Here is a 115,343-nt window from a genome sequence, read left to right as displayed (position 1 = left end):
TGGCCCGCCCCGACGACCTCGGGGTCGTCGGTGTCGCACACGTCCCGGATGAGGCGGGCGTAGCGCTCCCGGTGGAGTTCCGGCAGGTCCAGGGGGCGGGTGCGCAGCACGGCCCAGCGCGGCTCGCGCCGCCCGCGGGCGGCGGCCGACAGCAGCTCCCAGGCGGACTCGTGGCCGAGCAGCCCGGTCGCGAAGGCCACACAGGCCGCCCGCACGTCGTGGTGCTGTCCCGGCGCGTGGTACGCGTCGGCGAGCAGCGCGGCGGCGTCGGGGGCCGGAAGCCGGGTGGCGGCCAGCCGCGCGGCCTCCTTGCGGCTGGTGACCTTCGCGGGCACGGCCGCCCCGCCCTCCCCGGCGGCGCCCGTCCCCTCGCCCGGTGCGAGCACCCCGCGCAGCAGCCCCTCCAGCCGCGAGGGCGCCATGAAGAGGGTCGCTCTCGTCGCCGCGTAGACCGCCACCCGGGCCCGGTCGCCGCCCGCGTGGGCGAGCAACAGGGGCAGGTGCTCCGCCGGGCGGTCGGTCCAGGCCAGGGCGGCGAGGGCGGCCTCGGCCAGGACCACGTCGTCGGAGCCGGTCCAGGCCAGGGCGGCCTCGGCGCCGTGGTCCGGGATGCGCGCGGCGGCGGCGATCGCCCCCACGCGCTGGTCGGTGCGCAGCGAGCCGTCGGCGGCGGCGCGGGCGAGGATCCGGGCGGCGGCGGCGCGCTGCCGGGGCAGCCAGCGGCCGATGCCGTGGTCGACCGGGGGCGTCCAGTGACTGCCGGGCGTCAGAAAGCGGCCGTAGGGAGGGGTGTCGTCCAGCACGACATCGAGCAGATCCGTGCGGCGGTGCGTCAGCACGTCGAGGACGGACGGCAGCACGGCCGTCGAGGGCTCGAGCGCCAGCAGCTCGGCGACCCGCTCGTCGCGCCGGGCGGGGTCCTCCAGCCACAGCCCCACGGCCGTGCGGACGGTGTCGTTGCTGCCGAACTGGATGGCCTGCCGCAGCAGTTCCTGGAGCTCGGGCATGGCGTGCGCGCGGCGCCCGAGCGAGCGGGCGAGGGCGAAGGTCAGCTCGTGGTCGACCCGGTCCGCGCCCGCCTCCAGCCACGGCCGCAGCGCCTCGAAGACCGCCTGCTCCTGGCCGCGCCGCAGCGTTGCCTCGAGCCGCCCCAGATCGCCGCGGCCGACGTTCCCGGCGAGCCGGGTGACGGTGCGCAGCGCCCAGCCGATCAGCTCGCGCCGGCCGGTGACCGCGTGTTCCCGCAGGAGGGCGACGGCCAGCCGGTGCAGGGCCTGCCGGGTCGCGGGCGAGGAGTCGCGGGCCTGGATGGCGTCGGTGGCGACCCGGTCGAGGTGTTCGGCGGCCGCGTCGAGGAAGAGGGAGGGTTGGGTGCCGGACAGCGCGCGCAGCGCGGCCGACCGCACCGGGTCCTGCTCGTTGCGCAGCCGCTCCAGCAGGGCCAGCAGGGAGGTGACCGCCTCCGGGTCGCCGGAGCGGGCGGCGTTGCGGATGAGGAGGGGGTAGGCCAGCGCCCGGTCGTCGGCCGAGGAGCGGCGGGTGGCCCGCAGCAGTTCCTCGCGCGCCTCACCGACCGGCAGATACGAGACCGCCTCCAGCACCGTGATCCAGGGCGCGCCGCGCTCGCGCGCCCGCTCGGCCATCCGGCGCGCCTCCGCCTCGCGGCGCGGCCGGGGCAGCACCTCGAGCAGGACGGGCTCCAGTTCGGCGTGGGTCAGGTCGCGTTCGGCGACGGCCGCGTCGAAGAAGGCGGGGCGGCGGGAGGGCGGGAGGGCGGCCAGCAGCCGGGACAGGGCCTGGGCGTCGTGGCCCAGCGCCCGTGCCAGGTGGGCCAGTTCGGGCGGGTCCGCGCGGACCAGGCGGCGCAGCACGGCCCGGTCCAGGCCCCGGCCGCGCAGGACACCGGCGCGTTCGGGCGTCAGCAGGAGCCGTATCGTGCGGCCGGGTTCGGCGGCGGCCAGCGCGCCCAGCCGGTGCCACACCGGGAGCGGCAGCAGGCCGTGGCACAGCCGCTCCAGCAGCCCGAGGGCCCGCTGCGGCTCGGCGCGCGCCGCGAGGGCGACACAGGAGGCGTGGCGGAGCCACCAGTCGCCGCGCAGCGCCTCGGGGAGCGCGGCCAGCTGCCGCTCGGCCTCGTCGAGGACCGCCGCGGGGTGGCGGGAGGCCAGCGCGCGCCAGCTGCCGACGGCGTGGAAGAGGCCGGGGAGCAGCCGGGCGACGGTCTCGGGTCCGCAGGCGGGCAGCACCCGCGCCGCCTCTACGTCGCCCCACCGCTCCCGCAGCGGGTCGACGAGGCGGTCGGCGAGCGCGGTGCGCCGCCGGGCGACGACCGTACGGGCGAGCCGGCCCCGTATGGCGGCGGGGGCGTCCTCGAAGGCCGCCTCCAGCGCGGCGTCCGTGAGCTGTCCGCGGCGCGCGGCCTTGAGGGCGTGGCCGCGCACCACGGGGTCGGGGTCGGTCAGCCGCCCCTCCAGATAGGCGGTGCGGCCGCCGACCGCCGCGGCCATGGCGGCCAGCCCCCGCTCGTATCCGCCGCGCTCCGACAGCGCCTCGAGCAGCCCGGCGAGCTGTCCGTGCGCGCTCGCCGCTCTCGCCCGCAGGGCCAACTCCCGCATGCGGCGCCGGTAGGGCAGCGGATCGAGGGCGGCGAGCAGCTCGTCGGCCAGGGCGTGCGAGGCTTGCGGATCACGGACCATGGCAGGGATTGTGCACGCCGCGCGGCCGGCCGGGGACCGCGCCCCCGGCCGCGGCTCCCCGACGGGGACGGGCACGGCACCGCCCGGCCCGGCCGCGGCACGCCGTGCGAGGGCGGGGGACGCCGCTTAGGCTCGGAATGTACGGGTCTGCGCGCCGCTACGGTCCGCGCACCGTCCCTCCGAGCCCGGAGGCACCCCATGCCGGAGCTGTTCATCGGTGGCCAGTGGACCGCCGCTCTCGACGGACAGGTGAGGGAGATCCGCTGCCCCGCGGACGGCATGCCGGTCGGCACGGTCGACGAATCCGGGCCGAAGGACGCCTCCGCCGCGGTGGCGGCCGCCCGGGACGCGTTCGACCGCGGCCCCTGGCCCCGGGTCCCCGCCCCGGACCGGGGCAGACTGCTGCTGCGCGTCGCCGACCTGCTGCGGCGCGACAAGGCCGAGCTGGCCCGCGCCGAGTCGCTGGACACCGGAAAGCGGCTGGCCGAGAGCGAGTGCGACCTGGACGACGTCTCCGCCTGCTTCCGCTGGTTCGGCGATCTGGCCGCGGCCGACGGAGCGGACCGGGTCATCGAGGCGGGCCGCCCCGAGATCGACAGCAGGGTGGTGCACGAGCCGGTCGGCGTCTGTTCGCTGATCACCCCCTGGAACTACCCGCTGCTCCAGGCCGGCTGGAAGGTGGCCCCCGCGCTCGCGGCCGGTGACACCTTCGTCCTCAAGCCCAGCGAGCTGACCCCGCACACCGCGATCGGCCTGATGCGGCTGCTCACGGAAGCCGGGCTGCCGTCGGGCACCGCGAATCTCGTCCTGGGCGCCGGGTCGACGGCGGGCGCGCCCCTGGCCACGGACGAGCGGGTCGACATGGTGTCGTTCACCGGCGGCGTGCTCACCGGGCGGTGGATCATGGCCGCCGCCGCGCCCACGGTCAAGAGGGTCGCGCTGGAGCTGGGCGGCAAGAACCCCAATGTGGTGTTCGCCGACGCCGAGTTGGACACCGCCGTCGACCACGCCCTGACCGCCGTGCTCCTGAACGCCGGACAGGTCCGCTCGGCCGGCGCCCGCCTCCTCGTCCAGCAGAAGCTGCACGACGCCTTTGTCGACGAGTTCGTCCACCGCGCCCGCAAGATCCGGCTCGGCGGCCCGTTCGACGAGAACGCCCGCGCCGGCCCGCTGATCTCCGCCGCGCACCGCGAGAAGGTGGCCATGTATGTGGCGGCCGGGCTGGACGAGGGCGCGGTGCTGCGCTGCGGCGGGACGCCCCCGGCCGACCCGATGCTCGAGGACGGCTACTACTACCTGCCGACCGTGCTGGACGACTGCACCCCGGACATGTCCGTGGTCCAGGAGGAGTCGTTCGGCCCGGTGCTGACGGTGGAGCGGTTCCGTGACGAGGACGAGGCGCTCGCGCTGGCCAATGACACCGTCTACGGCCTGGCCGCGGCGGTGTGGACACAGGACGCGGCCAGGGCGCACCGGATGGCCTCGCGGCTGCGCGCGGGGACGGTGTGGATCAACGACTTCCACCCGTATGTGCCGCAGGCCGAGTGGGGCGGGATGAAACAGTCCGGCATCGGGAGGGAGTTGGGCCGCGCGGGGCTGGCGGAGTACCAGGAGACCAAGCACATCTGGCGCAACACGGCGCCCCGGCCCCGGCGCTGGTTCGAGTAGCGCGATCAGCCGTCGCCGGCGCAACCTACCACCACCGCCCACCTCCCGACTCCCCGCGCGACCCGCCGTACCCGCCGTACCCGCCCCGACCCGGCCCCACCGGCGTCACTCCGTGACCGATAGAGGCGTTGGCACAGCCTGGCCACGGGATTCCCTTGAGCCCGTCCACTCCCGCCCACCACCCTGATCGCACCTTCCGACAAGGAGAGTCGGATGCGATGAGGGAGGAAGCCAGCCGATGCGAAGATTGCGTCGCTTCTTGGCTGTCACCGGCGCGGCCGGACTGCTCAGCGGCCTGGCCATGCCGGTGGCGAGCGGGCAGCCGTCCGAGGCTGCCCCAAAGGCCCCACCGGTCCGTACGGAACGCACGGTCACCCTGATCACCGGCGATACGGTCACCGTCACCACCGGCGACGACGGCCGGTACGCCGTCGATGTGAAGCGAGGCGCGGGCCGCGAATCGGTCGACTTCGTGGCGAACCAGAACGGCAAGGAGATCAGCGTCGTCCCCGACGACGCGCTCAGGCTGCTGTCCGCGGGCCGGCTCGACGCGAACCTGTTCAACATCACGCGCCTCGTCAGGGACGGCTACGACGACACGAAGACCGGCTCGTTACCGGTCATCGCCACCTATCGCGGCAAGGGCGCCCATCCGACACCCGACGGCGCACGGAAGACGCTGACCCTGTCCAGCGTCGGCGGCGCCGCGTTCAGCGCACGCAAGGCCGACGCAGCCGCCTTCTGGGCCGACATCAGGCAGGACAAGGGCCTGAAGAAGCTCTGGCTCGACCAGAAGGTCAAGGCCGCCCTCGATGTCAGCGTCCCGCAGATCGGCGCCCCGGAGATGTGGAAGGCCGGGTACGACGGCAAGGGCGTCAAGGTCGCCGTGCTGGACACGGGCGTGGACACGGCGCACCCGGACGTCAAGGACTCGGTCGCCGACTCCAAGAGCTTCGTCCCGGACGAGACGGTCCAGGACGGCTTCGGGCACGGCACCCACGTGGCCGCCACGGTCGCGGGCAGCGGCGCCGCCTCCGACGGCCGGCGCAAAGGCGTGGCACCGGGCGCGAAACTGCTGGTCGGGAAGGTGCTGAACAACGCGGGCGAGGGCTACTCCTCGTGGATCATCGAGGGCATGGAGTGGGCCGCGACCTCCGGCGCCAAGGTGATCTCCATGTCGCTCGGCGGCACGGCGAGCGGCCCCTCGGACCCGCTGAGCGAGGCGGTGGACCAGCTGTCGGCGTCGTCCGGAGCGCTGTTCGTGATCGCCGCGGGCAACACCGGCCCGTTCGAGCAGACCGTCGGCACGCCCGGCATCGCGGACTCGGCCCTGACCGTCGGCGCCGTCGACAAGCAGGACAAGCTGGCGTCGTTCTCCAGCCGCGGCCCGCGCATCGGGGACTACGGGGTCAAGCCGGAGATCACCGCGCCGGGTGTCGCCATCACGGCGGCCCGCGCGGCCGGCACGAGCATGGGCACTCCGGTCGACGACCTGTACACCACGGCCAACGGCACCTCGATGGCCACGCCGCACGTCGCGGGCGCGGCGGCGATCGTCGCCCAGGCGCACCCCGACTGGACCGGCCAGCAGATCAAGGCGTCCCTCGCCAGCACCGCGAAGACCAACACCGCCAATGGCCCCTTCCAACAGGGCGACGGCCGGGTCGACGTGCCCCGCGCCGTCACCCAGAACGTCTTCGCGACCCCGGCGCTCAGCTACGGCCTGTACGGGTACAGCGACGACGCGCCCGACACCAAGACGATCGCGTACACCAACGCCACCGAGAAGCCGGTGACCTTGAGGCTGGCGTCCTCGGTGGACGGCGGGTCGCTCTCGCTGGGCTCCGACAGCGTGACGGTGCCGGCGAACGGCGCCGCGAAGGTCCCGGTGACCGTCGACCCGGCGAAGGCCGACGTCGGCCGCCACACCGGGTACATCACGGCGACCAGTGAGGACGGCACGGTCAAGGCCACCACGGCCGTCGGCTACGAGCGGGAGGCGGATCTGTACGACCTGAAGGTCGAACTGCTGGACCGCGAGGGCAAGCCGGCGCGGTCGGCCCTCTTCACCTTCCAGAACCTCGCCGACTACACGTACAACCAGTTCGGCGCCATGGGAGGCTCCGAGACCTTCCGGGTGGAGAAGGGCACCTACTCCCTCGCCACCTGGATCCCCATCCTCGACAGCGGGCGGCACGAGGTCGGGACGAGCATTGTCGGCGACCCGCAGATCGAGGTCACCGGCGACACCTCGCTCACTCTCGACGCGCGCAAGGCCGTCGAGATCAAGCCACAGACCAAGGAGAAGGACGCCGAGCTCCAGGGCGTGACGACCTCCTGGCACCGGGAGCGCGAGGGAGGCAGCTCCTTCGGGCTCACCTACGTCATGGGCAAGTGGAAGAAGCACATCTACGCCGCCCCGACCAAGCAGGTCACCGACGGCTCCTTCGAGTTCTACAGCAGATGGCGGCTGGAGAAGCGGAAGCTGACGGCGAGCGTCACCAGCCCGGAGCGGGTGACGCTGAACCCACAGTACGTGGACACGTACACCGGCTGGCCCGTCAAGATCACCGGTAACCGCAAGGTGCGGCTGGTGGACGCCAAGGGCGGCACGGCCGAGGACTTCGAGGGCCTGGACGTGAAGGGCAAGGCCGTGCTGGTGGGCCTGGCACCGGACGGCTGGCCCGACGAAGCCGTCAGCAACGCCACCAAGGCGGGCGCCGCCTACGTCCTCGTGTACCGCAGGACCACGGCCGGCCTGTGGCTCACCGCGGTCGACAGCGCCACGATCCCGGCCATCTCCATACCCGGCGAGGAGGGCGACAAGCTGCTGTCCCTGCTCACCGCGCAGGGTCGGAGCGCGGTGACGCTCGACCTCGGCGGCACGGCGGTCAGCCCGTACGTGTACGACGTGCTGCTGCCCGAGCCCGGCGCCATCGGCAAGGACCTGACCTACCGCCTCGACAGCCGCAACACCACCAAGGTCACCGCCCGCTACCGCGGCTCGGCCAAGGGGCAGATCGGCGCCGAGGCCACGCACACCTTCCGCCCGTACCAGCTCTTCTCGGTGGAGTCGAAGTACGACGTGCCGCTGGGCACCGGGCGCACCGAGTACTACAGCGCCGACCCCGACACCCGCGTCTGGCGCACCGCCATGCAGGACTACGACGGCGCCGGCCGGCAGTGGGCGCCCCTGGCCACGTACCGGCCCGGGACGCAGCAGACGGTGGACTGGCTGTCGCCCGTGTTCCGCCCGACGACCGCCGCCGAGTTCGGCGTCTCACAGCGCGAGGGCGATGAACTCACCCTCGCCATCCCCGAGTACGCCGACTCCGGCAGCGGTCACTACGGCTCGGCGGGCGCGGCCAAGGACAACGTGGACAAGGTCAAGACGAGCCTGTACGCGGACGGAAAGCTGGTCGGCGAGGCCCCGTACGGCTCCGGCACCTTCCAGGTGCCCGCCGACAAGGCCGCGTACAAGCTGACGATCGACGCCGAGCGCACGGCGGCCTGGGCGGCGTACTCGACGAAGACCAGCACCGAATGGGACTTCACCTCCGCCCGGACGGCCGAGGCGAAGGCCCTCCCCCTCCTGTCCGTGGACTACGACCTGGCCCTCGACCTGTTCGGCCGCACCAGGGCCGGGCGTCAGTTCAGCTTCCAGCTGGCACCCCGCCACCAGGAGAGCGCGGAGGAATCGAAGGTCAAGACGGTCAAGGCGTGGGTGTCCTACGACGACGGCAAGACCTGGAAGGAGGCCAGGCTGACCGGCTCCCGCGCGGGCTACAAGGCCACCGTGAAACACCCCGCTCTCGGCGCTTCCAACGGCTTCGTCGCCCTGCGCGTCCAGGCCACCGATGCCGACGGCAATCGAATCGATCAAACGGTCACCCGCGCATATGGCCTGAAGTAGGCCGAGATCCGCCCCTCGGCGGTAACAAACTCCGTCTAGCGTGCCGTTGAATCGTTGCATCGACACGCCGGAGCCGCCGCAAGTGGACCACAGAGCAGCCGAGGAGACCCCCGCCACGAGCCCGAGCCCCTGGGCCGCGGCAGGGGTCTCCGACTTCGACGAGACGGTGTACCACGCGATCCTCCATCAGCCGGACGCCGACGTCACCACCTGGTCGGAGCTGGTCCGGGCCTCCCCGGCCCGCGTCCGCCGCGCCTGCGCCCGGCTGCTCCGCCTCGGCCTGCTCCAGGCCCCCGACTCCACCGGCGGCCTGCGGCCGGTGGACCCCCGCATCGCCATCCGGGCCCTCATCCGTAAGCGCGAAACCGAGTCCGAGCTGCTCGCCGCCACCGCCGACGACATGGCCAAGATCTACGCGGCGGGGCTGCTGCGCTCCGAACCGGCCGGCCTCGTCGAGGTGGTGCGCGGGGAGAGCGCCAACGCCGCCCGGCTGGAGGAGCTGTACGCCCAGGCCGAACACGAGGTCTGCCTCATCGACTCCCCGCCCTACCTCGCCCCGCTCACCCCCCAGTTGGACCTCCAGAGCGAAGTGCTGCGCCGCGGTGTCGCGTACCGCGCGCTCTACTCTGTGGTATCCCTGGAGTCCCCGGATCTGCTGGCCTACGCCGAGGGCATGGTCGCGCTCGGCGAACAGGCGCGGGTGCTGCCCACCGTCCCCATGAAGCTGATGGTGATCGACGGCCGGACCGCGATGCTGCCGCTCACCAGCGTCGACGCCGGGCCGGTCTACAGCTCGGTGATCGTACGACACTCCGGGCTCACCGACGCGCTGCGGACGCTCTTCGAGACGCTGTGGCAACACGCCACACCGCTGGACGGCCCGCCGGCCGAGGAGGACGAGGAGCTCGGCGACGCCGACCGCACGCTGGTCGGCCTGCTGGCCGTCGGCATGAAGGACGAGGCGATCGCCCGCCACCTGGGCATCAGCCTGCGAACCCTGCGCCGCCGGATCAGCGACCTCCAACAGCGCTTGGGCGCGGGCGGCCGCTTCCAAGCCGGCGTCCGCGCCGCCCACCGGGGCTGGGCGTAGCCACGGACCGCCGCTCGGGGAGGAACGCGGCGAACACGAAGCGGCCAGGACGCTGGAGTCGGCGGGCTCTGCTCAACGGGAGCAGTGATCACGGGCGCCCGGGTGGAACCGGTGGAAGTGGTGGCCGGCCCGCCTCAGCGCCACTGAGGGACCGGCGCCGTGGCCCCGGGCGCCGCGGCTTCGATGCGGCCGCGGATCTCGCGCATGACGGTGAGGATCCGCCGCTCGTGCTCCTCGGTCAGCCGGGCCGTCGGCACCGAGCAGCTGATCGCGTCGATGGCGGGCGAGTCGTACCGCAGGGCGAACCCGAAACCCGCGATGCCCACCACGCCCTCCTCCCGGTCGATCGCGTAGCCCCGCTCCCGCACCCGCGCCAGGTCCGCGGTGAGCGACGCGCGGTCGGGGTGGGTGTGGGGCGTCAGCCGCTCCCAGGGGCCGTCGGGGAGCGGCAGCTCGCGGTCGTCCCGCTCGGCGAGGAGGGCCTTGCCGAGCGCCCCGGCGTAGGCGGGGAGCCTGCGGCCGACGCGGCTGAAGGAGCGCAGATACTCGTGCGACTCGCGGGTGGCGAGGTACACGACGTCGCCGCCGTCGAGCCGGGCGAAGTGGATGGTCTCGCCGAGCGCGTCGGACGCCTCGTCGAGGTAGGGCCGGGCGCCGCGGACGCGCGGGTCGCTGTCGAGGTAGTTGGTGCCGGTGAGCAGGGCGCGGATGCCGATGCCGTAGAGCGAGCCGGTGGCGTCGGTGCGCACCCAGCCGCGGTCGATCAGGGTCTGGAGAAGCGCGTACATGCTGCTGCGCGGCACCCCGAGCTCGTCGGCGAGCTCGCGCAGCCGGGCCGGGCGGTCACCGCGCGCGGCGAGCAGTTCCAGCAGCTCGACGGTGCGGGCCGCGGACTTCACTTCGCGTACGCCCCCGGTATCGGCCATGGGTCGAATCGTAGACGGATCGTGCACGGCGCACCGCGGCGGCCGCCTGTCCCGGGTCCGGTCAGCGGCGGCGGCCGGAACGGGCGGCGGCGGACGGCTCGCGCGCCGAAAACGGTCGAAGCCTGACGGCGGATTGTCGCTTATCGCATTACGGCTGCGCCCACCGCGATGAGGCGGGACACTCTCAGTTCGAAGAACGGGACCGTACCGAGTCACGGGACCAGCGGAGGATGTTTCATGCACTCACCGCAGGACGCGAGCGAGGCGGTCGGCCTGATGTGGGACCTGGTCACCGCCCTGGAGAACGGGGAGCGGGACTATGTGGACTGCGGGGCCGAGCTCGTCCAGCTCGCCTTTGTGCAACAGCCGTACATGATGCGGGAGGCACTGGCCGAGTTCGAACGCCAGGTGGCACTCGACCCGGCCCCGGCAGGGGCCGTGCCGGAGATCGTCGAGACCGTCCGGGATGTCATCGGGAGCCCGGACGAAACTTATTGACGGGCTTTCGGCGCGAACTTTCGATGGGAATTTTCGAACCTGACCGCCTCTCTTGACGTTGAACCGATTCAACGCTTCCATCGTGGGCGCGCCCGCGATGGGAGCGCTCCCGAGGAGGTTCCCGGGCCGGTACCCGCACCCGCCCACAGAGAGGACGGCCCATGTCGCCGACCGCACCCCCCACCAGGAGCACCAGAGCCCCTGGCCGCGCGGCCGCCCGCACGGCACGCGCGATGCTTCTGCTTGTCATGACCACATCCTTACTCGTCTGGGGGCTGAGCCTGGGCGGCTCCCGCGCGCACGCCGCCGCCACCGCCACGGCCACCAGCGCCACCGCCACGGCCACCAGCGCCACCGCCCTGGGCAACGGCTCGGTGACCGACTCGAACATCTCCTACGTCGGCCGCTGGGACGTGAGCTCGGGCACCGCGGCCGTGCCCAACTGGACGGGCGGCTACCTCCAGACGGCCTTCACCGGAACGACCGTGAAGGTCAAGGCCCGCGACGCGGTGAACTTCTACGCCAGCGTCGACGGCGGCGCCGACGTCTTCTACGCGGGCGTCCGGGGCACCGTCAGCCTCACCCCGCAGCCCCTCCCCCAGGGCAACCACACCCTCCGGATCTCCTACCGCTCGGGCGACACCGTCTTCCAGGGCCTCGTGCTGGACTCGGGCGCGGGCACGACAACCCCGCAAGTTCCTTCGAAACTGATCGAGTTCGTCGGGGACTCGATCACCGCCGGCGCCCTGACCGACCGGCTCGCGCTCGACTCGTACGGCTGGAAGACCGGCGAGCAGCTGGGCATGCGGCACACCCAGATCGCCCGCTCGGGCTACTGCCTGGTGGGCAAGGACGGCTGCACGGGCCTGGCCACCCAGTTCTTCAAGATCGGCTCCACTGGCGATCAGAACTGGGACTTCTCCCGCTACCAGGCGAGCGCGGTCGTCATCAACCTGGGCACCAATGACATCGGACATGGCGTCACGGGCGCCGAGTTCCAGACCGCGTACACCAACCTCCTCCGCGATATCCGCGCCAAGTACCCGAACGCGGCCCTCTTCGCGCTCCAGACCCTCAAGAAGCGCTATGTGACCGAGACCAAGGCCGCCGTCAGCGCCCGCACCGGCGCCGGGGACGCCAGGGTCTACTACGTCGACACCACGGGCTGGCTCACCGACGGCACCGACTACGAGGACGGCAACGGGCACCCCAACGAGTCCGGCCACACCAAGTTCGCGAACCGTCTCGCCCCGGTGATCTCCGCGAAGCTCGCAGCCGCCAGTCCGGGCGCCGCGACCGAGACAGGCAGGGCCACCAAGGCTGCGGCCGCCGCCCCCGGCGACCCGGGCGACCCCAACATCAAGTTCTACGGCCGCTGGGACACCAGGAGCTCCGCCACCGCCTACACCCCCTACTGGGCGGGCGCGTACTTCCGCACCGGCTTCACCGGGCGCACCGTCAAGCTCAAGCAGCGCAACGCGATCGACTTGTGGGCCAGCATCGACGGCGGCCCCGCGACGTTCTTCGACGAGGCCAAGGGCACGGTGAACCTCACCCCGACCCCGCTGTCCGCCGGAAACCACACCCTTCAGGTCAACTACCAGGTGGTCGCGGGCTCCTACCACGGTGACGCGGTCTTCCAGGGGCTGACCCTGGACAGCGGGGCCACCACCTTCACCCCGTCCACCCCGAAGAAACTGATCGAATTCGTCGGCGACTCGATCACCGTCGGCACCACCACCTCCCAGAACGCCCGTACCGCGTACGGCTGGCTGATCGGCGAGCGCCTCGGCGCCGACCACACCCAGATCGCCCAGGGCGGCGCCGCCCTCGTGGACACGGCGGACGACCGGATGAGCCTGGAGCAGCAGTTCACCAAGTTGAACCCGAACGCCGCCACGCCCGACTGGGACTTCTCCCGCTACCAGGCGAACGCGGTGGTCATCAACCTCGGCACCAACGACGTGGGCCGCGGGGTGACGTCCGCGCAGTTCCAGGCGGCGTACTCCAGCCTGCTGCGCAAGGTCCGCGCCGCCTATCCGAACGCCTGGATCTTCGCCCTGGAGACCTTCCGCGGCCGCTTCGTCCCGGAGACCCAGGCGGCCGTCACCGCGGCCGTGACCGGCGGCGACGCCAAGGTCTCCTTCGTGGACACGACCGGCTGGCTCGCCTCCGACGAGCTCTCCGACTCCGTCCACCCCAACGACAAGGGCCACCGCACCATCACCGACCGCCTGGCGCCGATCATCTCCGCCAAGCTCGGCTAGCGCGGCGCACACCGCACGACGCCGCACCACACCGCACCACACCCGTCGAGGGCCCCCGGTCGTCCGGCCGGGGGCCCTCGTGCGCGATATCCCCGGGCCCGGCGGACCGCAAATCGGCGCGCCGGGACCTCCACTTATTCGGCTCGTTCCCGTCGCATTGACCCGGGCCCCCGGGGGCCCACCCGCGCGAAATGGCACCGCATTTCCGCAGGGTAATGGCTTACTCAAGAAGCGATCAAGAGAAAATGATCTAGAATTCCGGCCATCGGCGAGTTGACCGGAACAACTCCTTGACCTGCCATGAAGCTGGGAAAGAAACTCAAGAAGCACTCATGCATCAGGAGCCGCAAGCGACGTGCTGGGCCCTGCGATACAGATTTCGCGGGTGTGCGACGGGGGAAGTGTTGAAGAAAGTGTGCGCATAGCAGCCACGTAATCCGCGCGCACTCTTCACTTCCTCTCCTCATCTCTTGATGCACTCAGAGAATGGAGGGGGAATGCCGACGCACGCGGGCTATCCCGGCGTATACATCGAAGAGCTTGCCAGCAGCGTCCGCACCATCGCCTCGGTCACCACCTCGGTGACCGCGTTCGTGGGCCACACCCGCCGGGGTCCGTTGAACACGCCGGTGCGGATCACCAGCTTCGCCGACTTCGAGCGCCGCTTCGGCGGGCTCACCTCGCAGAGCGCGGTCGGCTACGCCGTGCACCAGTTCTTCGGCAACGGCGGCACGGTCGCGGTCATCGTGCGCGTGGCCAAGGCCGGCACCGGCAAGGCCGCCTGCGTCACGCTCGAGTCCACCGAGGGGCACAGCGAGTGCCCGGTGCTCGAGGTGCACGCCAAGGAGCCCGGCCTGTGGGGCTCGGGCCTGCGGCTGGCCGTCGACCATGACACCCCCTGCCCGGACGAGACCTTCAACCTCCAGGTTCTCGACGCGCGCGGCACCGCCCGCGAGTCCTTCACCGGACTGTCCATGGACCCCGGCCACGGCCGCTACGCCGAGACCGCGATCAACTCGTCGTCCGCGCTGATCCGGGTCAAGGTCGTGGGCGAGGGCCGGCCGGACCCCTCCGGCACCGTCTCCAAGCCGTTCTCCCATGAGCTCCCCGACCTGAACGTCGAGCTGACGGTCAAGATCGGCGAGGTCGAGCGCGCGTTCACGCTCTACGACCCCGACTGCGACGGCGAGGCGCCGTGCAACGTCACCGAGCTCGCCCTGCTCCTGGAGCGCAAGCTGCGCGCGCTGCCGGACGCCCCGGGCAAGCACGCCTTCGCGGGCGCCGAGGTCACCGCCTTCGGCCGCCGCCTCCAGGTCGTCGCCGGGTCCATCGACCCCGACGACGTGGTGCGCTTCCTCGGCGAGTGCGCCAACGACCTGGGCCTCGAAGCCTCCGTCAACCCGCCCGTCTTCCCGCTGACCGGCGGCGAGGACGGCGACCCGCCCGGCCCCCGGGACATCATCGGCAGCGAGGCGGGCAAGACCGGCCTCCAGGCGCTGCGCGACGTGGACGACGTCAACCTGCTGTCGCTGCCGGAGCTCGCCTCGTACGAGTCCACCGACGACATGGTCACCGTCCTGTCCGCGGCCGAGCGGCTGTGCCGGGAGCGGCGGATCTTCCTGCTCGTCGACTCGCCCTCGGCCTGGGGCAGCGTGGACGCCGCGCGCGCCGGGATCGGCGCCTTCGAGGCCGTCCGCGGCAACCACTCGGGCCTGTACTTCCCGCATCTCCAGCTCACCGACCCGCTCACCGGCCGGCTGCGCTCCTTCCCGCCGTCCGGCGCGCTCGCCGGCGTCATCGCCCGTACGGACAGCGAGCGCGGCGTGTGGAAGGCGCCGGCCGGGACCGAGGCGCGGCTGGCCGGGGTGCACTCGCTGACCGTCAAGCTGACCGACCGCGAGAACGGGCTGCTCAACCCGCTTGGCATCAACTGCCTGCGCACCTTCCCCGTGGTGGGCCCGGTGGTGTGGGGCGCGCGCACGCTGGAGGGCGCGGACGCGCTCGACAGCGAGTGGAAATACGTGCCGGTGCGGCGGCTGGCGCTGTATGTCGAGGAAAGTCTGCGCCGCGGGTTGCAGTGGGTGGTGTTCGAGCCCAACACCGAGCAGCTGTGGCAGCAGATCCGGCTGAACGCGTCCGCGTATCTGCACACGCTCTTCGAGAAGGGCGCGTTCAAGGGCGGCACGCCGCGCCAGGCGTACTTCGTCAAGTGCGACAAGGACACGACGACCGAGGACGACATCGCGAACGGCATCGTCAATGTCGTGGTCGGTATAGCTCCGGTCAAGCCAGCGGAGTTCGTGATCGTCAAGATCCAGCAGATGGCCGGACAGTTCGAGATTTAGGAATGTGATGGCTGAGTTTCAGGTCAACGCCCATCGCTTCGACCCGTACAAGAACTTCAAGTTCCTGGTCCTGTGGGACGGTCGTACGGTCGCGGGCATCAGCAAGATCAGTCCGCTCAAGCGCACCACCGAAGTCGTGAAGCACCGCCACGGCGGCGATCCGAGTTCGCCCCGGAAGTCCCCGGGCCGCTCCGAGTTCGAGGGCATCACCCTGGAGCGCGGCGTCACCCACGACCCCGAGTTCGACCGCTGGGCCAACAAGGTCTGGCAGATCGGCGCGGGGCTCGGCTCGGAGGTCTCACTGGCCGACTTCCGCAAGGACATCGTCATACAGGTCCTCAACGAGGCGGGCCAGGTCGCCGTCTCGCACAAGCTCTACCGGACCTGGCCGAGCGAGTACCAGGTGCTGGGCGAGCTGGACGCCAACGCCAACGCGGTCGCGATCCAGAGCCTCAAGCTGGAGTGCGAGGGCTGGGAGCGGGACTACGAGGTGCCGGAGCCGCAAGAGCCCTCGTTCACCCATCCGGCGTAGGCGACGGAGGCGACGGAGGCGCGTAACGGAACAGGACGGCCTGACGGATGGCGAACACGGGGCCCGCGGAGCTGCTGGCCACCTGGGAGGCGGGGCTGGCGCACCAAGGCCCCGGCCGCGCCCTGCTGCTGCACCGGGCGGCCCGTCCGGAGGCCGGCACCGACGAACTGCTGTCGATGCCGGTCGGCGAGCGGGAGGCGGACCTGTACGCCCTGCGCCGCGCGCTCTTCGGCGCGCGGATGCAGGTGCGGGTCGAGTGCGGCGCGTGCGGCGAGGACATGGAGTTCGAGCTGGACGCAGGCGACTTGGGGGCGCGGCCACGGCGGGGCGACGGCCCGCTGCGGGTCGAGGAGGGCGAATGGACGGTCGAGTTCCGGCTGCCCACCGTCGCCGACATCGAGGCGGTCACGGCGGGCTCGGGTCCGGCGGGTCTCGACGCGGCGGCCTCCAGCGCGGAGGCGGGTGACGCGGGTGACGACTCGCCCGCCGCGCTCGCCCGCCGGCTGCTCCTCGCCCGCTGCACCGTCTCGGCCACCCGCGCGGGCCGCCCCGTCCCCGCCGGCCAACTGCGCGGCCTGCGGCTCCCCGAGGCCGTGCAGCGGCGGCTCGCCGAGGCCGCCGAGCAGGCCGACCCCGCCGCCGAGGTGACCTTGAAGATCGCCTGTCCGGAGTGCGGCGAGGCCACCTCGGCCGAACTGGACATCGCCTCCTACCTGTGGACCGAACTGGACTCCTGGGCGCGGGACCTGCTGCTCGACGTCCATCTGCTCGCCACCGCCTACGGCTGGAGCGAGCCGGAGATCCTGGCGCTCAGCCCGCTGCGGCGCCGTTACTACCTGGAGCTGTGCGCAGATGTCTGACTACTTCGACCGGCTGCTCGCGCGGCACTCCCCCGCGCCGCGGACGGGTGCCGACGGCCGCACGGCGCACGTACGGCCGCGGCTGCCCGGCCCGTACGAGCGGATCGAGAGCCTGCGGGCCGAGCCACCTGCCCTCGACGAGCCCGCGCCCCTGTTCGCCGCCCCGACCCAACCGGCGCCGTGGCACGGCGAGTCGGTGCGGTACGAGCGCGAGGTGGAGACCGTACGGGACACCGTCGTACGCGCCGAGGCCGCGCCCCGCACCGAGCCGGCCCCGGCCACCGCCGTCCGACCCGCGGCGCCGCTGCTGCGCCCCGCCGCCCAGGTCACCCCCGGGCCCCGGCCGGACGCCCTCGACACCCCGCGCCCCGGGCGGCGGGACACGACGCCCGGCGAGCCCGGCCCGGCGCGGCGGACCACGGCGCCCGCGCCCGCGTCGCCGGAGGCGATCCTCGCTCCGGCGGCCGCCGCCGCGCCGCCGAGCCTCCGGGCCGGCGACGCCGCGCTCGGCCGTGAGGCGGCCCGCGCCCCGGTGACCCGGCGCCGGTCCAAGCCCGCCGAGCGCGTCGTACACGTACAGATCGGGCGGCTCGAGGTGAGCGCGGCCGGAACGGCGGCCTCCGGCGGCGGCCGACCGCCCGGCGCCCGCCCCGAGCACGCGGGACGGCGCGCCCCCGCGCTGAGCCTCCAGGACTACCTGACGCGCGGCGAGACGAGGAGCTGAGGCCATGAGCAACGCACTTGCCTTCGCCACGGTCACCCAGGCCCTGGCCATCCTCATCGCGAACAACCTGCGGCCCGAGATCGACATGGCGGTCTCGGTCGAGACCCGCAAGCCCCCGGCCGAGCCGCCCACCGAGCCGACCATCAACGTGTTCCTGTATCAGGTCACCCCGAACGCGTCCATGCGCCACAACGACCTGCCCACGCGCGCCTCGGACGGCACGCTCCTCAAGCGCCCGGCCGCGGCGATGGACCTCAACTTCCTGATCAGCGCGTACGGGGACGAGACGGAGCTGGTCGGGCAGCGCCTGATCGGGTGCGTGGTGCGCACACTGCACGAGATCCCCGTCCTGCCGAAGGACGTGATCGAGGAGGCCGCCGAGCGGCCGTATCTGGCGGGCAGCGACCTCGCGGAGTCACTACAGAAGGTGCGGTTCACGCCCATCCAGATGGACGTCGACGAAACCTCGAAGCTCTGGGGCATGCTCTACCAGACGCCGTACACCCTCTCGGTCTGCTACCAGGGGTCGCTGGTCCTGGTGGAGGGCGTGGAGCGGCCGGTCCCGGCCAAGCCGGTGGAGCGGTACACGGTACGGGCGGCGCCCTTCGGCGCCCCGGGCGCGCCGGAGCCGCCGCGGCTGCCGGGCTCTGACGGAACCGCGGAAGCCACGGAAGCCACGGATGTGACGTCGCCGGAGGCGGTCGAGCCTGCCCAGGACGCTCCGAGGCCCGCGAAGAAACGCGCCGCGTCCAAGTCGGCGGCGAGGAAGCCCACGAAGACGGCGGCGAAAGCGGCCGACAAGACCGCCGAGCCAACCGCCGAGAAGGCCATACCCACCGGCCCCACAGCCTCCCCCACTCGCACCCGCAAGGCACCGGGCACCAGGGGTACGCCCAAGGGCCAGGAGAGCTGAGGCGCGGTGCGGAAGACGGGGGCGGGTGAACGCATGAGCACCCACGAGGGAAGCGGACCGGCCACGGCGGACGGGACGGCGCTGGCCGCCGCCATCCAGGCGGTCCTGGCCCGCGTCGACGCCCACGCCCGCCGCGCCCGCGCGAAGGCCGGGACAGACGCCGAACCGCCCGAAGCCGAAAGACCAACCGCGGACGGCGCACGAGCCGGGGACACCACACCGGCCCCCGCGCCCCGCGGCGAGCTGCCCGTCACACCACCCCCCACCCGCGACCCCGGCACCCTCGACGCCCTCGTCACCTGCTTCGGGCTCAGCGACTTCGAGCGCGAGGTCGTCCTGCTGACCGCCGCCGCCGAGCTGGACCCGACCACCGCCGCCCGCTGCGCGGCCGCCAGCGGCGACCCGGCCCGTACGTACCCCACCTTCTCGCTCGCGCTCGCCGCGCTCGCCGAGCCGCACTGGAGCGCGCTCACCCCCGTGGCCCCGCTGCGCCGCTGGCGGCTCGTCGAGCTGGAGGACGAGACCCGGCTGACCACCACCCGGCTGCGCCTCGACGAGCGGATCCTGCACTTCCTGGCCGGCTCGCCGTACCTGGACGCCCGCCTGCACGGCCTGCTGCGCCGCGCCCCCGTCCCGCAGGCACTCCCCGCCTCGTACGACCTGGCGGCGAGCCGGGTGGCGGCGGGCTGGACCGAGTCCCGTCCGGAGGCCCCGCTGCGGGTCGAGCTCGTCGGCGGCGACGTGCCGTCCCGTACGGACATCGCGGCCGCCGCCGCCCGCCGCTCCGGGCTCGGCCTGTACGCCATGGCCGCGGAGGATCTGCCCACCGACCCGGCCGAGCGCGACCGTCTCGCCCGCCTGTGGCAGCGCGAGGCGATCCTGCTGCCGGCGGCCCTGCTCCTTGAGGTCGGCGAGCTGGACCGCGAACAGGCGGCGGCCGCCGACGCGTTCATCGCGGGCGCCGCCGTACCCCTCGTGGTGTCCAGCCCGGACCCGCGCCACACCGACCGGCCGCGCGGCGAGCGGGTCACCGTGCCCCGGCTCGACGACGAGGAGCAACTCGGCCTGTGGTCCGACGCCTTCGCCGACGTCCCCGAGGTCGAGGAGGCCCACCTCCGCTCCCTGGTGGCGCAGTTCCAGCTGCCGCCGCACGTCATACGCTCCGCCGCCGCCACCGTACGCCGCGACTTCCCCGACGAGGACGAGCTGGACGCCACCGAGCTGGCCTGGCGGGCCGGGCTCACCGAGGCGCGGATCGGCCTCGACGAGCTGGGGCGCCGCATCGAGCCGGAGGCGGGCTGGGACGACCTGGTGCTGGCCGAGCGGCAGCGCCGCATCCTGCGCGAGATCGTCGCGCACGTACGCCGGCGGGGCACCGTGTACCAGGAGTGGGGCTTCGCCGGGACGCTGCGCCGGGGTCTGGGCGTCACCGCCCTCTTCGCGGGCGGCTCCGGCACGGGCAAGACGCTGGCCGCCGAGGTGATGGCCAAGGAACTGGGCCTCGATCTCTTCATCATCGATCTCTCGCAGGTGGTCAGCAAATACATCGGAGAGACCGAGAAGAACCTGCGCAAGGTCTTCGACGCCGCAGAACGCGGCGGCGCGCTGCTGCTCTTCGACGAGGCGGACGCGTTGTTCGGCAAGCGCAGCGAGGTGAAGGACAGCCACGACCGGTACGCCAACCTGGAGGTCAGCTATCTGCTGATGCGGATGGAGGCCTACCGGGGCCTGGCCGTCCTCACCACCAACATGAAGAAGGCCCTCGACCCGGCCTTCATGCGCCGCATCCGCTTCGTCGTCGACTTCCCCTTCCCCGGCGAGAGCGAACGCGCCGAGATCTGGCGCAAGGTGCTCCCGGCCCAGGCCCCGATGAAGGACATCGACGCCGAGCGGCTGGCCCAGCTGACCGTGTCGGGCGGCTCGATCCGCAACATCGCCCTGTCCGGCGCCTTCCTCGCGGCCGAGGAGGGCGACCGGCTCCAGATGCGCCACATGCTGGCGGCGGCGCGCACCGAATACCTGAAGCTGGAACGCTCGCTCACGCCCTCGGAGGTCCACGGATGGGTCTGAACGAGGGGTACGGGCAGCAGCCGCAAACCGTGCGCGTGGAGATCGGCGAGCTGGCGCTGTCCGGCTTCGACGCGCGGGTCGACCCGGACCGGGTCTCCGCGGCGTTCCAGGCCGAGCTGTCCCGGCTCGTACGGGAGCGCGGCGTACCGCTGGCGACGGACGGCGAACACCGCGCTCTGGACGTCCTGTCGGACCTTCCCCCGCTGCCCGCCACCACCTCCCCCACCCGCCTGGGCGAGGCGCTGGCCCGCGCCGTGCACGCGGGCCTGTCCGGAAGGGGGCGAGAGCGGCCATGAGCACCTCCCAGGCCTCGGCCCAGGACGACCGCTCGGCCCAGTCCGCGAAGCGCCGCAAGCGCAAGGAGCGCACGGCCAACTCCCGTACGCCCGAGCCCAAGGACATCGTCAGCGGCGCAGGCCAGCCACTGGACCCGAGCGTCCGACGGGAGCTGGAGGAACAGCTCGGCCACGACTTCAGCCGCGTCCGCCTGCACACCGACCGCGACGCGGGGCAGCTGACGGAGCTGCTGGGCGCGGACGCGGTGGCGGTCGGCCAGGACATCTTCTTCCGCGAGAACACCTTCCGGCCCGGTACGGCGGAGGGACAGCGCCTCCTCGCCCACGAGCTCCTGCACACCGTCCAGAACCCCCACGGCCTCGGCGCGCTGCGCGCGGGCCGCGACGTGGGCGCGGTGTCCGTGCGGCAGGACGCGATCGAACGCGAGGCGGAGGGGAACGCGGCCGCTCCGGACCGGGCCGCCCAGGTCGAGGAGGGCCGGGCCACGCCGGGCTGGCTGCGGTACACCACCGTGGACGCCGACCGGCACCGGACGGAACAGATCGACCCGGCGACCCTCGTGGACCGGCTGGCCAACTCGGTCGTGCGCTCGCTGCGCGGCGACCCGGAGGACCGCTCGAAGCGCACCCGTATGCAACTGGCCCGGCTGTCGGACGAGTTGCAGGACGCCGTCCTCGACCGCCTTGAGACCAGGCTGCTCAGCTCCGAGCAGGAGCGGGTGCTCGACCTGGTGGACGAGATCGAGGCCGACGGGGATCCGGAGCGGGAGTCGCTGGACGCCCCGGTCGTCGAACCGGATCCGGTCGAGGAGCTGCTGTTCGAGCGCGATACGGAGCGGCGGACGGCGGAGGAGGAACGCGAGGAGGAGCGGCGGCCCACTCCGGCACCGGGCCCGGAGACGGACCAGCCTGCCGAGGAGGGCGCCCCCGGCAGCACGCCGCGGAACGGCGGTGCCGCGGAGAAGGAGGGTCGCGGCGGAAGCCAGGAGCGGAAGCCGGGCGCGGGCGCGGGGCGCGAGGGCGGAAGCTCCGCGTCCGGCGAGCCATCCGGCGGCCAGGCCCCAGCCGCACGGGCCGCGGCACCCCAGTCCCAGCAACAGTCGGCCTCGTCCTCGTCCTCCGGCGGGAAGTCCGGGGGCGGGCAACAGGGCGGCGGCGAGAAGAAGTCCGAGGGCGGCGAGAAGGGCAAGGAAGGGCAGGATCAGCAGGGCGTCCCGACCCCGAGCAAGGAGGAGTCGGCGGCCAAGAACCGTCCAGGCGCGGTCGATTCGCTCGTGGCGGGCCAGCAGCTGAAGCAGGAGGACAAGCGCGGGGCCGAGAGGCCTACGGGTTCGCCGACGACGTCTGGCGAGGACACTCAGCAGCCCGGCCCGTTCTCCACGCTCGACGGCAAGCGCAATCAGGACGTCGAAGGCCCGGAGGAGAAGGCCGACGAGGACCCGTTCGCCTCCGGCAGCGAGTCGGAGGTGGATGTCGGGGGCGGGGAGCAGAGCGCCTGGGACGTCAAGCTCCAGCCGGAGGACTTCCTGCCGGCCCAGGACCTCGATGTGTCCGGCGTACCGACCGCGGACCGGCTGGACCCGTCCTCGTCCGCAACCCCGCCGGTCCCGTCCTTCCCCGCTCCCCCGGTGACCAAGGCCGACAAGGTGCAGGCCGAGCGGGACGCGGAGGACGCCGAGGACGAGGCGGCGGAGGCAGAGCCCGAGGAGGACGGCACCGAAGCCGTTGCCGACACGGAGCCGGCGGCCGAGGAGGACGAGGACGGTCCTGGGGGCGGGACGCTCGGCGGCCTCGCCCTGGAGCAGGCTGCCGAAACACGGCCGGGAGCGGGCGCGGCATCGCGGGATCCGAAGAGCGGCGCCGATCCGAAGGCCGGGCCCGTCGACGCCCAGGTGACGGTGCAGCAGTCGGCGGGGAAGTCCGAGGGGGGCGGCGAGGCCAAGGAACAGGCCGCGAAGGAGGAGAAGGGCACCCCCGCGGCGGGCGACAAGTCCGGCGGCGCGCCGGAGAAGGCGTCCCAGCAAGCGGCGGGCGGTCAGGCGGCGGCCCAGGAGCCCGCGGCCAAGGAGGAGCAGAAGAAGACGGACGCGGCTCCGGCGGGCAAGAGCGAGCCGACGGCCGACGCACAATCCCCTTCACCCGCACGGGACACCCAGGTCTCCGGCGGGTCCAACGCGGATACGCCGGGTGGGGCGAGCAGCGGGGCACAGAGCGAGCAGAGTCCCCCTGCGGAGCGTACGGAAGCCCCGGCCGAGGCTCCGGCAGCGGCTCCGGCGGCGAAGTCGGCACCGTCCGCCCCGGAACCCAAGCAGGCCGCCGAGCCCGAAACCCCCGCCCCGGCAGCGGCCACGAAGGGCACGAAGCCCAAGTCGGCTCCCGCCGCCAAGGCACCGGGCGGTGGCGGCGGAGGGGGTGGAGGAAGTGGGGGCGGCGGTGGCAAGGCCTCCGCCCCGGCGAAGGGCAAGAAGAAGAACGCAGGCCCGGCCCCGAACCTCTCCCAGGTGTCCCCGGAAGCCGGTCTGTCCACCGCCTCCAAGCTCAAGCCCCACGCGGCGCTTGAGGCCATGAGCGGCGTGGGCGGCTCAGTGGACCGGACCGTCGGCGACGAACACAAGGCGCTCGCCGCCGCGCCGCCCTCGATGCAGCGCCCGGCGGGCGCTCCGCAGACCCTCCAGGGCAAGCCCAAGGCCGACGCGCCGGCCCAGTACTCGCAGGATCCGGCCCAGAAGTCCGAGGCCCCCGAGCAGGAAGAGGCCGAGGTCACGGGCGCCAAGGAGCCCGAGGGCCAGATCGAGGCGGAGAAGGCCGAGGAGCCGGGCGGCTGGGACACCTTCAAGATGGCCCTGGGCTTCGGCATCGGCAAGGTCCTGAGCTGGGTCGGCTTCAAGGTGGACGCGCAGGAACTGGCGGCCAAGTTCGCCGGGCTGCCGACCAAGGACGAAGCACTCAAGCAGGCCCAGGCGGGCAACGCGCCGGGCGTACAGATGCAGGGCGCCGCCGACCAGACGGCCGGCGAGCAGGGCTCCGCCGTCGACACCAAGGGCCAGGAGACCGTCAACACGGGCCGCGACGACGCCGCCCGCCCCATGGGCGAGGACCAGGTCTACCCCGACGCTCCCAAGGAGGAGATGGCGGCCAAGGTCCCCGGCCGGCAGGGCGGCGGAGGCGGCGGGCCCGGGGGCGGCGCGTCGACGGGAGCCGTACCGCCCGAGGCCGCCTCGGAGGTGGCGGAGCACGAGCGCGGGCCGCAGTTCCAGGCCGCGTTCTCGGACGGCCGGAAGAGCATGTCCGAGGGGCGGCAGGCCAAGGACCGCGACTTCCGGGGCGGTCAGCAGAAGCACAAGCAGCAGGTCGACGCCGAGATCGACACCAACACGAAGAGCCAGGCGAGCGAGCGCGAGAAGGCGATGACGGAGGTCACCGCCAAGCGTGAGGACTGGCGCTCGGAGCAGGACAAGGAGCTCCAGTCCCTCGGCGACAAGAAGACCGAGCGGCACGAAAAGATCCGCAACGACGTCAAGGACAAGGAAGAGCAGACCGACAAGGACGTCGGCAAGGAGAAGGACGACAGCGACAAAAAGATCCAGGACAAGAGCGACCAGGCCGAACGGGATGCCGAGAAGAAACGCGACGCCAGCGTCAACGACTCGGGCAACTGGGTCAGCAAGGCCTTCAACTGGATCAAAGACAAGGTCATCGAGATCAAGAACGCGATCGTCCGCGTCATCAGGGAGGCGCGCGACGCGGTCGTCAACTTCATCAAGAACTTCAAGGAGACGGTCGAGCGCTGGATCAACGATGCTCGCAAGGCCATCGTCGATGCGATCAAGAACTTCATCAACGACCTGATCGAGTTCGCCAAGGCGATGGTGCGGGCCATCGTCGATCTGGCCAAGCGCATCCGGAACTTCATCACGGGGCTGATCAACGCCGCGATCGCCCTCGTCAACAAGCTCGCCAACATGCTCAAGCAGATCATCACCGATCTGCTGAACGCCCTCGGCAAGCTGCTGAGCAGCATCCTCGACATCCTCAAGAAGGCCCTTCAGGCCGCGGTCGACGCAGTCGTCAGCGCGGTCAAGGCGGTTCTGGACTTCGCCTCCCAGCTGCTGAACGCGCTCGGCGCGTGGATGCTCATCGCCGTCGACTTCCTCATGGACCCGGGCGGCTGGCTGAGCGGCGCGAAGAACTCGGCGGTGGACGGCGCGAAGAACCACCTCTTCCGCGAGGTCTCCTCGGCCGTCAAGCAGTGGTTCCAGGAGAAGATCCAGGAGATCATCGGCGTCCCCAAGGCGATCCTGGACAAGCTGATCAACGGCGGCTACAGCCTCGACCAGATCGTCAAGGAGGCGTGGGCCGCCGTCGTTCCCCAACTCCCCTTGATCATCGGCGAGCTGGTCATCACGAAGGTTGTCGCCAAGCTGATCCCGGGTGCGGGGTGGGCGATGGCGGTCATCGACGCCATCCGCACGGCCTGGGGTGCGCTGAGCGCGATCCTGCGGGCGCTGGGGATGGTTCTGGACTGGCTGAAGGCCGTCCGCATGGGCGGGGCGGGGGTGCTCTTCGCGAAGGCGGTCGCGGCGGGTGTGGTCGCGCTGCTGGAGACCTTGTACCAGTGGCTGCTGAGCGGCATCGGCAAGTACGTGTCGAAGGTGGGCAAGCGGCTCAAGGGGGTCGCGGCGAGGCTCGGCAAGGGCAAGGGCGACAAGGGCGGGGCCAGCGGCAAGGGAGCGGGCGCGGAGGGCTCGGACCAGCGGGGCGACAAGCCCGGCGGCCAGAAGACGCAGCAGCCGGACCCGAACAAACACAACACCCCCGCGCCCGCCCGCCCGACGACCACCACCACGACCAAACCAAGGCCCGCCACAAAACCGGACCCCGCGAAGCCCGCGGCGCAGCCATCAGGCAAGCCGACGAAGGCCGACGCCAAGACCCCGGCCCCCACGACCAAGGACAAGAACGGCAAGCCCAAGCCCACCGAAGACCGCCCGAACACCCGCCCAACCCCGGCCGCGAAGCCCAAGCCAAATCCGGAGCCTCCCGCGAGGCCCAAGTCCGAGCCGGAGCCGAAGCCCAAGCCGAAGGAGGACACCACCCCGGGCAACAAGCCCAAGGACGACCGGGGCGACACCCGGGGCAAACCGCAGGAAGACGGCAAGGACCCGAACAAGCCCAAGACGGACGGCAAGGATACGCCGGATAAGCCGAAGCCGAACAAGGAGCCGGACGACAAGAAGCCGAAGCCAGACAAGGACACACCAGACAAACCCAAGCCCCGCCCCGACAAGGACGGACCGGACCGGACCAAGTCCAGGCCGAATAAGAAGAGCCCACACAAGCCCAAGCCCCGTCCCGAAAAGAGTGGCCCGGGAAGGCCCAAGTCCAAACCAGAAAAGGATGGGCGGAAGAAGGAAGAGAAGCAGTCCAAGGACGAGCGGCTGGGCGACGCTGTCAAGCGCATCCGCCGCATCCTGAGGAAGCGCCTTAAGCCCGGAATACCGCAGACGGCTCATCTGCAACTACTCGGCGCCCTTCGCCAGTACTACCGACTCACGAGCCTGTTCAAGGAAGGAAGTCCCAAGTTCAACATCAGGGCGACCCTTAACCCCGAAGAGGACGTGCTCAACGGGTTCTCGGAGGAAATGAATGATTACCTGAACCAACACAGCCTGCCGGACCCTGAAATCATTCCTCAGCCGCGGATGGGCCGACGCCCTGGCCAGGAAACCGAGGCAACATTTGTGAACGCAAAATGGGCCGACAGGAACGGGCAGGCACCCAGCGGGCAGTACACCGAGGGCTGGACATACGTGGACGACCATGGCCTCAACAGCCCTGGAAAGCCTCAGTGGGACCGAATGCACCTCATCCCCAGGCAGCTTGGCGGGCCCGCCAAGACATCGAACTTTGTGCCAGCACTCAACTCGATCAATGGCCCCTTCTACGATAGCTTCGAGAAGTTTGCAGCCATGACATTCGGGTCAATAAACAAAAACCCGGAGAATGTGGGCTGGTATAAGGTCGAGTTGACGCGCTGGGAAGGAGGTTCCCCGTATAAATATCCGGGGCGGATGATCGACCCGGAAAAATACGCTGCGGGAGACTATCCGCCCGGATTCCCCAAGACATTCACGGCATCATGGGGACTCTACAGCAGGAAGCCGGAAGCAAATGGAAGAAGCCGTTTGGACTGGGATAAGTTCGACCCGATCACCAGCGCCACTCTACCCATTCCCGCACCACCCATACCCGGCAGCAGGCCGGCTCCAGTCAACATAAACACCGCGAGCAAGCAGGAACTCAATACGGCCCTGCGAGAGACACCCAACTTTATAACAGCCGTCCAGGAAGTGAGGGACGCGGAATACGCCAAGGGACTCCCGAACCGCTCACAACCCTTTATCGACATTGCAGATATGCGCAATAAACTAGATACATGGAAATCATCCAAGGGCATGCCCCTATACACGCTCGACGAGGCGATGAAACGGGTCGAAGAGCGCCACAGGGCAGGACACTTTACATTCTCGTAGAACGGCAAGGAGCGGAGGAGATCAATGTCGTCGCTTACACGGAACGAGCAGTTACATCTGGACTCTATTAAAGAGATCGAAATGTGCCCTCTTTTGGAATATCAATGCAGCGGCACAGACCTGGAAAGGCCACTCTCCAGCATCCTTCCGGAAGAATACGATGAATCATGGGAGGGGGTGCGTTTCAGCGAAAACATGCTTGGCTGTTATCTTCGGTTCTATGAGCTCGGCACCGCATGGAGAACTGTCAAGGATCTACCGGATGCCAGGGGCGAGTTCAACCTCATCAATTTTCACGACGCCCTCCAGGTCAGCGATCCCGGGACAGGAAGAGGGAAAACAGACTTTCATCGTGAATTCTTGTCGCAGCTATGCCCAATCGATCGAACACCCAAATCGGGTGCAGGAATTCAGACCTACATTCGCATGCAGGCGGACGTCGAGGAACTTGAACTCTGGTACAGCGACATCGCAGACATCGAGCAGCCACCCCATCCGCCAGGGTTCATTAAGCTTGAAATCGGCTACTGCGAATATCTCGAAACGCTGCTCCTTACCAAGGGGGCGTACGGCTGGCAGTATCTATTCGCAGACATCTCGCTGAGCAGGCAAGATTTCTCGGAGAACGCAAACAACCTCAAGAACATGCTCCTGGTATTTCCAGAACTCTTTCCGGACCGCGACTACTCTTCCCTTCGCACCCGTCTCGAGGCCCGCCTGTGACCCGCTACGCAGACATACCCAGGCCCATCCGCTCCGGCATCGTCATCGTCGACCCCGAGCGCGGCACCCCCCAACGCATCATCGTGTTGCAGTTCAACCCCGACACCCTGGAACGCTCACTCTCCCCCCAATCCGCCGGAGACCAGGCAGACGGCGGCGGAGGCGGTAGCGGAGGCGGGGACAGAAACGAGGCCCTGCGTCTCAAGGGCCCCGCCCAGGAGACATGGAAGTTCACGGCCGAAATCGACGCGACCGATCAGTTCGACGTCGCGGCCCCCGACGGGATCCACCCCCAACTCGCCGTCCTCGAAATGCTCGTGCAGCCGACCACCGCCCAACTCCGCGCCGCCTCCAACCTCTCCAAGAAGGGCACCATCGAGATCAGCCCCATCGAAATGCCACTGACCCTCTTCACCTGGGGCAGCAAGCGCGTCATGCCCGTCCGCATCACCGAGCTCTCGATCAACGAATCCGCGTTCGACGTGAACCTCAACCCCATCCGCGCATCCCTCAGCATCGGGATGAAGGTGCTGACCGTCAGCGACCTCCCGGCCGGCCACCGAGGCGCCGAGCTCTACCTCGCGCATCTCGCGCAGAAGGAGCGCCTGGCCAAGGCCGCGCGCAGTGGAAGTCTCAGCTCGCTGGGGCTCAACAGCGGTGACATCTGATCGGGGAGGGCACAGCAGACATGGCCGGCATTGAGCCTTACGAGAGCGCGCTGGACGAGATTCCGGGGTCACACCCCTATCCCCGATCCAGCCGCTACCACGACGCCGAGATCGGCGTGCACATACAACCGGACGGTACTCCCGTCCGATACGCCAAGCGCAGGCTTCTCCCCCCACTCCCGGACCCCGGCGAGGACACCACTCACGAGGACACCGCTCCCCACACCGTCAGCAGCGGCGAACGCCCCGATCACCTGGGCCGGCGCTACTTCGGCGACCCCGCCCAGTGGTGGCGGATCGCGGACGCCAACCCGGTGCTCGATCCCCGGGAGCTGACCGCCGAGCCCGGTGAGGAGATCGACATCCCGGGCGGGTTCCCGGGAGGTGGTCATGGCCGATGAGCCCGTCGGGCAGGGGCCGATCCATCTCGAGATGCGCATGGGGCCCAAGCTCACCCGCCCCGTGCCGCCCGAGGTCACCGAGGCGCTGCTGTCCGCGCAGATCACCATGACCGCGGGCGAGCGCAGCGGCTTTCAGATGGCGTTCGATCTGACCAAAAAGGGCGCGATCATCGAGCGGTTGCTGCCCGAGGGGTTCTTCGACCCGCGCACGAGGGTGGTCGTCACGGCGTCCATCAAGGGAACGCCCGTCGTTCTCCTCGATGGGCTGATCGTGCGCCACGAGGTGGGCGCCAGCAATCAGCCGGGCCAGACGACCCTCACCGTCACCGGCGAGGACCTGACCCTCCTCATGGACCTCGAGGAGCGGACCGACCGCTACCCCAACCTCGCCCCCTACCAGCGCGTCACCCGCATTCTCGCCAAGTACACGGACTACGGAATCGACGCCCACGTCGTCAAGGAGCAGATCCTCCAGCCGCCCAATGAGCGATACCGCGTCGACTACCAGACCGGCACCGACCTCCAGTACGTCAACGACCTGGCCCGGGCCAACGGCTACACCTTCTATCTCGTCCCCGGGCCCACGGCCGGCCACTCCACCGCCTACTGGGGCCCGGAGAAAAGGCTCGGTGAGCGGCAGCACGCCCTCAACGTCAATATGGACGTCAACTCGACCGTCGATCAGCTGACTTTCGCCTACGACGGCACTGCCCGCGAGGAGCCCCAGGCCCGGGTGCAGGATCCAAGGACCCGTACATCCACGCTCCTCGCGCAACCCGATATCAGCCCCCTCCGCCCGCCCCTCGGCAAACGGGCCACCCCCGCCCTCAAGCGCAAGACGCTCTCCGGCACCGCCAAGAAGGACCGGCCACAGGCCGAGGCTGAAGCCCTGGCAAGGGCGGCCACCTCCGCCGACGCGATTTCCGGTTCCGGTTCGCTCGACGTCAATCGGCACGGGTATGTCCTCCAGCCGCGCGAGTTGGTGGGGGTCCGGGGCGCGGGGGTCACCTACGACGGCGACTACTACGTCAAATCGGTCACCCACAACATCCGGCCCGGCTCGTTCCAGCAGAACTTCACCATCTCGCGCGAAGGGCTGATCGCCCGGAGCGGCACCGTTCGTCCGTAAAGGATCAGGAGCGCCCATGGCGGCAACCCCCAACAACCGATTCCTCGGCAAGTTCCGGGGCCGGGTGCGGGACAACCAGGACCCGCTCGGAATAGGCCGGATCACCGTCGAGGTGCCCGATGTGCTCGGTGGTGAGGTGTCGACCTGGGCCATGCCCTGCTTCCCCTTCACGGGGGATCAGCAGCGGCCCGCCGGGCAGTACGTCGTGCCGTCCGTCGGGGCGGGGGTGTGGGTGGAGTTCGAGCAGGGGGATCCGAGCTTCCCGATCTGGACGGGGTGCTGGTTCGGGGCGAACGACCAGCTGCCGGAGGACGCGCGGAGCGATCCGGCGACGGCGCATCCCGTCGTGATCCAGACGCCGGGCAAACACAAGATCGTGATGTCCGACGTCCCGGCCGACGGAATTCTGCTCCAGGCCCCCGGCGGGGCCTACGTGAAGATCGACGCGAGCGGGGTGCACATCAACAACGGCCAGGGAGCGTCGATTTCGCTGGTCGGAAATCAGGTCGACATCAACGAGGGCCGGCTGACCGTGCCCAAAAAGCGTTAGCTCGAAGAACGGGGAGGGACAACAGACGTGTCCGGGAATTCCGGGAATCTCGTCGGCCACACGGAAACCGTGATCAGGTGCCCGCACGGCGGACGCGCGCGGCCGGCCTCCGTTCCGTCGTCCGGCGTGCGGCTCGACGGGCAGCCCGTGCCGACCGCCGATGACGTCTTCATGGTGGCCGGCTGCCCGCACACCGTCGATGGCGTCCCGCTGCCGTGCACCACCGTCCGGTGGACTCCGGACCGCGACGCGGTGCTGATCGACGGCGTGCCCGTACTGCTCGACACCTCCACGGCACAGTGCTTCAGCGCGGGGCTCGTGCCGCAGGGGGCGCCCGTCGTCGACGCCGCGCGGCAAGGAGTGAGGTGCGGATGAGGGCCCGGACGGTACGGACCGATATCGCGTTTCCCTTTCGTGTCGACCGGCGCGGGCGCACCGCGCATGCCGACTACGACGACCATGTGCGCGACCTGATCGAACAGTTGCTGTTCACCAGCCCCGGTGAGCGCGTGATGCGGCCCGACTTCGGGTGTGGGCTGCTGGATCTCGTCTTCACCCCCAACAGCCCGGAGCTGGCCTCCGCCGTGGAGCTGTCCGTGCAGGCCTCGCTACAGCGCTGGCTCGGCGAGCTGATCGAGGTGGAGTCCCTGGACGTGGTGAGCGAGGAGAACGTGGTGCGGGTCCATCTGCGGTACGTGGTGCGCTCCACCGCCAGCCGCCGCGACGAGGTGTTCGAGGGGAGGGGAGCCGCATGAGCGCCACACGTCGGCGCCTCATCAGGGCCGCCCACCTCAACGGGATCGACGCCGTCGAGGTCGGCGATGACGGGCTCACCCTCACCGTGACCTTTCTCGGCAAGGCCCCGCACGGCCTGTGCCCGGAGAACGTACGCGTCGACGGCGGCCGCCGGATCACCGGCATCGAGGTCGTCGAGATCTCCGTCGAGCGCGAGGAGGACCCCGAGCTCGACGACAAGCTGTACGTCACGGTCGACCGGGCCGGGGACACGTCCGTCTACCGGCTCTCCGTCGTCGAGACCGATCCGTACGGGCAGCCGGGCACCGAGCCCTTCCCCGGGTTCGACCAGCGGTACCACCAGGCGGAGTTCACCTTTCGGCCCGACTGTCCCACCCCCTTCGACTGCAAGGACGAAGGAGCGGACTACCCGCCCACCTTCCGCCCCGCCCCGGTCATCGACTACACGGCCCGCGACTACGACACCCTCCGCCAGGTCGTCCTGGACCGGCTCCGCCTCACCACCCCCGACTGGGTCGAGCGCAACGCCGCCGACCTCGGCACCACCCTGGTCGATCTGCTCGCCTACACCGCCGACCAGATCAGCTACCACCAGGACGCGGTGGCCACCGAGGCGTACCTCGACACCGCCCGCCGCCGGGTGTCCGTACGCCGCCATGTCCGGCTCATCGACTACCCGATGCACGACGGCTGCAACGCCCGCGCGTTCGTCACCGTCGAGACGGTCGAGCCGCTGACGCTGCGCCCCGGGGAATTCCGCTTCGCCGCCGTCGACGTCCGTACGCTCGGCCCGCTCGACCGCCCCGACCTCGGCACCGTGCTCGACGACCGCGAGCTGGCCGTGCTGGACGAGCGCGGCTCGGTCCAGGTGTTCGAGCCGGTCGTGGCCGACAGGCCCGCCCGGCTGCTGCCCGCCCACAACACCATCCGCCTGTGGACCTGGGGCGGCGATGTCTGCTCGCTGCCCGTCGGCGCCACCTCCGCGACGCTGCGCGACGAGTGGGCGGACGAGAAGTGCGAGGCCCGGAGGCTGGACCTGAAACCCGGCGATCTGCTGCTGTTCGAGGAGGTGCTGGGGCCGCGTTCCGGCACGCCCGGCGACGCCGACCCGGCGCATCGGCAGGCGGTGCGCCTGGCCTCCGTCACCCCGGCCGTCGACCGGCTGGCCGAGCAGCCGGTCCTGGAGGTCACCTGGGCGCGGGAGGACGCCCTCGCCTTCCCGCTGTGTCTGTCGGGCACGGCGGGCACGCGAGGCGGCACGGACTGCGCGCCGATCGAGGACGTGAGTGTGGCGCGGGGCAATGTGGTGCTCGTCGACCACGGCCGGTCGCTGACGTATCGCTGCGGCACCCCGGAGACCTTCACCGTGCCGCCCGTCCCCGCCGTCCTCGGCTCCTGCTGCCCGCCCGCCTTCGGCTGCTTCGACAAGGACGCGGGGAACGCGCCCGCACGCCTCATCGACTCGCTCCTCGACAAGACCGGGCACGGGCGGCTGCTGACCGGCGAGGACGTACGGGAGCTGTTCACCACCGTCGGCGAGGAGCCGACCGGCCGGGCCGGGATCGGCCTTGAGCTGGCCGGACAGCGGCGCGAGAAGGTGGTGCCCGGCACGGCGTACGCGCAGGCCGAGGCGTTGCGGACGCTCCTCGCCCAGTCCGTCTACCCGGGCATCGCCACCCGCTTCCGCCCCGTGCTGCACCGCTCCCCCGTGGCCCAGGCCGTGCCCTTCCCCGACCCGCGCCATATCGCGGCCGGTCAGGCCGGGCACCTGGCCGCCGTCCCGGACCGTGTCCGGAGCCGCCTCACCGAACTGTGGCGCAGCGCCCGCGACCGCGACGGGCTCTCGGACGCGGAAGTCGCCGAGCTCACCGTCCTGTTCGGGCTACGGGTGCTGGAGCGGCTCGAGCTGGCCCGCCATCCCGTCCGGGCGCTGCGCGAGCTGCTGCACCGCTCCGACCGGCTGCTCGACCCCAAGCTGCGGCGCCTCGACGTACTGACGGCGAGGGCGCGGGCGGGCACGGTCCTGGACGGGCGCATCGCCTGGGAGATCGCGCACAGTTGGGGCCGCGCGTACGCGGCCGGGCTGCACCCGGAGGACCCGGTGCTGCACGGTCCTGCCGCCGCGCTCGTCCAGGATCCCCGGGCCGCGCTCCCGGCCGTACGCGTGGACGAGGACGGCGCGACCTGGACGCCGCACCGGGATCTGCTGAGCTCCCGCCCCCGCGACCGGCACTTCGTCGGCGAGCTGGAGGACGACGGCCGGCTCGCGCTGCGCTTCGGCGACGGCAGGCACGGCGCCCGGCCGAAGCCCGGGGCGCACCTCGCGGTCCACTACCGGCTGGGCGGCGGAAAAGCGGGCAACGTGGGCGCCGAGGCGATCAACCATCTGGTGCTCTGCCGAGACGCGGACGCGGCCGACACCGGGCGGCCCATGCCGGTGGCCGGGGTGCGCAATCCGCTGCCCGCCGTCGGGGGCACCGAGCCCGAGCCGGTCGAGCAGGTGCGCCAGCTGGCCCCGCTGGACCTCAGGCGCACCCGGCACCGGGCCGTCACCGCCGAGGACTACGCGGCGCTCGCGTCCGGGCTGCCCGGGGTGCAGCGGGCGGCGGCGGAGATCCGCTGGACCGGCAGTGTGCAGGAGGCGCACATCGCCGTCGACGCGTATGGGACGGGGGCGCCATCCCCCGCGCTGCTTGACTCGGTGGCGCACGTCCTGGAGGGCTACCGCCGGATCGGGCACGACCTGGTGGTCGGCCCGGCCCGCCCCGTACCGCTGGACATCGCGGTCGAGGTGTGCGCGGCGCCCGGGCATCAGCACGGGCAGATCCTCGCCGAGCTGTACCGGGTGCTGGGCGGCCGCCGGCTGTCCGGCGGGCGGCTCGGCTTCTTCCACCCCGACGCCCTGACCTTCGGCGAGCCGGTGCGGCTGAGCCGCCTGGTGGCCGTGGCGGCTGCGGTGCCGGGGGTGCTGAGCGTAGAGGTGGTCCGGCTGCGGCGGCTGTGGCACGAGGGCCTCGAGGGGCCGAAGGAGCCCGACGACGGCACGTCGTACGAGACGTCGGGCGGCGAGGCGCTGGACGAAGGCGTGCTGCGGATCGGCCCCCTGGAGATCGCCCAATGCGACAACGACCCCGACCGGCCCGAGAACGGCCGCCTGGCCATCGAGTTGAAGGGGGCCAAATGAGCGACCACCCGAACACCTGCGGATGTGGCTGCGGTGGACACGACGAGCGCCGGGCCCCCGGCGCCCCGCACAACCCGCCCGGCCGGGCGGCCCTGGACTACCGGGTCGGCGAGTACGGCTCCTTCCTGGCCGCCATGCTCGACCGGCTCGCCTCGCCCGCCTACCCGGCGCTGCGCGGCCTGACCGTACGCACCCCGGACGACCCGTCGATCGGGCTGCTGGACGCCTGGGCGGTCCTGGGCGATCTGCTCACCTTCCACTCCGAGCGGATCGCCGACGAGGGCTATCTGCGCACCGCCGACGACTACCGCTCGCTCACCCTCCTGGGGCGGCTGGTCGGGCATGTCCCGCGGCCGGGCGTGGCGGCCGACACCCACCTCGCGTACACGCTGGACCGGGATCCGCGCGCCGAGGACGTGGTGGTGACGATTCCGCGCGGGGCCATCAGCCACAGCGTGCCCGCAGCCTCGGGGGAGGAGTCGCAGACCTTCGAGACGAGCGAGGACCTGACGGCCCGCTGGGCCTGGAACGAGCTGGCGGTGCGGCGCCGCCGCCCGGCCCTGCTCGGCCCCGACGACCTGCGGCGGCGGTCGCGGCTCCTGCTGGCCGGGACCTCGCTTGCGCTCGCCGTCGGCGACCGGCTGCTGTTCGTCTTCGGCGGAACGCCGGACTCCGGGAGCGGTCAGGGGGCACCTCCCAGCGGTAGCTGGGGGAGGCTGCTGCTGCCGGTGGCGGCGGTGAGCGTCGACCGGGAGGAGGACGTGACGGCGATCGGGCTGCCGCAGTCCGCCCCGCCGTCCCTCAAGGAGCTGGTGGACGAGGTACGCCGGTGGATCACCGACCCGGAGGCGGCGGAGGACCCGGACGACCGGGGGGACGCCGAGCCCACCCCCGACCACCCCGATCCGCGCCCGGTCAGCCGGCTGATCGAGGACTTCGACGCGCAGGTGCTGGCGCCGCTGCGGGCCGACCTGGAGGGGATCACCACGCCGGGCCAGCTCGCCCGGCGGCTGGCCGAGCCGCACGACCGGCTGGCCGAGGCGCAGGTGCTGGCCGCCCCGTACGAAGAGGTCGCCGCCTGGTTCGAGCGGCTGGAGGCGGTGATCGGCGAACTGCGGGAGCGGGCCGGGGAGTCGGAGGCCGCCCGGTCCGACACGGTCCGGCCGCGGTCGCAGCTCGCCGCGGACCGGCCCCTTGAGACAGCGGCCGAGGCCGCCGCGCCGCACGGCTCCGCCGCCGTGCGCGCGCTCGGCGCCGTACTGCCCGCCCTGCGCACCCGCGTCGTACGGCCTCCGTCCGGCGCCGGGTCCCGGGCGGCGCATGACCCGGAGCGGCTGTTCGCGCCGGGCTCGGACCTGGCCGCCGGGCTGCTGTCCGCGCTGGACCCGCGGGTGGCCGACGGGATGTACGCGGCGTGGCGCCGGGCCGCCCCGCCCAGAACCGCTCCCGCCGCTCCAGCCGCTCCCGCCGTCCCCGTGCTGCGCGAGCTGCTGGCGATGCGGGTGACGGCCGCGCCCTTTGGGGCGACGGCGCCGCTCAGGCCCGTCCAGGACGACCGGGGCCGGGTGATCCGGCAGGCCGACTGGCCACTGACCGGCGGCGAGTTGACCAGCGTGCGGGTCGTGTTCGACCCGGCGGGCAAGGTGCCGGCGAAGGCGGAGTTCCAGCACATCGAGACCGGCACCTCGTGGCAGGTCAGCGAGAATCTGCCCAGGGACACGGAGTTCGACCTGGGCCCCGGCAAGGTCCGGCTGTCCACTCGCGTCGGCCAGGACCACGACCTGGGCTGGCTCAGGAGCCGCCCCACCGACTCCCAGGAGCCCGGGGTCACGGCGGTGCTGCTGCCGGGCCTGCCCGCGCTCACGCTGTTCGTCTCCCGGCCCGCCGAGGACGGCCGGGTGCAGGTCGTCGTGGCCAACGGCGACCCGCGGCAGTGGACGCTGACGCGCGGCCAGGCTCCGGTCCACGTCACCTACGGCCGGTACGAGCTGACCGTCCGGTACACCCCGGGCAGCGAGCCGCCGGCCGTCGAGATCGGCATCGCGACCGTGCCGGAGCCCGCCAACCGCTATGTCCTGCCGCTGGACTCGGTGCAGAGCTCCCTCGCGGTCGGCAGCTGGGTGGCCATCGAGCGCCCGCGCAAGGGCTCCACGGAGCCGGACGGCATCCCGGGCGACAAGAAGCTCGCGTTCGTCACCACGCGCGTGACGGCCGTGCGCACCGCCGCGTACACCAACTACGGCATCACGGGGCGCGGCACCGAGCTGACGCTCGCCGACCCCTGGCTCGACGAGCACGACGTCGTGCTCTCCGCGATCCGCGACACCACCGTGCACGCGGGCGGCGAGGCGCTGCGCCCGGCGGACGAGCCTCTGGGCGAGGACGTGCACGGCAACGAGATCGAGCTGGCGGAGCTGTACGACGGGCTGCGGCCCGGCCGCCGGATCGTCGTCTCCGGCGAGCGCACTGACATCCCAGGGGCGGCCGACTCGTCAGGTGTGCGCGGCACGGAGCTGGCGGTGATCGCCGCCGTCGACCAGCGCGTCGACCCCGAACTGCCCGGCGACCATGTGCACACCACCCTCACCCTCACCGCCGATCTGGCCTACCGCTACCGCCGCGACACCGTCCGCGTCCAGGGCAATGTGGTGCCCGCCACGCACGGCGAGAGCCGCGACGAGGCGATCGGCAGCGGCGACCCCGCCCTCGCCAACCAGACGTTCGCTCTGTGGCAGTCCCCGCTGACCTGGCTCCCGGCCGGCAACCCGCTGGGTGCCGTCCCCGCGCTGGAGGTGCGCGTCGACGGGCTGCTCTGGCACCGGGTGGACAGCCTGGCCGGGCGCGGCCCGCGCGAGCGGGTGTACGTCACCGGGACCGCCGCGGACGGGCGGACGACGGTGACGTTCGGCGACGGTGTGCACGGCGCGCGGCTGACCGGCGGCCACGAGAACGTACGGGCCCGCTACCGCTTCGGCACCGGCCGGGCCGCCAACGTGGCGGCGGACCGCGTCACCCAGGCCCTGACCCGGCCGCTGGGCGTCACCGCCGTCACCAACCCGCAGCCCGCCACCGGCGGCGCGGACGGCGACGGCCCGGGGCTGACCCGCCGCACCGTCCCGCTCGCGGTGTCCGCGCTCGACCGGCTGGTGTCCCTCCAGGACTACGAGGACTTCGCCCGCTCGCGCGCGGGCATCGGCCGGGCCACCGCCCGCGAGCTGTTCGACGGGCGGCGCAAGGTGCTGCATGTGACGGTCGCCGGGGTGGACGACGTGCCGATCGGCGAGGACTCGCGGGTGCTGCGCGCGCTGCGCTCCTCGCTGGCCGCCTACGGGGACACCCGGCTGCCGGTGCGCGTGGACGTACGGGAGCTGGTGCTGCTTCTGCTGGTGGCACGGGTGAAGGTGGCGCCGGACCACTCCTGGGAGCTCGTCGAGCCCCGGCTGCGCGCGGCACTCCTCCGCAACCTGGGTTACCTGGGCCGCGAGTTGGGGCAGCCGGCCCTGCTCTCCGAGGTGCTGGCCACCGCCCACGCGGTGCCGGGCGTCGACTATGTGGACGTGGACGCCTTCACCGGTGTCCCGGCCTCCAGCACCCCGCGGGAGCTGGCCGAGCTGGCCGCCCGGCTCACCGAGCCGAGCGCCGCGGTCCCCGCCCGGTGTGCCGAGTACGCCGAGGAGACGTACCGCGTGAGCGCGGCGGACGGCGAGACACTCACCGGCGTCGCCGGGCGCCACGGCATCCCGCTCGCCGAACTGCTGCGCCTCAACCCCGACATCACCGACACCCGCCGGCTGCCCCGCGGCCGCTCGGTGTCCGTCTTCCGCGGCATCCGCCCGGCCCAGCTCGCGCTGTTCTCGCCGGAGGTCCCGGACACGCTGATTCTCACGGAGGTCACATCATGAGCAGGGAGCCGGACGGGCTCGCGGAGCTGCTCCCGCAGTGGCATCGCCTCAGGGACGCGGAGGCGGGCGAGCCCCTGCGCGCCCTGCTCGCCGTGATCGCCGAACAGGTCGATCTGGTACGCGACGGGGTCGAGCGCCAATACGACGACTGGTTCGTGGAGACCGCCACCGCGTGGGTGCTGCCCTACCTGGGCGACCTGGTGGGCTACCGCCCGCTGCCCGGCTACGAGCGGGTCCTGGCCACCGGGCTGCGGGACGGCGGGCCCACGCACGCGTCCCGGCTGCGGCTGGCCGAGGCGCTCGCGCCGCGCCGGGACGTGGCGGCCACCGTCGCCAACCGGCGGCGCAAGGGCACGCTCGCGCTGCTGGAAGAGCTGTCCGTATCGGTGGCCGGGTGGCCCGCGCGGGCCGTGGAGCTGTCCCGGCTCACCGCACACCACCAGCCGGTCAAGCTGTACGGCGGAACGGGCGGCGCGGCGGCGGACACCCGCCGCCTGGAGCGCGGCCGGCTCGCCGATCTGCGGGACGGGTCGGCGCTGGACCTCGCGGGCGGGCCGTTCGGGACGGTGGCGCGCTCGGTGGACGTACGGCGCGCGGGCTCCCGGCGCGGGCAGGGCGGCTACACCCCGGCCGGGGTGCGGCTGTTCGTGTGGCGGCTGAAGCCGTACCACCTCACCAACGCGCCCGCGTACTGCATCGACCGGGCCCGCAACCTCTACACCTTCTCCATCCTCGGCAACGACACCCCGCTGGTCACCCGCCCCGAGCCGGAGCCGTCCGCCGCCCACATCGCTGCCATCGACAACGTGCCCGCGTACATCCGCCGCAGGCAGCTCGCGGACCGGCTCGCCGACTACTACGGGCCGGGCAAGAGCTTCACGATCTGGCGGGACGGCCAGGACGAGCCGGTGCCGCTCTCGGACATCGTGGTGGCCGATCTGACGGACTGGCGCTACCGGGCCAAGCGCGGCCAGGTGGTGGTCGACCCGGAGCTGGGACGCATCGCCTTCGGCTCGCGCTCGGCGCCGCGCCACGGGGTCTGGGTCACGTACCACCACGCGTATCCGGACGACATGGGCGGTGGCGAGTACGAGCGGGACGACCGCGAGACCTCCCCCGCCGCCGAGGTCTACCGGGTCGGCCCGGGGTGTGCGCACCAGCGGATCATGGACGCGTACCGGCAGTGGCAGCACGACCGGCGGGGCGGGCGGTGCGGCCCCGAGGGCATCATCGAGATCACGCACAGCGGCGCCTACCAGGAGCAGCTGGACTTCGACCTGGACCCGGGCGACCGCCTCGAACTGCGCGCCGCCGAGGGGACGCGGCCGGTGATCCGGCTGCTGGACTGGTACAGCAACCGCCCCGACGCGCTCAACATCCGGGCGCGGGAAGACCATGACGGCGGCGGCGAGGCGCCGCGCATCGTGCTGGACGGGCTGCTGATCGCGGGGCGCGGCCTCAATGTCACCGGGCCGGTGGGCGCCGTGGTGCTGCGCCACTGCACGCTCGTCCCCGGCTGGTCCCTGGAGCCGGAGTGCGAGCCGCGCTCGCCCGACGAGCCCAGCCTGGTGCTGGAGCGCACCACCGCGTGTGTGCAGATCGAGCGCAGTGTCCTGGGCACCATCGAGGTCATCGGCGAGGAGGTGCACACCGACCCGCTCGCGATCCACATCCGCGACAGCATCCTGGACGCCACCGGACACGACCGCCCGGCCCTGTCCGCCCCGGACTGCCGCCACGCGCACGCCGTGCTGTACGCCCACCGCACGACCGTCATCGGCGAGGTGCACACGCACGCGGTCGAGATCGGTGAGAACAGCGTGTTCACGGGGCGGATGCACGTGGCCCGGCGCGGTGTCGGATGTCTGCGGTTCAGCTATGTGCCGCCGGGCTCGCGCACCCCGCGCCGCCACCGCTGCCAGCCGGACCTGGTGGGGGCCGGGGAGGCGTGGCGGGTGCGGCCGCGGTTCAGCGGCGAGCGGTACGGCACCCCGGTGTACGGCCAGTTGGCCGCCGGGTGTGCGGAGGAGATCCGCCGGGGCGCCGAGGACGGGGCCGAGATGGGCGCCTTCCACGACCTGTACCAGCCCCAGCGCGAGGACAGTCTGCGGGCGCGGCTCGCGGAGTACACCCCGGCGGGCACGGACGCGGGAGTCATCGCCGTGACATGACACCGAGACCCCGACCCCGAGACCCCGACACCGTGCCCGCAGCCGCCGCCCAGACTTCCCGAACCTCCGAGGGGGACCTCTTCCATGCACGCCGATCTCTCGCGTCTCACCTTTCGGCCCGACCGCCACTACTCGGCGGTGGTTGCCCAGCAGGGCCGCGTACAGCTGGACGCCGACGCCAACGAGCAGGCCGCGATCCAGCTCCACCAGGCCCGTACGATCGCCGCCGACCTGATCGGGCAGCACGGCGGCCCGGCCGGGGACACCGGCTTCCACATCAAGTTCAAGGCCGGCAGCCGCGAGCTGGACGACCTGCTCATCGGCGGCGGCCGCTACTACGTCGACGGCATCCTGTGCGACGCGACCCGGCCGCTGCCCGGGGTGGCGGTCGACGACGAGGAACCCGCGGAGGGTGAGGCGGACGACGAGCCGGACGCGCCGCCCGCCACCTGGTCGTACTGGGACCAGCCCGACGCCTACCGGGACCCGGAGCGGCCGGGCGACCGGCTGCCGGACCGCCCGTTCCTGGCCTGTCTGAAGGTGTGGGAGCGGTCGGTCACCGCGGCCGAGGACCCGGCGCTGCGCGAGGTGGCGCTCGGCTCGGCGATGCCGGACACGGCGGCGCGGGTCAAGGTGGTGTGGCAGGTGCTGCCGCTGGCGGGCTCGGCCCTGGAGCTGGAAGACCTGGAGAACGGGGCCGGCGCGACCAAGGACCAGGTCCGCAAGGCGTTCGGGGACTGGGTGGCGAAGTCCGGGGCGGCCACGTCCCGGCTGGCGGCGCGCAGCGAGCGGCCGGAACACGCGGACGAGGACCCGTGTCTGATCCGGCCGGACGCCCGCTACCGGGGGCCGGAGAACCAGCTGTACCGGGTGGAGATCCACGAGGGCGGCACGGCGAAGGAGGCGACCTTCAAGTGGTCGCGGGAGAACGGTTCGGTGGTGTTCCCGGTCGATGAACTCGACGGCACTTGGGTCGAGTTGGCCACCCTCGGCAGTGACGACAAGCTGGATCTGAACGTCGGGGACCGGGTCGAGTTCGTGGACACGGCCTACACCAGCCGTGGCGAGCCGCTGCCGCTGCTGCGGGTGGAGGAGGTCGACCTGCCGGGGCGGCGGGTGCGGCTGTCCGGCGAGCCGGAGCCGGGCGTCGGGCGCCGCCCGGAGCTGCGGCCGTTCCTGCGCCGCTGGGACCACCGCGAGGGTTCGCGGCGGGCGCGCAAGGGGACGGCGGGGCGGCTCAGGCACGGCGCGGTCCGGGTCGAGGAGGGCCGCTGGCTGCCGCTGGAGGACGGCGTCGAGGTGTACTTCGCGCCCGACGCCACCTACCGCTCCGGCGACCACTGGCTGATCCCGGCCCGTACGGCCACGGGCGCCGTCGAGTGGCCGGTGAACGCGGCCCGCAAGCCGCTGCTCCAGGCCCCGTCCGGGATCCGGGTGCACTACGCGCCGCTCGCGTGGGTGGCGGCCGAGGAGGCGGAGGTGGATCTGCGGATGGCGTTCGGTCCGCTGGCCGCGCCGGTCCCGGCGGCGGACGCGGCGGCGCTCGCGGCGGAGGCCGAAGCGGAGGCCGAGGCCAAGGCCCGGGCGGAGGACGAAGCGCAGGAGTAGGCCGGGCGCGGGGTGGATTGAGCCCCACGCCGACGAGATCCGTACCCACACCACGTACCCGCTTCGAAGGAGCACAACGATGGCCACTCCCCTGACCGCCGACCGCCTGCTGAAGGCGCTGCGCGACGAGGGACTGGAAGTCCACGAAGTCCGCAGCTGGCGCACCCACAACCGCAACTCCAAGGGCCCGTGGGGCCCGGTGAACGGGGTGATGATCCACCACACCGTCACCAAGGGCACGGCCTCCTCGGTGGCGCTGTGCTACGACGGCCACTCGGCCCTGCCGGGGCCGCTGTGCCACGGCGTCATCGACAAGTCGGGCGCGGTCCACCTGGTCGGCAACGGCCGCGCCAACCACGCGGGCCTCGGCGACCGCGACGTGCTCAACGCCGTCATCGACGAGAGAGCGCTGCCCCGCGACAACGAGGCCGACACCGACGGCAACCGCCACTTCTACGGCTTCGAGTGCATCAACCTCGGCGATGGCGACGACCCCTGGCCGGAGGCGCAGAAGCTGGCCATCGAGAAGGTGTCCGCGGCCATCTGCCGCGCCCACGGCTGGACCCAGCGCTCGGTGATCGGCCATCTGGAGTGGCAGCCGGGCAAGGTGGACCCGCGCGGCTTCTCGATGGACACCATGCGCTCCCGCATCGCCAAGCGCCTGGGCGCCAAGCCGGACGGCCCCGCCCCGCAGCAGCCCAAGCCGCCCGCGACGTACGAGCCGTTCCCCGGCTCGGCGTTCTTCCAGAACGGCCGCGAGAGCAGGATCATCACGGCGATGGGCAAGCGCCTGGTCGCCGAGGGCTGCGGGCGCTACGAGGAGGGGCCGGGTCCGGAGTGGACCGAGGCGGACCGCAAGTCGTACGCGGCGTGGCAGCGCAAGCTGGGGTACTCCGGGGACGACGCGGACGGCATCCCGGGCCGCAAGAGCTGGGACAAGCTGAAGGTCCCGAACGTGTAGCCGCCATGTGTGGTGAGTACGAGACAGCGACACGCCGTAGCGTCGGCGTGTCGCTGTCTCGTACTCACCACAAACTCACTGCCGAACCTCGGCTCAGACGCGGGTCGGCAGCGGCCCTCCGTTGTAGGCGATGGCGTCGGCGAACCATCCGAAGGGGTTGGGGTCGTCGCCGGTGCGGTCCGCGTACGCGCGGTGCAGGTTGAGGACGATGCGCTCGGCGTCGGGCAGCTCGGCGAACTCGCCGAGCGAGCAGGCGCGCGCCGCCTCCAGCGGCGTCAGCCCGTCCCGCAGGCCCGCCTCGGCCGCCTCCAGCACCAACCGGTAGTAGCGCCGGTGGGTGTCCAGCACCTCGGGCAGGGTGTTCGCGTCGATCAGCGGGCCGTGCCCGGGGACGACATGCTCGGGCTCGAACGCGGCGATCCAGTCGAGCGAGCGCAGGGCGCCCTCCACGGATCCCATGAACACCAGCGGATTGACCTGGTGGAAGAGCAGATCCCCGGCGAACAGAACACGCTCTTCGGGAAGCCACGCGACGGCGTCCCCCGGGGTGTGCGCGGCATATCCGGGGTGATGCAGTTCGACGCGCCGCTCCCCCACGTGCAGCGTCAGCGCCGTACGAAAGGTCAATCCGGGCGGCCGCCGGGTCACCCCGCCCCAGTCCGGCAGCGGATCCCAGGCGGGCGGACAGCCGTCGATCACGGTGTCGGCCAGAATCCCCGCGCGGGTCGCCTCATGCGCGACGATCACCGTCGACTCGGGCAGCAGGCTGTTGCCGTGGGTGTGGTCGCCGTGCAGATGGGTGTTGACCGCATACCGCACCGGCGCGCCGCCGGTGACCTCGTCGACCGCGCGGAGGAGGTTCCGGACACGGCGTTCGGTGGCGCAGGTGTCGACGAGCACGACCCCGTCGTCCGTGGCCACGACGCCCGCGTTGTTGACCCACCACGAGCCGTCCGGCTGGATCCAGCCGTACACGCCGTCGGCCACGGGCTGGAGGGTGCCGGTGTCTGCGGTCATCGGTGTGCGGCACATCCTCATAGCTCTCCTGGCGGTCACTCGCTTCGGCAATTGTCCCACGGTGCGCCGAGGACCGGCTCGGAAGGCGGTCGGCGACGGCTCAAGTAACGGGATTGCGCGGGGTGTTGGTGGCGTGGCGGCGCGCCGCCCGATTGCCGCCCGGTGCCTCCGCTCCATCCGTACGGGTTGTTTGGCGGCTTATACCGCTTATTCGCCGTGGGACCGGAGCAGAACGCGGGCGAGCGGGGCCGCGGGCGGCCGGGTGGCCCGCTCTCGGCGAGAAGCTTCGGCCGGGGAGGGGGTGAGTCCTGTGGAAGAAACAACTGAGGTCTACGAGTCACCGGAGGTCACGGAAGCCGGTGACTTCACCGAGGTCACGGCGGGCGGCATCTTCGGTTTCCAGTACGACGGCGGCTTCTACCCGTACAACTGGTATCCGGGCTGACAGGTGGTCGGCGGGGGCGGGCCGGGCCCGTCCCCGCCGGCTGGACGGATGGTGGCGAGTTGAGGCGGTGCGGGTGCTCAAGGACACGTGGTGGCTGATCCTGCCGGACACGGAGGCGGCGGCCGCCCTGGCGGATCGGCTCGGGGTGCGGGACCTGGATTGTCTGCGCCATGCGTCGGGGCGGCCGTGGCTGCTGGGCCGGTGGCGCGGCGCGGAGGCGGTGACGGCCGAGGCGGGGGACGCGCGGGTGGCGGTGTTGGGCCGGTGCCCGCTGACCCCGGAGGCGCTGCGGGCGAGGGTGGCACGGCTTCGGGACGTACGGGAGGTGGAGGGCGCGGTCGGGCGGGTGGCGGGCAGCTACCACGTGTTGGCCTCGGTCGGGGGCCGGGTGTGGGCGCGCGGCACCGCCTCGGCCGCGTGCCGGCTGTTCACCGCCCGCGTAGGGGGTGTGCCGGTTGCGGCGCCGGGCGCCGATGTGCCGGCCGGGCTGCTCGACGCGGCCCCGGACCACGAGATGCTGGCCGCGCGCCTCATGGACCCGCCCATCTCGTGGACGGCGCTGGGCGGGCGCACCATATGGCGCCACGTGCGGGCGGTGCGGCCCGACGAGGCGCTGGTGTGGGAGCGGGACGGGGCTCAGCGCACCGTGCGGTGGTGGCGTCCGCCCGCGCCGGAGCTCGGGTTGCGCGCGGCGGCCGAGGGGGTGCGCGCCGCGCTGGCCGAGGCGGTGGCCACCTGCACGGCCGGTGGACGGACCGTCAGTGCGGATCTGTCGGGCGGCCTTGACTCGACCAGCCTGTGTTTTCTCGCGGCCGCCCAAGGCGAGGCCGAGTTGGTGACGCTGCGCTGGGAGGGCGTGGACGCGCAGAACGACGACGCCGTCTGGGCGCGGCGGGCGGTCGCGGCGCTGCCGGGGGCCACCCATCTGGTGGTGGCGCAGCGCGAGACGCCGGACTGGTTCGCCGGGGTGGACGGGATGCGCCTGGCGACCGAGGAGCCGGTGGCGTGGGCGCGGGATGTGGCGAAGCAGAGCGATGTCCTGGAGCGCGTGGGGGCGCACGGTTCCCGGCTGCATCTGTGCGGAGGTGGTGGAGACGAGCTGTTCACCCCGTCGCCCGCGCACCTGACCGACCTGGTGCGGTCGCATCCGCTGCTGGTGTCGCGGCGTCTGCGGCGCCTGCGCTTCGACTGGCGGGTGGGCCGTACGGAGGCGCTGCGCGCGGTCTGCGACCGGGGCGGCTACCAGCGGTGGCTGCACCGGGCGGCCCGCGATCTGACCGCGTCGCAACCGGCCCCGTCGGCGGGCCAACTGGGCTGGCAGCCGCCGCCCCGTATGCCCGGGTGGGCCACCCCCGGGGCGGTACGCGCCGCCGCGGCGGCACTCGAAGAGGCCGCTGCCCGCTGCCCCGGGCCACTGGCCCCGCAGCGGTCTCTGCACGCCGTGCTCTCGCAGGTGCGTGAGGGCGGCAACGCGATCCGTCAGATGAACCAGGCTCTCCCCGGCCCCCGTTACGCGATCCCCTACACCGACGACGCGGTCGTGGCCGCCGCGCTGTCCGTCCGCCCGCTGGAGGCGAGTGTCCCGGGCCGCTTCAAGCCGCTGTTGACCGAGGCGATGGACGGCATCGTGCCACGCGAGATCCTGCGCCGCACCTCGAAGGGCCGCTACGGCACCGACTTCTACCGCGCGCTGCGCCGCCGACGCGGCGAGATCCTGGCCCTCCTGGACGGTTCGCTGCTGGCCAAGGCCGGTCTGATCGACCCGGAGCGGCTGCGCCGCGCCCTGCGTACACACGCTTCGGTGCCCGAACTGGCCCTGGTGACGCACACCGTGGCCGGTGAGATCTGGCTGCGCTCGGTGGCCGAGCGACCGCGCGCATGGCCCGTCCAACCAAACGGAGGTGCTCGTTGACACCCATCGTGTTGCGGCCGCAGGTGACCTGCGCGACCACCGAGGGCGGCATGGTGCTGCTCGATGAGCGGTCCGGGCGCTACTGGCAGCTGAACAACACCGGCGCGCTCATCCTGCGCCACCTCCTCGACGGCGAAACACCGCGGCAGGCGGCCGCCGCACTGGCCGGCAGATACCCCGCGGCCGCCGACCGCGCCGCCGGGGACGTCGAGCAGCTCCTGGCCACCCTGCGCGAGCGCGGCCTGCTGACCGATGCCCCGGCGCCCGACCCGACGCCCGCGCCGGGAAGGATCACCCCGGCGCACCGCGTACTCGCCGCGCTGTGCGCCGCGGCCGCCGGCCCACTGGCCCGCGCCCGGCCCCGCCACATCCGCGCCGTGCTCCGCCTGCTGCGCCGCGGCGCGTCCCCCGCCACTCCCGAACAGACCGCCGCCGCCCGGCACGCCGTGGTCACGGTCAGCGCCCGCTGCGCCGCCACCCGAAGCTGTCTGCGCCGCTCACTGGCCACCACCCTGCTGTGCCGGGCCCGCGGGGTATGGCCGACCTGGTGCACGGGGGTGCGTACCGACCCGTTCGGCGCACACGCCTGGGTGGCCGTGGACGGCGAGCCGATCGGCGAACCCGCCCACGAGCGCGGCTACACCCCCATCATCACCGTCCCCCCGGAGCGGAGGTCGAGACGGCGGTAAAGGCCGTGTCCCCGCCGACAGCGCGCCCGGCGTCGTCACACTGACAGTGGACAGCGACCGAGCAGCGCCATTCCCGGAGGGTCACCAAGCCATGTCCAAGACCGTGGACGCACCCGTCATCCTGAGCAACGAGCCCGGGAGCTTCGCCCGGAGCGTGCTGGCCGAGCGCCACCCGGCGCTCATCGAGAGGGTGCGCGGCGCCTTTCCGTACGGCCCCGGGCAGCACCGGGCGCTCGACGCCCTGCTCACCGAGTCCACCGAGGGCGTGATCGGCCCGCTCGGCCCCGGTGCGCCGGACCGCGACCAGTGGGCGGAATGGGGGCGTGGCTACTTCGGCCGCTCCTGGTTCGACGTTCCGTTCCTGTGGGCGGAGAGCTACTTCTACCGGAAACTCCTCGAAGCGGTGGGCTACTTCGCGGCGGGCCCATGGCAGGGCATCGACCCGTTCCGGCCCTTCAAGCAGGCCGAGCTGCACACCGAAGAGGCGGCGGCCGAGCTGACGGCGCTGGACCGCCTCGCGCTGCGGCCCGTCGGCGAGCAGGCGCAGGCGCTCCTGTACGGATCGCTGTGGGGCAACCGCGCCGACCTCGGCTTCAGCATGACCCCCGGTGGCCGGGCCGCGGCCGGCGCCGAAAGCCCGCTCATCGCGGACGACTCAGCATCGCTGTGGTCGCTGCTGCCCGCCGGAGGCCCGAACACGGTCTGCCTGGTCGCGGACAACGCGGGCCGCGAGCTCGTCCCCGACCTGCTCCTCGTCGACCACCTGCTGCGACACCACCACGCCGAACTCGTCACCCTCCATGTCAAGCCGTACCCGTACTACGTCTCCGACGCCATGACCGCCGACGTAATCGACTGCCTGCGCCACCTCAAGCGGGCCGACGGCGTCGCCGGCGTGGTCGGCAAGCGGCTGTGGGAGTGGATCGGGCGCGGCCGGCTCACCGTGCGCACCCACGCGTTCTTCTGCGCACCGCTGCCGTATGCGGATATGCCCGAGGACCTGCGCCAGGAGTTCGCAGACGCCACCGTGACCATCATGAAGGGCGACCTGAACTACCGGCGCCTCGTCGGTGATCAGCTGTGGCCCCCGACCACGCCCTTCGCCGAGCGCACCGCGTACTTCCCCGGCCCCGTGGCGGCCCTGCGCACGCTGAAGTCCGACGTGATCGTCGGACTCGACGAGCGCACAGAGGCGTCGCTCGTCGCCGCGCACGACCAGCGCTGGCGCACCAGCGGCACCCACGCACTCATCCAGGCGCGCCGATGACGCGCCCCCGAGCCATCCGGGTAAAGGCCTTCACCTGGCACGCGGCGCGGGGGCGGAGCGGCGGCGAGGAGCTGACCCGCACATGCCTGCGAGCCGGGCGGTCGGCGGAGGTAGCGTCGGCGTGTGCCGTGCCGGCCGGTACGGTGTGCCGCTCGATGGAAAGATGACTGATGTCCCCGACGATTCGCAGGGCCGTGATCCCCGCCGCCGGACTCGGCTCCCGTCTGCTGCCCCTGACGAAGGCGATCCCGAAGGAGATGCTCCCGGTCGGTGACAAGCCGGTCATCGAGCACACCGTGCGCGAGCTGGTGGACTCCGGCATCACCGACATCACCATCGTCGTGTCCGGCGGCAAGAGCCTCATCCAGGACCACTTCCGCCCGAACCCCGCCCTCGTCGAACAACTCCGCAGAGACGGCAAGACGGCCCACGCGGACGAGGTGGAGGAGGTCGCGGAGCTGGCCCGCCGGGGCCACATCACCTACCTCGACCAGTACGGCCCGTACGGCAACGGCACCCCGGTGCTGAACGCTGCCCGTGCCTTCGGCGACGAGCCGGTGCTGGTGCTGTGGCCCGACGACGTCTTTGTGGCCGAGATCCCCCGCGCCCAGCAGCTGATCCGCGCGTATGAGCAGACCGGCTGCCCGGTGCTGGCCCTCATGCCGATGGACCCCACCGACTCCCAGCGCTATGGCGTGCCCATCGTCAAGGAAGACCTCGGAGATGGCCAACTGCGCATCACCGGCCTGGTCGAAAAGCCCAAACCCGATGCCGCCCCGTCGGCGTACGCGGCCATCGGCGGCTACGTCGTCACCCCGGGCATCATCGACGAACTGCGCGAGCAGACCCGCCGCTGGTACGAGCGCAAGACCGGCGAGGTCTACCTGACCGACGCCGTCAACGCCTACGCCTCCACCCGCGCGGTGTACGGGCAGGTCATCAAGGGCCGCTGGTACGACACCGGCAACCCGGCCGACTACCTGGTCGCCCAGATGGCTTTCGCCCTCGCCCACCCGGAGTACGGTCCCGTCCTGCGCGGCCTGGTCGCCGGACTCGACGTCGACCGTGCCGCCGCTCTCCCGTCGGAAAGCAGTACCTGACCTGCCGCGCGCGAGGCCCAGCCTCAACGTCGGCCGTCGCCGCGGGGCGCACGGCAACGGGCACGGATGAGCGCGATCACGGTGTCGGCGGTGTGGTCGAGGTAGCTGCGGCCATCGGGCAGCCGCGCCTCCGGGCTGATGTAGCTGTGCGTCCCGAGGTGAGTGGCCGGGTCGAGCCGATGCACGGTGATCTTCCCGGCGCGGCCGGCCCGGTTCCATCCGCTGCGGCGGAACAGCGGCCAGCGCTGAGGGAAGATCCAGGTGCCGACCCGCTCGATCCAGTCGCTCGCGCTGGTGAGCCGATGCACATGCTCGGCATGGGTGAGGTCGTTGGCGCCGTTGTGGAACCCACCGAGCGTGATCAGCAGAAGCGGGGAGCGCAGCTGGTTGTGCAGTTCCTCCACCGCACCGGTGGCGACCTGGGCGCCGCCGCTGTAGCTGAGCAGCACGATGGGGATACCGCTGTCGGGCTGGTAGCCGGCAAGCCGGAGCTGCGTAGCGATCTGGGAGCCGACGGCCCGGTTGTACAGGGGGCGGTACCGGTGGTCGGCGGCGACAAAGATCTGCATGACATTGTGCAGGAACAGCAGCAGCCCGATGTGGCGGCGCAGCCACGCCCACACCGGTCGGTCGGCGAGCGGGTCGGCCAGCGGCGAGTAGGGCTGCACCTGACCCAGTACCCGCAGCTCCGGCGCTCCGGCGATCAGGGCCTTGACCAGCTGGCCGCCGTCCCGGGTGTCACGGACGCGGCGTTTTCCGATGCCGTCCAGGTAGACCAGGTAGGCGTCCGGGAGGCGGTCAGGGGCCGCACCGCGGGCATAGGGCACTCCCTTCGGGAGTTCGGTGGTAGGGGCCCGCCAGCCGGCGCTGTAGGCCAGCACCTCGTAGCGCGCCAGCAGGGCTTCGGCGAGCAGAGCGGGCCCGAGCAAGCAGGCCCAGAGCAAGAAATCGTTCATGCGATCGGCTCCGGCGCCTCGGTCGCACTGATCCTCACGACCAGACGCCGGACGGCCTCTACCGCGACACCGAGCCCGACCCCGGAGACGGCCACGCAACCGGCGGCGGACCACCAGCCCACCCCGGTCGCCGCGGCGAGCGCACCGGCCAGACCGGCGCCGACCCCCATGAAGAGCAACAGGTGGAGCAGGGGCCCGAGCAGCGGGAACGCGAGGACGGCGGCGAGCAGCAGCGGGGCGACCAGGTCGGGTGTCCACGCCAACCCGCCTTGTGGTGGAGCGGACAGCACCAGCCTGGCCAGGGTCCACGCGGTCAGCGGCCACAGCGCGAACACGGCAGCCTCGACGAGGCCCCCGGGCAGCAGCAACCCGGCCACGAAAGCCCGCGACATGCCGGGCCGGCGCGATACCAGAGGCAGGATGCGTCCGGCTGCCTCCGACAGCCCGGCGAGCACCAGCAGAACGAAAACGGCGGATGACATCACTCAGCCTCGCTGTGACGGATCGCGAGGAACCGACCGACTGACCGAGCCGACCGCACTCAGGTACCGCTCGAGTTCGTCCGCGGCGCGCCGATATCCCCCCGCCTCGCGCTGGGCGACCTGCATGGTTGTCGCGGCTGCCTGGAATCGGGGGTCGTCGAGCAGGCGCCGCGCGAGGGCACGCACGGAGGCCTCGGTGACGTCCTCCGTACGCATCGACAGGCCGGCGCCGAGCTCGGCGACGCGCCGGGCCACGATCGGCTGGTCGGCGCCCTGCGGGATCACCAGCGAGGGAACCCCGGCGTACAAGGCCTCGTTGGCGCTGTTCATCCCGCCATGGGTGACGAACATCGCCGCGCGGGCCAGTACCTCGGGCTGCGGCACGGAGTGGCGGGCGAGCACGTTGGCCGGCAACGGACCCAGCGCGGCGGGATCGGTGTGCCCGGTGGAGACGATCACGGTGCCGCCCAGCGGGGCGAGCGCGGTGGCGAAGGTGCGCAGCAGCTGCGGGTCGGCGTTGAACACCGTGCCCAGCGAGGCGTACAGCACCGGGTCCCGCAGCTGATCGGCCGGGAACGACGGATCGGCGGGGCGGGCGCCGACGCTGGGGCCGACGAACCGATAGGAGTCGTCGAAGTCCTCGACGGCGGGCTGGAACGCCCGCGAGGTATAGACCAGATTGAGCGGTTGGCGGATGTTTCCCACGTCGAACAGTGGCAAGCCACGCGTGTCGAATCGGCGGTGCAGCCCCCAGCGCGACCGCAGGTAGCCCTGGATGCTGCGGGGCCGCGCCGCCGCCGCGGCCAGCAGCTCCCACGAGCCGCGGGTGGGACTGGGCACATGCCGGTTGAACGCGAACGTGGTGTGCGACGCCGCCGCCGGCACCGCGAGTTCGCGGGCGGCGACCGCGCCCCACAGACAAGCGTTGTCGTGGACGACCAGGTCGGGCTGGACACGGCGCAGATCGGTGAGCACAGCGGGCAGCAGGCGGACGGCGGTGCCCGCAAGCCCCTCTATCAGCGTGAGCGGCGTCGGCCGCTCGGGAAGCGGCTGCTCGCCCCCGGGGTAGAGGCACACCGTCGCGCCCGTGGCCTCGATCTCCTCACGGAACGCGGGCGAGGTGTAGTACGTGACGGTGTGGCCACGCCGGACAAGCTCGGCCACGACCGGCAGCGTCGGGTTGACGCGCCCGTGCATGGCGATGTTGAGGAATGCAATGGTGCTCACAGTTCGCCCCCCAGTACGGCGGAAGTCGATGCCGGGCCCGAACCGGCCGATGTCGCGGAAAGGCCGTCGGCCCGATACAGGCCCGGCCCACTGATGCGCAGCCCGTCGAGAAAGCGCCCCGCGGCGAGGGACGCGGTGTTGATCAGCCGCTGCGATTGGCCGAAGTCCCACGGGGCCGGCCAGGCCTCGATGCCGGTCGGCAGCACGACGGTCGGGATCTGCTTGGACACCTCGTGCAGGTCACGCTCGATCTGATGGCGCAAGAGCAGCAGCCCTGCCCTGGCTGCGATCGCCCTGGCACGTCGGGGCGGAAGGGCGCGGCTCAACGGCGAGCTCTCCGGCCCGGTCGACACCACCACCACGCTGGCCGCCCCAGCCTGCCGGGCCGCCATGACCGGGACATAGGCGACCACCCCACCGTCGACGAGCGTCCGGCCCTCACGATCCACCGGGGGCAGCATCCCGGGAATGGCCGCGCTGGCCAGCAGCGCGGACTCGAGGTCTCCGTGGTCGAGCAGCGCCGCGGCACCGGTGCCCAGGTCCATGGCCACCGCGGTGAACGGAACCGTCAGCTGCTCGATCCGCGATGGCAGCCCAGCCTGGGCGATCAGCCGGCGCAGGCCTCGGTCCGTGAAGACGCTGGCCCGTGAGAATGAGAACCAGTAGCCGAGCGGATACACCTCACGACGACGCAACGTGCTCCACACATGGTCCAGCCACGGCGCGGCCCGGTCGGGGTGCGCGGCCGCGATTGCCCCGTTGAGCGCGCCCACCGAGGTTCCGATGATCATGTCCGGGACGAATCCGCGCTGCTCCAGCGCGTACCCCACACCGACGTGCGCCGCTCCGAGCACTCCGCCGGCGCCCACCACCACGGCCACGGGACGGGGAAGGGCTCGCAAGCCCGCCGGGGTCGCGTCCCCGGGCGGCCGGCCCAAGGGCACGGGCCGCGTCTCCTTATCGCTGGTCATTGCTCCGACGCCTCTCATGGCCACGACCTCTCACCGAGTCGCCCCACTGAGGCCACAGGCGTCCAAGTGGCCGATCTCCGCCAATCAACCCTCATGATCCACCTTTCTCACCATGGCACCGGCTCGGGGGCTTCCGTAGCAAGGACCGGGAGGCCACGCGATGTGTGACACCCTTCGCCTGGCGTGCGCCGGCCGCCCGCCAGGCAGCACGAGCCTCCGTGCATCTGCCTGGGTGCGGCCGCGCAGCGCGTGAGCGAGGTGGCGGCGGGCTTCGGGGGCGCCGACGGCTCGTCAGCCGATGGGTTCCGGCATGGGGTGCACGGCGTAGGCGAGGCGGATGGTGTCGCCGGTGGCGGGGTCGCCCAGTTCCACGCGCCAGGCGTCGGCGAACTGGTCGACACCCGGGGCCATGGGGATGGTGCCGGAGATGAGGACGGTGCCCGGGTTGAGGGCGTCGCGGGAGCGCAGGACGTCGACCCAGTAGGCGGGGGTGAGGAGTTCGGCGAGGGTGCCGTGCTGGATCTGGGTCTCGGTGCCGTCGTGGGTGACCCAGGCGCGCAGGGTCAGCTCGTCCAGGCGGCCTTCGACGTCGGCGAGCCGCCAGGCGCGGCGGGCGAGGACGTCGGGGCCGGCGTTCTTGCTCCAGGCCACGCCGTGCACCTCGAGGTCGCGGTCGGTGTGGTCGCAGGCGGCCGTGAGCAGCAGCTCGCCGTCGCCGGCCACGACGAGCGCCCACTCGGCCTCGCCGGAGGTGCGCCGGTGCTGGACCGCGACGCGGTCGATCTGCTGGGCGAGGTAGGGGGCGACGGGGTAGAGCGTCGGGGTCACGGTGGGGGTGGGCACGCCGAGCTCGGCGAGTTCGGCGATGTGCGCGGCGACGTCGTCCTGGCTGCGCCCGGCGTACCCGGCGTTGAGGACGTGGACGATGTCGACCTCGCGTGTCGATCCGTCCGGCAGTTCGAAGGTCAGCTGGGCCATGAGGGGGCTCCCGGAGTTCGGGTGACGGTCCGCGGTTGGGGATTTCTCCGCGGTTAACTTCTTGCGCAGGGCTTGCGCATACGACCTGTATACAAGAAGTATGCCGGAAGGTCGATGTCTCCGAGCAAGGATGGGAACCATGCACGACACCACCAAGGACGATCCGAGAGCGTCCGAGAGGCGCTCCGGCGTCCGGCGGGCCTTTGTCGCGAGCCTGACCGGCACAGCCCTGGAGTGGTACGACTTCGCCGTCTACTCCGCCGCGGCGGCCCTGGTCTTCGGCGATCTCTTCTTCCCTTCGGAGGACCCGCTCACCGGCACGCTGCTGGCCTTCTCCACATACGCGGTCGGCTACGTCTCGCGCCCGCTGGGCGGGATCGTCTTCGGTCGCCTCGGCGATGTGATCGGCCGCAAAAAGGTGCTGATCGCCACACTGGTCCTGATCGGCGTGGCCACCTTCCTGATCGGCGTCCTGCCCACGTACTCCACGATCGGGGTCGCCGCCCCGATCGCCCTGGTGGTGCTGCGGTTCGCGCAGGGCGTGGGCGTCGGCGGCGAGTGGGGCGGCGCGGTGCTGCTGTCCAGCGAGTTCGGAGACCCGCGCCGCCGCGGCTTCTACGCCTCCGCCGCGCAGGTGGGCCCGCCCGCGGGCAATCTCCTGGCCAACGGCGTCCTGGCCGCCCTCGGCGCGCTGCTGACCGAGGCGCAGTTCGAGGCATGGGGCTGGCGGGTGGCCTTCCTGCTCTCCGGCGCACTCGTCGCCTTCGGCCTGTGGATCAGGGCGAAGCTGGAGGAGACCCCCGTCTTCAAGGCGATGGAGGCCGAGAAGTCCCGGCCCGAGGCGCCGATCCGCGAGGTCTTCACCACCCAGCCCCGCGCCCTGCTCGCCGCGATCCTCTGCCGCGTCGGCCCCGACGTGCTGTACGCCATGTTCACCGTCTTCGTGCTGACGTACGCCACCGGGGAACTGGGCATGTCGCGCGGTTCCGCCCTCGCCGCCGTCCTCATCGGCTCCTCGCTCCAGGTCTTCCTGATGCCACTGGCCGGTGCCGTCTCCGACCGGATCAACCGTCGCGTGCTGTACGGCTGTGCCGCGGTGGCCGCCGGTGTCTGGCCGTTCCTGTTCTTCCCGATGATCGGCGGCGGCAGCTGGGTCCCGCTGGCGCTCGGTGTCGTGGTGGGCCTGGTGATCCACTCCTTCCTGTACGGGCCGCAGGCCGCCTTCATCGCCGAGCAGTTCTCGCCCCGGCTGCGCTACACCGGCTCATCGCTGGCGTACACCCTGGCCGGCATCATCGGCGGCGCCGTCGCCCCGCTGCTGTTCACCACCCTGCTGAGCGCCTACGGCAGTTGGCTGCCGCTGGCCCTCTACATCGCCGTCGCCGCGGCCGTCTCCCTCGCGGGGGTGTTCCTGGGCCGCGATCCCGAAGCCGCCGTCGACGAGGACGCCCGGCTCGCCACACCGGCCGCGGAGGCCACGGCCGACGCCGTCTGACCCACAGCCGTCTGACCCACTGCCGTCCGACCCACTGAGGAGGAAATATGCGAATCGCCCTGAGCCAGCTCACCACCGGCCCGGATCCCGGGAAGAACCTGCGGCTCATCGAGGAATGGGCACAGCGCGCCGCGGACGCCGGAGCCCGTGTCGTCGTCTTCCCCGAGGCCTCGATGGCCTGCTTCGGCACCCCACTGGCACCGCTCGCCGAACCCCTGAACGGACCGTGGGCGGACGGAGTACGGGAGATCGCCAGGGCCACCGGCACCGTCATCGTGGCCGGCATGTTCACCCCGGCAGACGGCGGCAAGGTGACCAACACCCTGCTGGCCACCGGCCCCGGCGTCGAGACGTCGTACGACAAGATCCACCTCTACGACGCCTTCGGCTACCGTGAGTCCGAAAGCGTCGCCGCGGGCTCGCGGACCACCGTCATGGATGTGGACGGCGTACGGCTGGGTCTGGCCACCTGCTACGACGTCCGCTTCCCGGAGCTGTTCCGGGCACACGCCGACGCCGGGGCGGCCGCGACCCTGCTGGCCGCCTCCTGGGGAGCCGGGCCCGGCAAGCTCGACCAGTGGGAGCTGCTGGTGCGGGCACGAGCCCTGGACGCCACCCTCTGGCTGGCCGCCGTCGACCAGGCCGACCCCGGCACCGCCCCGGGAGGCGCGCCGACCGGCATCGGGCACAGCCGGATCGTCGGCCCCGACGGAACCGTGCGGCACGCCCTGGACGCCGAACCGGGACTGCTGGTCGCCGACCTCGACATCGACGAGGTCACGGCGGTACGGAAGACGACGTCGGTGCTGGTCAACAGGCGACCGGAGGTATGGCAGTGAGCAAGCCGGAGCTGGAATTCCACCTGCCCGCCGGGCCGTGGACCACTCCCACGGGGGCCGGTCCTGGCGTACGGGAACGCGTGCTGGCCGACGACCCCGACGGCGGCGGCCGGACCGTTCTGGTCCACTGGGCACCCGGCACCGACAGCTCGGCGCAGGGTGTGACACGCCATGACTTCTGGGAGGAGGTCTATCTCGTCGACGGGGCGATGCACGACCTGACGCTCGGCGAGACCTTCACCGCGGGCATGTACGCCTGCCGCCCGCCCGGTATGCCGCACGGCCCGTGGACCTCCGAGAACGGCGTCACGATGCTCGTGGTCACGTACCCCGAACCACCGTCACCACCGGCTAGGAGCCCTCGAGCAGCACCTTGAGCGTCGACTGGAGGTGATGGTCGATCGCGGCGCACGCCTGCCCGGCGTCACCGGCGGCAAGGGCGTCCACGATGGCCCGGTGCTCGTTCAGCACCGCCTCCTGTCGCCCTTGCCGGTTGAACACGGCCACCACCCCGGCCCGGACCTGGCGACTGCGCAACCCTTCGTAGTGCCGGTCCAGCAACGTGTTCCCCACGGCCGACACCAGCGCCGCGTGGAACTGGTGGTCCACCGCGATGAACTCCCGGGTCTGGTCGGGGCCGGTGAGTTCATCCTGCCGCTCCAGCAGCGACCGCATCTCCTGCACCGGCGCCTGTCCGGTGGCGACGAGCTGCTGCGCGGCATATCGCTCCACGATGCCCCGCAGCTCCATCAGCTCCCTGATCTCCCGCCCCGTCAGCGGCGACACCCGGGCGCCCCGCTTGGGCACGAGTTCGACCAGGTCCTCGGCGGCGAGCAGGAGCAGCGCTTCCCGGATGGGGGTGCGGGAGACTCCGATCCGGTCGGCGATCTCCTGCTCGGACAGGAACGCCCCCTGCATCCTGGGATCGGTAAGAACCGTGTCCTTCAGATACGCGTACGCCGTCTCCCGACCGGACGCCACCGCAACCCCCAGAAGCTCGCATACATAGCGTATACAGACGCTACCACGCACTGCCGGGCGACCAACGATGGTCACATTCCGCAATCGTGGTGGCGCTCTCCGCAGTGGACGAGGATGATAGTTCTGGGCACCAAATGCCCGATCTTTCCTGGAGTGCACAGTCAGTGCACATGGTTTCGATGGTTCGCACCGCGTGACGGGCCATCCGGGGGGTAATGCCATGTTCTCTTCCGTACCGCCGCTTCCCAAGGTCAACTCGTTTGTCGAGGCGCTCGAACAGCTCATCAAGCAGCCACCCAAGAGACGCGGCCCGGCCCCTCAGGTTCTGCTCACGCAGCTGAGCGACGGCACGGAGGCGGAGCGCATCGCGGACGGGCTGTGCGGGCGCTTCAGCGCCGGGGGGCGGGCCAGGATCCCGTACGCGCAGGTGGCGGGGGCGCCCTCCGGCCCTCGGCGCGAGGGTGTGGGCGACACCTTCCAGAAGATCGAGGAGGAACTCCTCCGCAACCGGCCCAGCGGCTTCGGCAGGCTGCGGCTGCCGCAGTACCGCCTCATGTGCAGCATCGTCGAGGCGCAACTCACCGAGGGCCAGCCCCTGGTGCAGGCCGAGGAGTTACGGAACAAGTGTTACGAGGCGCGCTGCAAGGACTCCAGGATCCTCCGAGCCCTGGAGGCCGTCAGCGGCGGCGAAGAGCCCCCGCCGAGCATCCCCGCCACCGCCTGGTACTGGCTGCGCCGCCCGCTCCTGGGCCTGCTTCCACGCTGGTGGTACGGATGGCGGAACGGGCGTCGGATGACGCGTAAGGGCAGCTGGTACCGCCTGTGGGCGGAACTCCCCGAGAGGGGTGCGGACTTCTTCGCCGATGCCCGGCGCCTCGCCGGCGCGGACGGCTCCTCCGGACTCGACCAGACCGTGGCCGTGCTGCTGCGGGCACTGCTCGCCGATCTGCAGGCAGCCTGCCGCCACCCGCTGCTGTCCCCGTGGGGTCGTCGCCGCAAGCACCGCTTCGTCCTCGTCTTCCCGCAGGTCGAACCCGCCGAGCCGCACGTGGGCCAGCTGCTGGCGCAATTCCCCGACGCGGTCGAGCAGACCGGATGCACGGGAGTGCTCCTGGTGGCCGCGGTGCCGCCCGACGGGGGTTCGACGGAGAGCTACGCCGAGGCCGCCGTCACGCTCAACTCCTGGAGGGTGGCCGCAGGGGTGGGCAGGGCCCGTGTCGTACGGGTGGGAGTGGAGCCGTCTGCCGACGACGCGGACGCCGCGCGCTGGCTCAGCCGCTTCCCGGAGATCTACCTCGAGAAGACCCACTCCGACCTCGCCCCGCGGCTCGAGGCCGCCCTCGCGTCGGTGGCGGGGGCCACCACGCTGGCACTCCTCGCCACATACGGCCTGACCTGGCTGCTGCCGGAGGGAGACAAAACCGACTGCCTGACGCGCACTGCCGCGACTGAGTCCGCCGCGCCGTCCGGCACCGGCCGTATCCCGTCCGGAAAGTCCCCGAAGGAGCTCTACAGAGCGGTCCGCGCCATGATCGAGCGGCAGAACGAGGAAGCCGACGGGGCCGCCGCGCGGCCCGGCGCGATGGTGAGGACCGTCGTCTATCTGGGCGTGCCTGTCACCGTCAACTCATGGAAGGAGGCGATGTACAGCGGAGCTATTCCCGAACTGCGAGGGATCGCCCTGGCCCAGGAAGAACTCAACCGTGAGGCGTCCCGGGACGAGGGCAACAAGGTATGGCTGCGAGTCCGGGTCGAAGATGCGGGCCCACGGTTCACCAAGGCGCCCGCCGTCGCCGCCGGGATCGTGAGAGAACTGAAGAGAGAAAAGGGCGACGAGCAGATCATGGGAGTGGTCGGCCTCGGCCAGAGCCGCAAGGACACCCTGCGGGCCCGGGACATCCTGGGCGAGGGCGGGCTGCCGGTGATCGGAACCGTCGCGACCGCCGAGGAAATGCAGCGGCACCCGATGTACCGGCAGGTCGCACCGGACAACCGCCGAGAGGCGCGCATCGCCGCCGACTTCGCCCGCCGAGGCAACATCGTGCAGACCGCCCCGGGAAAGTGCGCACCCGCCGAGCGGGCCGTCGTGATCGCGGACCCGACCGACAACTACAGCGCCAATCTCAGCGAGCGGTTCACCGAAGAGTTCAGGGACACCCACCGCATCTGGTACACCGCGGGCGGCGACCGCATGAGCCACCACCCCGCGCAGGAAGACGGCGTCGAATGGGTTCAGAAGTTCTCCGAAATGGCCGAGAAGGTCTGCCGTCGACTCAAGGACGAACCGCGCACGGTGGTGTACTGGACCGCGCGGGCGAATGAATTCGGCGCGTTCCTCGATGAATTCAACAGTGGCACGGAGTGCAATGGGCAGCTGACCGCGCTCGGCGGAAACGACCTCACCAATGCCGTCGTCGACGAACAGCGCCCCAGCGAGCGCTACCCCCGGCTGCGGCTCTACTACGCGGCGCACGCCCTGCCCAAGTCGTACCCGCCCAACGTCATGGGCGAGAACTTCCATCGTCAGTACGTCGCCACGTACGGCAATCGCGACCCCTGGAGCAACGACGGCCGCACGCCACTGGCCTCCGACGCCCTGCGAGTGCTGGCCACAGCACTCAACGAGGCGCGTCAGGACGCGGGGACGGCGGCATTCGGCCGTGGCACGGTGCAGGCCGCCCTGGTGAACGGAGCCGGCGGCGCGGCCGGGGTACGGGGCGCGTCGGGGACGCTGGCGTTCGGACGGGACGGCAAAGTCCCCACGGCCAAGCGGCTACTCATCCTGCACGACACAAAGCGCGGGCCGGAGGTGGCGTTGGAGTGCGGAGCGCGCGACAACGGCGACGAAAGGAAGACATGGGGGCCGGATAATGAGTTCGCCTGCCCAGGTGACTAGGGTCTGTCCGCGAGCGCAAGCCTGAACGCTCCCGATCTCCACACATGAGATCGGGAGAAGCCCAGGGGCTTCACGCAAAAAGCCTGGTCAGCGCGCTGACCAGGCTTTGGATTAAGTGTCCGAGGGGGGACACGCGCCATACGTACACGCCCGTCTTGCGCGGGGAGCTGCTTCTGCCGTAGCCACGGTCATGGGCAGAGCCGGGCAGCCTCCGCCACGGCCATCAGCGCGGGCCGAGCGGACGCGTGCGGCGGTGGGGATCAGGGGCATGGAGTGGCGGTGGCCGTTCCTCACGGCTGAAATGATCGTGGACGAAAACGCTTGTTCTGGCGAGATAAAGTCTTGGGCCCGCACACCACGGAACAGGGGGATGACGCATGGGGACACCGCAGGTCAGATGGAGCGCGTTGCTGGAGATACTGACGCGCGACGGTCGGATCGAGGTCGAGGCCGCCGCTGACGTACTGCGGGTCTCCGCCGCCACGATCCGGCGTGATCTGGACGAGCTGGCGCGTCAGCAGATGGTCACCCGCACCCATGGCGGCGCCGTGATCAACGCGATCGCGTACGATCTGCCGCTCCGTTACAAAGCGGCGCGCAAAGCTCCGGAGAAGGAGCGGATCGCCGACGCCGCTGCGGGCCTGGTGAAGGCGGGCGCCGTGGTGGGTCTGAACGGCGGCACCACGACCACCGCGGTCGCCCGCGCGCTGGCCGCCCGCCCGGAACTGGGCACAGAGGGCGCCGGGCCCTCGCTGACGGTGGTCACCAACGCGCTGAACATCGCCAACGAACTGGTTGTACGCCGCCATGTGAAACTCGTCGTCACCGGCGGCGTGGCCCGCCCTGCCTCGTACGAGCTCACCGGGCCGCTCGCCACCGAGGTGCTCACGCGGATCGCCCTCGACCACGTCTTCATCGGCGTCGACGCGATCGACGTCAGATACGGTGCGACGGCCCAGGATGAGGGCGAGGCCGACATCAACCGGGCGCTGGCACTGCGCGCCGAACAGGTGGTCGTCGTCGCGGACTCCTCCAAGCTGGGTCGGAGGGCCTTCGCCCGGATCTGCCCGGTGGAGGACGTCCATGTGCTGGTGACCGACAAGGCGGCGGGCCCCGCACTGACCGACCCGTTCGCGGCTGCGGGCGTGGAGATCGTCCGGGCCTGAGCGTCGCCCTTGTTGAGAACAACAGCCGTGCGCTGGAGTGCTGCTTGATTCTGATCGAAACTGCCAGAATCAAGCATTCACATCCATGATGCGCACGGGATCATCCAGGGGGCGACCCTGAAGATGCGCGAGGCGGCGGGCGCCTTCGCGCCCGACCCGCGCACGGGAAGCGCAACCGGGCGAATCGGGCGTGGTTCACACAGAATTTACCGCCGTCTTCCCCAGGCCCGCGGCCTCACGGGCCAGGGCGCGGGCCTGGGAAATCCACCGTCACCAGGGGCGATGGGCCCGATAGTTGGGGTCAAGAAATCACGGCGATGAGTGTTGACAGCTGACATTTATAGCAAGAATATGAACGCAAATAAGCATGATCTTGCAGTGCTACTCAACGACACCATGCCGCCCCGCAGGAGGACGTGAGTGCGCACCCACCCCCGTAGACCGCGCGAAACCGGCGGATTCGGCATGCTCCTGGCCGCCACGCTGGCCCTGGCGCTCATACCGTCCGTGACCGAACCCCTCACCACACCGGCCCGGGCAGACACCTCCGCCCAGCCGAACGTGACCCGCAGCGCGGATGCCCTCACCGTGTCCGTGCCGGCCACCGAGAAGACCCCCGGCTACATCATCGACATCGCCACCGGCGAACTCGCCATCACCACCGAGCGCGCCGGAGAAGCCGTGCTCAGCACCGCGGGTGGCGAGACGGGAGGCCTGCGATTCCGCTCCGGCGGCCAGTGGCAGCGCGCGACCGAAGTCACCGACTGGGCATGGGAGGACGGTGACCTCGTCCTCACCGCCGACACCACGCTCGACGGCGCCACCGTCAAAGCGCGGCTGACCCCTACATCCGACCGCTATCAGTTGGACTGGGACGTCGAGGGCGGCAGCCCCGACCAACTCGGCCTCGCCTACGACCTGTCATCGGCGGGCCACTGGTACGGCCACGGCGAGGCCGAGACCCCGCAGGGCGGCCCCGGTGTCGATCAGCCCTGGCCGCTCGACACAGGCGAGGTCGAACACGCAACCTTCGGCCCGGCCTCGTACAACATGATCGACCCGTTCTGGTACACCTCCACCGCGACCGGTCTCCGGGTCGACACCGGGGATGTCATGGACGTGACACTCAATAAGGACAAGGACGGCCTCGGCCGCTTCACCGTCGAGTCGCCCGACACCTACAAGGCCACCGTGTTCGTCGAGTCGACCCCGCTGGAGGTCTACCGCGACTACATCGGCATCGTCGGCAAGCCGGCCAAGAGCGATGCCACGTACGAGCAGTACGCCAAGCCGCTGTGGAATTCCTGGGCACAGTTCTACACAAAGGTCGACCAGGAGAAACTGCTCGACTATGCCACCGACCTCCACGACAACGGCCTTGACGGGCACACCATCCAGCTCGACGACAAGTGGGAGTCGAACTACGGCAATCTGACCTGGGACCCCAAGACCTTCCCCGACCCCAAGGGCATGTCCAAGAAGATCCACGACATGGGGTTCGACTTCGGCCTCTGGGTCACCCTGTGGATCAACCTGGACTCGGACAACTACCAGCACGCGGTCGACAACGGCTATCTCCTCATGGACGCCAAGGACACCAGCAAGCCCTGCGAAGTGACCTGGTGGAACGGTCAGGCCGGAATCATCGACCTGGCGAACCCCGACGCCAGGGCCTGGTACGTGGGCAATGTCAAAAAGCTCATGAGCGACTACGACATCGACGGGCTGAAGTTCGACACCCGGTTCTTCGACGAGAAGTGCGCGCCGCGCGAAGGCCACCAGGCCACCGACTACCAGAAGCTCGGCACACAGCTCGCCGACGAGTTCGACCTCCAGGGCGCGGGCATCCGGGTGCACTGGAACGAGACGGCGCACAAGGCCGGCTTCGTCACCCGCCAGGTCGACAAGGGCACCGGCTGGGAGTCCCTGCGCGCCTCCGCCACCCAGAACCTTGCGATCTCCACCATCGGCTACCCGTTCGTCGAGTCCGACATGATCGGCGGCTCCGGCGGTCAGCCCGCCCCGTCCAAGAACGTCCTGGTGCGCTGGGCGCAGTCCGCCTCGCTGATGCCGCTGATGTACTCCTCGACGTCACCGGTGGACACCAATGACACCACCACCGGGCAGAAGGTGGACTACGACCAGGAGACGGTCGACCTCTACCGGCAGGCGATCGAGACGCACAAGAAGCTCGCCCCGTACATCTGGGACCAGGTCCAGTCCACCCTGAAGACCGGCGACCCGATCATGCGGCCCCTGTTCTTCGACTTCCCGAAGGACAAGGCGAGTTACACCGTCACCGACGAGTGGATGCTCGGCCCGGCCGTGCTGGCCGCGCCCAAGCTGAGCACCGGCGCCACCCGGACCGTCCATCTGCCGCCCGGCACCTGGTACGACGTCAACCAGGGCACGGTGATCCGCGGCCCCAAGACCCTCAAGGGGTACGCGGCGCCGCTCGGCGTCACCCCGGCATTCGTCGACCTCAAGGCCAAGGGCGCCGCCAAGGCCATCAAGGCGCTGAAGCGCCACGACGTCCCGGCCGCCTCCGTCCTGATCAGTCCGGACGCCCCGTCCACCGGCTCCGGCACCCCCTTCGAGGTGACCACCGAGGCGACCAACTGGTCCACCCGGGCCATCAGAAACGTCCAAGCGGTGCTGGACCTCCCCGACGGCTGGACCGCCACGGCGGCCGGCCCCACCACCGCGAAGTCCCTCAGGGCCGGGGGAACGCTCACGACCACCTGGACGGTGACCCCGGCCGCCGACGCGAAATGGGGCGGTCACGACCTCACCGGGAAGGTGACGTACGACCGTGCCCAGAAGGTCTCCGACACCGTGCGGGCGGAGGTCAAGGCGGCCCCGGGCAGTGTGGCGGCCCCGTATCTGACGACCGCCACCACCGATGACGCCCGATACGCCCAGGGCGGGGACCAGTTCGCCATCTGGGCCGGCGGTCAGGACCTGTCCGGCTGGAAGGACGAGAAGGGCGTCATCTACCTCGACGACGCAGCCGGAGAGAAGGCCACGGTGCGGACCGAGCTGGTCTCCCAGGACAGCGCCTCACCCTTCGGCAAGGCGGGGATCGCCCTCGCCAACGATCTGACCGCACCCGGCAAGGGCGGTTACGCGGTGCTGGTCATGACCGAGCGGTACGGGCTGGAGTTCATGACCGACAGCGATGGCGACGGCGCGCTCGACACCTGGGCGGGCGGTGGCTCCACCTACCACCCGGCGTATCTGAAGCTGACCCGGGACGGCACCGCCTACACCGCGTATGCCAGTAAGGACGGCGAGACCTGGTCACGGTTGGGCACCGCCGAGGTGCCGTCGGCCGCCGGCACCGGTGACGCCGGGATGGTCGCCAGCGCGGCCAACGTCAGTTACCCCGGCGAGAACATCGAGGCCGTCTTCAGCGGATTCTCCGTCACCTCCTGACGACGCCACCGCGCACCTCCGCGAAAGAGGGAGCACAGACTCATGGCACGTACGTCCTCGCTCGTCGCCGCCTTCGTCGCGGGTGTCGTGGTGGCGGCGACCACCACCGCGATCGCCGTCACCGGCACGAACACCGATACCGACCTCGATTCCAAGGCCACCACCACCTGGCTCACCGTCAAGGTCGCCGACGCCATGGGCACCAAGAACACCGTCACCTGGGTGCCCACGGGATCCTTCGCCAGCTCCGCGGAGGAGCGGGTCCCGCGCTATCCGATGACAGCCATCCAGGGCAAGGACACCAAGGAGCTGGCCCTCTCCGCCGTGCGCAACGAGCAGATCTCGGCGCAGCTGGCGATCGCGTCCGGCCAGGATCTCGACAACGTCAAGGCCGTGGTCGGTGATCTCAGCGGGCCCGGCGGGGCGAAGCTGTCCGGGGACGACACCCAGATCCGGTTCGTGAAGTACGTCCCCGTGCAGCGCTCCAAGAGCGAGATCGACTGGTCCGCCACCATCGACCAGGTCAGCTCCGGCAAGGAGGTCTCCGGCGACCGCAACCCCGATGTGGTCGGCGACCCTCTCGAAGAGCGGTCCTCCGTGGACGTGCCCGCGTACGCGGCGCAGCCGGTGTGGTTCACCTTCCACATCCCCGAGAAGGCCACGCCCGGCACCTACCGGGGCACGGTGAAGGTCGACGCCGACGGCCGCACCCAGGCCCGTTACCCGCTGACCATCGAGGTCGCGGACGCGAGCGCGCCCGACCCCGATGACTACGGCTTCTTCCTCGATGTTTGGGCCCAGCCGGAGACCATCGCCCAGGCACACGGCGTGCAGCTCTGGTCCGACAAGCACTGGAAGCTGATCGGGGCCTACAGCCGCGACCTGGCTTCCCGCGGTCAGAAGGTCATCAACACCACCATCGTCGACAACCCCTGGCACCATCAGTGGTCGCTGGGCACCCGGGAGTCGCAGACGGCCACGCCGTACTCCAGCATGGTCGGCTGGACCTGGGACGGGAAAGCGTTCTCGTTCGACTTCGCCCGCTGGGACAAGTACGTCCGGACCGCCAGACGCGCCGGGCTCGGGCCCGACATCGGCGCCTTCTCCATGCTGGCGTTCCAGGACAGGGAGCACCTCACCTACACCGACACCCGTACCGGCAGGACCGTCTACGAGAACGTCGATCTGGGCGGGGACCGCTGGCGGGAGGCGTGGGGGGCGTTCCTGCCCGCGTTCGAGAAGCATCTGAAGGCGAAGGGCTGGCTGGAGGACACCTGGCTGTCCTTCGACGAGCGCCCGATCAGCACCATGACGGTCGTCAAGGACTTCGTCCACGAGGTCGCACCGGCCTTCGACGACCGTATCTCCGTCGCCGGGTCGATCAGCACGGAGGGCGTCGCGTCGAACCTGTCCGTCGACTGGGGCGGTATCGACGCGATGACGAAGGAGAAGGTGGCGGAGCGGCGCGCGGCCGGAAAGATCACCACCTTCTATGTGTACGGCTCACCGGCTCATCCGAACACCCTGTCGTACTCTCCCGCCGTCGAGGCACGCATGCTGCCGTGGATCTCCGCCCAGCGGAATCTCGATGGGTTTCTGCGCTGGTCGTACAACAGCTGGACCCGTGACCCCTTCGATCAGCCGGTGCACATCTTCACCCAGGGCGACGAATACCTGGTCTACCCCGGCAAGGACGGGCCGATGTCCAGCATCCGCTGGGAGCAGTTGAAGGAGGGCATCGAGGACTACGAGCTCATCGCCGAGCTGAGGAAGAAGGAGGCCGGCGCCGCCGACAGCGACGCCCTGTCCGAGGCCCTCGCCACGGCGACCCGGAACCTCGACGGCCGTACGAAGGACGTCACCGACATCGAGACCGCGCGGGCGGCCGTGGTGAAGGGGCTGACGTCATGAGAGGGCGATGGCGCTCCCTGTTGCTCGCCGCGCTTCTGTCCGTCATTCCCCTGACCGGTCCGGGCGCTGCGACACCGGCCCAGGCGGAGCCTCGGGCGCAGGAGCACACGGTCACCTACGACCAGTACTCCGTGAAGGTCGACGGCGAGCCCCTGTACATCTGGGGCGCCGAGTTCCACTACTTCCGGCTGCCCAGCCCCGACGCGTGGCGTGACGTACTCCAGAAGATCAAGGCGGGCGGATTCAACGCGGTCTCGCTGTACTTCGACTGGGGTTACCACTCGGCCAAGCCGGGCTCATACGACTTCACCGGCATCCGTGATGTGGAACGGCTGCTGGACGAGGCCGAGCGCGCGGGTCTGTATGTGATCGCCCGCCCCGGCCCGTACATCAACGCCGAGGTCTCCGGCGGCGGCTTCCCGGCCTGGCGGAAGACCAGAAAAGGCGTCAACCGCACCTCCGAGACCGGCTATCTCGACGACGCGCGCGAGTGGATGAGCCGGATCAACCGGATCATCGCCCGCCACCAGCTCACCCGCGGCACCGGCACGGTGATCCTCTACCAGGTCGAGAACGAGTACCAGGGCGGCCGCCACGACGCCGACTACATGCAGACGCTCATCGACTGGGCGAAGGACGACGGCGTCGACGTGCCCACCTTCGTCAACGACGGCGGCGCCAACAAGAACTGGGTGAGCGGCAAGGGCGCCCCCGACATCTACGGCTTCGACGCCTACCCGCAGGGCTTCGACTGCTCGAACCCCGACGCCTGGAAGAACCTGCCCGACTACTCCTATGTGAACGACTGGAAACCCGAGTCCCCGCTGATCATCCCGGAGGCACAGGGCGGCGCCTTCGACCCCTGGGGCGGCACCGGATACAAGGACTGCGCGCGGCTCACCGGCACCGACTTCACTCGGGTCTTCAGCAAGATGAACATCGCCGCCGGGGTGACTGGCCAGTCCTTCTACATGACGTACGGAGGCACCAACTGGGGCTGGCTCGCCGACCCCAACGCGGTGTACACGTCGTACGACTACGGCGCTCCGATCAACGAGTCCCGTCAGCTGACCGACAAGTACCAGGAGTTCAAGCGCCTCGGGTACTTCGTCAACTCGGTCCGCTCGCTGGCGCGGACCGACAAGGCAGAGGCGCCCACTCCTTCCGATGAGGCACTGCGCGTCGACCGGCGGGTCAACCCCGACGACGGCACTCAGTTCTTCACCGTCCGGCACGCCGACACCCGGGTGAAGGACAAGGATGCGACCACTCTGTCCCTGTCCGGCGCGGACGGCGACTATCCGCGCGTGCCGCAGCAGGGCACGATCACGGTCGATGGCCGGGACGCCAAACTCCTCGTCGCGGGCTACGACCTGGGCGATCAGCGGCTCGTCTACTCCACCTCGGAGATCATGACGCACGCCCGCGTCGGCGACCATGACGTGGCGCTGCTGTACGGACGCGAGGGCGAGGCCGGTGAGACCGTCCTGCGGTACGCGAAGCGGCCGAAGGTCACCGTGCTCGACGGCGATGTCACCACCGCCTGGGATGCCGAACGTGGCGATCTGCGGCTGGACTACACCCACGACGGGCTGGCCCGAGTACTGGTGAACGGCCTGGAACTGCTGATCGCCGACACCGCGGAGACCGCCCACTGGTGGCGGCAGGACACCGCCGCGGGCCCGGTCCTCGTGCGTGGCCCGTCCCTCGTCCGCACGGCCGAACTGGACGACGGCACGCTGAAGCTGACCGGTGACTCCACCGACGCCTCGAAGATCGAGGTCATCGCCGACGCCACCAAGGTGACGTGGAACGGCCGCGCGGCGGCCGTCACCCAGGCTCCTCGCCCCATCGAGCTGCCCGAGCTGACGACGTGGAAGTACAAGGAGGAAGCGCCGGAGTCCGCCCCGGGCTTCGACGACTCCACCTGGACCGCCGCCGCCAGGCTCAGCGCCAACAACGCCGAACTGGACGGATCGCTGCCCGTCCTCGCGATGGACGAGTACGGCTACCACCACGGCGACGTCTGGTACCGCGGCCGGTTCACGACCACGGGGAAGGCGACCGCGATCGCGCTGAACGCCAACACCGGGCCGACCGGCCAGTACGCGGTGTGGCTCAACGGCAGCTATCTCGGCAGCTCCGGCGACGGCGCGCACACCTTCGACATCCCGGCGGGGACGCTCGAGGCGGAAGGCGACAACGTCCTCTCCGTGCTCGTCGAGAACGCGGGCCACAACGAGGAATGGGGCCACGACTACTCCAAGGAACCGCGCGGTCTGCTCGGCGCCGAGGTGATCGGCGGGGCCACCACCCTCACCTGGAAGATCCAGGGCGGCCGGGGCGGCGAGAACCCGGTCGACACCGCACGGGGCCCGTACAACAACGGCGGGCTGTACGGAGAGCGGGCCGGCTGGTCGCTGCCGGGTTACCCCGGCAACGGCTGGAGCCGCACCACCCTGTCCGGGCAGACCGGGAAGACCGGGCCCGGTGTGCGGTGGTACCGCACCACCGCCGGGCTCGACCTGCCTCGGGGCCAGGACAACGCGATCGCGTTGGATCTCGCCGAACCCAAGGGTGGAAGTACCGACTACCGCGCCCAGATCTTCGTCAACGGCTGGCTGATCGGCCGCTACCTGGCCGACACCGGGCCCCAGACGCGCTTCGTCATCCCCAAGGGCATCCTGCGCGAGCAGGGCGGCAACACCATCGCCCTGGCCGTCTGGTCCACCGACAAGGCTTCGGGCCCCGGCTCCGTGACCCTCGTCGACCTCGGCGCGTCGGCGGGCGGGATCAAGGTCCGTACGGTGGACGCGCCCTCGTACGACGCCAGGACCTACGCCATGCCGGCGTCGGGCGCCCGGGTCACCGTCGGCGCCGAGCCGTTCCTTAAGCCCGGCACGGCCACCGAGGTCCCCGTCACGCTCACCGTGCCGAAGGGCGCGCCGACCGCCCGGAACGTCAAGCTGGCGCTGACCGTGCCGGACGGCTGGACCGCGACCACCGACGACACCACCCGCTTCGACCGGGTCCGGCCCGGCGACACGGTGACCGCGGCCTATACCGTCACCCCGCCCGGCGACCCGGTTCACTACGCCGTCCTGTCCGCGACCGCGGAGCTGACGCAGACCGGCCATCCAGGCACCGTCACCGGCCGGCGGGCGGTGCAGGTGCCGCCGCCGGGACTGTCCGCCGACGCCTACGTGAGCGACCTGACCCTGGTCAAGGCGGTCAACGGCTGGGGCCCGGTCGAGAAGGACGCCTCCAACGGCGAGTCAGCGGCGGGCGACGGGCGGCCGATCGCGATCGGCGGCACCACGTACGCCAAGGGCCTCGGCGTGCACGCGAACAGCCAGATCCGGGTCTACCTCGGCGGCGGCTGTACCCGGTTCACCGCCACCGCCGGGGTGGACGACGAGGTCGGCGACAACGGCAGCGTCTCCTTCCAGGTGATCGCCGACGGCCGCTCCCTCTTCACCGGTCCGGTGCTGTACGGCTCCGGCGGCGGCGCCGCGATCGACGTGGACGTGACCGGTGCCCGCTGGCTGGACCTGCTGGTCGACGGCGACGGCGACGTCTCCACCGACCACGCCGACTGGGCCGACGCCCAACTGACCTGCGGCGGCGGTGCCTGATGCCCGGCGTGAGACGGACCCTCCGCTGCTGCTCGGCGGCGCTGACCCTGGCCGCCCCGCTGCTCGGCGCGGCCCCGGCAGCCGCCGCGACCGGGCCGATCACCCTCGCGACGCCGGGCTACGAACTGCGCGTGGCGACGGACCGGCTGACCCTCACCACGGTACGGGCGGGCCGGACCGTCCTGGCCACGGCGGCGGGGGCGTTCCGGTTCCGGATCGGCGCTGACTGGTACCTCGTCCGGGAGGTCACCGGCAGCGCCCGCGACGGCGACACCCTGCGCGTCACCGCCGCCACCGATCTGCCGGGCGTCACCGTCGACCTGAGGATCACCCTGCGGTCCGACCGGTACGACGTGACGTGGTCGCTGTCCGGGGCGACCGCGGACGCGCTCAGCACGGCGTACGACTTGAAGAGCGCCGGGCACTGGTACGGGCACGGCGAGAACAGCGACCAGACGGTCCAGCCGTGGCCGCTGGACTCCGGGCAACTGGTGGACACCGGGTTCAGCCCGGCGTCGTACCAGGTGGTGACCCCCTTCTGGTACACCGCGAGCGCCACCGGGCTGCGGGTGGACACCGGTGAGCCGATGGACGTGCGCATCAACTCCGGCGGCAACGGGCTCGGGGAGTTCACCGTGACCGGAGAGCGGCCCGCCGCCTCCACCGTGTTCGTCGAGGACACCCCGGCCGAGGTGTATCGCGACCACATCGAGCTGGTCGGCAAACCCGAGCGCTCCGACACTCCCTACGAGCAGTACGCGACCCCGCTGTGGAACTCCTGGGCCCAGCTCTACACGGAGCAGACCCAGGACAACGTCATCGACTGGGCCCGTTCGCTGGCCGACGCGGGGCTCGACGGGCACGCGGTACAGGTCGAGGAGAGCGTGATCGCGGCCGACTTCGGTGAACGCTTCCCCGATCTGCCCGCCCTGTCCAAGGAACTCGGCCGCCTCGGATTCGACCTTGGCATGTGGACCGGCCTGTACATGCCCGAGACCGCCGCCGACTTCTCCTACGCCGTCGACCACGGATATCTGCTGAAGGACCCGTCCGACCCGTCCGAGCCATGCCTGTTCACCTGGTGGAACGGCCGCCGGACCGGGCTGATCGACCTGGCGAATCCGGCCGCGCGGCAGTGGTACACCGAGGATCTCAAGGCGCAGACACGCGAATCCGGAGTGGCAGGATTCAAGTTCGACACCGCCTTCTTCGACGACCGATGCGCGCCCTACCCGGGAGCGACCCGTGCCGACTATGTGACGTACGGCACCGAACTGGCCGACGAGTTCGACCAGCAGGGGGCGGGGCTACGGGTCGCGTGGAACGCCGCGCAAGCCAAGGGCTTCGCCACCCGCACGGCCGACAAGCCGACCACCTTCGGGGGGCTGCGCGCCTCCGTCTCGGCCAACCTGGCCGTATCCACGGTCGGTTACCCGTTCGTCGAGACCGACATGATCGGCGGCTCGCTCCAGTACCCGCCGCCCACCAAGGCGGTCCTGGTCCGCTGGGCGCAGGCTGCCTCCCTGATGCCGCTGATGTACGCCTCGACCTCGCCCACCGGCGTACGGGACGCGACGACCGGCGAGTGGGTCGGCTATGACCGGGAGACGGTCCAGCTCTACCGCGCGGCCATCGCCACGCATGAGCGGCTGGCCCCGTACATCTGGGACCAGGTGCGGAACACCGTCAGGACCGGCGATCCGATCATGCGGCCGCTGTTCTTCGACTTCCCGGAGGACGGGCGGTCCTACACGGTCTCCGACGAGTGGATGCTCGGTCCGGCCGTGCTGGCCGCGCCCAAGCTCGACGAGGGCGCTGCCCGGGACGTCTTCCTGCCGTCAGGAGTGTGGCGCGATGTCAACCGCGGCACGGTCGTCCACGGCCCCGTGACGCTCAAGGACTACGCGGCGCCCCTCGGGATCACCCCGGCGTTCGTGAACCTCAAGGCCAACGGCGCCGCCAAGGCGCTCAAGGCACTCCACCATGCTTCCTGAGGAGGACCCGTGCTTGGCGTGCCTGGCGTGTTCAGAGGGCTCGGACACCGCGGATTCGCCGCCTTCGCCGCGGGCTTGGCGGCCACCCTGGCGGCGCTGCTGGTGGCGGCGCCGGCCGAGGCCGGGCAGCCGGCCTGGACGGGTACGTGGGCCACCGCGCAGCACGCCTCGTACGACCCCGGCACCTCGGAGGTGACGGTGCGCATACCGGTGCGCGTGAGCGCAGGCGGGTCGAGCGTGCGGATCCGGCTGACCAACGGGTTCACCGACCAGCCGGTGACGATCGGTCATGCCACCGTGGGGCTGCGCGGCAGCGGTTCCGCCGTGGCGCACCCGTACGAGTTGCGCTTCGGTGGGAAGCGGGAGGTGACGATCGCGGCGGGCGGGGACGCGGCCAGTGACCCGGTCCGGCTCGCCGTGCCCGCCCGTAGCGACCTGGTGGTCAGCCTGTACTTCCCGGGCCGGCTCACCCACATCAGCCAGCACTGGATGGGGCTGCAGACCGTCTACTGGACGCCCGACGGCGGTGGCGACCACGCCTCGGACGCCGACGGGGACGCCTTCACCCGGACCGACTCCGCCTTCCCGTTCCTGACCGGCGTCGATGTGCGGGGCGGTGACACGGCGGGCGCCGTCGTGGCGCTCGGCGACTCCATCACCGACGGGGCGTCGTCCACGGCGGACGCCAACCGGCGCTGGCCCGACTACCTGGCGGCCCGGCTTTCGGCCTGCTCGTCCACCGCCGGGGTGCTCAACGAGGGCATCAGCGGCAACCGGATCACCGCCGGGACCGACGGCAACCCGTCTGCGCTGGACCGGCTGGAGCGCGACGTGCTGTCCCAGCCGAACGCTCGGACGGTGGTCCTGTTCGAGGGCGTGAACGACCTCAGCTGGGGTGGCGCCACCGGCGACCAAGTGATCGATGGCATGAAGGAGATCGCGCGGCGGGCGCATGCCCGCGGGCTACGGGTGATCGGCGCGACCGTGGTCCCGTACCGGGGCTGGGGCGACTATTGGACGGAGGCCAAGGAGGCCGACCGACAGAAGGTCAACACGTTCGTACGCTCCGGCGGCGTCTTCGACGACTACGCCGACTTCGACAAGGCGGTCCGGGATCCGGCCGACCCCACCCGCTACGCCGCCGCGTTCGACTCCGGTGACCATCTGCACCCCAACGACACCGGGATGAAGGCGTTCGCCGACGCCGTCGACCTGGCCGCCCTCGGCGTGGCCCGCGACTGCCCCTCGGCCCGCGTCCGGCTGACCCCTTACCAGCCGAGCCTGCGGGCCGGTCAGGCCACGCCGATGACGACGACCGTCACCAACACCGGCCCCACGGCCGTCACCCGTGTCAGCACCCGCCTAAAGCTGCCGCACGGCTGGTCCGCCGAACCGGCCGACAGCGCACGGATCCACACCCTCGCCCCGGGCGAGCGCGCCGCCGTCACCTGGACCGTCACCCCCGCGGCCGACGCCGCATGGGGCACCCACCCGATCAAAGTGGACGCCTCCTGGAGCCAGGGCGGCCGGCCACGGCACGACTCCGACGGCGTGGACGCCACCGTCGTGCCTGTCCCGTCCGGGGTGCGGGCGCCGTACCTGACGACCGCCACCGCCGAGGACGCCCAGTACGCCCAGAACAGCGGTCGAAGCGGCGACCAGTTCGCCATCTGGGCGGGCGGCCGGGACCTGTCCGGTGGGATGGACGAGAAGGCGGCCGTCTACCTGCCCGGCGCCGCGCCGCGCTCGGGCAGCGTCACCGCCCGGGTGGTCGGCCAGACGGGCGGCGGGCCGTCCGCCAAGGCCGGGATCGCCGTCGCGGGCGACCTGACCGCGCCGGAGAAGGGCGGCTACGCCGTGCTGACCATGTCGGCCCAGTACGGCGTGGAGTTCATGACCGACAGCGACGGCGACGGCCGCCTGGACACCTGGGCCGGCGGCGGCAGCTCCTACCACCCCGCCTGGCTGCGGCTGGTGCGCGACGGCACGACGTACACCGCGTACGCCAGTGCCGACGGCACCGCCTGGCAGCGGGTCGGCACCGAGACCGTGCCCTCGGCGAGCGGCAGCGGCGACGCCGGCCTGGTCGCCAGTGCCGTCAACCTCAACTATCCCGGCCAGACCACCACAGCTGTCTTCGACTCCTTCTCCGTCACCGAGTGAGAGGCACCTTCATGGCAGTCAGCCGCAGAGACCTCCTGACCACCGCGACCGCCCTCGGCGGGGCCGTGCTGCTCGGCCCACCGGGGATCGCTCACGCCCTCAGCGGCAGGGCGCGCCCCGACTATGAGCCCACCAAGGCATCGCTGGACACCCACCCGGTGCCGCGCTGGTACAAGGACGCCAAGTTCGGCATCTTCATCCACTGGGGCGTCTACTCGGTGCCCGGCGGCACCGGACGGCACAACGCCGCCGAGTGGTACCTGTGGTACCAGAGCTTCAAGGACACCGCCGAGTGGAAGTACCACCGGGACACCTACGGCCAGGACTTCGTCTACGACGACTTCATCCCGCGGTTCAAGGCCGAAAACTTCGACCCGGACTCCTGGGTGAAGCTCTTCGAGCAGGCGGGCGCCCAGTACTTCGCGCTGACCAGCAAGCACCACGACGGCTTCGCCCTCTTCCCCAGCGAGGTCACCGACCGGCACTCGGTGAAGTACGGCCCCAAGCGCGACCTGGTCGGCGAGCTGATGACCGCCGCCCGCAAGCGCGGCACCGTACGGCCGGGCCTCTACTACTCGCTCGGCGAGTTCTTCAACCCGGCCATCGGCCGGCCGATGAAGAACTTCTACACCGACGAGGAAATCCCGATGGTCGGCTACAAGCCGGTTGAGGACTACGTCGGCGACTACGAGCTGAAGCAGCTCTACGAGATCATCGACCGGTACGACCCGGAGCTGCTGTGGGCGGACGGCCAGTGGTTCCGGCCCACCGGGGAGCCGCCGTGGCGCAGCGAAGAGCCCATGGCCTACTACTACAACAAGGCCAAGAACCGGGCGCGGCCCAAGGGCGTCGTGATCAACGACCGGTTCGACACCCACTTCGACTTCGCCACCTACGAGCAGCGCACCAACCCCACCATGGACCCGCAGAAGTGGGAGTGCTGCATCACCATGGGCTACTCCTGGGGCTACAACAAGCACGAGCTGGACGAGGACTACAAGACCTCCGAGTTCCTGATCCGCCTGCTCGCCGACGTGGTCAGCAAGAACGGCAACTTGCTGCTCAACATCGGCCCCAAGCCCGACGGCACCATCCCCGCCATCATGCGGGAGCGGCTGCGCGACATCGGCGCCTGGCTGGACGTCAACGGCCCGGCGATCTACGGGTCGACGCCGTGGGTGCGGGCCGAGGAGGAGGGCAGCCCACTCGGCATCCGTTACACGGTCACCCCCGGCAAATTCAACATCATCGCGCTGGGCGCCCCCAGCGGAACCCTGTCCGTGCCCGCCGACATCCCGATCAGCGCCACCTCCAGGATCCGGCTGCTCGGCCACCAGGGCCCGCTGCGGTGGACCCGCAAGGACGGCAAGATCCACATCACGGTCCCCTCCGCTCTCCCCAGCGACATCGCGAACACCTTCACCGTCGACTGGGACCGGGGATGAGCGCGATGACCGGACGCGACGAAACCCGGTTCGACACCCTCGGACCCTCCCTCACGGTGACCACGGTGCCCGCGGACCCGGCCGGCGGCGACGCGGTGACGGCCACCGCGCACCTCACCAACGACTGTCCCTTCCCGCTCCGCGACGCCGTTCTCCACCTGATCGCCCCGGGCGCGACGACCGCCGCCAAAACCGTCCCCCTCGGCGACCTGCGGCGCGGCGTGAAAGTCACCCGCAGCTGGCAGTCCACGATGCCCGCCGACGTGGCGGGCGACGTGTCGTTCGCCGCGCACCTCGTCTTCGACGTCGACGGCAACAGCTCCGACTGCGCCCGCTCCGCCAAAACCGTCAGCATCCCCTACGAGCCCAACGGGGTACGCGAGCCGTACACCACCTTCGCCACCACCGACGACGCCAAGTTCGGCCAGTACGCCCCCGGCCAGTTGGTCATCTGGGCCGGCGGCCGGGACCTGTCCGGCGGCACCGACGAGAAGGGGGTCATCTACCTCCCCGGCGCCGCCGCCGAGTCCTGCGTGGTGCAGGTCAGGGCGGCCGACCTGACCGGCAGCGACAACCCCAGCGCCAAGTCGGGGATCGCGATCGCGGGCGACCTGACCGCACCCGGCAAGGGCGGCTACGCGGTGCTGACCATGTCCGCCCGGTACGGCCTCGAATTCATGACGGACAGCGACGGAGACGGACACCTGGACACCTGGGCCGGAGGTGGCGGCTCCTACCACCCCGCCTGGCTGCGCTTGGTGCGCTCGGGCACCACCTACACCGCCTACGCCACCGGCAACGGACTGGCGTGGGAGCAGGTCGGCACCGCCACCGTTCCGTCGGCGAGCGGCGCCGGGGACGCGGGAGTCGTCGCCAGCGCCGTCAATGCCAACTACCCGGGCACCACCGTCCGGGCGGTCTTCGATCACTTCTCGGTGGAGGCGCCATGAACGGCCACGCGTACCGGCCCGACGAGGACTTCCTCGCCCCGCCCATCTCACTGACCGTGTCGCCGACGAGTCCGGAGGCGGGCTCGGCGGTGACGCTGACCGCCACCATCACCAACACCGCCCCGATCGCGCTGCGTGACACGGTGCTCTACCTCGCCGTGGACGGCACCGGGCGGCCGTCCCCTCTGGGCAGCCTGGCGCCCGGTGCCACGGCCACCCGCAGCTGGCGGACCCGGCTCGCCGACGACGCCGAGGGCCTCGTGTCGTTCACCGCCCACGCGCTCTTCGACGTCGACCGCGACGGCTCCGACTGCGCCCGTGCCACCTCGTCGGTGCGGCTGCCGAACCTGTCGCTCGCCGGTGCCTTCGACAACGCGGGCATCGCCTCCGACGACGCCCTCACGGTCGCCGACATCGACGGGTCGCGGTCCAGCCTGTCCGCACAGGCGCTGGCCTCGGTCGGGCTGACGCCGGGGGCGGTGGTGACCTACGACGGGACGGCCTTCACCTGGCCGGACACCCGGCCGGGGAACAAGGACAACGTCGTCGCCTCCGGGCAGACCGTGCTGCTGTCCGGCTCGGGCTCCCGGCTGGCCTTCTTGGGCACCAGCACCTGGGGTGAGGGCAAGGGCGAGGGAGCCGTCCTCTACGCCGACGGCACGCGGCAGGCGTTCTCCGTCGCCGTCCCGGACTGGTACGGGGCAAGCGGCTCCGCCGCCGTGGTGGTGCCGTACCGCCACATCTCCACCGGCCGGGACGACACCCCGGTCAGCCTCTACGTGTTCGGCGTCGAGCTACAGGACAAGGAAGTGCGCGCCGTCGTGCTGCCGAAGGTCAGCGACGGCCTGCAGTCGGGCGTCCCCGCCCTGCACATCTTCGCGATGACGGTCGCCTGAAAGGACATTCATGAACAGCGACGAAGGCGTCAGCCGCAGACGAGTGCTGACCGGAGCGGCCGCTGTGAGCGGCGCGCTGCTGCTGGCGCAGCCGCAGGCCGCCCGGGCGGCCGCCGCGAACGGGAGCGCCCGGCCGTTCGACACGGCACCGGCCGCCGCCGCGCTGCGGCGGCTGGTGCCCGCCCACCACCAGCAGGTCACGCTGCGCGCGGTGGCGGCCGGCGACGGCGACCACTTCCGGGTCACCGGCCGGGCCGGGAGCATCACGGTGGAGGGCACCAGCCCCGCCGTACTGCTCACCGGGTTCAACCGGTACCTCGCCGAGGCCGCGAAGGCCGACATCTCCTGGAACGGCGAGCAGCTGAACCTCCCCCGGCTGCTGCCCGCGCCCGGCGCGGAGATCACGGGAGCGGCGAACGTCGCCCACCGGTTCGCGTACAACGACACCAACGAGGGCTACACCGGCGCCTACCGGGGCTGGAAGGCCTGGGAGCGCGAGATCGACGTGCTCGCGCTGCACGGCATCAACGAGGTGCTCGTGTACATCGGTGCCGACGCGGTCTACTACGACACCTTCCGGGACTTCGGCTACTCGGACGCCGAGCTGCGGGCCTGGATCCCCGCCCCGTCCCACCAGCCCTGGTGGCTGCTGCAGAACATGTCGGGGTTCGGCGGTCCGGTGTCCAAGCACCTCATCGACCAGCGGGCCGCCCTCGCCAAGAAGATCATCGCCCGAGTACGGGAACTCGGCATGACCCCCGTGCTGCCCGGCTACTACGGCACCGTGCCGGACGACTTCCTGGCCAAGAACCCCGGCGCGTCGCTGGTCTCCCAAGGCACCTGGGGCGCCTTCAAACGCCCCGACTGGCTCGATCCGCGCACGGACCTCTTCGCCCAGGTCGCCGCCGCCTTCTACCGGCACCAACGGGAACGCTACGGCGACAGCTCCATGTACAAGATGGACCTGCTGCACGAGGGCGGCAACGCCGGTGACGTGCCGGTCGGGGAGGCGGCCAAGGCCGTCGAGGCGGCTCTCCAGAAGGCGCATGCCGGGGCGGTCTGGGCGATCCTGGGCTGGCAGACCAATCCGAGCCGGGAGATCCTCGGCGCGGTCGACAAGAGCACGATGCTCGTTGTCGACGGCCTGTCCGACCGCTACACCACCGTCACCGACCGGGAGAGCGACTGGGACGGCACTCCGTACGCCTTCGGCTCCATATGGAACTTCGGCGGTCACACGCCGATCGGTGCCAACGCTCCCGACTGGGTGGACCAGTACCCGAAGTGGCGGGACAAGACGGACAGCGCGCTCGCCGGGATCGCGATGATGCCGGAGGGTTCCGACAACAACCCCGCCGCCATGGCCCTGTTCACCGATTTGGCCTGGACGCCCGGCGCCATCGGCCTCGACGACTGGTTCGCCTCGTACGCCGTGTCCCGGTACGGCGGCGAGGACCCGCACGCCGTCGCCGCGTGGAAGGCGATCCGTGCCACCGCGTACAGCATGACCCGCGCGGACGCGTGGAGCGAGGCGCCCGACGGGCTGTTCGGCGCCCGGCCGAGCCTGGGCGCCAACAAGGCCGCCGCGTGGGGCCCGGAGGCCGACCGCTACGACACCACCGCCTTCGACGCGGCACTCACCGAACTGCTCCAAGTCGCGCCGGGGCTGCGCGGCAGCTCGGCCTACACGTACGACCTGGCCGACGTGGCCCGTCAGGTGCTGTCCAACCGCAGCCGGGTGCTGCTGCCCCAGATCAAGGCGGCGTACGAGGCCGGGGACCGCGGCCGCTTCGACCGGCTCACCAAGACCTGGCTCAGCTGGATGAAGCTGATGGACAAGGTGCTGGCCACCAGCGGCCAGCACCTGCTCGGACGGTGGCTGGCCGACGCCCGTTCCTGGGGCGCGACCAGGGCGGAGAAGGACCAGCTGGAGTACGACGCGCGGTCGATCATCACCACCTGGGGCGGCCGGGCGAGCAGCGACGAGGGCCTGCACGACTACGCCAACCGGGAGTGGTCCGGACTGCTCGGCGGCCTCTACCACCTGCGCTGGAAGACGTACTTCGACGAGTTGTCCGCGGCGCTCGCGGCCGGCCGGCAGCCCGCCGAGATCGACTGGTTCGCGCTGGAGGACCACTGGGCGCACCAGCACGACAGCTACCCGGTGCGGACGTCGGGCGACATCCACAAGCTGGCCCGGAAGGTGCGGGACACCCTGACCGCGGATCCCCACCAGGTGGCGCTGACCGCGTCCGCCGACCGGGGAGCGGTGGCCGAAGGCCGCCCGGTCACGGTCACCGTGTCGTTCACCAACCGCAACGGATTCGGCCCCGCGACGGACGTGAGCCTGTCGGTCGACGCGCCGGAGGGGATGACCGCCGAGCCGGTCGGCGCGACCACCGCGGCGTCCGTCGCCCCGGGCGAGACATTCTCGGCGAGCTTCCGGGTCACCCTCACCGCGGCCGCCGGCGCGCTGGTCTCCCGGGTGCCGGTGGGCGCGTCCTACCGGACCGGCGGCTCGCGGGGCACGGCCTCGGCGGCGGTCCGCCTGATGACGGGCACCGGGGTACAAGCGCCTTACCGAACGGCTTCCTTCAACGACGCCGTCTTCGGCCAGTCCGGGGACGGGCTCGCCATCGAGGGCGGGGGCGCCGATCTGTGGGGTGGCACCAATGAGTTCGCCACGATCCACCGGGTCGCCGCCTTCGGTTCCGCCTCGGTCGCGACGGTCCAGGTCACCTTGCAGGACAACACCGGCGGCTGGGCCCGCGCCGGGTTGATGGTCCGTAACGACCTCTCCGCGAACGGCGACGGCTCGGCCGGGTACGTCAATCTGGCGGTGACGCCGTCCAACGGATGCGCGCTGTCCTGGGACGCCGACGGCAACGGAACATTCGACTCGATCGAACTGGCCGGGTCTTTCACCGCCCCGGTGCATCTGCGGCTGACGCGCTCTGGCAACGCCTATACCGGCGAGTGCAGCGGTGACGGCGTCTCATGGACCACGGTCGGCACGGCCACCCCGGGCGGCGTTGCCGACGCCCAGGACATCGGGGTGTTCATGACGGCTGCCAACGGCTGGACCGGCACCCGCGGGATCACCGGTTTCCAGGGCTTCTCCGTCACCTGAGCCAATTGAGACCTAGATGCACGACACAGAGCGCGGGCCGGAGGTGGCATTGGAGTGCGGAGTACACGACAACGGCGACGAAAGGAAGATTGAACGCACACAAAAGCCTGGTCAGCCACCGACCAGGCTTTTGGAGTGAGTGTCCGAGGGGGGACTTGAACCCCCACGCCCGATAAAGGGCACTAGCACCTCAAGCTAGCGCGTCTGCCATTCCGCCACCCGGACCAGGTGTGCTCCGCGGCTGCCCGCGGCGACAGGGACAACGATACCAAGGTTTTGGAGTGCCTTTCACCTGCGTAAGGACCCGGCCCCGGGCCGCGCCGACCTGCGGTGACGCGGCCCGGGGCCGGGTTGAGGGTCACGGTGGGTGGTCGGGCGGTGTCAGGCGGGCATCAGGTGGTAGTCGGGGAAGTTTCCGGGGGCGCGGTCGGGGTCGGGGCCTTCGGTGACGGCGTGGACGAGGAGGTCGCCGCCGACGAAGGCGCCGCGCCAGGAGGCCCCGAAGCCGCCGAAGAGCTCGTCGCGGTCGCCGCGGGAGCGGGGCTTGCCGTGGCCGGTCTTGAAGGCGCGGATCTGGGGGGCCAGGCGCTGGTAGGTGTCGGGGTCGTCGCAGGAGAGGGTGGCGACGAGGGCGCCGTTGCTGGCGTTCATGGCGGCCAGCAGCTCGGCCTCGGTGTCCACCAGGACGAGGGTGTCGACGGGGCCGAAGGGCTCGGCGTGGTGGAGGGGGGAGGACGGGGGCGGGTTGAGGAGGGTGACCGGGGCCAGGTAGGCGGAGCGGTCCTGGTCGGGGAGGAAGTGGCCGTCGTCGAGGTCGCCGCGGTGGAGGGGGACGGCGCCGCGGTCGATGGCCTCGGCCACCTGGTCGCCGAGCTCCTTGGCCTTGGCCGCGTTGATCAGGGGGCCGAAGTCCAGCTCGGGGAGGGGGTCCGCCGGGTGCTCGACGGCGAGGGGGTGGCCGAGGCGGATGGCGCGCACGGCCGGGAGGTAGACGGCGAGGAAGGCGTCGAAGGAGGAGCGCTGGACGACGAAGCGGGGGTAGGCGGTGCAGCGCTGCTTGGCGTAGTCGAAGGTCTTCCGGAGGTGGGGGCCGAGCTCGTCCCAGCCGGTGAAGTTCCAGATGCCCCAGGTGTTCAGCCCCTCCTGCTCCAGGATGTGGCGTTTGCCGAGGTCGGCGACGGCGGTGGCGACGCGGGCGCCGGTGTCGCGGCCGCCGACGAAGGAGACGCAGCCGATCTCGGGCGAGCGGACCAGGGCCTCGGACAGCTCACCGCCGCTGCCGCTGACCAGGGTGAGGGGGACGCCTTCGCGCGCGGCGAGGGCGGAGGCGAGGGTGAGGCAGGCGAGGCCGCCGTCGGTGGGGGTCTTGGCGATCACGGAGTTGCCCGCGAGGGCCTGGACCAGCATGGCGTGGGCCAGGACGCTCATCGGGTAGTTCCAGCTGGCGATGTTGGAGACCGGGCCCGGGAGCGGGGAGCGGCCCTCCAGCATGCGGTCGATCTCGCCGGCGTACCAGCGGACGCCGTCGATGGCCCGGTCCACGTCGGCCTGGGCGAGCCGCCAGGGCTTGCCGATCTCCCAGACCAGGAGGAGGGCCAGCAACTCGCGGTGGGCGGCGAGCGCGTCGAGGGCGGCGGCGACACGAGCGCGGCGCTCCGGGAGGGGTGCGTGGCGCCAGGCGCGGTGCTGGTCGAGGGCGGCGCGTACGGCCTGGCGGGCGGTGGCCGCGTCCAGACGTGGCGGGCCGGCGATGGGGGTGCCGTCGACCGGGGTGGTGGCGGGGAGGGGGTGGCCGTCGGTGTGCCAGCGGCCGTCCCAGAGGTTGCGGACGCGGTCGTCGCAGAACGCCTCGGGCGCGGCGTCCTGGCAGCGCTGCCAGGCGTCGGCCCAGGTGGTGCCGGGTTTCGGGGTGAGGGTGGCTGCCATCTGTGGACTCCGCTCTCGGGGCACGGGCGCGGTCACCGTTCACACCACCTTCCCTCGTCGGGCGCGGCTCGCCTCGCCCGCGTCGGCCAGAAGGGCGAACACCAGCTCGGCGGTCTCCGTCGGGGTGGCCCCCACCCGTACGCCGGCCGCCTCCAGCGCCTCTTTCTTGGCGCGGGCGGTGCCCGAGGAGCCGGACACGATGGCTCCGGCGTGGCCCATGGTCCTGCCCTCGGGGGCCGTGAAGCCCGCTATGTAGGCGATCACCGGCTTGGTCACCCGCTCGGCGATGAAACGAGCGGCACGCTCCTCCGCGTCGCCGCCTATCTCGCCGATCATCACGATCAGGTCGGTGTCGGGGTCGGCCTCGAAGGCGGCCAGGGCATCGATGTGGGTGGTACCAATCACCGGGTCGCCGCCGATGCCCACGCACGTCGAGAAGCCGATGTCGCGCAGCTCGTACATCAGCTGGTAGGTCAGCGTTCCGGACTTGGACACCAGCCCGATCCGGCCCGGCTTGGTGATGTCGGACGGGATGATGCCCGCGTTCGACCGGCCCGGGGAGATCAGCCCCGGGCAGTTCGGGCCGATGACGCGGGTGGCGCGGGCCCGGGCGTGGGCCTGGAAGGCGACCGCGTCGTGCACCGGGATGCCCTCGGTGATCACGACGGCGAGCGGGATCCCGGCGTCGGCGGCCTCGGTGACCGCCGCCCTGGCGAACGGCGGCGGGACGAAGAGGACCGTGACATCCGCGCCGGTGGCGTCCATCGCCTCGCGTACGGAGCCGAAGACCGGCACCGTACGGCCGTCGACGTCGACTCGTGTCCCGGCCTTGCGCGGGTTGACCCCGCCGACGATGTCGGTGCCGGCCGCGAGCATCCGGCGGGTGTGCTTCATGCCCTCCGCGCCGGTCATGCCCTGGACGATGACCTTGCTGTTCTCGGTGAGGAAGATTGCCATGACGCAAAGCCCCCTTAGGCCGCGACGGCCGCGAGTTCGGCGGCCCGCGCCGCGGCGCCGTCCATGGTGTCCACCTGGTGTACGAGCGGATGGGCGCGCTCGGCGAGGATGGCCCGGCCGCGCGCCGCGCTGTTGCCGTCGAGCCGGACGACCAGCGGTTTGGTGAGGGTGACGGTGTCCAGGGCGCGGACGATGCCCTCGGCCACCGCGTCGCAGGCGGTGATGCCGCCGAAGACGTTGACGAGAACGGACCGTACGTCGGGGTCGCCGAGGACGACCGTGAGGCCGCCCGCCATCACCTCGGCCGAGGCGCCGCCGCCGATGTCCAGGAAGTCGGCGGGGCGGGCGCCGCAGCCCGCGACCACGTCGAGGGTGGACATGACCAGGCCCGCGCCGTTGCCGATGACGCCGACCCGGCCGTCGAGCTTGACGTAGTTCAGGCCCTTGGCCGCCGCCTGCGCCTCCAGGTCGACACCGCCGGTGTCCGCCTCGTACGTGTACGTCCTGCGGAAGGTCGCGTTGTCGTCGAGCGTCACCTTGCCGTCCAGGGCCACGAGCGCCCCGCCGCGCGTCATCACGAGCGGGTTGACCTCGACCAGCAGCGCGTCCTGCTCGGTCAGCACGGTCCACAGGCGGCGCAGGATCCCCGCCGCCTCGCCCGGCAGCCCGCCCGCCGCGGCGATCTCGGCGGCCTTCGCCTCGGTCACGCCCTCCGCCGGGTCCACCGCGATCCGGGCCACCGCCTCGGGGCGGCGGGCCGCCACTTCCTCGATCTCCATGCCGCCCTCGGCGGAGGCGATCGCCAGAAAGTGGCCGCCGGCCCGGTCCAGGGCGTAGCCGACGTAGAACTCGCGCTCCACGTCGACGGGTTCGGCGACCATCACGCGGTGGACGGTGTGCCCCTTGATGTCCATGCCGAGGATCTGACGTGCGGTCAGTTCAGCCGCCGCCGGGTCGGCGGCGAGTTTCACCCCGCCCGCCTTGCCCCGTCCCCCGGTCTTCACCTGGGCTTTGACGACGACTCGGCCGCCCAGCCGCTCGGCCGCGGCGCGGGCCGCGGGCGCCGAGTCGGCGACCTCCGCCCGTGGCACCGACACGCCGTAGTGCTCGAAGAGTTCCCGTGCCTGATGTTCGAACAGGTCCATGCCCGCTCCTTGGTCCCAGTCGCAGCGCTTGGTCAAACCCTTGCCGAACGCCCCCTGGACATCGATCAGTCGATGCGGGATAACAATGTTCATACCGCATAACGTCGACTGTATGCAATCTGCAAGACCGACCGCGAGCCGTACCCCCACCCCCGACGAAGGGACGCGAATCGCCATGCCCGACGACAGCCAGGAACTCATCTCCGGCGGGCACCTGGTCGCCAAGGCGCTCAAAGCCGAGGGCGTCGACGTCATCTACACCCTCTGCGGCGGCCACATCATCGACATCTACGACGGCTGCGTCGACGAGGGCATCGACGTCATCGACGTACGCCATGAACAGGTGGCCGCCCACGCCGCCGACGGCTACGCCCGGATCACCGGCAAGCCCGGCTGCGCCGTCGTCACCGCCGGCCCCGGCACCACCGACGCGGTCACCGGCGTCGCCAACGCCTTCCGCGCCGAGTCGCCCATGCTGCTCATCGGCGGCCAGGGCGCCCACAACCAGCACAAGATGGGGTCCCTCCAGGACCTCCCGCACGTCGACATGATGGCGCCGATCACCAAGTTCGCCGCCACCGTCCCCGACACCGCCCGCGCCGCCGACATGGTGTCCATGGCCTTCCGCGAGTGCTACCACGGCGCGCCCGGCCCGTCCTTCCTGGAAATCCCGCGCGATGTGCTGGATGCCAAGGTTCCGGTGACGAAGGCGCGGATCCCCGAGGCCGGGAAGTACCGGGCCTCCACCCGGAGCGCCGGGGACCCCGAGGCCGTCGAGACCCTGGCCGACCTGCTGGTGCGGGCCGAGAAGCCGGCGATCCTGCTCGGCAGCCAGGTGTGGACCTGCCGCGCCACGGACGCGGCCATCGAGCTGGTGCGGACGCTGAACGTGCCCGCGTACATGAACGGCGCGGGGCGCGGCACCCTGCCGCCCGGCGACCCGCACCACTTCCAGCTCTCCCGCCGCTACGCCTTCTCCAACGCGGACCTGATCGTGATCGTCGGCACCCCGTTCGACTTCCGCATGGGCTACGGCAAGCGGCTCTCCCCCGACGCGACGGTCGTCCAGATCGACCTCGACTACCGCACCGTCGGCAAGAACCGCGACATCGACCTGGGCATCGTCGGCGACGCGGGCCTCGTCCTGTCCGCCGTCACCCAGGCCGCCTCGGGCCGCCTCAACGGGGGCGCGGGCAAGCGCAAGGAGTGGCTGGACGAGCTGCGCGCCGCCGAGCAGACCGCGATCGAGAAGCGGCTGCCGCAGCTGCGGTCCGACGCCTCCCCCATCCACCCGTACCGGCTGGTCAGCGAGATCAACGACTTCCTCACCGAGGACTCGATCTACATCGGCGACGGCGGCGACATCGTCACCTTCTCCGGTCAGGTGGTGCAGCCCAAGTCCCCCGGCCACTGGATGGACCCCGGCCCGCTGGGCACCCTCGGGGTCGGCGTGCCGTTCGTGATGGCCGCCAAGCAGGCCCGCCCCGACAAGGAGGTCGTGACGCTCTTCGGGGACGGCGCGTTCTCCCTCACCGGCTGGGACTTCGAGACGCTGGTCCGCTTCAACCTGCCCTTCGTCGGCATCGTCGGCAACAACTCCTCGATGAACCAGATCCGTTACGGCCAGAAGGCCAAGTACGGCGAGGAGCGCCAGCGGATCGGCAACACCCTCGGCGATGTGCCGTACGACCAGTTCGCGCGGATGCTCGGCGGCTACGGCGAGGAGGTCCGCGACCCGGCGGACATCGCCCCGGCCCTGCGGCGCGCCCGCGAGTCCGGCAAGCCGTCGCTGATCAACGTCTGGGTCGACCCGGACGCGTACGCCCCCGGAACGATGAACCAGACGATGTACAAGTAAAGGGGCCAAGAGATGACCCAGGCTCTTGAGGGCGTACGCGTCCTCGACATGACGCACGTACAGTCCGGTCCCTCCGCCACCCAGCTGCTGGCCTGGCTCGGCGCGGACGTCATCAAGCTGGAGTCCGTCACCGGGGACATCACGCGCAAGCAGCTGCGCGACCTCCCGGACGTCGACTCCCTCTACTTCACGATGCTCAACTGCAACAAGCGGAGCATCACCCTCAACACCAAGACCGAGCGCGGCAAGGAGCTCCTCACCGAGCTCATCCGGCGCAGCGACGTCATGGTGGAGAACTTCGGCCCCGGCGCCGTGGACCGCATGGGGTTCACCTGGGAGCGCATCCAGGAGATCAACCCGCGGATCGTCTACGCCTCGATCAAGGGCTTCGGCGACGGCCCGTACACCAAGTTCAAGGCGTACGAGGTGGTCGCGCAGGCCATGGGCGGGTCGATGTCCACGACCGGCTTCGACGACGGGCCGCCGCTGGCGACCGGCGCGCAGATCGGCGACTCGGGCACCGGGGTGCACTGTGTGGCGGGCATCCTGGCCGCGCTCTACCAGCGCACCCGCACCGGGCGCGGCCAGCGCGTCAATGTGGCCATGCAGCACGCGGTGCTGAATCTGTGCCGGGTCAAGCTGCGCGACCAGCAGCGGCTGGCGCACGGCGCGCTCGCGGAGTACCCGAACGACAGCTTCGGGGACGAGGTGCCGCGCTCGGGCAACGCGAGCGGCGGCGGACAGCCCGGCTGGGCGGTCAGGTGCGCGCCCGGCGGGCCCAACGACTATGTGTACGTCATCGTGCAGCCCGTCGGCTGGCAGCCGATCACCGAGCTGATCGGCCGGCCGGAGCTGGCCGAGGACCCCGAGTGGGCGACGCCCGAGGCGCGGCTGCCCAAGCTGGCCAAGATGTTCCAGCTCATCGAGGAGTGGTCGTCCGCCCTGCCCAAGTGGGAGGTGCTGGAGGCGCTGAACGCCCACAACATCCCCTGCGGGCCGATCCTGTCCACCAGGGAGATCGTCGAGGACGCGTCGCTCGCGGCCAACGAGATGGTGGTGAAGGTCGACCACCCCGAGCGCGGCACCTTCACCACCGTCGGCTCGCCGCTGAAGCTCTCCGACTCCCCGGTCGACGTCGAGCGCTCCCCGCTGCTGGGCGAGCACAACGAAGAGGTGTACGTCGGGGAGCTGGGCCTCGGCGACGAGGAAGTGCGGCAGCTCAAGGCGAACGGAGTGATCTGACGGTGGCGCAGGCAACGTATGACACAGCGGCCGTACGGGCCGTGCTCGACGCCGCGCGCGCCGAGGGGCGTTCGGCGCTGACGGCGCCCGAGGGCAAGCTGATCACCGACGCGTACGGCATTCCGACCCCGGCCGAGGGGCTGGCGGAGTGCGCGGACGACGCGGTGGCGCTCGCCGACCGGATCGGCTTCCCGGTCGCCCTCAAGATCGTCTCCCCGGACATCCTGCACAAGACCGACGCGGGCGGGGTCCAGGTGGGCCTGACATCGGCGGCCGAGGTGCGCGGCGCGTTCACCGCGATCGTGACCAACGCCCGCGCGTACGACCCGGGCGCCCGGATCAAGGGCGTGCAGGTACAGCAGATGGTGCCGGCCGGCGGCCAGGAGGTCATCGTCGGCGCGGTCACCGACCCGACCTTCGGGAAGGTCGTCGCGTTCGGGCTGGGCGGGGTGCTGGTGGAGGTGTTGAAGGACATCACCTTCCGGCTGGCCCCGGCGAGCAGGGACGACGCGCTGTCGATGCTGGACTCCATCCGGGCCGCCGAGGTGCTGCGGGGCGTACGCGGCGGGGCGGCGGTGGACCGGGAGGCGCTGGCCGGTCTGGTGGTCCGGGTCTCCCGGCTGGCCGCCGACTTCCCCGAGATCGCCGAGGTGGATCTGAATCCGGTGTTCGCCTCCGCGAGCGGGGTGCTGGCCGCCGACGTACGGATCCTGCTCAGCGACGAACCGCCCGCCGAGCGGCGCCGCTACTCGCGCGAGGAGATCCTGGCCGCGATGGGGCGGCTGATGCAGCCGCGCTCGGTCGCCGTGATCGGCGCCTCCAACGAGCAGGGCAAGATCGGCAACTCGGTGATGCGCAACCTCATCGACGGCGGCTTCCCGGGCGAGATCCACCCGGTGAACCCCAAGTCCGACGACATCCTGGGCCGCAAGGCGTACAAGTCGGTGACGGATGTGCCGGGCGAGGTGGATGTGGCGGTCTTCGCGATCCCCGCGAAGTTCGTCCCCGCGGCGCTGGAGGAGGTCGGCCGCAAGGGCATCCCCAACGCCGTCCTCATCCCGTCAGGCTTCGCCGAGACCGGCGAACACGAGCTCCAGGAACGGATCGTGGCGATCGCCGAGGAGCACGGCACCCGGCTGCTGGGGCCGAACATCTACGGCTACTACTCCACCTGGCAGGACCTGTGCGCCACGTTCTGCACCCCGTACGACGTCAAGGGCCCGGTGGCGCTCACCTCGCAGTCCGGCGGCATCGGGATGGCGATCCTCGGCTTCGCCCGCACCACCCGCACCGGCGTCTCAGCGATCGTCGGCCTCGGCAACAAGTCGGACGTGGACGAGGACGACCTGCTCACCTACTTCGGCGAGGACCCCAACACCCGGTGCATCGCCATGCACCTGGAGGACCTCAAGGACGGCCGCGCCTTCGTCGAGGCCGCGCGCGCCACCGTGCCGAAGAAGCCGGTCGTGGTGCTCAAGGCGGGCCGTACCGCGGCGGGCGCCAAGGCCGCGGGCTCCCACACCGGCGCGCTGGCCGGGGACGACGCGGTCTACGACGACATCCTGCGGCAGGCCGGGGTGATCCGCGCGCCGGGCCTGAACGAGATGCTGGAGTACGCGCGGGCGCTGCCCGTGCTGCCCACGCCACAAGGTGACAACGTAGTCATCATCACCGGCGCCGGGGGCTCCGGGGTGCTGCTGTCCGACGCCATCGTCGACAACGGGCTGTCGCTGATGGAGATCCCGGCGGATCTGGACGCGGCCTTCCGCCGCTTCATCCCGCCCTTCGGCGCGGCCGGCAACCCGGTCGACATCACCGGCGGCGAGCCCCCGGCCACCTACGAGGCCACCATCCGGCTGGGCCTTGAGGACCCGCGCATCCACGCGCTCGTCCTCGGCTACTGGCACACCATCGTCACCCCGCCGATGGTGTTCGCCGAGCTGACCGCGCGGGTCGTCGAGGAGTTCCGGGCGCGCGGCATCCACAAGCCCGTGGTGGCCTCCCTCGCGGGCGACACCGAGGTCGAGCAGGCGAGCCAGTACCTCTTCGAGCACGGCGTGGTGGCCTACCCGTACACCACCGAGAAGCCGGTGGCCGTCCTGGGCGCGAAGTACCGCTGGGCCCGGTCGGCGGGGTTGCTCACGTAAAAGCGCACCGTTCTCCCGAGCACGAAGAGTTTGGACAGGGGGCGCTGGCCAGTTCCTTCGAAGCCAAGGGGACGTCATGAGCACAGAGGGACAGCGGAGTGGAACCGTGCCATTCCGGGAAGTGCAAGACGGCAAGGGGCGCGTCTACCGCGTCGGCGAGACGGACCGCGACATTCTCGGCCACAGCCGGAAGTTAATGGTCTATCTGCCATGGATCGCGATGATGGCCATCAGCGTGTCCGAGTACGCGTACGGCTCGGCCGAGGACACGCTCTCCGACGCACACGGCTGGAGCCAGAGCAACACCTTCTGGATCCTGAGCGTGTGGGTGTTCTTCCAGGCGGGGATCGCCTTCCCCGCCGGCTGGCTGCGGGAGAGGGGGATACTCACCGCCCGCAGGGCGATGTTCACGGGGTCGGGCTTATGTCTCGTGGGCTTTCTCGCCCTCTCCCACCTCGACAACGTCTTCGCCGCGATCTGCGGCTTCGGCGTCATCGGGGGGCTTGGCTCCGGGCTCGTCTACGCCACCTGCATCAACATGGTGGGCAAGTGGTTCCCGGAGCGGCGCGGCGCGAAGACCGGGTTCGTCAACGGCGGCTTCGCGTACGGCGCGCTGCCGTTCATCTTCATCTTCAACTACTGGTTCGACACCGGAAACTACAACGAGGTGCTCGACCTCATCGGTGTCTATGTGCTGCTCGTGGTGGCGGTCTGCGCCTGGTTCTTCAAGGACCCGCCCAAGAACTGGTGGCCCGCGCACATCGACCCGATCCGCTTCAGCGGCAACGCCAAAACCGCGGCGAGCCTGGCGAAGAACCCGCCCGCGGTGCGGCAGTACACGCCCAAGGAGGCCATCAGGACGGGCATGCTGCCCCTGATGTGGCTGTCGCTGGTGATGACGGCCGGGGTGTCCATCTTCGGCATCTCCTTCCAGGTCGACTACGCCAAGGAGGTGGGCTTCGGCCCGCTGGTCGCGGCCTCGTCGATGGGCATCATGTCCGTCATCAACGGCGTGGGGCGCGGGGTCGTGGGCTGGCTGTCGGACATCTGGGGGCGCAAGCCCACCCTGGTGTTCGTGATCGTGGTCCTGGGGCTCGCGCAGTTCGGGGTGATCTGGGCCGGAAACCTGCACAACGAGGCGCTGTTCCTCGTCTTCGCCTTCCTCTCCGGCTTCGGCGGCGGCGCCTTCTACCCGATGTTCGCCGCCCTGACCCCGGACTACTTCGGCGAGAACTACAACGCCACCAACTACGGCCTGGTGTACAGCGGAAAGCTGGTCAGCGGGCTGTTCGGCGGCGGTCTCGGCTCCATGGTGGTCGACGACTGGGGGTACGACGGGGCGTACGCGCTGGCCGGAGGCATCTCCATGGTGGCGGCCGCGGTCGCCCTGCTGCTCCGCCAGCCGGGCCGGCCACGGGTCCGCGACATCGCGCCCAACCCGCAGCCGATCAGCCGGGAGGCGGTCTGAGCCTCGTACGGTGACGGATTCGGGACGGCGGCACGCCCCGCACCAGGGGCGTGCCGCCGTCCCGCGTTTCCCCGGGAGCTACGAGGGCTACTGGGCGCTCGCGGCGGGGCGCACCACGATCTCGTTCACGTCGACCTCGGCGGGCCGGCTGATGGCGAAGGCGATGGCATCCGCGACCGCCGAGGCGGGGATGGCCGCCGCGCGATAGACCTTCATGGCCTGGCGGGCATCCGCGTCGGAGATCGAGTCGGCGAGTTCGGACTCGGTGACGCCCGGGGACACGACACTGACCCGGATGTCGCCGCCCGATTCCTGGCGCAGCCCCTCGGAGAGCGCGCGTACGGCGAACTTGGTCGCGCAGTACACGGCGGCGGTGGGCGACACCTCGAACGCGCCGACCGAGGCGACGTTCACGAACTGCCCGCCGCCCTGCCGCCGCATCACCGGCAGGGCGGCCGCGATGCCGTACAGCACACCGCGGATGTTCACGTCGATCATGCGGTCCCACTCATCGACCTTCAGCGCCTCGAGCGGCGAGAGCGGCATCACCCCGGCGTTGTTGACCATCACGTCCACGCGTCCCCAGCGCTCACCGGCGGCGGCGACGAAGCCGCGCATATCGGCGGCGTCCGTGACGTCCAGCGAGCGGCAGGCCGCGCTGCCGCCCTCGGCGGTGATCTCCTGGACCAGCGCCTCCAGGCGGTCCACGCGCCGCGCGCCCAGCAGGACGTGATGGCCGTCGGCGGCCAGGCGGCGGGCGGTGGCCTCCCCGATGCCACTGCTCGCCCCGGTGATCAGGACGACCTTGGCGGTGTTCCCGGCGGTGTCCGTCATGTGTTTTCTCCGTAAATCGCTAGGTGGAACACTTCCGTCACGCCGAGTCTGGGCAGGTCAGCGGCGTTCAACCAGGACGGACACTCCCTGGGTACGGCACACCCAGGCGGCCCGCGGAGCCGCCGCCTAGCCTGGACGCATGGCTGACAACCACCTGGGAGAATTTCTGCGCACGCGACGCGCGGCCCTGCGGCCGGAGGACGTCGGCATGCCGAGCCACGGAGTACGCAGGGTCGCCGGGCTGCGCCGTGAGGAGGTCGCGGTCCTGGCCGGGATGAACGTCGACTACTACACCCGGCTGGAACAGGGCCGTGAGCGCCATCCCTCGCCCCAGGTGCTCGACGCCCTCGGCCGCGCCCTGCGCCTCGATCCGGACGCCCGGGCCCACCTGCACCGAGTGGCCGGGGTGGCGCCGGGCACGCGGCCCTCCGCCACCGCCGCCACCGTGTCCCCGGCGTTGCGCCAGCTGATGGACGGCTATCCGAACACCCCGGCGTTCGTGATCAACCGCACGATGGACATCCTCGCCGCCAACGCCCTGACCGATGCCCTTTACGCCCCGTTCGCAGCGGCGGACAACCTGGTCCGCATGGCCTTCCTGGACCCCGTGGCCCGTGGCTTCTACCCCGACTGGGACTGGACGGCCCAGGCCACCGTGGCCAATCTGCGCGAGGCGACCGGCTTTGACGCGGACGACCCGCGGCTGCGCGAGCTCGTCGCCACCCTCACCGAGCACAGCCCGGAGTTCACCCGCCTCTGGAACACGCACAGCGTGCGCGGCAAGACACGGGAGCCCAAGCGCTTCCTGCACCCGGACGTCGGCCCGCTCACCCTCACCTACCAGGCCTTCGACGTACGTGACGCCCCCGGCCAGCAACTCATCATCTACCACGCCGAACCGGGCAGCCCCAGCGCCCAGGCCCTGGGCCTCCTCGGCTCCGTCCACGCCACCCGGCACCGGCCGGATTCCCCCCGCCACCATGGTCGTTAGGGTTGCGGAGCATGACACTGACAGCAGTAGCCCTGGTCGTGATGGTCATCGCGGTGTTGGGGTCGGCCGTCGAGCGCAAGATCGACAAGCTGAACCGCAGGACCGCGCAGTTGACCCGCAAGGTCGACCTGATCCTCGATCACCTGGGCATCGAGGAACCTCAGCCGGAGCTGGCACCGGTGCGGGCCCTCCTCGCGGAGGGGAAGAAGATCCACGCCGTCAAGGCCTACCGGGAGCTCACCGGGGCGGACCTCAAGGAGGCCAAGGAGGCGGTCGACCGCATGGGGTGACGCGCCTCCGTGGCACGCCTCCGCGACGCCCCGTCAGCCCCGTTCGCGCTCGTGGTACGTGCGCCGGGTGTGTTCGGTGTGGGCGCGCATGACGTCCGTGGCGCGGCGCTCGTCGCCGCCGGAGATGGCCGCGATCAGCTCGCGGTGTTCGATCCAGGACTGCTTGCCGCGCTGGCGGGCCACCGGGGTGTAGTACCAGCGGACCCTGCGGTCCACCTGGGCGGCCAGCTCGGCCAGGACCGCGTTTCCGGCGAGCTCCATCACCTTGGCGTGGAACTCCGCGTTGGCCGCGACCGCGCCGTCCACGTCGTCCGCGAGCACCGCGCGCTCGCCCTTGGCGCACAGCTCCTCCAGGGCCTCGACCCCGGACGGGCCGGCGCTCGCGGCGGCCAGCCGGGCGGCCTCCGCCTCCAGGAGGGTGCGGACGGTGAGCAGTTGGTCGGCCTCGTCCTCGGTGGGCTCGTGGACGAACGCGCCCTGGGCGGGGCGCAGATCCACCCACCCCTCCGTGTTCAGCCGCTGAAGCGCCTCGCGCACCGGCTGGCGGGAGACCCCGAGGTGGCCGGCGAGTTCGCTTTCGACCAGGTGCTGGCCGGGGCGCAGGGCGCGCGTGGTGATCAGCTCGAGCAGCGCCTCGTAGACGCGCTCGCGGAGCGGCCCCGGCCGCTCCAGCTTCGGCACCGCGCCCTGCGGCAGTCCTCTGGACAGCATCGGGCCCCCTTCGGATTCGTCCGGATTCGTCGCCCCGGGCTTCTCGGGCTCCCTCGGCAGACAGGCTCCCCGATTGGTTATTGTCTACAGTTTACCCATACTGTCCACGCAAGGACGGCCTGACATCTGGTCAGGCAGTGGCCGAATTACTTAAAGTCCGGTCCATGCCCTCCACTCCCCGCCTCGCCTTCCTCGACCGCTCCCGCACCCTCGCACCACCGGGCTGGAGCCGCTGGCTGGTTCCGCCCGCCGCGCTCTCCGTCCACCTCGCCATCGGCCAGGCGTACGCCTGGAGCGTGTTCAAGCCGCCGCTGGAGTCCTCGCTCGACCTGTCGGGGACCGCGAGCGCGCTCCCCTTCCAACTGGGCATAGTGATGCTGGGCCTCTCGGCGGCCTTCGGCGGCACGCTGGTCGAGCGCAACGGCCCGCGCTGGGCAATGTTCGTGTCGCTGGTCTGCTTCTCCTCCGGCTTCCTCGTCGCCGCGCTGGGCGCCGCCACCCGCCAGTACTGGCTGGTGGTGCTCGGCTACGGCTTCATCGGCGGCATCGGCCTGGGCATCGGATACATCTCTCCGGTCTCGACGCTGATGAAGTGGTTCCCCGACCGACCAGGGATGGCCACCGGCATCGCCATCATGGGCTTCGGCGGCGGCGCGCTCATCGCCTCACCCTGGTCGACCCGGCTGCTGGAGGCGTTCGGCACGGACAGCTCCGGCATCGCGTCCACCTTCCTCGTGCACGGGCTCACCTACGGTGCCTTCATGACGCTCGGCGTACTGCTGGTGCGGGTGCCGCCGGACGGCTGGCGGCCGGCCGGCTGGCAGCCGCCGAGCACGCCGGGCCGCCTGGTCAGCACGGCCCACGTCTCGGCCCGCAACGCCATCCGCACCCCGCAGTTCTGGTGCCTGTGGGTCGTGCTGTGCATGAACGTCACGGCCGGTATCGGCGTCCTGGAGAAGGCCGCGCCGATGATCACGGACTACTTCGCGGACACCTCGGCCTCCGTCACCACCTCCGCCGCCGCGGGCTTCGTGGCACTGCTGTCGGCCGCGAACATGACGGGGCGACTGCTGTGGTCGTCGACCTCCGACCTGATCGGCCGCAAGAACATGTACCGGATCTACCTGGGGATGGGCGCGCTGATGTATCTGGCGATCGCACAGCTCGGGGACTCCTCCAAGCCGCTGTTCGTGATCTGCGCGCTGGTGATCCTGTCCTTCTACGGCGGCGGGTTCGCGACCGTACCGGCGTATCTCAAGGACCTGTTCGGCACCTACCAGGTGGGCGCGATCCACGGACGGCTGCTGACGGCGTGGTCGCTGGCCGGGGTCCTCGGCCCGTTCATCGTCAACAAGGTCGCCGACCACCAGAAGGAAGCCGGACACACCGGCCCCGGCCTCTACTCGCTCTCCATGTCCATCATGATCGGCCTGCTCGTCGTCGGCTTCGTGGCCAACGAGCTGATCCGGCCGGTCGATCCGCGCTTCCACGAGCCCGCCGGAGAGCCGACGGACACCCGGGAAGCCACCCCCGCCGAGAAGGGAACGGACCGATGAGGAACCGCACGGCTCTGACCGTCGCCGTCTGGGCCTGGGTGGTCCTGCCGTTCGGCTACGGGGTCTACGAACTCGTCCGCAAGGCCACCCAGCTCTTCACCGGCTGAGCCGGGCGGACCCATGGGCAGCGGCCCCGGCCGTCCGATCAGGGCGGGCCGGGGCCTCTTCGTCACGTTGCCGGACCCGAGTCAGGCCCGCGTCGCGCGCAGCGCCGCGTACTGGAGGACCGCGAAGCCGCCGACGGTGACGGCCTGGAGCGGGATCCACACCGCGCCCGCCGTCGTCGGCGCCAGCCAGGTGGCGAGCGCGATCAGGCTGACCACGGCCCAGACCACGTTCGCCTCGATGACGGCACGGACCGGCAGCACCGGCGGGCTCTTGCGCGAGGCGAGGATCCCGACGCCCGCGCCGAAGAGCGTGAGGAAGGCGCCGAGGCCCAGCAGCAGCCCCTGGCCCATGCCGAGGAACCGGCCGAGCGGGCCCGAGGCGGCGAGGTAGGCGAGTCCGTTGCCGGTGGTGACGACGGCGTCGAGGGCGAGGAAGCGGCGCAGCATGGTCTGCGGCTCGGAGGTGCGGGCCAGGGCGGAGAGCTGAAGAGCAGACATAACGGATCGGCCTCCGTGGGTGTCGGGGTCCCGTGGGAATGGTCTGCCAGGACCTCGGGCCGGGGTGCGCCGCCCCGTGGCCTGGTGAGAGCCACTCTGCCCGGCGGATTTCGGACGGTCGATTACGTCAGGGGTAATGCGCGCAGAGCGCGGGTCACGCGCCCTTCCCTAACAGCCCCAGCAGGCATACTGTATTCAATATCCTGTCGACGATGCCGGCGTTGCCGACGATGTATCAGCCGCCATAAGGAGCCCGTCGTGGCCCGTAACCGCAACCGACAGCCCAGGCGCTACCCCCGCCTGACCCACCCGCTCGTGCGGGACCCCGTGAGCGGCGAACTGCGCCGCGCCACCTGGGAGGAGGCGCTGGAGCGGGCCGCCGCCGGGTTCATGGCCGCCACCCGGGAGCACGGGCCCGACGCGTTCGGGATGTTCTCCTGCGCCCGCGCGACCAACGAGATGAACTACGTGGCCCAGAAGTTCACGCGCGTGGTCATCGGCACCAACAACGTCGACTCGTGCAACCGCACCTGCCACGCGCCCAGCGTCGCGGGCCTGTCGGCGGTGTTCGGCTCCGGGGGCGGCACATCCTCGTACGCGGAGGCCGAGGACACCGACCTGATCGTGATGTGGGGCTCCAACGCCCGGTTCGCGCACCCCATTTTCTTCCACCACGTGCTCAAGGGCATCCACAACGGCGCCCGGATGTACGCCGTCGACCCGCGCCGCACCTCCACCGCCGAGTGGGCGGAGAGCTGGCTGGGGCTCAACGTCGGCACGGACATCCCGCTCGCGCACGCCGTCGGCCGCGAGATCATCCACTCCGGGCTCGCCAACCGCGCCTTCATCGACCGCGCGACCAGTGGTTTCGAGGAGTACGCGGCCGAGGTCGAGCCGTGGACACTCACCGCCGCCGAAAAGGTCACCGGGGTGCCGGCGGCCGCGATCCGCGACCTCGCCCACGCCTACGCCACCGCCGAACGCGCCCAGCTGTGCTGGACGCTGGGCATCACCGAACACCACAACGGCACGGACAACGTGCGGGCGCTGATCAACCTCTCCCTGCTCACCGGCCACGTCGGCCGCCACGGCTCCGGACTTCAGCCGCTGCGCGGGCAGAACAACGTGCAGGGCGGCGGCGACATGGGCGCCATCCCCAACCGGCTGCCCGGCTTCCAGGACATCCTGAACCCGGCGAGCCGGGGGAAGTTCGAGGCGGCGTGGGACGTGGTCATCCAGCCGCGCTACGGGCTCAACCTCACCGAGATGTTCGAGGCGATGGAGGACGGCCGGCTGCGCGCCGTCTACTGCGTCGGCGAGAACCCGGCCCAGTCCGAGGCCGACTCCGAACAGGCCGTACGGCGGCTGAAGGCCCTGGACCACCTGGTGGTCCAGGACATCTTCCTGACGAAGACCGCCGAGCTGGCCGATGTCGTGCTGCCCGCCACCGCCGCGTGGTGCGAGACGGACGGCACGACCACCAACAGCGAGCGGCGGGTGCAGCGGGTACGCAAGGCGGTCCAGCCGCCGGGCGAGGCCCGCGAGGACATCGACATCATCTGCGAGCTGGCGCGGCGGTTCGGCCACGACTGGAAGTTCACGGACGCCGAGGAGGTGTGGAACGAGCTGCGCGCCGTCTCCCCCGACCACTTCGGGATGACGTACGAGCGGCTCGAGGAACACCACGGCATCCAGTGGCCCTGCCCCAGCACGGAGCGGCTCGAGCCCAGCTATCTGCACGGGCGGCTGTGGGAGGCCGACCCGGCGCGGCGCGGCCCGCGCGCCGCCTTCGGGCCGGTCAAGCACGACCCGCCGGTCGATCTGACCGACGACCGCTACCCCATCCGGCTGACCACGGGGCGGCGCCTCGACTCGTACAACACCGGTGTGCAGAGCGGCGGTTTCGCCTCCCCGCTGCGGCGCGGCGAGTACATCGAGCTGTGCCCGGAGGACGCCGACCACTACGGGGTGGCGGCCGAGGAGAGGGTGCGCGTGGCCTCGCGGCGCGGCGCGGTGGTGGCGCCGGTGTGGATCGACCCGGGGCTGCGGCCCGGGCTCGCGTTCATGACCATGCACTTCCCCGACGAGGTGGACACCAACTCGCTGACCATCGAGGCGAACTGCCCGATCGCCGGGACGGCCGAGTTCAAGGCGTCGGCGATCCGGATCGAGAAGCTTCCCGTGCCCGCCGATGTGAGGAGCTGAGCGTGGATCTGCGCTTCGGTGACAGCAAGCCGACGGACGAGGAGCGGGCCGCCGTCGACGCGCTGCTCGGCCCGCCCGAGTCCGCCTGGGAGGGCGCCGACGACCGTACGGACGGCGATCTGCGCTGGGCGCGCGGCGGGCGGGCGGCGCGCGAGCGGCGCGACCTGCTGTTGCCGGGGCTGCACGCGGTCAACGACCGGGTGGGCTGGATCAGCGAGGGCGCGCTGGACTACCTGTGCCGTCGGCTGACCGTGCCGCCCGCCGAGGGCTATGGCGTGGCGACCTTCTACGCGATGTTCTCGGTCCGCCCCCGCCCGGCCACCGTCGTACACGTCTGCACGGACCTGGCCTGCGCGGCCCGCGGCTCGGCGGAGGTGTGCGCGGGTCTGGAGCGCGACCTGGGGCCGGCAGGCGCGGTGGCCCTGGCGGGCCCGGTGGGCCCGGTGGGCCCCACGGGCGCGGTGGGCGCGGTGGGCGCGGTGGGCCCCGCGGGCGCGGTGAGCCCGGTGGCCCCGGAGGGCCCGGTGGGCCCCACGGGCCCGGTGGCCCCGGTGGCCCCGATGGCCCCGATGGCCCCGATGGCCCCGATGGCCCCGATGGGTCCGGAGGGTCCGGTGGCCCCCGCAAGCCCGGTGGGCGCGGCGGGCGCGGTGGGCCCCGCGGGCGCGGTGGGCCCCGCGGGCGCGGTGGGCCCCGCGGGCGCGGTGGGCCCGGTGGCCCCGGAGGCCCCGGTGGCCCCCGCAGGCCCAGTGGGCCCGGTGAGCCCGGTGGCCCCCACATGCCCGGTGGGCCCGGCGGCCCCGGACGGAGGTGGCGTGGTGTGGCAGCGCAGCCCGTGCCTCGGGCTGTGCGAGCGCGCCCCGGCGGCGCTGGCGATCCGCACGGGGGCGCCCCCCGCCGCGTCTTCGTCGGGTGCAGCCCGGCCGGATCGGGGTCTGGGGGCCGAGCCCCCAGTTACGGGAAGGGGCGGGGCGGGGAGAAGCCACCCCCGCCGCGAGCCCCCGCACGCGACCGCCGTCGTCGCCCCCGCCACCCCCGCCGCCGTCGCCAAGGCCGCCCGCGCCGTGGCGGACGCACCCGCCGAGCCGCCCGCCGCGGCCGCCGTGCCGCAGGCCGGGGCCGGGTCGCGCGGGCCGGGCGGGCTGCGGCTGCTGCGGCGGGTCGGGGTCGTGGACCCGGCGAGCCTCGACGAGTACCGCGCCCACGGCGGCTACGCCGCCCTGCGCCGGGCGTTCGCGCTCGGGCCCGCCGGAGTGATCCGCGAGGTGAGCGACGCGGGCCTGGTGGGGCGGGGCGGGGCCGCGTTCCCGACCGGGCGGAAGTGGGACGCCACCGCCCGGCAGCCCGACCACCCGCACTATCTGGTGTGCAACGCGGACGAGAGCGAGCCGGGGACGTTCAAGGACCGGGTGCTGATGGAGGGCGACCCGTACGCACTCGTCGAGGCCATGACCATCGCCGGATACGCGATCGGCGCCCACCACGGCTATCTCTACCTCCGCGGCGAGTACCCGCGCGCCCTCGCCCGCCTCGAGCACGCCATCGGCCAGGCGCGCGCCCGCGGGCTGCTCGGTCCGGATGTGCTGGGCCAGGGGATCGCGTTCGACATCGAGATCCGGCGCGGCGCGGGGGCGTACATCTGCGGCGAGGAGACCGCGATCTTCAACTCGATCGAGGGGCGGCGCGGCGAGCCGCGCAGCAAGCCGCCGTTCCCCGTCGAGAAGGGCCTGTTCTCCAAGCCGACCGCGGTCAACAACGTCGAGACGCTGGTCAACGTCCTGCCGATCCTGACCGAGGGCGCCGCGGCGTACGCGAGCGTCGGCACCGAGACCTCCACCGGCACCAAGCTGTTCTGCGTCTCCGGCGCCGTGGACCGCCCCGGCGTCTACGAGCTGCCGTTCGGCGCCACGCTCCGCGAGCTGCTGGACCTCGCCGGGCCGCCGTCCGCGCTGCGCGCGGTGCTGCTGGGCGGCGCGGCCGGCGGCTTCGTACGCCCCGACGAGCTGGATGTGCCGCTCACCTTCGAGGGCACCCGGGCGGCGGGCACCACGCTGGGCTCGGGGGTGGTGCTGGTCCTGGACGAGAGCGTGGAGCTGCCGCGCGTCCTGCTGCGCATCGCGGAGTTCTTCCGCGACGAGTCCTGCGGGCAGTGCGTGCCCTGCCGGGTGGGCACGGTGCGGCAGGAGGAGGCGCTGCACCGGATCAAGGACCGTACGGGGGCGGCCGCGGCCGGGGACATCGCGCTGCTGCGCGAGGTCGGGCAGGCGATGCGGGACGCCTCGATCTGCGGTCTCGGCCAGACCGCCTGGAACGCCGTCGAATCCGCCATCGACCGGCTCGGCGTCTTCGATCCCCCGCAGAACGGAGTCTCCGTATGACCGCCGTCCCGCTCCAGCCGCCGCGTCGCCTGGTCGACTTCACGCTCGACGGGGAGCCGGTGCGCGCCCCCGAGGGGTCCACGCTCCTGGACGCGTGCCGCGCCTCGGGCAAGGACGTGCCGACGCTGTGCCAGGGCGACACGCTCACGCCGAAGAACGCCTGCCGGGTGTGCGTGGTGGAGGTCGAGGGCGCGCGGACCCTCGCCCCGGCCTGCTCGCGCCGCGTGGAGCCGGGCATGGAGGTGCGTACGGACACCGACCGGGCCCGGCACAGCAGAAAGGTGGTCCTGGAGCTGCTGGCCTCGTCCACCGATCTGTCGACGACGCCGCGCGCGGCCGAGTGGATCGAGGAGTACGGGGCCGAGCCGGGCCGCTTCGGGGCGGACGCCGCCCGGGTGGACGAGGAGCCGAAGGTCGACAACGACCTCTATGTCCGCGACTACGACAAGTGCATCCTGTGCTACAAGTGCGTGGACGCGTGTGGTGAGCAGTGGCAGAACACCTTCGCCATCGCGGTCGCGGGCCGCGGCTTCGACGCCCGGATCTCCACCGAGCACGGCGCCCCGCTGACCGACTCGGCCTGTGTCTACTGCGGCAACTGCATCGAGGTGTGCCCGACCGGCGCGCTGAGCTTCAAGTCGGAGTTCGACATGCGGGCGGCCGGGACGTGGGACGAGTCGGCGCAGACCGAGACCACGACCGTGTGCGCCTACTGCGGCGTCGGCTGCAACCTCACACTCCATGTGCAGGACAATGAGATCGTGAAGGTCACCTCACCGCACGACAACCCGGTGACCCACGGCAATCTCTGCATCAAGGGTCGCTTCGGCTACCAGCACGTACAGAACCGGGACTGACGGGACTGATCACTATGGGACGGGTCACCGAGCGCCGCCGCGTCATCCGCATCCGGGACGGCGCGGTCAGCACGCGTCCGGACACCCTCGTCGCCGAGGAGCCCCTGGAGATACGGCTGAACGGAAAGCCGCTGGCGATCACCATGCGCACGCCGGGCGACGACTTCGCGCTCGCCGCCGGTTTCCTGGTGAGCGAGGGGGTCCTGGGGCGGGCGGACGAGCTGGCGAACATCGTCTACTGCGCGGGCGCGACCGCGGACGGCTCGAACACGTACAACGTGGTGGACGTGAAGCTGGCGCCCGGCGTCCCCGTTCCCGACATCACCCTGGAGCGCAACGTCTACACCACGTCGTCGTGCGGGCTGTGCGGCAAGGCCAGCCTGGACGCGGTGCGCACCACGGCGCGCTGGCCGGTGGGCGACGACGAGAACCGCCCGGTGCGGATCGACCTCGAGACGCTCGCCTCCCTCCCCGACCGGCTCCGGGCGGCGCAGCGGGTCTTCGACCGGACGGGCGGGCTGCACGCGGCGGCGCTGTTCACGCCGGAGGGCGAGCTGCTGGACGTACGGGAGGACGTGGGCCGGCACAACGCGGTGGACAAGCTGGTGGGGCGGGCGCTCCAGCAGGGGCTGCTGCCGCTGTCCGGGGCGGTGCTGCTGGTCTCGGGCCGGGCGTCCTTCGAGCTCGCGCAGAAGGCGGTCATGGCGGGGATCCCGGTCCTCGCGGCGGTCTCGGCGCCCTCGTCACTGGCCGTGGACCTGGCCGCCGAGACCGGGCTGACGCTGGTCGGCTTTCTGCGCGGCGCCTCCATGAACGTGTACGCGGGCGAGCATCGACTCGCCCTGCGGACAGCGGCCGGCCGGACCTGACACCGGTCCGCCCGCCGCACGGATGACGGACCGGCCGGTGAGGAGCGCCCCCTGCGCCGGCCGGTCCTTTCCCCGGTCTCTCCCGCCTTGTCACTTCAGGATTTTATTGACTGATCGTTCTTATTGAAGTTAGAGTCTCCGCCATGGCCAGGACCAAGGAATTCGACCCCGACGCGGCGCTCCAGTCGGCCCTCGAGCTGTTCTGGCGGCGCGGCTACGAGGCCACGTCCATGGCCGACCTCGTCGAACACCTCGGCATCGGCCGCGCCAGCATCTACGCGACCTTCGGCAACAAGCACGAGCTGTACCTGAAGGCGCTGGACCGGTACGCCGAGACACGCGACCCGCGCCTGCTGGACGCGCTGTCCCAGCCGGGCCCCGCGCTGCCCGCGGTGCGGGCGCTGGTGCGCCGCTTCGCGGCGGAGGCCGCCTCCCCGGAGGAGCGGAGCCGCGGCTGCTTCATCACCAACAGCGCGGCGGAACTGGCCCCGCACGACCCGGTGGTGGCCCGCCGGGTGGAGATCAGCTGGGAGCACGTCGAGACCCCGCTGCACGCCGCGCTGGTCCGGGCCAGGGCCCAGGGCGAGCTGCCCGGGGACCGCGATCCGCGCGCGCTGGCCCGCATGCTGTTCGTGCTGATGCAGGGGCTGCGGGTGGTCGGCAAGGCATCCCAGGACCCGGCCAGGGTGCGGGACGCGGCCGAGCAGGCACTGGCCCTGCTGGACTGAGCCATACCTGTCACATCTGCCAGGCCGGAGCCGGTCGAGCACTCTTACCCATGCCCTCATAATGAACCGTTCGGTCAAAAAACAGGGGAACCATGACCGCCGTAGACGGCGACGAGACGAACGCCACGGCCGGCCGGCAGCGCGGCGCCTTCGCCCTGCTCGGCTGCGTCCAGGCCACGCTGATCTTCACGCTCGCCGCGATCTCCGTACCGCTCCCCCGCATCGCGCGCGAATTCGGCCTTCAGCGCCCGGACGTGATCCTGCTGAGCGCCGCCTACGGGCTGACCTTCGCCGGGCTGCTGCTCTTCGGCGGGCGCCTCGCCGACCGGTACGGCGGGCGGCCGGTGCTCACCGCGGGGCTCGCGCTCTTCGCCGCCGCCTCGGCCGCCGCCCCGCTCGCCCCCGGCCTCGAGGCCCTGCTCGCGGCGCGCTTCGCGCAGGGCGCGGGGGCGGCGCTCACCGCGCCCGCCGCCATGGCCGTGCTGCGCGCCGTCTTCCCCGCCCCCGCCGCGTACGGCAGGGCGATGGCGACCTGGGGCGGTCTCTCGGTCCTCGGCGCGACGGCGGGCAATCTGCTCTCCGGCGTCATCTCGACCCTGCTGTCCTGGCGTTGGAACTTCGCCGTACCGCTCCTGACCGCCGGGGCTGCCCTCGTCCTCGCGCCCCGGCTGCTGCCGGACACCGCGCCGAGCGGGCGCCGGGCGCTCGACCTCCCGGGCGCCCTGCTCGCCACCTTCGGCATCACGCTGGCCAGTTACGGACTGGTGGTGACCGACGCCCACCCCTGGTCGTCGGCCCGGGTGCTGGTGCCGCTGCTCGCCGGGGCCGCGCTGCTCGCCGCATTCGGGTACGCCGAGCGCCGCGCCCGCGACCCGCTGCTGCCGCCCCGCTTCCTGCTCGACCGGCGGCGGGCCCTGGCACTCTCGGCGATCGCGCTGACCGCGTGCGGGACCGCGCTGACCTTTGTGGTCCTCTCGCTCCACCTCCAGCAGGAGCGCGACTGGTCCGCGCTGCGCACCTCGGCCGCCTTCGTGCCGTTCGCCATCGCGCTGCTCGCCTCGGGACGGGCGGCGGGACCGCTCATCGGGCGCTACGGGGCCCGGGCCGTCACGGCCGCCGGGCTCGGCGCGGGCGGGGCGGGGCTGGCCCTCCTCGCGCTCGGCGGGCTCGACGCGGGCACGCGGTACGCGTCCGGGCTGCTGCCGGGTCTTGTGCTGCTACCACTCGGTACAGCGGCCTCCTTCGCGGGCGCCGCCGTGCTCGCCACCGACGGCGTGCCACAGGGGCAGGCCGGGCTCGCGGGCGGTGTGATGAACACCGCGATGGAGTTCGGCCCGACCGTCCTGTTCGCCGTCCTCCTCACGCTCGGCGACGACGCCTCGTCCCTGGCCGCGGCGGGGGCCGCGCTGGCCGCGCTCGCGGCCCTCACCGCGCTGGGCCGACGCCCCTTCTGAACGACCCATCCGCATCATCCATCCATCGCTCGAGGAGACACTCATGAACCGCTTCCCCGGCAAGACCGCGCTCGTCACCGGCGCGGGCTCCGGCCTCGGCCGCGCGATCGCGCTCGCCTTCGCCGCCGAAGGCGCCTCCGTGGTCGCCGCGGGGCGCACCGCGGCCACGCTGGACGAGACCGTCGGGCTCATCGAGGCCGCGGGCGGCACGGCCGCCGCCGTCGTGGCCGATGTGACCGACTCGGGGCAGGTCCGCGCGCTCGTCCGGGAGACCGTCGGCCGGTTCGGCGGGCTGGACATCGCGGTGAACAACGCCGGGATCCTGCGCGGCGCCGGGCCCGTCGGCGAGGTGGGCGAGGAGGACTGGGACGCGGTGCAGCGGACCAATGTCACCGGTGTCTGGCTGGCCATGAAGCACGAGATCGCGCACATGAAGGACCACGGCGGCGGCGCCATCGTCAACATCTCCTCCAACCTGGGCGCACACCTCCGGATTCCGGGCCTCGCCGCATACCTCACCTCGAAGGCGGCGGTGTCCGCGCTCACCCGCGCCGCCGCCCTGGACCACATCCACCAGGGCATCCGCATCAACGCGGTCAGCCCGGGGGCCGCCGCCACCTCGATGTCGCTGCGGCCCGGCGAGACGGAGGCCGACCGGGCGGAGCGGATGAAGCGGGAGAACCCCCTGGGACGGGTCGCGGAGGCCGAGGAGGTCGCGGCCGCCGTGCTCTACCTCGCCTCGCCCGCGGCCGGCGCGGTGGTCGGTACGGACCTGGTCATCGACAGCGGGGCCTCGGCCTGACGGTCTGCCCGGCCCCGCCCGGATTCCGGGGCCGGGTAGAGCTGGCCCTACCCGGGAGGTGGGGCTGGCATGCCCCCGGGACTAGGGCTGGCGTGATGGTGTCGGCACCGCCGTCTCCGGGATGGTGGTGTGCATGAAAGCACCTGCCATGACACCCTTCGTCCCGACATCTGCCAGGAAACTCGGATTAAGAGGACTGGCCGCGGCCATGGCGCTCGCCGTGGCCGCGGTCGGCGGCGTCGCGGCGGTCCCGGCCGCGGCGTCCCCCGACACCTCGCTCGGCCAGGACGAGTTGCAAAGAGAGGTGGCCAGGACCCTCCAGGAGGCCGGGTACATCGGCATGACCGTGGAGGTCCGCGACGGCCGCCGCCGGATCCACGCCCGTGCGGGCGAAGCCGAGTTGCACAGCGGCCGCCCGGTGCCGTACGGCGCGAACTTCCGGGGCGCCAGCGTCACCAAGGCCTTTGTGGCCACGGTCGTGCTTCAGCTCGCCGCCGAAGGGCAGCTGTCCCTGGACGACACCGTGGACACCTGGCTGCCGGGCCTGGTCTCGGGCAACGGCAACGACGGCAGCCGCATCACCATCCGGAATCTGCTCCAGCACACCAGCGGCATCTACAACTACGGCCTGGAGGAGGACCTGGGGGGCACGGCCGAGGACTTCGAGCGGACGAAGCTCTACCACTTCGGCCCGGAGCAGAGCATCGCCGGAGCGATGCGGCACAACCCCGACTTCCCGCCCGCCGACCCGGACGACCCGGAGCCGAAGTGGAACTACTCGAACCCCAACTACATGGTCGCCGGCCTGATCATCAAGAAGGCCACCGGGCGGCCCTGGGCCGACGAGGTGCGCGACCGCATCATCCGGCCGCTGGGGCTGAAGGACACCTACGAGCCCGGCGACGACCCGTATCTGAAGCGGCCCTACGCCCATAACTACCACCGCTTCCCCGGCTCCGACCGATGGACCGACACCACCGTTCGCAATATCTCGTGGGCCGATGCCGCCGGGTCGCTGGTGACCAGCCAGCGGGACCTGGACCGGTTCTTCACGGCCCTGTTCGGCGGTCGTCTGCTGCCCGCCGCACAGCTCGCCGAGATGCGCCGTACGGTCCCCGTGAGCGCCGACTTCGAGATGGCGTTCCCCGGGCTGCGGTACGGGCTCGGGCTGATGCGGCAGCCGCTGAGCTGCGGCGGCTACCGCTGGGGCCACGGCGGTGACCTCGAAGGAGGCACGGTCAGAACGGCGTTCGACGCGGACGGCCGGCGCTCGGTGGTGATCAGTGCCAGTGGGACGACATCGGACGACGAGCGGATGCTCAGGGCCGAGAAGGCCGTCCAGGCGCTGCTGGACCGCGTGATGTGCGGTCAGGAGCCGCGCCCATGAGGGCGGCCAGGCGGCGGGTGGCCGCGGCCCTGGCCGCCGTGGCGGCCGTCGCCGCGCTGATGGCGGCGGCACCCGGCCCGGCCCCGGGGAGGGGCGGTGCGGAGGCGTTACGGCGCGACACGGAGACGGTCCACACGGCCGGGGCGGTGGGCGCCGCGGCGGTGCTGGACACACCGTCCGGCACGGTCGGGGCCCATGCGGGACAGGCCGACCTGCGCACCGGCGCGCCCATGCGCGCCGACGCCCACTACCGCGCGGGCAGCACGGTGAAGACCTTCGTGGCCACCGTCGCGCTTCAGCTGGTCGGCGAGGGGCGGCTGTCCCTGGACGACACGGTGGACAGATGGCTGCCCGGCGTGGTCAGCGGCCACGGCAACGACGGCCGCCGCATCACCGTCCGGCAACTGCTCCAGCACACCAGCGGGCTGCGCGGCTATACGAGCGTCCGCGAGGTCTTCCCCGCGGGATACTCCGCGCGCGGCTATTACGAGAACCGCTTCCGCCACTACACCGCCGAGGAGCTGGTCGACGGCGCGACGCGCTATCCCCCGAACTCCACGCCCGGGGCGGCGTATCGCTATTCCAACACCAACTACGTCGTAGTCGGCATGATCGTCGAGCGGGTCACCGGACATCCCTGGCGCGCGGAGGTCCGCGACCGGATCATCCGCCCGCTGAAACTGACCGGGACGACGCTGCCGGGCGACCGCCCGTATCTCCCCGCCCCGTACGCACACGGGTACCACACCTACGCGGAGGACGGGCGCCGCGTCGACACCACGATTTTCAACTCCACGGCGGCCGACGCGTCCGGCGATCTGGTCACCACCCCGCACGACATCAATCGCTTCTTCACCACCCTCCTCACCGGCCGGCTGCTGCGCCCGGCCGAGTTCGCCGAGATGCGGCGGACCGTCCCGATACCCGACGAGCCGGGCCGCGGCGCCGGCCTCGGCCTGGAGACGACCCCGCTGAGCTGTGGCGGCTTCTACTGGCACCACGGGGGCAACGCCCTGGGCTACTCGAGTGAGAACGGGGTCACCACGGACGGGCGGCGTGCGGTGACCGTGTCGACCAACAGCTTCGACGAGGCCGACACGGCGCGGCAGGAGCGGGCCGACAAGGCGGTGAAGGCGCTCATCGACCACGCCCTGTGCCGGTGAGCCGGCATCCGGCCGCGCCGCTACGGCGCCGCGATCGGTCCAACCCGACTGGCGCACACACGATCTGACGCACAATCCTTGTGGGAGGCGGGGGCGAGACGGGACACTTCTCCGGCAGCACTCGATCAGACGTTGGATGTCTTGATGTCGTGATGTCCAGATGCCGCTGAAGGGCAGGTCGGTGACGATGGCGTCAGAACTTCGCGCTACTCGCAAGCGGTCCAGACCATGGCGGCGCCGCGCGTCGGTGCTCCTCGCCGCCGCGGCGCTGGCCCTGATCCCGATTCCGGTACGGGCCGCGGAGGCGGAATCCCCCGCTTCCGCGGCCCGTACCGACTTCGATCAGCAAGTCCTCTTCAAGTCTTCCCAGGACAGCGGGTACTCGTGCTTCCGGATCCCGGCCGTCGTCAAGTCCAAGGACGGCACGCTGCTGGCCTTCGCCGAGGGGCGGGTGAACAACTGCGGCGACGCCGGCGACATCGATCTGGTCCTCAAGCGCTCCACGGACGGCGGCCGCACCTGGGGCCCGCTCCAGGTGATCAACGAGGGCGCCGGGGACACCCACGGCAACCCGGCGCCCATCGTGGACCAGCGCACCGGCCGCATTGTGCTCGCCAGCACGTACAACACCGGGCGCGACGACTCCCAGGGCTGCAATGTGCCCTGTGACCGGACCCCGCACCTCCAGTACAGCGACGACGACGGCGCGACCTGGTCCGCCCCGCGCGATCTGAGCGACTCGCTCCTGCCCGCCTCGTGGAACTCCTGGTACGCCACCGGGCCCGTGCACGGCATCCAGCTGACGCACGGCCGCCACCGGGGGCGGCTGCTGTTCACCATCAACACCGAGAGCTACGACGGCACCCGGATCACCGCCAACCACGCGGCGCTGGCTTACAGCGACGACGGCGGCGACACCTGGCGCATCGGCGCCGTGGACAGCTGGCCGGTCGCGGCGGACGGCACATTCCGCCAGAAGCCCTCCGAGATGACGCTGGTGGAGCGCGAGGACGGGTCGGTCTACGTCAACGGGCGGGAGCAGGACGGCACGGACCTCGGCCACCGCGACTTCGCCGTCAGCCGCGACGGCGGCGAGAGCTTCACCGGGCCGTTCCGCACCATCCCCGATCTGTACACGCCCCAGGTGCAGGGCTCCATCCTCCGGCTGCGGGGCGAGGACCGGGACGGCTACAGCCGCCTGCTGTTCGCCGCGCCCGCCGACCCCGACCGGCGCCGCACCATGATGATCCGCTCCTCGTGGAACGAGGGGCGCGGCTGGGACCCCGTCGACCGCGGCAAGGTGGTCACCACCGACTGGTCCGGCTACTCGGACATGGTCGCCATCTCGCGCGACGAGGTCGGGCTGATGTACGAGGGCGGCGCGGTCGACGCCCGCGACGAGATCCGCTTCGCCCGCTTCACCGAGGGCTGGCTCGGCCCGCGCCGCGGCCCCGACCCGACCACCTCGGACCGGGCGCCCGGCGCCCGCCCGGCCACCGTCCTCGGCGGCCCGGCCCGGACCGAGGGGCAGTTCGGACAGGGGCTGTCGTTCGACGGCACGGACGACGCCGTGCACGTCCCCTTCCGGCCCTCGCTGCCGCTGGGCACCCGCGACTTCACGGTGAGCCTGTGGTTCCGCTACACCGCGGCCTCGGGCCAGCAGCCGTTCCTGTGGATGGGCGGCATCGGCAACAAGCAGCCGCAGGTGTGGCTGCGCGGTGAGCCCTCCAGCGGCCGGGTCCGGGCGCTGATGACCACGGTCAACGGCACCGCCACCTTCACCAGCGCCTCGGTGAGCACCGACTCCGCGTACAACGACGGGCAGTGGCACCACGCCGCGCTCACCCGCACCGGCGGCCGGCTGACCCTGACCGTGGACGGGGGCACGCCCGTCTCCACCGCCGATGCGCCCGGGCCGGTCACCCGCACCTCGCCGTTCGGCATCCATGTGGGCGAGGCGGTCGACAGCCGCTCGCGTCTGACCGGCGACCTGGACGAGGTCCGGATCTGGAGCCGCGCGCTGTCGGACACGGAGCTGCGGCAGGTTCGTGAGTTCAACGCCACGCCGGCCGACGCGCACGGCAAGGACCCCGCCGCGCTCGTACGGCTCCCCCTGGACCGCGTCCGCTAGCCCCCCTTCACCGCCTGGTTCTCCTGCCGGGACCCGTAGAAGAGCGGGAGGAGAACCAGGCCGGGCCAGGTCGTACCCCGCCATCCACCGATCGGCTGATGCTCCTTCGAGCGCGATGGCCGATGTTCTCCCCCGCCCCGCCAGGGCACGCTCGTGCGCATGGCAATCATCGAAGTGAGCGGCCTGCACAAGGCGTACGGGGACAAGAAGGCGGTCGACGACGTGTCCTTCGCCGTCGAGAAGGGGGAGATCTTCGGGATCCTCGGCCCCAACGGCGCCGGCAAGACCACCACCGTCGAGTGTGTGGAGGGTCTGCGCCGCCCCGACCGCGGCAGTGTCCTCGTCGCCGGGTACGACCCCATCGCCGACCGCGGCTCCGTCACACGCGTTCTGGGCGCGCAGCTCCAGGAGAACGAACTGCAACCGAAGATCACCGTGCAGGAGACACTCGAGCTGTACGCCGCCTGCTACCCGGACCCCGCCGACTGGCGCGCCCTGGCCGAGCGCCTCGGAATCGCCGACAAGCTCCGCGCCCGGTTCGCGAAGCTCTCCGGCGGCCAGAAGCAGCGTCTGTTCATCGCGCTCGCCCTGATCGGCAACCCCACCGTCGTCGTACTGGACGAGCTGACCACCGGGCTCGACCCGCGCGCCCGCCGCGACACCTGGCAGCTCATCGAGGACATCCGGGACAGCGGTGTCACCGTGCTGCTGGTCACGCACTTCATGGAGGAGGCCCAGCGTCTCTGTGACCGGATCGCCTTGATCGACAAGGGGCGGATCACCGCACTGGACACCCCCTCCGGGCTGATCGGGCGCACGGCGAGCGGCACGGAGATCTCCTTCAAGCCTTCCACGGCGCTGGACCTGCGGCAGTTGACGGCGCTGCCCGCGGCCGCGTCGGTGACGGAGAAGGACGGGCGGGTCGTCGTCAAGGGCACCGACGAGACCGTCAGCGCCGTGCTCTCGCTGCTCGCCGGACAGGGCATCACCGCCCACCAGCTCCGCGTCGTCGAAGCGAGCCTGGACGACGCCTACCTCGACCTGACGGGAGCGGACGCATGAGCACCATCACCCGCACCCGCCCGTCCGCTGTCAAGGGCAGCGCCACCGCCGTCCTGCGGGCCGAGGCACGTCTCTTCCTGCGTGAACCCGTCTCCTTCTTCTGGATGCTCGGCTTTCCCACGATCCTGCTGTGCATCCTGGGGGCCATCCCCTCCTTCCGGGAGCCCTCGACCGATATCGACGGCCTGCGTGTCGTGGACCTGTATGTCCCCATCGCCATCCTGCTCGCCATGATCACGTCCGGTATCCAGACCATGCCGCCCGTCCTCACCGGCTACCGCGAGCGGGGCATCCTGCGCCGCATGTCCACCACCCCCGTGCGGGCGGGCTCCCTCATCGGCGCGCAGATCGTGCTGCACGGTGCCGCCGTGGCGGTCTCCGCGTCGCTCTCCCTCGCCGTGGGCCGGATCGTCTTCCATGTGGCCCTGCCCCGCCAGCTCCTCGGATACCTCGTGGCCTTCGTGCTCGCCACACTCGCCATCCTGGCGCTCGGTGCCGCCGTCTCCGCCGTCGGCCGTACAGTCAAGATCACTCAAACGGTGGGCACAGTGGTGTTCTTCCCTTCGATGTTCACCGCCGGTGTCTGGCTGCCGGTGGCGTCCATGCCCGACGCTCTTCAGCACATCGTGAGCCTGACCCCCTTGGGCGCCGCGGCGCAGGCCCTCGACGAGGCAGCCGCGGGACACTGGCCGAGTTGGACACACCTCGGGGTCACGGCGCTGTGGACGGTGCTGCTGATCGCCGCGGCCCGGCGCTGGTTCAGATGGGAGTAGTGCGTACGAGATGACGACGACGGTCGAGGAGCGCTGGGCGCAGTTCTTCCGGTACGGCCCCTACGCCCTGCTGGGCCTCGCCACACTCATCGGGGCCGCGGCGGCCGACCTGGTGATGACCCGGCGCGAGATGTACGCCGGAGGAGCTCTGCTCCTGGCCGCGCTGGCCCTCGAGGTGTGGTGGACCCGGGCCGAGCGGCGGCTGTCGGCGGCGAACACCACGGCGCTCACCGCGACGGACTCCGCCGACGGCCGCGCCCCGGCCGAGAACGCCGTCGGCGCAACCGGCGCCGGTAGGAGCTTCGGCGCCCGGGGGCTGCCTGACGGGACGACCGCGGGGCGGGTCTACTTCGCGCTGCGGACCGCCCTCGCCTTCCTCCTCACCTGGCTCAACCCCTTCTTCGCGATCTACGCCAGCCTCAGCTACTTCGATGCCGTGCGTCTGCTGCCGCCACGCGCCGCCCGGGCCGGGTTGGTGGTCACCGCCGTCACCCTGGGGGGCTCCCAGTCCGGTGGCCTGCCGCCCCCCTCACCGCTGAACTGGGTCGCCTTCGGCCTGCTGTTCATCCTGAACGCGACGCTCGCCATCGTCTTCAGTCATCTCGGTGCCAAGGAGGACGAGAAGGCCCAGGAGCGCGCCGAGACCATCGCCGCCCTGGAGAAGGCCCTCGCCGAGAACGCCGCCCTGCACGCCCAACTCGTCGTCCAGGCAAGGGAGGCGGGCATCGCCGACGAGCGCCGCCGCCTCGCCGCCGAGATCCACGACACCATCGCCCAGGGCCTGACCGGCATCATCGCCCAGCTCCAGGTGGTCGACTTCACCGCCGACCCGGACGTGGCCCGCAAACACCTGGGCCGTGCCCAGGCGCTGGCCCGCCACTCCTTGAGCGAGGCCCGGCGCTCCGTACAGAACCTCTCTCCGGCCGCTCTGGAGCACGACACGCTTCAGGAGGCGCTGAAGAAGATCGTCGCCGAGTGGTCCGAACGCACCGGTGTCACTGCCCGGTTCACCGTGACCGGCACCACCGAGCCGCTGCACGGCGAGGTCGCCGCCACCCTCCTGCGGATCGCGCAGGAAGCCCTCGCCAACACGGCCAAACACGCCCGGGCCACCCGCGCGGGCGTCACCCTCTCCTACATGGGTGACGAAGTCACCCTGGACATACGGGACGACGGACACGGCTTCGCCCCCCTCGCCGTCGCGCCGCGCACCGGCACGAGCACCGGCGGCTTCGGCCTCGACGGGATGCGCGCCCGGGCCGAACGCATCGCGGGCACCGTCGCCGTCGAGTCGGAGCCCGGCCAGGGCACCGCGATCAGTGCTCGCGTACCGTTGGTTCGCCATGGCTGACCAGAGAATCACCCTGCTGATCGTCGACGACCACCCCGTCGTACGGGACGGTCTGCACGGCATGTTCGCCTCCGATCCCGGCTTCGACGTCCTCGGCGAGGCCGCGGGCGGCGTCGAGGGAGTCGACCTCGCCCTGTCCCTCGATCCGGACGTCGTCCTCATGGACCTGCGCATGCCCGCCGGCAGCGGGGTCGAGGCGATCGCCGAACTCACCCGGCGCGGCGCCCGCGCCCAGGTCCTCGTCCTCACGACGTACGACACGGACTCCGACACGATCCCCGCGATCGAGGCGGGCGCCACCGGATATCTACTCAAGGACGCGCCGCGCGAGGAGCTGTTCGCGGCGGTCCGCGCGGCCGCCGAAGGGCGTACCGTCCTGTCGCCCGCCGTCGCGTCCCGCCTCGTCTCCGCCGTCAGGAAGCCCGCCGTGCCCGCGGGCGCGGTGCTCTCCGCCCGCGAGCGCGAGGTACTCGTACTGGTCGCCAAGGGCACGTCGAACCGTGAGATCGCCCGGGAACTCTTCATCAGCGAGGCGACAGTCAAGACCCATCTGACCCACCTGTACGGCAAGTTGGGGGTGAAGGACCGGGCGGCCGCGGTGGCGGTGGCGTACGACCGCGGCATTCTGGGGTGAGCCCGCGCGCATGCGCCGTCGCCGACTCGCCTGGGAGTCGGGACGTCGCGGGCCCCTCTCAGGCGCCGACGGGCGCCTGAGCCGTCTCGTGCGGGGCCGCCGTCGCGGACGCCGCCGTCGCGGGGGTCGGCCCCGACGTCGTCGGCTCCGGGGCCGACCTGGCGAAGCGCCGGGCCAGCACCGCGCAGACCATCAGCTGCATCTGGTGGAAGAGCATCAGCGGCAGCACCGCCAGGCTCGCCTGCGCCCCGAAGAGCACGCTCGCCATCGGCAGCCCGGACGCCAGGCTCTTCTTCGACCCGGCGAAGACGATCGCGATCCGGTCCTCGCGGTTGAAGCCGAGCCGCCGGGAGCCGTGCCAGGTGAGCGTGAGCATCGCCGCGAGCAGCACCGCCTCGACGGCCAGCAGCGCGCCCAGCCGCGCCGGGGTCACCGTGTGCCAGATGCCCCGGACC

82 protein-coding genes and 1 tRNA gene (2 of these 83 running past the window's edge) are annotated in these 115,343 nt (G+C 71.5%); 66 read left to right on the top strand and 17 right to left on the bottom strand.

Annotated features, from left to right (window positions below; all coding sequences use genetic code 11):
* On the bottom strand, nt 1–2,696 hold the 5' portion of the coding sequence (locus ACZ4WQ_RS24305; protein ID WP_398373953.1) for a hypothetical protein. The gene continues 739 nt to the left of window position 1, outside the view; the window shows 2,696 of its 3,435 coding nt (coding positions 1–2,696); its start codon is at nt 2,694–2,696; the stop codon falls past the left edge of the window.
* A 198-nt stretch (nt 2,697–2,894) separates the two neighbouring features.
* Between ACZ4WQ_RS24305 and ACZ4WQ_RS24300 the strand changes: the two genes are divergently transcribed.
* The 3 genes from ACZ4WQ_RS24300 to ACZ4WQ_RS24290 all read left to right on the top strand — a co-directional run bounded on the left by ACZ4WQ_RS24300 (nt 2,895) and on the right by ACZ4WQ_RS24290 (nt 9,367).
* Nucleotides 2,895–4,364 carry an aldehyde dehydrogenase family protein gene (locus ACZ4WQ_RS24300; RefSeq protein WP_398373952.1) on the top strand — a complete coding sequence of 490 codons (1,470 nt, stop codon included), beginning with the start codon at nt 2,895–2,897 and terminating at the stop codon, nt 4,362–4,364.
* A gap of 238 nt (nt 4,365–4,602) precedes the next feature.
* Entirely contained in the window at nt 4,603–8,277 is a 3,675-nt protein-coding gene (locus ACZ4WQ_RS24295) for a S8 family peptidase (protein ID WP_385351348.1), read from the top strand.
* An 82-nt stretch (nt 8,278–8,359) separates the two neighbouring features.
* A complete protein-coding gene (locus ACZ4WQ_RS24290) occupies nt 8,360–9,367 on the top strand; it encodes a helix-turn-helix transcriptional regulator (RefSeq protein ID WP_311728451.1) in 1,008 nt (335 codons plus the stop codon).
* A gap of 134 nt (nt 9,368–9,501) precedes the next feature.
* On the opposite strand, the gene ACZ4WQ_RS24285 is transcribed toward ACZ4WQ_RS24290, so the two are convergent.
* A complete protein-coding gene (locus tag ACZ4WQ_RS24285; protein WP_398373951.1) occupies nt 9,502–10,293 on the bottom strand; it encodes an IclR family transcriptional regulator in 792 nt (263 codons plus the stop codon).
* A 237-nt stretch (nt 10,294–10,530) separates the two neighbouring features.
* Here ACZ4WQ_RS24285 and ACZ4WQ_RS24280 point away from each other — a divergent pair, with 237 nt between their 5' ends.
* The 22 genes from ACZ4WQ_RS24280 to ACZ4WQ_RS24175 all read left to right on the top strand — a co-directional run bounded on the left by ACZ4WQ_RS24280 (nt 10,531) and on the right by ACZ4WQ_RS24175 (nt 43,384).
* Entirely contained in the window at nt 10,531–10,791 is a 261-nt protein-coding gene (locus tag ACZ4WQ_RS24280; RefSeq protein WP_311728449.1) for a hypothetical protein, read from the top strand.
* 248 nt (nt 10,792–11,039) lie between these two features.
* Nucleotides 11,040–13,058, top strand: a complete 2,019-nt coding sequence (locus ACZ4WQ_RS24275; RefSeq protein ID WP_398373950.1) for a GDSL-type esterase/lipase family protein — start codon at nt 11,040–11,042, stop codon at nt 13,056–13,058.
* A 497-nt stretch (nt 13,059–13,555) separates the two neighbouring features.
* The gene (locus ACZ4WQ_RS24270; protein ID WP_398373949.1) at nt 13,556–15,403 is read left to right on the top strand and encodes a phage tail sheath family protein; all 1,848 of its coding nucleotides are present in this window, start codon (nt 13,556–13,558) and stop codon (nt 15,401–15,403) included.
* A gap of 7 nt (nt 15,404–15,410) precedes the next feature.
* Nucleotides 15,411–15,935: a phage tail protein gene (locus ACZ4WQ_RS24265; RefSeq protein WP_311728446.1), complete on the top strand. Its 525-nt coding sequence runs from the start codon at nt 15,411–15,413 to the stop codon at nt 15,933–15,935.
* Between the two features lie 47 nt (nt 15,936–15,982).
* A complete protein-coding gene (locus ACZ4WQ_RS24260) occupies nt 15,983–16,795 on the top strand; it encodes a hypothetical protein (protein WP_398373948.1) in 813 nt (270 codons plus the stop codon).
* The gene (locus tag ACZ4WQ_RS24255) at nt 16,788–17,519 is read left to right on the top strand and encodes a hypothetical protein (RefSeq protein ID WP_398373947.1); all 732 of its coding nucleotides are present in this window, start codon (nt 16,788–16,790) and stop codon (nt 17,517–17,519) included. Before ACZ4WQ_RS24260 ends, ACZ4WQ_RS24255 begins: the two co-directional genes overlap by 8 nt.
* A gap of 4 nt (nt 17,520–17,523) precedes the next feature.
* Nucleotides 17,524–18,432, top strand: a complete 909-nt coding sequence (locus ACZ4WQ_RS24250) for a Pvc16 family protein (RefSeq protein WP_398373946.1) — start codon at nt 17,524–17,526, stop codon at nt 18,430–18,432.
* Nucleotides 18,433–18,465: 33 nt separating this feature from the next.
* Nucleotides 18,466–20,502: an ATP-binding protein gene (locus ACZ4WQ_RS24245; RefSeq protein WP_468022385.1), complete on the top strand. Its 2,037-nt coding sequence runs from the start codon at nt 18,466–18,468 to the stop codon at nt 20,500–20,502.
* Nucleotides 20,493–20,798, top strand: coding sequence for a hypothetical protein (locus ACZ4WQ_RS24240; RefSeq protein ID WP_398373944.1), 306 nt, complete (start codon nt 20,493–20,495; stop codon nt 20,796–20,798). The genes ACZ4WQ_RS24245 and ACZ4WQ_RS24240 overlap by 10 nt, the downstream gene beginning before the upstream one ends.
* Nucleotides 20,795–27,331 (top strand): eCIS core domain-containing protein, encoded by a 6,537-nt coding sequence (locus ACZ4WQ_RS24235; RefSeq protein WP_398373943.1) that lies wholly within the window; start codon nt 20,795–20,797, stop codon nt 27,329–27,331. Before ACZ4WQ_RS24240 ends, ACZ4WQ_RS24235 begins: the two co-directional genes overlap by 4 nt.
* A 24-nt stretch (nt 27,332–27,355) precedes the next feature.
* The gene (locus tag ACZ4WQ_RS24230; RefSeq protein WP_385348212.1) at nt 27,356–28,054 is read left to right on the top strand and encodes a hypothetical protein; all 699 of its coding nucleotides are present in this window, start codon (nt 27,356–27,358) and stop codon (nt 28,052–28,054) included.
* Complete coding sequence (locus tag ACZ4WQ_RS24225; RefSeq protein WP_398373942.1) at nt 28,051–28,722, top strand: hypothetical protein; 672 nt, start codon at nt 28,051–28,053, stop codon at nt 28,720–28,722. The genes ACZ4WQ_RS24230 and ACZ4WQ_RS24225 overlap by 4 nt, the downstream gene beginning before the upstream one ends.
* Nucleotides 28,723–28,742: 20 nt before the next feature.
* Nucleotides 28,743–29,123 carry a hypothetical protein gene (locus tag ACZ4WQ_RS24220; RefSeq protein ID WP_398373941.1) on the top strand — a complete coding sequence of 127 codons (381 nt, stop codon included), beginning with the start codon at nt 28,743–28,745 and terminating at the stop codon, nt 29,121–29,123.
* Nucleotides 29,113–30,252 carry a hypothetical protein gene (locus ACZ4WQ_RS24215; RefSeq protein ID WP_358844664.1) on the top strand — a complete coding sequence of 380 codons (1,140 nt, stop codon included), beginning with the start codon at nt 29,113–29,115 and terminating at the stop codon, nt 30,250–30,252. Before ACZ4WQ_RS24220 ends, ACZ4WQ_RS24215 begins: the two co-directional genes overlap by 11 nt.
* 16 nt (nt 30,253–30,268) lie before the next feature.
* The gene (locus ACZ4WQ_RS24210; protein WP_311728434.1) at nt 30,269–30,802 is read left to right on the top strand and encodes a phage baseplate assembly protein V; all 534 of its coding nucleotides are present in this window, start codon (nt 30,269–30,271) and stop codon (nt 30,800–30,802) included.
* A gap of 27 nt (nt 30,803–30,829) precedes the next feature.
* Nucleotides 30,830–31,177 (top strand): hypothetical protein, encoded by a 348-nt coding sequence (locus ACZ4WQ_RS24205; protein WP_398373940.1) that lies wholly within the window; start codon nt 30,830–30,832, stop codon nt 31,175–31,177.
* Nucleotides 31,174–31,557, top strand: a complete 384-nt coding sequence (locus tag ACZ4WQ_RS24200; RefSeq protein WP_311728432.1) for a GPW/gp25 family protein — start codon at nt 31,174–31,176, stop codon at nt 31,555–31,557. The genes ACZ4WQ_RS24205 and ACZ4WQ_RS24200 overlap by 4 nt, the downstream gene beginning before the upstream one ends.
* A complete protein-coding gene (locus tag ACZ4WQ_RS24195) occupies nt 31,554–34,742 on the top strand; it encodes a putative baseplate assembly protein (RefSeq protein ID WP_398373939.1) in 3,189 nt (1,062 codons plus the stop codon). Before ACZ4WQ_RS24200 ends, ACZ4WQ_RS24195 begins: the two co-directional genes overlap by 4 nt.
* Nucleotides 34,739–38,644: a putative baseplate assembly protein gene (locus ACZ4WQ_RS24190; RefSeq protein ID WP_398373938.1), complete on the top strand. Its 3,906-nt coding sequence runs from the start codon at nt 34,739–34,741 to the stop codon at nt 38,642–38,644. The genes ACZ4WQ_RS24195 and ACZ4WQ_RS24190 overlap by 4 nt, the downstream gene beginning before the upstream one ends.
* Entirely contained in the window at nt 38,641–40,815 is a 2,175-nt protein-coding gene (locus ACZ4WQ_RS24185; RefSeq protein WP_398373937.1) for a hypothetical protein, read from the top strand. The genes ACZ4WQ_RS24190 and ACZ4WQ_RS24185 overlap by 4 nt, the downstream gene beginning before the upstream one ends.
* Before the next feature lie 84 nt (nt 40,816–40,899).
* Complete coding sequence (locus ACZ4WQ_RS24180; RefSeq protein ID WP_385348193.1) at nt 40,900–42,423, top strand: DUF6519 domain-containing protein; 1,524 nt, start codon at nt 40,900–40,902, stop codon at nt 42,421–42,423.
* A 79-nt stretch (nt 42,424–42,502) separates the two neighbouring features.
* Entirely contained in the window at nt 42,503–43,384 is an 882-nt protein-coding gene (locus tag ACZ4WQ_RS24175; protein WP_311728426.1) for a peptidoglycan-binding protein, read from the top strand.
* A 93-nt stretch (nt 43,385–43,477) separates the two neighbouring features.
* Here ACZ4WQ_RS24175 and ACZ4WQ_RS24170 read toward each other — a convergent pair whose 3' ends face one another.
* Nucleotides 43,478–44,401, bottom strand: coding sequence for an MBL fold metallo-hydrolase (locus tag ACZ4WQ_RS24170; protein WP_468022384.1), 924 nt, complete (start codon nt 44,399–44,401; stop codon nt 43,478–43,480).
* Nucleotides 44,402–44,711: 310 nt separating this feature from the next.
* On the opposite strand from ACZ4WQ_RS24170, the gene ACZ4WQ_RS24165 reads away from it, so the two are divergent.
* The 5 genes from ACZ4WQ_RS24165 to ACZ4WQ_RS24145 all read left to right on the top strand — a co-directional run bounded on the left by ACZ4WQ_RS24165 (nt 44,712) and on the right by ACZ4WQ_RS24145 (nt 49,814).
* The gene (locus ACZ4WQ_RS24165) at nt 44,712–44,846 is read left to right on the top strand and encodes a lasso RiPP family leader peptide-containing protein (protein WP_311728424.1); all 135 of its coding nucleotides are present in this window, start codon (nt 44,712–44,714) and stop codon (nt 44,844–44,846) included.
* A gap of 73 nt (nt 44,847–44,919) precedes the next feature.
* Nucleotides 44,920–46,758: an asparagine synthase-related protein gene (locus ACZ4WQ_RS24160; protein WP_468022383.1), complete on the top strand. Its 1,839-nt coding sequence runs from the start codon at nt 44,920–44,922 to the stop codon at nt 46,756–46,758.
* Complete coding sequence (locus ACZ4WQ_RS24155; RefSeq protein WP_358844447.1) at nt 46,755–47,447, top strand: lasso peptide biosynthesis PqqD family chaperone; 693 nt, start codon at nt 46,755–46,757, stop codon at nt 47,445–47,447. The genes ACZ4WQ_RS24160 and ACZ4WQ_RS24155 overlap by 4 nt, the downstream gene beginning before the upstream one ends.
* 91 nt (nt 47,448–47,538) lie before the next feature.
* Nucleotides 47,539–48,714 carry a damage-control phosphatase ARMT1 family protein gene (locus ACZ4WQ_RS24150; RefSeq protein WP_468022382.1) on the top strand — a complete coding sequence of 392 codons (1,176 nt, stop codon included), beginning with the start codon at nt 47,539–47,541 and terminating at the stop codon, nt 48,712–48,714.
* 170 nt (nt 48,715–48,884) lie between these two features.
* Nucleotides 48,885–49,814, top strand: a complete 930-nt coding sequence (locus tag ACZ4WQ_RS24145; protein WP_385348176.1) for a UTP--glucose-1-phosphate uridylyltransferase — start codon at nt 48,885–48,887, stop codon at nt 49,812–49,814.
* Between the two features lie 23 nt (nt 49,815–49,837).
* On the opposite strand, the gene ACZ4WQ_RS24140 is transcribed toward ACZ4WQ_RS24145, so the two are convergent.
* The 5 genes from ACZ4WQ_RS24140 to ACZ4WQ_RS24120 form a co-directional block, all read right to left on the bottom strand.
* Nucleotides 49,838–50,770, bottom strand: coding sequence for a hypothetical protein (locus ACZ4WQ_RS24140; protein WP_385348173.1), 933 nt, complete (start codon nt 50,768–50,770; stop codon nt 49,838–49,840).
* Entirely contained in the window at nt 50,767–51,252 is a 486-nt protein-coding gene (locus ACZ4WQ_RS24135) for a hypothetical protein (RefSeq protein ID WP_311728419.1), read from the bottom strand. Before ACZ4WQ_RS24135 ends, ACZ4WQ_RS24140 begins: the two co-directional genes overlap by 4 nt.
* Nucleotides 51,253–51,255: 3 nt before the next feature.
* Entirely contained in the window at nt 51,256–52,479 is a 1,224-nt protein-coding gene (locus tag ACZ4WQ_RS24130; protein ID WP_468022381.1) for a macrolide family glycosyltransferase, read from the bottom strand.
* Entirely contained in the window at nt 52,476–53,450 is a 975-nt protein-coding gene (locus ACZ4WQ_RS24125; protein WP_468022380.1) for a patatin-like phospholipase family protein, read from the bottom strand. Before ACZ4WQ_RS24125 ends, ACZ4WQ_RS24130 begins: the two co-directional genes overlap by 4 nt.
* A 291-nt stretch (nt 53,451–53,741) precedes the next feature.
* Nucleotides 53,742–54,428, bottom strand: coding sequence for a DUF2848 domain-containing protein (locus ACZ4WQ_RS24120; protein ID WP_468022379.1), 687 nt, complete (start codon nt 54,426–54,428; stop codon nt 53,742–53,744).
* Between the two features lie 139 nt (nt 54,429–54,567).
* Here ACZ4WQ_RS24120 and ACZ4WQ_RS24115 point away from each other — a divergent pair, with 139 nt between their 5' ends.
* The 3 genes from ACZ4WQ_RS24115 to ACZ4WQ_RS24105 are packed head-to-tail and all read left to right on the top strand — an operon-like array spanning nt 54,568 to nt 57,139.
* Nucleotides 54,568–55,923: an MFS transporter gene (locus ACZ4WQ_RS24115; protein WP_468022378.1), complete on the top strand. Its 1,356-nt coding sequence runs from the start codon at nt 54,568–54,570 to the stop codon at nt 55,921–55,923.
* A gap of 47 nt (nt 55,924–55,970) precedes the next feature.
* Entirely contained in the window at nt 55,971–56,762 is a 792-nt protein-coding gene (locus ACZ4WQ_RS24110) for a carbon-nitrogen hydrolase family protein (protein WP_352129005.1), read from the top strand.
* Entirely contained in the window at nt 56,759–57,139 is a 381-nt protein-coding gene (locus ACZ4WQ_RS24105; RefSeq protein WP_311728412.1) for a cupin domain-containing protein, read from the top strand. Before ACZ4WQ_RS24110 ends, ACZ4WQ_RS24105 begins: the two co-directional genes overlap by 4 nt.
* Here the strand turns inward: ACZ4WQ_RS24105 and ACZ4WQ_RS24100 are convergent.
* The gene (locus ACZ4WQ_RS24100; protein WP_311728411.1) at nt 57,114–57,743 is read right to left on the bottom strand and encodes a GntR family transcriptional regulator; all 630 of its coding nucleotides are present in this window, start codon (nt 57,741–57,743) and stop codon (nt 57,114–57,116) included. The two genes, ACZ4WQ_RS24105 and ACZ4WQ_RS24100, sit on opposite strands and share 26 nt — an antisense overlap.
* Nucleotides 57,744–57,963: 220 nt before the next feature.
* Between ACZ4WQ_RS24100 and ACZ4WQ_RS24095 the strand changes: the two genes are divergently transcribed.
* The 11 genes from ACZ4WQ_RS24095 to ACZ4WQ_RS24045 all read left to right on the top strand — a co-directional run bounded on the left by ACZ4WQ_RS24095 (nt 57,964) and on the right by ACZ4WQ_RS24045 (nt 81,364).
* Nucleotides 57,964–60,639, top strand: coding sequence for an ABC transporter substrate-binding protein (locus tag ACZ4WQ_RS24095; RefSeq protein WP_398373928.1), 2,676 nt, complete (start codon nt 57,964–57,966; stop codon nt 60,637–60,639).
* A 377-nt stretch (nt 60,640–61,016) separates the two neighbouring features.
* On the top strand, nt 61,017–61,805 hold the full coding sequence (locus ACZ4WQ_RS24090) for a DeoR/GlpR family DNA-binding transcription regulator (RefSeq protein ID WP_385348154.1): 789 nt from the start codon (nt 61,017–61,019) through the stop codon (nt 61,803–61,805).
* Nucleotides 61,806–62,225: 420 nt separating this feature from the next.
* On the top strand, nt 62,226–65,240 hold the full coding sequence (locus ACZ4WQ_RS24085) for a TIM-barrel domain-containing protein (RefSeq protein ID WP_398373927.1): 3,015 nt from the start codon (nt 62,226–62,228) through the stop codon (nt 65,238–65,240).
* Between the two features lie 42 nt (nt 65,241–65,282).
* Nucleotides 65,283–67,151 carry a DUF4091 domain-containing protein gene (locus tag ACZ4WQ_RS24080; protein ID WP_398373926.1) on the top strand — a complete coding sequence of 623 codons (1,869 nt, stop codon included), beginning with the start codon at nt 65,283–65,285 and terminating at the stop codon, nt 67,149–67,151.
* Entirely contained in the window at nt 67,148–70,786 is a 3,639-nt protein-coding gene (locus tag ACZ4WQ_RS24075; RefSeq protein WP_398373925.1) for a beta-galactosidase, read from the top strand. Before ACZ4WQ_RS24080 ends, ACZ4WQ_RS24075 begins: the two co-directional genes overlap by 4 nt.
* On the top strand, nt 70,786–72,780 hold the full coding sequence (locus ACZ4WQ_RS24070) for a glycoside hydrolase family 31 protein (RefSeq protein WP_398373924.1): 1,995 nt from the start codon (nt 70,786–70,788) through the stop codon (nt 72,778–72,780). Before ACZ4WQ_RS24075 ends, ACZ4WQ_RS24070 begins: the two co-directional genes overlap by 1 nt.
* A gap of 9 nt (nt 72,781–72,789) precedes the next feature.
* Nucleotides 72,790–74,943: a GDSL-type esterase/lipase family protein gene (locus tag ACZ4WQ_RS24065; protein ID WP_398373923.1), complete on the top strand. Its 2,154-nt coding sequence runs from the start codon at nt 72,790–72,792 to the stop codon at nt 74,941–74,943.
* An 11-nt stretch (nt 74,944–74,954) separates the two neighbouring features.
* Complete coding sequence (locus ACZ4WQ_RS24060; protein WP_398373922.1) at nt 74,955–76,388, top strand: alpha-L-fucosidase; 1,434 nt, start codon at nt 74,955–74,957, stop codon at nt 76,386–76,388.
* 5 nt (nt 76,389–76,393) lie between these two features.
* A complete protein-coding gene (locus ACZ4WQ_RS24055; protein ID WP_385348135.1) occupies nt 76,394–77,338 on the top strand; it encodes a DUF1349 domain-containing protein in 945 nt (314 codons plus the stop codon).
* The gene (locus ACZ4WQ_RS24050) at nt 77,335–78,234 is read left to right on the top strand and encodes a CARDB domain-containing protein (RefSeq protein ID WP_398373921.1); all 900 of its coding nucleotides are present in this window, start codon (nt 77,335–77,337) and stop codon (nt 78,232–78,234) included. The genes ACZ4WQ_RS24055 and ACZ4WQ_RS24050 overlap by 4 nt, the downstream gene beginning before the upstream one ends.
* 10 nt (nt 78,235–78,244) lie before the next feature.
* Nucleotides 78,245–81,364 (top strand): alpha-N-acetylglucosaminidase TIM-barrel domain-containing protein, encoded by a 3,120-nt coding sequence (locus ACZ4WQ_RS24045; RefSeq protein ID WP_398373920.1) that lies wholly within the window; start codon nt 78,245–78,247, stop codon nt 81,362–81,364.
* 140 nt (nt 81,365–81,504) lie between these two features.
* On the opposite strand, the gene ACZ4WQ_RS24040 is transcribed toward ACZ4WQ_RS24045, so the two are convergent.
* From ACZ4WQ_RS24040 to sucC, 4 genes are all read right to left on the bottom strand, one after another.
* Nucleotides 81,505–81,589 (bottom strand) — tRNA-Leu (locus tag ACZ4WQ_RS24040).
* 156 nt (nt 81,590–81,745) lie between these two features.
* Nucleotides 81,746–83,290, bottom strand: coding sequence for an aldehyde dehydrogenase family protein (locus ACZ4WQ_RS24035; protein WP_398373919.1), 1,545 nt, complete (start codon nt 83,288–83,290; stop codon nt 81,746–81,748).
* A 39-nt stretch (nt 83,291–83,329) separates the two neighbouring features.
* Nucleotides 83,330–84,247, bottom strand: a complete 918-nt coding sequence (sucD, locus tag ACZ4WQ_RS24030) for a succinate--CoA ligase subunit alpha (protein WP_398373918.1) — start codon at nt 84,245–84,247, stop codon at nt 83,330–83,332.
* A 14-nt stretch (nt 84,248–84,261) separates the two neighbouring features.
* On the bottom strand, nt 84,262–85,392 hold the full coding sequence (sucC, locus tag ACZ4WQ_RS24025; protein ID WP_398374015.1) for an ADP-forming succinate--CoA ligase subunit beta: 1,131 nt from the start codon (nt 85,390–85,392) through the stop codon (nt 84,262–84,264).
* Nucleotides 85,393–85,567: 175 nt separating this feature from the next.
* Between sucC and ACZ4WQ_RS24020 the strand changes: the two genes are divergently transcribed.
* From ACZ4WQ_RS24020 to ACZ4WQ_RS24005, 4 genes are all read left to right on the top strand, one after another.
* Entirely contained in the window at nt 85,568–87,250 is a 1,683-nt protein-coding gene (locus ACZ4WQ_RS24020; RefSeq protein ID WP_311728462.1) for a thiamine pyrophosphate-binding protein, read from the top strand.
* Nucleotides 87,251–87,262: 12 nt separating this feature from the next.
* Complete coding sequence (gene frc, locus ACZ4WQ_RS24015) at nt 87,263–88,492, top strand: formyl-CoA transferase (RefSeq protein WP_398373917.1); 1,230 nt, start codon at nt 87,263–87,265, stop codon at nt 88,490–88,492.
* 2 nt (nt 88,493–88,494) lie between these two features.
* Nucleotides 88,495–90,639 (top strand): acetate--CoA ligase family protein, encoded by a 2,145-nt coding sequence (locus ACZ4WQ_RS24010; RefSeq protein WP_398373916.1) that lies wholly within the window; start codon nt 88,495–88,497, stop codon nt 90,637–90,639.
* 76 nt (nt 90,640–90,715) lie between these two features.
* Nucleotides 90,716–92,107: an OFA family MFS transporter gene (locus ACZ4WQ_RS24005; protein WP_398373915.1), complete on the top strand. Its 1,392-nt coding sequence runs from the start codon at nt 90,716–90,718 to the stop codon at nt 92,105–92,107.
* Nucleotides 92,108–92,194: 87 nt separating this feature from the next.
* Here ACZ4WQ_RS24005 and ACZ4WQ_RS24000 read toward each other — a convergent pair whose 3' ends face one another.
* Nucleotides 92,195–92,941: an SDR family oxidoreductase gene (locus ACZ4WQ_RS24000; RefSeq protein ID WP_398373914.1), complete on the bottom strand. Its 747-nt coding sequence runs from the start codon at nt 92,939–92,941 to the stop codon at nt 92,195–92,197.
* A 139-nt stretch (nt 92,942–93,080) separates the two neighbouring features.
* On the opposite strand from ACZ4WQ_RS24000, the gene ACZ4WQ_RS23995 reads away from it, so the two are divergent.
* Both ACZ4WQ_RS23995 and ACZ4WQ_RS23990 read left to right on the top strand, forming a co-directional pair.
* The gene (locus ACZ4WQ_RS23995; protein WP_358844431.1) at nt 93,081–93,932 is read left to right on the top strand and encodes a helix-turn-helix transcriptional regulator; all 852 of its coding nucleotides are present in this window, start codon (nt 93,081–93,083) and stop codon (nt 93,930–93,932) included.
* Between the two features lie 11 nt (nt 93,933–93,943).
* On the top strand, nt 93,944–94,222 hold the full coding sequence (locus tag ACZ4WQ_RS23990) for a ribosomal protein L7/L12 (protein ID WP_398373913.1): 279 nt from the start codon (nt 93,944–93,946) through the stop codon (nt 94,220–94,222).
* A 33-nt stretch (nt 94,223–94,255) separates the two neighbouring features.
* Here the strand turns inward: ACZ4WQ_RS23990 and ACZ4WQ_RS23985 are convergent, their stop codons facing one another.
* Nucleotides 94,256–94,933, bottom strand: a complete 678-nt coding sequence (locus tag ACZ4WQ_RS23985; RefSeq protein ID WP_311728401.1) for a GntR family transcriptional regulator — start codon at nt 94,931–94,933, stop codon at nt 94,256–94,258.
* Nucleotides 94,934–95,097: 164 nt separating this feature from the next.
* Between ACZ4WQ_RS23985 and ACZ4WQ_RS23980 the strand changes: the two genes are divergently transcribed.
* Nucleotides 95,098–96,489 (top strand): L-lactate MFS transporter, encoded by a 1,392-nt coding sequence (locus ACZ4WQ_RS23980; RefSeq protein ID WP_398373912.1) that lies wholly within the window; start codon nt 95,098–95,100, stop codon nt 96,487–96,489.
* Nucleotides 96,486–96,596, top strand: coding sequence for an MFS transporter small subunit (locus tag ACZ4WQ_RS23975; protein WP_435861605.1), 111 nt, complete (start codon nt 96,486–96,488; stop codon nt 96,594–96,596). Before ACZ4WQ_RS23980 ends, ACZ4WQ_RS23975 begins: the two co-directional genes overlap by 4 nt.
* Before the next feature lie 81 nt (nt 96,597–96,677).
* On the opposite strand, the gene ACZ4WQ_RS23970 is transcribed toward ACZ4WQ_RS23975, so the two are convergent.
* On the bottom strand, nt 96,678–97,094 hold the full coding sequence (locus ACZ4WQ_RS23970; protein WP_398373911.1) for a hypothetical protein: 417 nt from the start codon (nt 97,092–97,094) through the stop codon (nt 96,678–96,680).
* Between the two features lie 258 nt (nt 97,095–97,352).
* Between ACZ4WQ_RS23970 and ACZ4WQ_RS23965 the strand changes: the two genes are divergently transcribed.
* From ACZ4WQ_RS23965 to ACZ4WQ_RS23900, 14 genes are all read left to right on the top strand, one after another.
* A complete protein-coding gene (locus tag ACZ4WQ_RS23965; RefSeq protein ID WP_398373910.1) occupies nt 97,353–99,299 on the top strand; it encodes a molybdopterin oxidoreductase family protein in 1,947 nt (648 codons plus the stop codon).
* Nucleotides 99,300–99,301: 2 nt separating this feature from the next.
* The gene (locus ACZ4WQ_RS23960; RefSeq protein ID WP_468022377.1) at nt 99,302–101,677 is read left to right on the top strand and encodes an NADH-ubiquinone oxidoreductase-F iron-sulfur binding region domain-containing protein; all 2,376 of its coding nucleotides are present in this window, start codon (nt 99,302–99,304) and stop codon (nt 101,675–101,677) included.
* Nucleotides 101,674–102,534 carry a 2Fe-2S iron-sulfur cluster-binding protein gene (locus ACZ4WQ_RS23955; protein WP_311728396.1) on the top strand — a complete coding sequence of 287 codons (861 nt, stop codon included), beginning with the start codon at nt 101,674–101,676 and terminating at the stop codon, nt 102,532–102,534. The genes ACZ4WQ_RS23960 and ACZ4WQ_RS23955 overlap by 4 nt, the downstream gene beginning before the upstream one ends.
* Nucleotides 102,535–102,548: 14 nt before the next feature.
* On the top strand, nt 102,549–103,403 hold the full coding sequence (gene fdhD / locus ACZ4WQ_RS23950) for a formate dehydrogenase accessory sulfurtransferase FdhD (protein ID WP_468022376.1): 855 nt from the start codon (nt 102,549–102,551) through the stop codon (nt 103,401–103,403).
* Nucleotides 103,404–103,546: 143 nt separating this feature from the next.
* Nucleotides 103,547–104,131, top strand: a complete 585-nt coding sequence (locus ACZ4WQ_RS23945; RefSeq protein ID WP_311728394.1) for a TetR/AcrR family transcriptional regulator — start codon at nt 103,547–103,549, stop codon at nt 104,129–104,131.
* Between the two features lie 92 nt (nt 104,132–104,223).
* Entirely contained in the window at nt 104,224–105,585 is a 1,362-nt protein-coding gene (locus tag ACZ4WQ_RS23940) for an MFS transporter (protein WP_398373904.1), read from the top strand.
* A 43-nt stretch (nt 105,586–105,628) separates the two neighbouring features.
* Nucleotides 105,629–106,387, top strand: a complete 759-nt coding sequence (locus tag ACZ4WQ_RS23935; protein WP_311728392.1) for an SDR family NAD(P)-dependent oxidoreductase — start codon at nt 105,629–105,631, stop codon at nt 106,385–106,387.
* A gap of 148 nt (nt 106,388–106,535) precedes the next feature.
* A complete protein-coding gene (locus tag ACZ4WQ_RS23930) occupies nt 106,536–107,774 on the top strand; it encodes a serine hydrolase domain-containing protein (RefSeq protein ID WP_398374014.1) in 1,239 nt (412 codons plus the stop codon).
* Nucleotides 107,771–108,937 (top strand): serine hydrolase domain-containing protein, encoded by a 1,167-nt coding sequence (locus ACZ4WQ_RS23925; RefSeq protein WP_398373903.1) that lies wholly within the window; start codon nt 107,771–107,773, stop codon nt 108,935–108,937. Before ACZ4WQ_RS23930 ends, ACZ4WQ_RS23925 begins: the two co-directional genes overlap by 4 nt.
* Before the next feature lie 187 nt (nt 108,938–109,124).
* Complete coding sequence (locus tag ACZ4WQ_RS23920; protein ID WP_398373902.1) at nt 109,125–111,068, top strand: exo-alpha-sialidase; 1,944 nt, start codon at nt 109,125–109,127, stop codon at nt 111,066–111,068.
* Nucleotides 111,069–111,227: 159 nt separating this feature from the next.
* Nucleotides 111,228–112,130, top strand: coding sequence for an ABC transporter ATP-binding protein (locus ACZ4WQ_RS23915; RefSeq protein WP_398373901.1), 903 nt, complete (start codon nt 111,228–111,230; stop codon nt 112,128–112,130).
* Nucleotides 112,127–112,903, top strand: coding sequence for an ABC transporter permease (locus ACZ4WQ_RS23910; protein ID WP_385348368.1), 777 nt, complete (start codon nt 112,127–112,129; stop codon nt 112,901–112,903). Before ACZ4WQ_RS23915 ends, ACZ4WQ_RS23910 begins: the two co-directional genes overlap by 4 nt.
* Nucleotides 112,904–112,913: 10 nt before the next feature.
* Nucleotides 112,914–114,254, top strand: coding sequence for a sensor histidine kinase (locus tag ACZ4WQ_RS23905; protein WP_468022375.1), 1,341 nt, complete (start codon nt 112,914–112,916; stop codon nt 114,252–114,254).
* Entirely contained in the window at nt 114,247–114,888 is a 642-nt protein-coding gene (locus ACZ4WQ_RS23900) for a response regulator transcription factor (protein ID WP_311728385.1), read from the top strand. Before ACZ4WQ_RS23905 ends, ACZ4WQ_RS23900 begins: the two co-directional genes overlap by 8 nt.
* Nucleotides 114,889–114,946: 58 nt before the next feature.
* Here the strand turns inward: ACZ4WQ_RS23900 and ACZ4WQ_RS23895 are convergent, their stop codons facing one another.
* A protein-coding gene (locus ACZ4WQ_RS23895; RefSeq protein ID WP_311728383.1) for a bile acid:sodium symporter family protein crosses the window boundary here: on the bottom strand, nt 114,947–115,343 show its final stretch. The gene runs 668 nt beyond the window's last position; only the last 397 of its 1,065 coding nucleotides appear in the window; its start codon lies off the right edge, out of view — the gene reads right to left on this strand; it ends in the stop codon at nt 114,947–114,949.

This window comes from Streptomyces sp. NPDC028305 (assembly GCF_055569495.1).
The sequence above is the reverse complement of the archived record's forward strand: the minus strand, read 5'-3'. Positions and strand labels throughout refer to the sequence as shown.

What these genes read in the sequence shown, in the direction of transcription:
- ACZ4WQ_RS24265 (WP_311728446.1), top strand. Translation starts at nt 15,411, where the DNA reads ATGGCTGAGTTTCAGGTCAACGCCCATCGCTTCGACCCGTACAAGAAC.
- ACZ4WQ_RS23975 (WP_435861605.1), top strand. Translation starts at nt 96,486, where the DNA reads ATGAGGAACCGCACGGCTCTGACCGTCGCCGTCTGGGCCTGGGTGGTC.
- ACZ4WQ_RS24250 (WP_398373946.1), top strand. Translation starts at nt 17,524, where the DNA reads ATGAGCAACGCACTTGCCTTCGCCACGGTCACCCAGGCCCTGGCCATC.
- ACZ4WQ_RS24020 (WP_311728462.1), top strand. Translation starts at nt 85,568, where the DNA reads ATGCCCGACGACAGCCAGGAACTCATCTCCGGCGGGCACCTGGTCGCC.
- ACZ4WQ_RS24050 (WP_398373921.1), top strand. Translation starts at nt 77,335, where the DNA reads ATGAACGGCCACGCGTACCGGCCCGACGAGGACTTCCTCGCCCCGCCC.
- ACZ4WQ_RS24235 (WP_398373943.1), top strand. Translation starts at nt 20,795, where the DNA reads ATGAGCACCTCCCAGGCCTCGGCCCAGGACGACCGCTCGGCCCAGTCC.
- ACZ4WQ_RS24295 (WP_385351348.1), top strand. Translation starts at nt 4,603, where the DNA reads ATGCGAAGATTGCGTCGCTTCTTGGCTGTCACCGGCGCGGCCGGACTG.
- ACZ4WQ_RS23905 (WP_468022375.1), top strand. Translation starts at nt 112,914, where the DNA reads ATGACGACGACGGTCGAGGAGCGCTGGGCGCAGTTCTTCCGGTACGGC.
- ACZ4WQ_RS24075 (WP_398373925.1), top strand. Translation starts at nt 67,148, where the DNA reads ATGAGAGGGCGATGGCGCTCCCTGTTGCTCGCCGCGCTTCTGTCCGTC.
- ACZ4WQ_RS24220 (WP_398373941.1), top strand. Translation starts at nt 28,743, where the DNA reads ATGGCCGGCATTGAGCCTTACGAGAGCGCGCTGGACGAGATTCCGGGG.
- ACZ4WQ_RS24045 (WP_398373920.1), top strand. Translation starts at nt 78,245, where the DNA reads ATGAACAGCGACGAAGGCGTCAGCCGCAGACGAGTGCTGACCGGAGCG.
- ACZ4WQ_RS24280 (WP_311728449.1), top strand. Translation starts at nt 10,531, where the DNA reads ATGCACTCACCGCAGGACGCGAGCGAGGCGGTCGGCCTGATGTGGGAC.
- ACZ4WQ_RS24070 (WP_398373924.1), top strand. Translation starts at nt 70,786, where the DNA reads ATGCCCGGCGTGAGACGGACCCTCCGCTGCTGCTCGGCGGCGCTGACC.
- ACZ4WQ_RS24200 (WP_311728432.1), top strand. Translation starts at nt 31,174, where the DNA reads ATGAGGGCCCGGACGGTACGGACCGATATCGCGTTTCCCTTTCGTGTC.
- ACZ4WQ_RS24035 (WP_398373919.1), bottom strand. Translation starts at nt 83,290, where the DNA reads ATGGCAGCCACCCTCACCCCGAAACCCGGCACCACCTGGGCCGACGCC.
- ACZ4WQ_RS23930 (WP_398374014.1), top strand. Translation starts at nt 106,536, where the DNA reads ATGACACCCTTCGTCCCGACATCTGCCAGGAAACTCGGATTAAGAGGA.
- ACZ4WQ_RS24090 (WP_385348154.1), top strand. Translation starts at nt 61,017, where the DNA reads ATGGGGACACCGCAGGTCAGATGGAGCGCGTTGCTGGAGATACTGACG.
- ACZ4WQ_RS23955 (WP_311728396.1), top strand. Translation starts at nt 101,674, where the DNA reads ATGACCGCCGTCCCGCTCCAGCCGCCGCGTCGCCTGGTCGACTTCACG.
- ACZ4WQ_RS24115 (WP_468022378.1), top strand. Translation starts at nt 54,568, where the DNA reads ATGCACGACACCACCAAGGACGATCCGAGAGCGTCCGAGAGGCGCTCC.
- ACZ4WQ_RS24150 (WP_468022382.1), top strand. Translation starts at nt 47,539, where the DNA reads ATGTCCAAGACCGTGGACGCACCCGTCATCCTGAGCAACGAGCCCGGG.
- ACZ4WQ_RS24245 (WP_468022385.1), top strand. Translation starts at nt 18,466, where the DNA reads ATGAGCACCCACGAGGGAAGCGGACCGGCCACGGCGGACGGGACGGCG.
- ACZ4WQ_RS23940 (WP_398373904.1), top strand. Translation starts at nt 104,224, where the DNA reads ATGACCGCCGTAGACGGCGACGAGACGAACGCCACGGCCGGCCGGCAG.
- ACZ4WQ_RS24275 (WP_398373950.1), top strand. Translation starts at nt 11,040, where the DNA reads ATGACCACATCCTTACTCGTCTGGGGGCTGAGCCTGGGCGGCTCCCGC.
- frc (WP_398373917.1), top strand. Translation starts at nt 87,263, where the DNA reads ATGACCCAGGCTCTTGAGGGCGTACGCGTCCTCGACATGACGCACGTA.
- ACZ4WQ_RS24080 (WP_398373926.1), top strand. Translation starts at nt 65,283, where the DNA reads ATGGCACGTACGTCCTCGCTCGTCGCCGCCTTCGTCGCGGGTGTCGTG.
- ACZ4WQ_RS24005 (WP_398373915.1), top strand. Translation starts at nt 90,716, where the DNA reads ATGAGCACAGAGGGACAGCGGAGTGGAACCGTGCCATTCCGGGAAGTG.
- ACZ4WQ_RS24140 (WP_385348173.1), bottom strand. Translation starts at nt 50,770, where the DNA reads ATGAACGATTTCTTGCTCTGGGCCTGCTTGCTCGGGCCCGCTCTGCTC.
- ACZ4WQ_RS24120 (WP_468022379.1), bottom strand. Translation starts at nt 54,428, where the DNA reads ATGGCCCAGCTGACCTTCGAACTGCCGGACGGATCGACACGCGAGGTC.
- ACZ4WQ_RS24210 (WP_311728434.1), top strand. Translation starts at nt 30,269, where the DNA reads ATGGCGGCAACCCCCAACAACCGATTCCTCGGCAAGTTCCGGGGCCGG.
- ACZ4WQ_RS24260 (WP_398373948.1), top strand. Translation starts at nt 15,983, where the DNA reads ATGGCGAACACGGGGCCCGCGGAGCTGCTGGCCACCTGGGAGGCGGGG.
- ACZ4WQ_RS24230 (WP_385348212.1), top strand. Translation starts at nt 27,356, where the DNA reads ATGTCGTCGCTTACACGGAACGAGCAGTTACATCTGGACTCTATTAAA.
- ACZ4WQ_RS24000 (WP_398373914.1), bottom strand. Translation starts at nt 92,941, where the DNA reads ATGACGGACACCGCCGGGAACACCGCCAAGGTCGTCCTGATCACCGGG.
- ACZ4WQ_RS23915 (WP_398373901.1), top strand. Translation starts at nt 111,228, where the DNA reads ATGGCAATCATCGAAGTGAGCGGCCTGCACAAGGCGTACGGGGACAAG.
- ACZ4WQ_RS24110 (WP_352129005.1), top strand. Translation starts at nt 55,971, where the DNA reads ATGCGAATCGCCCTGAGCCAGCTCACCACCGGCCCGGATCCCGGGAAG.
- ACZ4WQ_RS24125 (WP_468022380.1), bottom strand. Translation starts at nt 53,450, where the DNA reads ATGACCAGCGATAAGGAGACGCGGCCCGTGCCCTTGGGCCGGCCGCCC.
- ACZ4WQ_RS23970 (WP_398373911.1), bottom strand. Translation starts at nt 97,094, where the DNA reads ATGTCTGCTCTTCAGCTCTCCGCCCTGGCCCGCACCTCCGAGCCGCAG.
- ACZ4WQ_RS24190 (WP_398373938.1), top strand. Translation starts at nt 34,739, where the DNA reads ATGAGCGACCACCCGAACACCTGCGGATGTGGCTGCGGTGGACACGAC.
- fdhD (WP_468022376.1), top strand. Translation starts at nt 102,549, where the DNA reads ATGGGACGGGTCACCGAGCGCCGCCGCGTCATCCGCATCCGGGACGGC.
- ACZ4WQ_RS23920 (WP_398373902.1), top strand. Translation starts at nt 109,125, where the DNA reads ATGGCGTCAGAACTTCGCGCTACTCGCAAGCGGTCCAGACCATGGCGG.
- ACZ4WQ_RS23925 (WP_398373903.1), top strand. Translation starts at nt 107,771, where the DNA reads ATGAGGGCGGCCAGGCGGCGGGTGGCCGCGGCCCTGGCCGCCGTGGCG.
- ACZ4WQ_RS23985 (WP_311728401.1), bottom strand. Translation starts at nt 94,933, where the DNA reads ATGCTGTCCAGAGGACTGCCGCAGGGCGCGGTGCCGAAGCTGGAGCGG.
- ACZ4WQ_RS23995 (WP_358844431.1), top strand. Translation starts at nt 93,081, where the DNA reads ATGGCTGACAACCACCTGGGAGAATTTCTGCGCACGCGACGCGCGGCC.
- ACZ4WQ_RS23935 (WP_311728392.1), top strand. Translation starts at nt 105,629, where the DNA reads ATGAACCGCTTCCCCGGCAAGACCGCGCTCGTCACCGGCGCGGGCTCC.
- ACZ4WQ_RS24175 (WP_311728426.1), top strand. Translation starts at nt 42,503, where the DNA reads ATGGCCACTCCCCTGACCGCCGACCGCCTGCTGAAGGCGCTGCGCGAC.
- ACZ4WQ_RS24195 (WP_398373939.1), top strand. Translation starts at nt 31,554, where the DNA reads ATGAGCGCCACACGTCGGCGCCTCATCAGGGCCGCCCACCTCAACGGG.
- ACZ4WQ_RS24170 (WP_468022384.1), bottom strand. Translation starts at nt 44,401, where the DNA reads ATGACCGCAGACACCGGCACCCTCCAGCCCGTGGCCGACGGCGTGTAC.
- ACZ4WQ_RS24135 (WP_311728419.1), bottom strand. Translation starts at nt 51,252, where the DNA reads ATGTCATCCGCCGTTTTCGTTCTGCTGGTGCTCGCCGGGCTGTCGGAG.
- ACZ4WQ_RS24180 (WP_385348193.1), top strand. Translation starts at nt 40,900, where the DNA reads ATGCACGCCGATCTCTCGCGTCTCACCTTTCGGCCCGACCGCCACTAC.
- ACZ4WQ_RS24255 (WP_398373947.1), top strand. Translation starts at nt 16,788, where the DNA reads ATGTCTGACTACTTCGACCGGCTGCTCGCGCGGCACTCCCCCGCGCCG.
- ACZ4WQ_RS24095 (WP_398373928.1), top strand. Translation starts at nt 57,964, where the DNA reads ATGTTCTCTTCCGTACCGCCGCTTCCCAAGGTCAACTCGTTTGTCGAG.
- ACZ4WQ_RS24215 (WP_358844664.1), top strand. Translation starts at nt 29,113, where the DNA reads ATGGCCGATGAGCCCGTCGGGCAGGGGCCGATCCATCTCGAGATGCGC.
- ACZ4WQ_RS24300 (WP_398373952.1), top strand. Translation starts at nt 2,895, where the DNA reads ATGCCGGAGCTGTTCATCGGTGGCCAGTGGACCGCCGCTCTCGACGGA.
- ACZ4WQ_RS24145 (WP_385348176.1), top strand. Translation starts at nt 48,885, where the DNA reads ATGTCCCCGACGATTCGCAGGGCCGTGATCCCCGCCGCCGGACTCGGC.
- ACZ4WQ_RS24060 (WP_398373922.1), top strand. Translation starts at nt 74,955, where the DNA reads ATGGCAGTCAGCCGCAGAGACCTCCTGACCACCGCGACCGCCCTCGGC.
- ACZ4WQ_RS24055 (WP_385348135.1), top strand. Translation starts at nt 76,394, where the DNA reads ATGACCGGACGCGACGAAACCCGGTTCGACACCCTCGGACCCTCCCTC.
- ACZ4WQ_RS24285 (WP_398373951.1), bottom strand. Translation starts at nt 10,293, where the DNA reads ATGGCCGATACCGGGGGCGTACGCGAAGTGAAGTCCGCGGCCCGCACC.
- sucD (WP_398373918.1), bottom strand. Translation starts at nt 84,247, where the DNA reads ATGGCAATCTTCCTCACCGAGAACAGCAAGGTCATCGTCCAGGGCATG.
- ACZ4WQ_RS24240 (WP_398373944.1), top strand. Translation starts at nt 20,493, where the DNA reads ATGGGTCTGAACGAGGGGTACGGGCAGCAGCCGCAAACCGTGCGCGTG.
- ACZ4WQ_RS23910 (WP_385348368.1), top strand. Translation starts at nt 112,127, where the DNA reads ATGAGCACCATCACCCGCACCCGCCCGTCCGCTGTCAAGGGCAGCGCC.
- ACZ4WQ_RS24185 (WP_398373937.1), top strand. Translation starts at nt 38,641, where the DNA reads ATGAGCAGGGAGCCGGACGGGCTCGCGGAGCTGCTCCCGCAGTGGCAT.
- ACZ4WQ_RS23990 (WP_398373913.1), top strand. Translation starts at nt 93,944, where the DNA reads ATGACACTGACAGCAGTAGCCCTGGTCGTGATGGTCATCGCGGTGTTG.
- ACZ4WQ_RS23980 (WP_398373912.1), top strand. Translation starts at nt 95,098, where the DNA reads ATGCCCTCCACTCCCCGCCTCGCCTTCCTCGACCGCTCCCGCACCCTC.
- ACZ4WQ_RS23900 (WP_311728385.1), top strand. Translation starts at nt 114,247, where the DNA reads ATGGCTGACCAGAGAATCACCCTGCTGATCGTCGACGACCACCCCGTC.
- ACZ4WQ_RS23945 (WP_311728394.1), top strand. Translation starts at nt 103,547, where the DNA reads ATGGCCAGGACCAAGGAATTCGACCCCGACGCGGCGCTCCAGTCGGCC.
- ACZ4WQ_RS24270 (WP_398373949.1), top strand. Translation starts at nt 13,556, where the DNA reads ATGCCGACGCACGCGGGCTATCCCGGCGTATACATCGAAGAGCTTGCC.
- sucC (WP_398374015.1), bottom strand. Translation starts at nt 85,392, where the DNA reads ATGGACCTGTTCGAACATCAGGCACGGGAACTCTTCGAGCACTACGGC.